The organism is Paracoccus zhejiangensis (genome assembly GCF_002847445.1).
In the GTDB taxonomy this organism is placed as follows: domain Bacteria; phylum Pseudomonadota; class Alphaproteobacteria; order Rhodobacterales; family Rhodobacteraceae; genus Paracoccus; species Paracoccus zhejiangensis.
This window is the reverse complement of record NZ_CP025430.1, coordinates 2,922,600-3,020,000: the sequence shown is the minus strand read 5'-3', so window position 1 is coordinate 3,020,000 and position 97,401 is coordinate 2,922,600. Positions and strand designations below refer to the sequence as shown.

97 protein-coding genes, 1 tRNA gene, 4 pseudogenes and 1 riboswitch (2 of these 103 running past the window's edge) are annotated in these 97,401 nt (G+C 65.4%); of the genes and pseudogenes, 59 read left to right on the top strand and 43 right to left on the bottom strand.

The window, feature by feature from the left end; translation table 11 throughout:
- Positions 1–603: the 5' portion of a protein-methionine-sulfoxide reductase catalytic subunit MsrP gene (msrP, locus tag CX676_RS14560; RefSeq protein WP_101754358.1), read on the bottom strand. The gene continues 306 nt to the left of window position 1, outside the view; 603 of the gene's 909 nt are visible here — the first part of the coding sequence; it begins with the start codon at positions 601–603; the stop codon falls past the left edge of the window.
- 191 nt (positions 604–794) lie between these two features.
- Positions 795–1,982 (bottom strand): NO-inducible flavohemoprotein, encoded by a 1,188-nt coding sequence (gene hmpA / locus CX676_RS14555; protein WP_101753266.1) that lies wholly within the window; start codon positions 1,980–1,982, stop codon positions 795–797.
- 198 nt (positions 1,983–2,180) lie between these two features.
- On the opposite strand from hmpA, the gene CX676_RS14550 reads away from it, so the two are divergent.
- Complete coding sequence (locus CX676_RS14550) at positions 2,181–2,606, top strand: Rrf2 family transcriptional regulator (protein WP_101753265.1); 426 nt, start codon at positions 2,181–2,183, stop codon at positions 2,604–2,606.
- On the opposite strand, the gene recQ is transcribed toward CX676_RS14550, so the two are convergent.
- Positions 2,603–4,642 (bottom strand): DNA helicase RecQ, encoded by a 2,040-nt coding sequence (recQ, locus tag CX676_RS14545; RefSeq protein ID WP_101753264.1) that lies wholly within the window; start codon positions 4,640–4,642, stop codon positions 2,603–2,605. The two genes, CX676_RS14550 and recQ, sit on opposite strands and share 4 nt — an antisense overlap.
- Positions 4,642–4,935, bottom strand: coding sequence for a YggT family protein (locus CX676_RS14540; RefSeq protein ID WP_101753263.1), 294 nt, complete (start codon positions 4,933–4,935; stop codon positions 4,642–4,644). Before CX676_RS14540 ends, recQ begins: the two co-directional genes overlap by 1 nt.
- A gap of 174 nt (positions 4,936–5,109) precedes the next feature.
- Here CX676_RS14540 and CX676_RS14535 point away from each other — a divergent pair, with 174 nt between their 5' ends.
- The 7 genes from CX676_RS14535 to CX676_RS14505 all read left to right on the top strand — a co-directional run bounded on the left by CX676_RS14535 (position 5,110) and on the right by CX676_RS14505 (position 10,664).
- Positions 5,110–5,694: an acyl-CoA thioesterase gene (locus CX676_RS14535; RefSeq protein ID WP_101753262.1), complete on the top strand. Its 585-nt coding sequence runs from the start codon at positions 5,110–5,112 to the stop codon at positions 5,692–5,694.
- Between the two features lie 107 nt (positions 5,695–5,801).
- Positions 5,802–7,160: an MFS transporter gene (locus CX676_RS14530; RefSeq protein WP_101753261.1), complete on the top strand. Its 1,359-nt coding sequence runs from the start codon at positions 5,802–5,804 to the stop codon at positions 7,158–7,160.
- Entirely contained in the window at positions 7,157–8,041 is an 885-nt protein-coding gene (gene mepA / locus CX676_RS14525) for a penicillin-insensitive murein endopeptidase (protein ID WP_101753260.1), read from the top strand. Before CX676_RS14530 ends, mepA begins: the two co-directional genes overlap by 4 nt.
- A gap of 29 nt (positions 8,042–8,070) precedes the next feature.
- The gene (locus CX676_RS14520; RefSeq protein WP_232816466.1) at positions 8,071–8,922 is read left to right on the top strand and encodes an esterase-like activity of phytase family protein; all 852 of its coding nucleotides are present in this window, start codon (positions 8,071–8,073) and stop codon (positions 8,920–8,922) included.
- 108 nt (positions 8,923–9,030) lie between these two features.
- Positions 9,031–9,642: a queuosine precursor transporter gene (locus tag CX676_RS14515; RefSeq protein WP_101753258.1), complete on the top strand. Its 612-nt coding sequence runs from the start codon at positions 9,031–9,033 to the stop codon at positions 9,640–9,642.
- A gap of 464 nt (positions 9,643–10,106) precedes the next feature.
- On the top strand, positions 10,107–10,370 hold the full coding sequence (locus tag CX676_RS14510; RefSeq protein ID WP_101753257.1) for a type II toxin-antitoxin system ParD family antitoxin: 264 nt from the start codon (positions 10,107–10,109) through the stop codon (positions 10,368–10,370).
- Positions 10,371–10,373: 3 nt separating this feature from the next.
- On the top strand, positions 10,374–10,664 hold the full coding sequence (locus CX676_RS14505) for a type II toxin-antitoxin system RelE/ParE family toxin (protein WP_101753256.1): 291 nt from the start codon (positions 10,374–10,376) through the stop codon (positions 10,662–10,664).
- Between the two features lie 50 nt (positions 10,665–10,714).
- Here the strand turns inward: CX676_RS14505 and CX676_RS14500 are convergent, their stop codons facing one another.
- Positions 10,715–11,353, bottom strand: coding sequence for a pyridoxamine 5'-phosphate oxidase family protein (locus tag CX676_RS14500; RefSeq protein ID WP_101754357.1), 639 nt, complete (start codon positions 11,351–11,353; stop codon positions 10,715–10,717).
- Between the two features lie 112 nt (positions 11,354–11,465).
- Between CX676_RS14500 and CX676_RS14495 the strand changes: the two genes are divergently transcribed.
- Positions 11,466–11,831 (top strand): winged helix-turn-helix transcriptional regulator, encoded by a 366-nt coding sequence (locus tag CX676_RS14495; protein WP_101753255.1) that lies wholly within the window; start codon positions 11,466–11,468, stop codon positions 11,829–11,831.
- 72 nt (positions 11,832–11,903) lie between these two features.
- Here CX676_RS14495 and CX676_RS14490 read toward each other — a convergent pair whose 3' ends face one another.
- Entirely contained in the window at positions 11,904–13,079 is a 1,176-nt protein-coding gene (locus CX676_RS14490; RefSeq protein ID WP_101753254.1) for an acetyl-CoA C-acyltransferase family protein, read from the bottom strand.
- Positions 13,080–13,181: 102 nt separating this feature from the next.
- Between CX676_RS14490 and CX676_RS14485 the strand changes: the two genes are divergently transcribed.
- From CX676_RS14485 to modC, 4 genes are read left to right on the top strand one after another with little or no spacing between them, the layout of a single operon-like run.
- The gene (locus tag CX676_RS14485) at positions 13,182–13,553 is read left to right on the top strand and encodes a winged helix-turn-helix domain-containing protein (RefSeq protein WP_101754356.1); all 372 of its coding nucleotides are present in this window, start codon (positions 13,182–13,184) and stop codon (positions 13,551–13,553) included.
- A 57-nt stretch (positions 13,554–13,610) separates the two neighbouring features.
- Positions 13,611–14,348 carry a molybdate ABC transporter substrate-binding protein gene (gene modA / locus CX676_RS14480; RefSeq protein WP_101753253.1) on the top strand — a complete coding sequence of 246 codons (738 nt, stop codon included), beginning with the start codon at positions 13,611–13,613 and terminating at the stop codon, positions 14,346–14,348.
- Positions 14,345–15,034: a molybdate ABC transporter permease subunit gene (gene modB, locus CX676_RS14475; RefSeq protein WP_101753252.1), complete on the top strand. Its 690-nt coding sequence runs from the start codon at positions 14,345–14,347 to the stop codon at positions 15,032–15,034. The genes modA and modB overlap by 4 nt, the downstream gene beginning before the upstream one ends.
- The gene (gene modC / locus CX676_RS14470) at positions 15,031–16,098 is read left to right on the top strand and encodes a molybdenum ABC transporter ATP-binding protein (protein WP_101753251.1); all 1,068 of its coding nucleotides are present in this window, start codon (positions 15,031–15,033) and stop codon (positions 16,096–16,098) included. The genes modB and modC overlap by 4 nt, the downstream gene beginning before the upstream one ends.
- 6 nt (positions 16,099–16,104) lie before the next feature.
- Here modC and CX676_RS14465 read toward each other — a convergent pair whose 3' ends face one another.
- Positions 16,105–16,863, bottom strand: coding sequence for a DeoR/GlpR family DNA-binding transcription regulator (locus CX676_RS14465; protein ID WP_101753250.1), 759 nt, complete (start codon positions 16,861–16,863; stop codon positions 16,105–16,107).
- Positions 16,864–17,001: 138 nt separating this feature from the next.
- Here CX676_RS14465 and glpD point away from each other — a divergent pair, with 138 nt between their 5' ends.
- The 11 genes from glpD (at position 17,002) to CX676_RS14410 (ending at position 27,787) form a co-directional block, all read left to right on the top strand.
- Positions 17,002–18,552: a glycerol-3-phosphate dehydrogenase gene (gene glpD, locus CX676_RS14460; protein ID WP_101753249.1), complete on the top strand. Its 1,551-nt coding sequence runs from the start codon at positions 17,002–17,004 to the stop codon at positions 18,550–18,552.
- Positions 18,549–19,619 (top strand): ABC transporter ATP-binding protein, encoded by a 1,071-nt coding sequence (locus CX676_RS14455; RefSeq protein ID WP_101753248.1) that lies wholly within the window; start codon positions 18,549–18,551, stop codon positions 19,617–19,619. The genes glpD and CX676_RS14455 overlap by 4 nt, the downstream gene beginning before the upstream one ends.
- A gap of 23 nt (positions 19,620–19,642) precedes the next feature.
- Positions 19,643–20,734 (top strand): ABC transporter ATP-binding protein, encoded by a 1,092-nt coding sequence (locus CX676_RS14450; protein ID WP_101753247.1) that lies wholly within the window; start codon positions 19,643–19,645, stop codon positions 20,732–20,734.
- On the top strand, positions 20,734–21,600 hold the full coding sequence (locus CX676_RS14445; RefSeq protein ID WP_101753246.1) for a carbohydrate ABC transporter permease: 867 nt from the start codon (positions 20,734–20,736) through the stop codon (positions 21,598–21,600). Before CX676_RS14450 ends, CX676_RS14445 begins: the two co-directional genes overlap by 1 nt.
- A complete protein-coding gene (locus CX676_RS14440; protein ID WP_101753245.1) occupies positions 21,601–22,422 on the top strand; it encodes a carbohydrate ABC transporter permease in 822 nt (273 codons plus the stop codon).
- Complete coding sequence (locus tag CX676_RS14435) at positions 22,422–22,658, top strand: hypothetical protein (RefSeq protein ID WP_101753244.1); 237 nt, start codon at positions 22,422–22,424, stop codon at positions 22,656–22,658. Before CX676_RS14440 ends, CX676_RS14435 begins: the two co-directional genes overlap by 1 nt.
- 131 nt (positions 22,659–22,789) lie before the next feature.
- A complete protein-coding gene (locus CX676_RS14430; protein WP_101754355.1) occupies positions 22,790–23,104 on the top strand; it encodes a DUF2160 domain-containing protein in 315 nt (104 codons plus the stop codon).
- 43 nt (positions 23,105–23,147) lie between these two features.
- Entirely contained in the window at positions 23,148–24,860 is a 1,713-nt protein-coding gene (locus CX676_RS14425; protein WP_101753243.1) for an ABC transporter substrate-binding protein, read from the top strand.
- A 125-nt stretch (positions 24,861–24,985) separates the two neighbouring features.
- Positions 24,986–26,461 carry a glycerol kinase GlpK gene (gene glpK / locus CX676_RS14420; RefSeq protein WP_101753242.1) on the top strand — a complete coding sequence of 492 codons (1,476 nt, stop codon included), beginning with the start codon at positions 24,986–24,988 and terminating at the stop codon, positions 26,459–26,461.
- Positions 26,462–26,533: 72 nt separating this feature from the next.
- The gene (locus CX676_RS14415; RefSeq protein WP_101753241.1) at positions 26,534–27,112 is read left to right on the top strand and encodes a transglycosylase SLT domain-containing protein; all 579 of its coding nucleotides are present in this window, start codon (positions 26,534–26,536) and stop codon (positions 27,110–27,112) included.
- A gap of 87 nt (positions 27,113–27,199) precedes the next feature.
- Positions 27,200–27,787, top strand: coding sequence for a glutathione S-transferase family protein (locus CX676_RS14410; protein ID WP_101753240.1), 588 nt, complete (start codon positions 27,200–27,202; stop codon positions 27,785–27,787).
- Between the two features lie 3 nt (positions 27,788–27,790).
- Here CX676_RS14410 and CX676_RS14405 read toward each other — a convergent pair whose 3' ends face one another.
- The 7 genes from CX676_RS14405 to CX676_RS14375 all read right to left on the bottom strand — a co-directional run bounded on the left by CX676_RS14405 (position 27,791) and on the right by CX676_RS14375 (position 34,952).
- Complete coding sequence (locus CX676_RS14405; RefSeq protein WP_101753239.1) at positions 27,791–28,192, bottom strand: carboxymuconolactone decarboxylase family protein; 402 nt, start codon at positions 28,190–28,192, stop codon at positions 27,791–27,793.
- On the bottom strand, positions 28,192–29,007 hold the full coding sequence (locus tag CX676_RS14400; RefSeq protein WP_101753238.1) for a cyclase family protein: 816 nt from the start codon (positions 29,005–29,007) through the stop codon (positions 28,192–28,194). Before CX676_RS14400 ends, CX676_RS14405 begins: the two co-directional genes overlap by 1 nt.
- Before the next feature lie 75 nt (positions 29,008–29,082).
- Complete coding sequence (locus CX676_RS14395; RefSeq protein WP_232816659.1) at positions 29,083–30,231, bottom strand: TIGR03862 family flavoprotein; 1,149 nt, start codon at positions 30,229–30,231, stop codon at positions 29,083–29,085.
- A 47-nt stretch (positions 30,232–30,278) separates the two neighbouring features.
- Positions 30,279–31,307 (bottom strand): DNA polymerase III subunit delta, encoded by a 1,029-nt coding sequence (gene holA / locus CX676_RS14390; protein WP_101753236.1) that lies wholly within the window; start codon positions 31,305–31,307, stop codon positions 30,279–30,281.
- A complete protein-coding gene (lptE, locus tag CX676_RS14385) occupies positions 31,304–31,801 on the bottom strand; it encodes an LPS assembly lipoprotein LptE (protein WP_232816464.1) in 498 nt (165 codons plus the stop codon). The genes holA and lptE overlap by 4 nt, the downstream gene beginning before the upstream one ends.
- Positions 31,788–34,328, bottom strand: coding sequence for a leucine--tRNA ligase (gene leuS, locus CX676_RS14380; protein WP_101753234.1), 2,541 nt, complete (start codon positions 34,326–34,328; stop codon positions 31,788–31,790). Before leuS ends, lptE begins: the two co-directional genes overlap by 14 nt.
- A 102-nt stretch (positions 34,329–34,430) precedes the next feature.
- Positions 34,431–34,952 carry a DUF3576 domain-containing protein gene (locus tag CX676_RS14375; RefSeq protein WP_101753233.1) on the bottom strand — a complete coding sequence of 174 codons (522 nt, stop codon included), beginning with the start codon at positions 34,950–34,952 and terminating at the stop codon, positions 34,431–34,433.
- Between the two features lie 261 nt (positions 34,953–35,213).
- Here CX676_RS14375 and CX676_RS14370 point away from each other — a divergent pair, with 261 nt between their 5' ends.
- Positions 35,214–36,221, top strand: a complete 1,008-nt coding sequence (locus CX676_RS14370; protein ID WP_101753232.1) for a porin — start codon at positions 35,214–35,216, stop codon at positions 36,219–36,221.
- Positions 36,222–36,291: 70 nt separating this feature from the next.
- Positions 36,292–36,945: a YggS family pyridoxal phosphate-dependent enzyme gene (locus CX676_RS14365; protein WP_101753231.1), complete on the top strand. Its 654-nt coding sequence runs from the start codon at positions 36,292–36,294 to the stop codon at positions 36,943–36,945.
- A 13-nt stretch (positions 36,946–36,958) separates the two neighbouring features.
- Here CX676_RS14365 and CX676_RS14360 read toward each other — a convergent pair whose 3' ends face one another.
- Together CX676_RS14360 and ribA are read right to left on the bottom strand one after the other, a co-directional pair.
- Positions 36,959–37,462: a L,D-transpeptidase family protein gene (locus CX676_RS14360; RefSeq protein ID WP_101753230.1), complete on the bottom strand. Its 504-nt coding sequence runs from the start codon at positions 37,460–37,462 to the stop codon at positions 36,959–36,961.
- The gene (ribA, locus tag CX676_RS14355; protein WP_101754354.1) at positions 37,459–38,517 is read right to left on the bottom strand and encodes a GTP cyclohydrolase II; all 1,059 of its coding nucleotides are present in this window, start codon (positions 38,515–38,517) and stop codon (positions 37,459–37,461) included. Before ribA ends, CX676_RS14360 begins: the two co-directional genes overlap by 4 nt.
- Positions 38,518–38,651: 134 nt before the next feature.
- Here ribA and CX676_RS14350 point away from each other — a divergent pair, with 134 nt between their 5' ends.
- On the top strand, positions 38,652–39,338 hold the full coding sequence (locus CX676_RS14350; RefSeq protein WP_101753229.1) for a response regulator transcription factor: 687 nt from the start codon (positions 38,652–38,654) through the stop codon (positions 39,336–39,338).
- A gap of 158 nt (positions 39,339–39,496) precedes the next feature.
- Here the strand turns inward: CX676_RS14350 and CX676_RS14345 are convergent, their stop codons facing one another.
- The 3 genes from CX676_RS14345 to CX676_RS14335 form a co-directional block, all read right to left on the bottom strand.
- Positions 39,497–40,003, bottom strand: coding sequence for a cell wall hydrolase (locus CX676_RS14345; RefSeq protein WP_101753228.1), 507 nt, complete (start codon positions 40,001–40,003; stop codon positions 39,497–39,499).
- 100 nt (positions 40,004–40,103) lie between these two features.
- Positions 40,104–41,660 (bottom strand): hypothetical protein, encoded by a 1,557-nt coding sequence (locus tag CX676_RS14340; protein ID WP_101753227.1) that lies wholly within the window; start codon positions 41,658–41,660, stop codon positions 40,104–40,106.
- Between the two features lie 85 nt (positions 41,661–41,745).
- The gene (locus CX676_RS14335; protein ID WP_101753226.1) at positions 41,746–42,672 is read right to left on the bottom strand and encodes a hydrogen peroxide-inducible genes activator; all 927 of its coding nucleotides are present in this window, start codon (positions 42,670–42,672) and stop codon (positions 41,746–41,748) included.
- Between the two features lie 173 nt (positions 42,673–42,845).
- Here CX676_RS14335 and katG point away from each other — a divergent pair, with 173 nt between their 5' ends.
- Positions 42,846–45,023, top strand: coding sequence for a catalase/peroxidase HPI (katG, locus tag CX676_RS14330; protein WP_101753225.1), 2,178 nt, complete (start codon positions 42,846–42,848; stop codon positions 45,021–45,023).
- A 95-nt stretch (positions 45,024–45,118) separates the two neighbouring features.
- Here katG and CX676_RS14325 read toward each other — a convergent pair whose 3' ends face one another.
- Positions 45,119–45,478, bottom strand: coding sequence for an NIPSNAP family protein (locus tag CX676_RS14325; protein ID WP_101753224.1), 360 nt, complete (start codon positions 45,476–45,478; stop codon positions 45,119–45,121).
- A gap of 220 nt (positions 45,479–45,698) precedes the next feature.
- On the opposite strand from CX676_RS14325, the gene CX676_RS14320 reads away from it, so the two are divergent.
- From CX676_RS14320 to CX676_RS14270, 11 genes are all read left to right on the top strand, one after another.
- Positions 45,699–46,631, top strand: a complete 933-nt coding sequence (locus tag CX676_RS14320) for a sugar-binding transcriptional regulator (protein WP_101753223.1) — start codon at positions 45,699–45,701, stop codon at positions 46,629–46,631.
- A gap of 105 nt (positions 46,632–46,736) precedes the next feature.
- Entirely contained in the window at positions 46,737–48,053 is a 1,317-nt protein-coding gene (locus CX676_RS14315; protein ID WP_101753222.1) for an ABC transporter substrate-binding protein, read from the top strand.
- A gap of 98 nt (positions 48,054–48,151) precedes the next feature.
- Positions 48,152–49,021, top strand: coding sequence for a carbohydrate ABC transporter permease (locus CX676_RS14310; RefSeq protein ID WP_101753221.1), 870 nt, complete (start codon positions 48,152–48,154; stop codon positions 49,019–49,021).
- Positions 49,022–49,031: 10 nt separating this feature from the next.
- Complete coding sequence (locus tag CX676_RS14305) at positions 49,032–49,856, top strand: carbohydrate ABC transporter permease (protein WP_101753220.1); 825 nt, start codon at positions 49,032–49,034, stop codon at positions 49,854–49,856.
- A 12-nt stretch (positions 49,857–49,868) separates the two neighbouring features.
- On the top strand, positions 49,869–50,867 hold the full coding sequence (locus CX676_RS14300) for an ABC transporter ATP-binding protein (protein WP_101753219.1): 999 nt from the start codon (positions 49,869–49,871) through the stop codon (positions 50,865–50,867).
- Positions 50,864–51,637, top strand: coding sequence for an L-iditol 2-dehydrogenase (locus CX676_RS14295; protein ID WP_101753218.1), 774 nt, complete (start codon positions 50,864–50,866; stop codon positions 51,635–51,637). The genes CX676_RS14300 and CX676_RS14295 overlap by 4 nt, the downstream gene beginning before the upstream one ends.
- Before the next feature lie 57 nt (positions 51,638–51,694).
- Positions 51,695–53,161: a mannitol dehydrogenase family protein gene (locus CX676_RS14290; protein ID WP_101753217.1), complete on the top strand. Its 1,467-nt coding sequence runs from the start codon at positions 51,695–51,697 to the stop codon at positions 53,159–53,161.
- A 7-nt stretch (positions 53,162–53,168) separates the two neighbouring features.
- Positions 53,169–53,828, top strand: coding sequence for an HAD family hydrolase (locus CX676_RS14285; RefSeq protein WP_101753216.1), 660 nt, complete (start codon positions 53,169–53,171; stop codon positions 53,826–53,828).
- Between the two features lie 10 nt (positions 53,829–53,838).
- Positions 53,839–55,305, top strand: coding sequence for an FGGY-family carbohydrate kinase (locus CX676_RS14280; protein WP_101753215.1), 1,467 nt, complete (start codon positions 53,839–53,841; stop codon positions 55,303–55,305).
- A gap of 61 nt (positions 55,306–55,366) precedes the next feature.
- Complete coding sequence (locus CX676_RS14275; RefSeq protein WP_101754353.1) at positions 55,367–56,110, top strand: SDR family oxidoreductase; 744 nt, start codon at positions 55,367–55,369, stop codon at positions 56,108–56,110.
- 21 nt (positions 56,111–56,131) lie between these two features.
- Positions 56,132–56,986, top strand: coding sequence for an ureidoglycolate lyase (locus CX676_RS14270; RefSeq protein WP_101753214.1), 855 nt, complete (start codon positions 56,132–56,134; stop codon positions 56,984–56,986).
- A gap of 50 nt (positions 56,987–57,036) precedes the next feature.
- Here the strand turns inward: CX676_RS14270 and CX676_RS14265 are convergent, their stop codons facing one another.
- The 4 genes from CX676_RS14265 to gcvT form a co-directional block, all read right to left on the bottom strand.
- Entirely contained in the window at positions 57,037–57,420 is a 384-nt protein-coding gene (locus tag CX676_RS14265; protein WP_101753213.1) for a VOC family protein, read from the bottom strand.
- A gap of 63 nt (positions 57,421–57,483) precedes the next feature.
- The gene (gcvP, locus tag CX676_RS14260) at positions 57,484–60,324 is read right to left on the bottom strand and encodes an aminomethyl-transferring glycine dehydrogenase (protein WP_101754352.1); all 2,841 of its coding nucleotides are present in this window, start codon (positions 60,322–60,324) and stop codon (positions 57,484–57,486) included.
- Between the two features lie 111 nt (positions 60,325–60,435).
- On the bottom strand, positions 60,436–60,792 hold the full coding sequence (gene gcvH, locus CX676_RS14255) for a glycine cleavage system protein GcvH (protein ID WP_101754351.1): 357 nt from the start codon (positions 60,790–60,792) through the stop codon (positions 60,436–60,438).
- Between the two features lie 14 nt (positions 60,793–60,806).
- A complete protein-coding gene (gene gcvT, locus CX676_RS14250; RefSeq protein WP_101753212.1) occupies positions 60,807–61,931 on the bottom strand; it encodes a glycine cleavage system aminomethyltransferase GcvT in 1,125 nt (374 codons plus the stop codon).
- Between the two features lie 147 nt (positions 61,932–62,078).
- A riboswitch (glycine riboswitch) is annotated at positions 62,079–62,168 on the bottom strand.
- A 150-nt stretch (positions 62,169–62,318) separates the two neighbouring features.
- Between gcvT and CX676_RS14245 the strand changes: the two genes are divergently transcribed.
- On the top strand, positions 62,319–64,046 hold the full coding sequence (locus CX676_RS14245; RefSeq protein WP_157935949.1) for a glycosyltransferase family protein: 1,728 nt from the start codon (positions 62,319–62,321) through the stop codon (positions 64,044–64,046).
- 6 nt (positions 64,047–64,052) lie between these two features.
- Here CX676_RS14245 and CX676_RS14240 read toward each other — a convergent pair whose 3' ends face one another.
- The 5 genes from CX676_RS14240 to CX676_RS14215 form a co-directional block, all read right to left on the bottom strand.
- Complete coding sequence (locus CX676_RS14240; RefSeq protein ID WP_101753210.1) at positions 64,053–65,132, bottom strand: ABC transporter ATP-binding protein; 1,080 nt, start codon at positions 65,130–65,132, stop codon at positions 64,053–64,055.
- A gap of 40 nt (positions 65,133–65,172) precedes the next feature.
- Positions 65,173–65,766 carry a histidine phosphatase family protein gene (locus CX676_RS14235; RefSeq protein ID WP_101753209.1) on the bottom strand — a complete coding sequence of 198 codons (594 nt, stop codon included), beginning with the start codon at positions 65,764–65,766 and terminating at the stop codon, positions 65,173–65,175.
- On the bottom strand, positions 65,766–66,545 hold the full coding sequence (locus CX676_RS14230) for an SDR family oxidoreductase (protein ID WP_101753208.1): 780 nt from the start codon (positions 66,543–66,545) through the stop codon (positions 65,766–65,768). The genes CX676_RS14235 and CX676_RS14230 overlap by 1 nt, the downstream gene beginning before the upstream one ends.
- Before the next feature lie 309 nt (positions 66,546–66,854).
- Positions 66,855–67,544 carry a ribulose-phosphate 3-epimerase gene (gene rpe, locus CX676_RS14220; RefSeq protein WP_101753206.1) on the bottom strand — a complete coding sequence of 230 codons (690 nt, stop codon included), beginning with the start codon at positions 67,542–67,544 and terminating at the stop codon, positions 66,855–66,857.
- A gap of 105 nt (positions 67,545–67,649) precedes the next feature.
- The gene (locus CX676_RS14215) at positions 67,650–68,423 is read right to left on the bottom strand and encodes a DUF2268 domain-containing putative Zn-dependent protease (RefSeq protein ID WP_157935948.1); all 774 of its coding nucleotides are present in this window, start codon (positions 68,421–68,423) and stop codon (positions 67,650–67,652) included.
- Between the two features lie 163 nt (positions 68,424–68,586).
- Between CX676_RS14215 and truB the strand changes: the two genes are divergently transcribed.
- Positions 68,587–69,483 carry a tRNA pseudouridine(55) synthase TruB gene (gene truB / locus CX676_RS14210; RefSeq protein ID WP_101753204.1) on the top strand — a complete coding sequence of 299 codons (897 nt, stop codon included), beginning with the start codon at positions 68,587–68,589 and terminating at the stop codon, positions 69,481–69,483.
- A gap of 9 nt (positions 69,484–69,492) precedes the next feature.
- On the opposite strand, the gene CX676_RS14205 is transcribed toward truB, so the two are convergent.
- The 5 genes from CX676_RS14205 to CX676_RS14190 form a co-directional block, all read right to left on the bottom strand.
- Entirely contained in the window at positions 69,493–70,335 is an 843-nt protein-coding gene (locus tag CX676_RS14205; RefSeq protein WP_101753203.1) for a C40 family peptidase, read from the bottom strand.
- Positions 70,332–71,705, bottom strand: a complete 1,374-nt coding sequence (locus CX676_RS14200; protein WP_101754350.1) for a leucyl aminopeptidase family protein — start codon at positions 71,703–71,705, stop codon at positions 70,332–70,334. Before CX676_RS14200 ends, CX676_RS14205 begins: the two co-directional genes overlap by 4 nt.
- Before the next feature lie 80 nt (positions 71,706–71,785).
- Positions 71,786–72,442: a LysE family translocator gene (locus tag CX676_RS14195; RefSeq protein WP_232816463.1), complete on the bottom strand. Its 657-nt coding sequence runs from the start codon at positions 72,440–72,442 to the stop codon at positions 71,786–71,788.
- A 119-nt stretch (positions 72,443–72,561) separates the two neighbouring features.
- Positions 72,562–72,696 (bottom strand): hypothetical protein, encoded by a 135-nt coding sequence (locus CX676_RS23225; protein WP_269801959.1) that lies wholly within the window; start codon positions 72,694–72,696, stop codon positions 72,562–72,564.
- A 4-nt stretch (positions 72,697–72,700) separates the two neighbouring features.
- Positions 72,701–73,123, bottom strand: coding sequence for a hypothetical protein (locus tag CX676_RS14190; RefSeq protein WP_232816462.1), 423 nt, complete (start codon positions 73,121–73,123; stop codon positions 72,701–72,703).
- A gap of 102 nt (positions 73,124–73,225) precedes the next feature.
- On the opposite strand from CX676_RS14190, the gene CX676_RS14185 reads away from it, so the two are divergent.
- From CX676_RS14185 to CX676_RS14170, 4 genes are all read left to right on the top strand, one after another.
- Entirely contained in the window at positions 73,226–73,873 is a 648-nt protein-coding gene (locus CX676_RS14185) for a carbonic anhydrase (RefSeq protein ID WP_101753201.1), read from the top strand.
- 70 nt (positions 73,874–73,943) lie between these two features.
- The gene (locus CX676_RS14180; protein WP_101753200.1) at positions 73,944–75,134 is read left to right on the top strand and encodes an MFS transporter; all 1,191 of its coding nucleotides are present in this window, start codon (positions 73,944–73,946) and stop codon (positions 75,132–75,134) included.
- Positions 75,127–76,170 carry a glycosyltransferase family 4 protein gene (locus CX676_RS14175; protein WP_101753199.1) on the top strand — a complete coding sequence of 348 codons (1,044 nt, stop codon included), beginning with the start codon at positions 75,127–75,129 and terminating at the stop codon, positions 76,168–76,170. Before CX676_RS14180 ends, CX676_RS14175 begins: the two co-directional genes overlap by 8 nt.
- Positions 76,167–76,784: a glycosyltransferase family 29 protein gene (locus CX676_RS14170; RefSeq protein WP_101753198.1), complete on the top strand. Its 618-nt coding sequence runs from the start codon at positions 76,167–76,169 to the stop codon at positions 76,782–76,784. The genes CX676_RS14175 and CX676_RS14170 overlap by 4 nt, the downstream gene beginning before the upstream one ends.
- A gap of 206 nt (positions 76,785–76,990) precedes the next feature.
- Here the strand turns inward: CX676_RS14170 and CX676_RS14165 are convergent, their stop codons facing one another.
- Positions 76,991–77,437 carry a RidA family protein gene (locus tag CX676_RS14165; protein ID WP_101753197.1) on the bottom strand — a complete coding sequence of 149 codons (447 nt, stop codon included), beginning with the start codon at positions 77,435–77,437 and terminating at the stop codon, positions 76,991–76,993.
- Positions 77,438–77,617: 180 nt separating this feature from the next.
- Between CX676_RS14165 and CX676_RS14160 the strand changes: the two genes are divergently transcribed.
- From CX676_RS14160 to CX676_RS14145, 4 genes are all read left to right on the top strand, one after another.
- Entirely contained in the window at positions 77,618–78,640 is a 1,023-nt protein-coding gene (locus CX676_RS14160; RefSeq protein WP_101753196.1) for an aspartate-semialdehyde dehydrogenase, read from the top strand.
- 9 nt (positions 78,641–78,649) lie between these two features.
- Positions 78,650–79,249 carry a DedA family protein gene (locus CX676_RS14155; RefSeq protein ID WP_101754348.1) on the top strand — a complete coding sequence of 200 codons (600 nt, stop codon included), beginning with the start codon at positions 78,650–78,652 and terminating at the stop codon, positions 79,247–79,249.
- Between the two features lie 99 nt (positions 79,250–79,348).
- Positions 79,349–80,983, top strand: coding sequence for a DUF4139 domain-containing protein (locus CX676_RS14150; RefSeq protein WP_157935947.1), 1,635 nt, complete (start codon positions 79,349–79,351; stop codon positions 80,981–80,983).
- 101 nt (positions 80,984–81,084) lie between these two features.
- Positions 81,085–82,020, top strand: a complete 936-nt coding sequence (locus CX676_RS14145) for a calcium-binding protein (RefSeq protein WP_101753194.1) — start codon at positions 81,085–81,087, stop codon at positions 82,018–82,020.
- Between the two features lie 93 nt (positions 82,021–82,113).
- Here the strand turns inward: CX676_RS14145 and CX676_RS14140 are convergent, their stop codons facing one another.
- On the bottom strand, positions 82,114–82,566 hold the full coding sequence (locus tag CX676_RS14140; RefSeq protein WP_232816461.1) for a hypothetical protein: 453 nt from the start codon (positions 82,564–82,566) through the stop codon (positions 82,114–82,116).
- Positions 82,567–82,706: 140 nt separating this feature from the next.
- Here CX676_RS14140 and leuB point away from each other — a divergent pair, with 140 nt between their 5' ends.
- From leuB to CX676_RS14125, 3 genes are all read left to right on the top strand, one after another.
- The gene (gene leuB, locus CX676_RS14135) at positions 82,707–83,834 is read left to right on the top strand and encodes a 3-isopropylmalate dehydrogenase (protein WP_101753193.1); all 1,128 of its coding nucleotides are present in this window, start codon (positions 82,707–82,709) and stop codon (positions 83,832–83,834) included.
- 29 nt (positions 83,835–83,863) lie between these two features.
- A complete protein-coding gene (locus tag CX676_RS14130) occupies positions 83,864–84,853 on the top strand; it encodes a DMT family transporter (protein WP_101753192.1) in 990 nt (329 codons plus the stop codon).
- A gap of 96 nt (positions 84,854–84,949) precedes the next feature.
- Positions 84,950–85,026, top strand: a tRNA-Pro gene (locus CX676_RS14125).
- 361 nt (positions 85,027–85,387) lie between these two features.
- On the opposite strand, the gene CX676_RS14120 is transcribed toward CX676_RS14125, so the two are convergent.
- On the bottom strand, positions 85,388–86,455 hold the full coding sequence (locus CX676_RS14120; RefSeq protein WP_101753191.1) for an IS110 family RNA-guided transposase: 1,068 nt from the start codon (positions 86,453–86,455) through the stop codon (positions 85,388–85,390).
- 226 nt (positions 86,456–86,681) lie between these two features.
- Here CX676_RS14120 and CX676_RS22585 point away from each other — a divergent pair, with 226 nt between their 5' ends.
- The gene (locus tag CX676_RS22585; RefSeq protein WP_157935946.1) at positions 86,682–87,185 is read left to right on the top strand and encodes a hypothetical protein; all 504 of its coding nucleotides are present in this window, start codon (positions 86,682–86,684) and stop codon (positions 87,183–87,185) included.
- A gap of 165 nt (positions 87,186–87,350) precedes the next feature.
- On the top strand, positions 87,351–87,824 hold the full coding sequence (locus CX676_RS14115; protein ID WP_157935945.1) for a hypothetical protein: 474 nt from the start codon (positions 87,351–87,353) through the stop codon (positions 87,822–87,824).
- Between the two features lie 171 nt (positions 87,825–87,995).
- Here the strand turns inward: CX676_RS14115 and CX676_RS14110 are convergent, their stop codons facing one another.
- Entirely contained in the window at positions 87,996–88,571 is a 576-nt protein-coding gene (locus CX676_RS14110) for a hypothetical protein (protein WP_101753189.1), read from the bottom strand.
- Between the two features lie 90 nt (positions 88,572–88,661).
- Between CX676_RS14110 and istA the strand changes: the two genes are divergently transcribed.
- Positions 88,662–90,149 (top strand): IS21 family transposase, encoded by a 1,488-nt coding sequence (istA, locus tag CX676_RS14105; RefSeq protein ID WP_157935855.1) that lies wholly within the window; start codon positions 88,662–88,664, stop codon positions 90,147–90,149.
- Positions 90,146–90,910 (top strand): IS21-like element helper ATPase IstB, encoded by a 765-nt coding sequence (istB, locus tag CX676_RS14100; RefSeq protein ID WP_028095139.1) that lies wholly within the window; start codon positions 90,146–90,148, stop codon positions 90,908–90,910. The genes istA and istB overlap by 4 nt, the downstream gene beginning before the upstream one ends.
- Before the next feature lie 398 nt (positions 90,911–91,308).
- On the opposite strand, the gene CX676_RS14090 is transcribed toward istB, so the two are convergent.
- The 3 genes and pseudogenes from CX676_RS14090 to CX676_RS14075 form a co-directional block, all read right to left on the bottom strand.
- The gene (locus tag CX676_RS14090) at positions 91,309–91,722 is read right to left on the bottom strand and encodes a hypothetical protein (RefSeq protein ID WP_198590199.1); all 414 of its coding nucleotides are present in this window, start codon (positions 91,720–91,722) and stop codon (positions 91,309–91,311) included.
- Positions 91,723–92,177: 455 nt separating this feature from the next.
- Positions 92,178–92,480, bottom strand: a complete 303-nt coding sequence (locus CX676_RS14085) for an EamA family transporter (protein WP_198590198.1) — start codon at positions 92,478–92,480, stop codon at positions 92,178–92,180.
- Between the two features lie 249 nt (positions 92,481–92,729).
- Positions 92,730–93,856 (bottom strand): annotated as a pseudogene (locus CX676_RS14075) (IS3 family transposase).
- Between the two features lie 93 nt (positions 93,857–93,949).
- Between CX676_RS14075 and CX676_RS14070 the strand changes: the two are divergent.
- From CX676_RS14070 to CX676_RS22980, 3 genes and pseudogenes are all read left to right on the top strand, one after another.
- Positions 93,950–94,357 (top strand): LysR substrate-binding domain-containing protein, encoded by a 408-nt coding sequence (locus tag CX676_RS14070; RefSeq protein WP_198590357.1) that lies wholly within the window; start codon positions 93,950–93,952, stop codon positions 94,355–94,357.
- A gap of 188 nt (positions 94,358–94,545) precedes the next feature.
- Positions 94,546–94,743, top strand: a pseudogene (locus CX676_RS22985) (integrase); the annotation flags it as partial.
- Positions 94,741–95,433 (top strand): annotated as a pseudogene (locus tag CX676_RS22980) (IS3 family transposase); the annotation flags it as partial. The pseudogenes CX676_RS22985 and CX676_RS22980, both read left to right, overlap by 3 nt.
- 117 nt (positions 95,434–95,550) lie before the next feature.
- Here the strand turns inward: CX676_RS22980 and CX676_RS22975 are convergent.
- Both CX676_RS22975 and CX676_RS14060 read right to left on the bottom strand, forming a co-directional pair.
- Positions 95,551–96,150, bottom strand: a pseudogene (locus CX676_RS22975) (IS630 transposase-related protein); the annotation flags it as partial.
- A 234-nt stretch (positions 96,151–96,384) separates the two neighbouring features.
- On the bottom strand, positions 96,385–97,401 hold the 3' portion of the coding sequence (locus CX676_RS14060) for a hypothetical protein (protein ID WP_157935944.1). It continues 603 nt past the right edge of the window; only the last 1,017 of its 1,620 coding nucleotides appear in the window; its start codon lies off the right edge, out of view — the gene reads right to left on this strand; it ends in the stop codon at positions 96,385–96,387.

Here is a 97,401-nt window from a genome sequence, read left to right as displayed (position 1 = left end):
ATTGGGCAGCGGATCGGAATAGAGGCCGGTCGCCAGAATCGCCAAAGGATGCATGGCCTCGTCGATCCGCAGACCCTCGCGATAGGGCCAGTCGAGGATCGCCCGCTTCTGCCCCGGCATCTCTTCGGGGCGCACCAGCGTCTCGAAGGCCACGAATTTCGCCCCCGGCTGCACGCCCACCTTCTGCAGCACCGAGGCCAGCGGCACCCCGATCCAGGGAATGACCATCGACCAGGCCTCGACGCAGCGCAGGCGATAGATGCGTTCCTCCAGCGCGTTTTCGGGCGCGAGGTCGGCGACGGAATAGCTGCCCGGCCGGTCAACCAACCCGCCGATCTCGACCGACCAGGGATCGGTGGTCAGCGAACCGGCATTTCGGGCCGGATCTTCCTTGCCGGTGCCGAACTCGTAGAAATTGTTGTAATTGGTGATTTCCTCGAGGCTGTTCGGCTTCTCGTCGGTGGACAGCGCGGAGGCCTTGCCGCTCAGCGCCAGGGAGGGCCCGCCAATCAGCGAAGCGCCTAGGGCAGCGCCCGCCGTCATGAAGCTGCGCCGGTTCAGGAAATCGGCCTTGGGTGTCACATCGGACCAGTTCAGTTTCATCGCTTGGGTCTCCTTCGCAGTCTGCCTGCTGGCTGGGGCGCGCCCCATCATGCCACAGACACGGCAAAGCGCCCAAAAATGCGCATCACATTCCTTTGACCCGGAAGATTTTTTTGCCGGCAGCCTGCAGTGCAGGCCGAAACGCAAAACGGCCCGGATGATCCGGGCCGCGCATCCTTAGTCTCCGCCGTTCAGGTGAGCTGCGTTTCCGCCGGCCCGAAGAACTCGTAATGGATCCGGTCATCTGGCACATTGGCGGCCCTCAGCCCGGCGACCATCTCGGCCATGAAGCCCGTCGGACCACAGATGTAATAGTCGGCCAGATCGGTGCGCGTCTTTTGCGCCAGCCAGGCGGTATCGACCCGGCCCGGGCGGGTGAAGTCACGCCCCTGCACGTCATTGGCCGCCGGGCTCTCGTAGAAGACATAGCTTTCATCCGCGAGGGATTCGTGGCGCGCGCGCATGGCGTGCTGGCTGCCATCGCGGGCAGCATGGACATAGATCATCGGCGCATCGCCCCGTTCGCGCGCCTCCAGCATCGAGATCATCGGCGTCAGCCCGACCCCGCCCGACAGCAGCACCACTTGCCGCTTGCCCCGCGGGTCGAGGAAGAAGTCGCCGGCCGGCGGTGAGACCAGAACCTTGGTCCCGATCGCCGCCTGCTCGTGCAGCCAACCGGACACCTTGCCGCCCGGCTCGCGCTTGACGGTGATGCGATAGTCGCGACCATTCGGCGCCGAGGAGATGGAATAGTTGCGCCGGGCTTCCTCCCCCTCGCCCAGATCAAAACGGAAGCTGAGATACTGGCCCGGGCGATGCGCCATCACCGGGCCGCCATCAGCCGGGCGCAGGGTGAACGAGGCGATCTCGCCGGTCTCGTCCTCTTTCGCCGCGATCTCGAATGCCCGCCAGCCGCGCCAGCCGCCATCCAGTGAGGCCGCGCCGGCATAGATCTGCTCCTCGCGCGCAATCAGCAGATCGGCAAGGAACCAGTAGGCCTTGGTCCAGGCCGAAACGATCTCGGGCGTGACCGAATCGCCCAGCACTTCGGCGACGGCGCCGATCAGCGCCACACCGACATGGGGGTAGTGTTCGGGCAGGATCTGCAAGCCGGCGTGCTTCTGGGCGATCCGCTCGATCCCGCCGCCCAGCACCGCCGGGTTGCGAATATGCGTGGCATAGGCGACCAGCGCCGTCGCCAGCGCCTTGTGCTGGGGCGAGCTGCCGCCCTGGTGGGTCATATTGAACAGGCTCTGGATCTCGGGATCGGCCAGCAGGCGGCGATAGAGTCCGGCAACGATATCATCGATATGGCCGGCGACGGCGGGCGCGGTGGCCTCGATCAGATCCAGCACTTCGGGGGAGAGGGGTTCAGGCATGGGCAATGCTCGCGCTATGATTGATTCGTATAAGATTCCTTTTATGTATTTCTATTGCGCATCGGCGGGAAGCCCTGTCCGGGACTTTTTTGCAGCATGTGCAAGATACCTGCGGACATGACCAAGCGGATAGCTGTCAAACCGGGGCGGTTTCGGTTAGGGCTGAACTGTGATGACTGCCCATGACGGAAGACCAAGATGCGCCTGACAGACAGCTGCGACGTCGCCCTGCGGGTGCTGATCTTTGCCGCGTCGCATGGCGATCGGCTGATCACCATCGACGAGATCGTCACCGTCTACAAGCAGCCGCGCGGCACGGTGATGAAGGTGGTGAACACGCTGACCCGCGGCCAGTTCCTGACCGCGCAACGCGGGCGTTCGGGCGGGCTCAGGCTGGGTCGCCCGGCCGACGAGATCCGCATCTCGGATGTCATCCTGCATGTCGAGCCGGATCTGCAACTGGTCGAGTGCATGCGCAGCGGCAATCAATGCGTCATCACCAAGGATTGTCGGCTGATCAGCCCGCTGCAGAAGGCGCTGCGCGCCTTTCTGGATACGCTGCGCGATTACACCATCGCCGACATGATCCTGCCTGAAGCTTCCTTCAGCCGCGAAAGCGTCTAACCCGCCGCGATCGCGTCCAGAAATGCCGCGCCAAAGCGTTCGGCCTTCTGTTCGCCCATGCCTGAGACCCGGGCCAACTCGTCCAATGTCCGCGGTCGCTGCTCCGCCACCAGCTTCAGCGTCCGGCTGGTGCAGGACAAGGGCTTGCCGGTGCCGTCCTCACCGCGCGACAGCAGCGCCTGCGCCTCGACCAGCCGGTCGAACAGCGCGCCCTCGGGCCGCCCGGCCAGCTTCATCCGCGCGGGATGCATCTCGGGCGCCGCGCCGGCGATGACGCTCAGGAACTCGCGGCCATAGCTGTCCAGTTTCTTCGCCCCCACGCCGCTCACCTGCGCCATCTCGTCCAGCGTTTGCGGTCGCCGCTCGGCCATCTCGATCAGCGTGCGGTCGGGGAAGATGACATAGGCCGGCACCCGCGCCGCCTCGGCCAGCGCCCGCCGCTTGGCCTTCAGCGCCGACAGCAGCGGCTCGTCCTCTTCGGCGACCTGCGTGCGCAGCACCGTCGCCGGCTTGGCGCGCAGGGTCATGTCATGGCGCAAGGTCACCTGCACCTCGCCCTTCAGCACCGGATGGGCGGCCTCGGTCAGGTGCAGCGCGCCGTGACGCTCGGGATCAGGGCGGCAAAGGTCGCGGCCCATCATCTGCCGGAAGATCGCCTGCCATTGCCCCCGGTTGAACTCGCCGCCCACGCCGAAGGTTGGCAGCCGGTCATGGCCGCGCGCCTGCACCTTCTCGGTGGCAGTGCCGGTCAGGATGTCGATCAGATGCCCCGCCCCGAACCACTCGCCGGTGCGCAGCATTGCCGACAGCGCCTTCTGCACCGCCTTGGTCGCGTCGAACAGTTTCGGCGGCGCGGCGCAGATATCGCAATTGCCGCAATCCCCGGCCAGATCCTCGCCGAAATATCCGAGCAATTGCCGCCGCCGGCATCCCGTCGCCTCGGCCAGACCCAGCAGCGCATTCAGCCGCCCGTGATCGGCCTCTTTCCGGGGATTCTCGGCCTGCCCCTCGTCGATCTGCATCCGGCGCAAGCGGATGTCGTCGGGACCGTATAGCGTCAGCGTCTCGGCCGGATCGCCATCCCGCCCCGCCCGGCCGATCTCCTGATAGTAGGACTCGATCGATTTCGACAGGTCGGCATGGGCGACCCAGCGGATATCGGGCTTGTCGATGCCCATACCGAAGGCGATGGTGGCGCAGACGATCAGCCCGTCCTCCTGCTGGAACCGCCCCTCGACGCTGCGGCGCAGATCCGCCTCCATCCCGCCGTGATAGGCGACCGCCGCCATGCCCTCGCGCTCCAGCGCCTCGGCCAGCGTCTCGGTCTTGGCCCGGCTGGCACAGTAGATGATCCCCGACTGCCCGCGCCGCGCCCGCGCGAAATCGAGGATCTGCCGCCGCGGGCTGTCCTTGGGCTGGAAGGCCAGCCGGATATTCGGCCGGTCAAAGCCCCTCAGGAAGGTCTCGGGCGCGCGGCCATCGAACAGCCGCGTGACGATCTCGGCCCGGGTCTCGGCATCGGCGGTGGCGGTAAAGGCCGCCAGCGGCACGCCAAGCTCGCGCTTCAGATCGCCGATGCGCAGGTAATCGGGGCGGAAGTCATGGCCCCACTGGCTGACGCAATGCGCTTCGTCCACGGCAATCGCGGTGACGCCGGCGCGCTTCAGGAGATTAAGCGTCCCGCCGCCCGCCAGCCGCTCCGGCGCCATGTAGAGCAGTTTCAGCTCGCCAGCCCGCAGGGCGGCAAACACCTCCTCGGTCTCGACCTCGGTATTGCCGCTGGTCAGCGCCCCGGCCGGCACCCCGGCTTCGCGCAGCGCCCGCACCTGATCGCGCATCAGGGCGATCAGCGGCGAGATGACCACCGTCACCCCCTCGCGCATCAGCGCCGGAAGCTGGAAGCACAGCGACTTGCCGCCGCCCGTCGGCATGATCGCCAGCACGTCATGGCCGTCGGCCACGGCTTCGACGATTTCCCTCTGTCCGGGGCGGAAATCGTCGAAGCCCCAGACCTGTCTCAGCAGATCAGCGGGCATCAGTAGCCGAGGAACAGGCCCGCATTATTGGCCAGGGCCTGACGCAGGATGATGATGATGATGAAGACCACCAGCGGCGCCAGGTCCAGCGCGCCGGTATTCGGCAGGATGCGGCGAACCGGGCCATAGATCGGCTCGAGCAGGCGGTTCAGCCCGTCCCAAAGCTGCGCGACCAGCGGCTGGCGCAGGTTCAGCACCTGGAAGTTGATCAGCCAGGACATGATGATATGGACGATCATGATGAACCAGATCACATCGAGGATCAGCATCAGCGCCTGATACAGCGTCGTCATCCCGTGTCGTTCCTTCCTGCTCGGTCATTCGCGAATTTGGCCCTGTATGGCCGCGCCGCGCCCGCCGTGCAAGCCGGGCATGGCACAAGGGGGCCGATTGCCGCAGGGTCGCGATTGACCTTCGCGTCAGGCAGCGTCAGGTCAGGGGGCAGAGAGACAGGAAAGGGCCGGTCGATGTATCCCCTCATTCGCTTCGTCAAGGAAATGGTCAAGTTCCGCTCGGCCCCGCCGCTCGACTTCACCGGCACCCATGTCTCAACCCATATGTGCTGGCCCTGGGATCTCGATCCCTGGATCGAGCTGAACAATGGCCGCACCCTGACGCTTTACGATCTGGGCCGCATCCCGCTCGCCTCGCGCACCGGGCTGATTGGCACGTTGAAGACGCGCGGCTGGGGCATCACCGTCGCCGGCAATTCGGTCCGCTACCGCCGCCGCATCAAGGCGTTCCAACGGTTCACCATGCTCAGCCGCGCCATCGGGTGGGACGACCGCTTCATCTATATGGAGCAGTCGATGTGGCGGAAGGGCGAATGCTGCAACCACATCCTGATCCGTTCGGCCATCACCGGCGCCAAGGGCATCGTCCCGCCCGTTGAACTGCTCGCCGCGACCGGAGCCAATCCTGAAAGCCCGCCCCTGCCGGACTGGGTGCAGGCCTGGATCGCAGCCGACGCGTTGCGCCCCTGGCCCCCGGTCCTGCCCCCCGACGTCAGGGATGACGTAAAGGATGTCACGAAAGGCATCTTGCCAGCCTGACCGGCATTTGGCCTTATGGCGACGCCGAAGCGAAGGAGAGGCCGGGGGGCTGACCCCGGACCCCCGAAAGATTTCGGTGAAGAAGAACGGAACCAAGAAGGGCCATCATGAACCGCAAGCGCATCTGGGGTTGGTGGTTCTTTGACTGGGCCAGTCAGCCCTTTTCGACGCTGCTTCTGACCTTCATCTTCTCGATCTACTTCGGCGAGATCGCCAAGACCCATTACATCGCCATGGGCGAAAGCGCGACCATCGCCGGGGCCGAGGCACAGGCGCTCTGGGGCATGGGTCTCTCGATCTCGGGGGTCATCATCGCCGTTCTGGCCCCGATCCTCGGCGCCATTGCCGACACCACCGGGCGGCGGATGCTGTGGATCTGGATCTTCTCCGCCTTCTATATCATCGGCTCGCTTGGCCTATGGTACCTGGCCCCGGTCCAGCCGGACCTGGTGATGGCGCTGATCTGGTTCGGCATCGGCATGATCGGCATGGAATTCGCCACCATCTTCACCAATGCGCTTCTGCCCGCCCTGGCCCCCGAGGACGAGATCGGCCGCATCTCGGGCAGCGGCTATGCGTTTGGCTATGCCGGCGGGCTGGTGGCGCTGGTCATCATGCTGCTGTTCTTCGCCGAGAACCCGCGCACCGGCCACACCCTGATCGGCATCAGACCACTTTTCGGCCTCGATCCAGAGCTGCGCGAGGGCACCCGCTTTGCCGGGCCCTTCACCGCGATCTGGTATGTGGTCTTCATGATCCCCTTCTTCCTCTGGGTGAAAGAGCCGCGACTGCCCCGCCAGTCCTTCAGCATGGGCCAGACGCTCTCGGACCTGTGGCGGCTTCTGGTCAGCCTCGGCCAGCGGCAATCGCTGACCGCATGGCTCATCTCGTCGATGTTCTCGCGCGATGCGCTGAATGCCATTTATGCCTTTGGCGGCATCTATGCCGGAACGGTGCTGGGCTGGCCGGTCTTCCTGTCGGGCGTCTTCGGCGTGGTGTCGGCGCTGGCGGCGGCGGTAATCTCGCATCTGGGCGGCCGGGCCGACAAGGCCTTTGGCCCGAAACCCGTCATCATCGCCTGCACGTTCGCGCTGATGGCGGTCTGCGTGGTGATCGTCGGCATGGACCGGACCACGCTCTTCGGCATTCCGCTGGCCGAGGGCTCGCGTCTGCCCGATGCCATCTTCTTTGCCTGCGGCGTGGTGATCGGCGGCGCCGGTGGGGTTCTGCAATCGGCTAGCCGGACGATGATGGTGCGCCACACCACGCCGGAAAAGGCCACCGAGGCTTTCGGCCTATTTGCCCTTTCCGGCAAGGCGACGGCCTTCCTCGCCCCCTTCCTGGTCGCCGTGGTCACCGAGATCACCGGCAACCAGCGCATCGGCATCTCTCCGCTGATCGTGATGTTCCTTCTGTCACTGGTCCTGCTACATTGGGTCAAAGCAGAGGGAGAGGCACAGCAGTGATCCGCAAAATTCTGACAACGGCCGCCGTTCTGATCGGCATGGCCCTGCCTGCTGCGGCGCAATCGCCGCTGGCAAAGGATGTCTTTGGCCGCGTCGGTGGCCCGACCGGCGGCCAGCCCGTCTCGATCGGCAGCTACAGCAAGGGTTGCTTCAACGGCGGCATGGCCCTGCCCGAAAGCGGGCCGACCTGGCAGGCGATGCGCCTGTCGCGCAACCGCAACTGGGGCCATCCCGAGTTGGTCAATTACCTCGTCGGCCTGTCGCAAGCGGCCACAAAGATGGGCTGGCGCGGCCTCTATATCGGCGACATGAGCCAGCCGCGCGGTGGCCCGATGATCAGCGGCCATGCCAGCCATCAGCTGGGCCTCGATGCCGATATCTGGATGCTGATGCCGCAAAGTCTACGCCTCTCGCCCTCGCAGCGGGAGAGCATTTCCTCGGTCTCGGTCGTCGCACCGAACGGCCTCGGCCTGTCGCGTTACTGGACGCCGGCGCATGGTGCGCTGATCCAGTCGGCGGCGATGGACCCGCGCGTCGACCGTATCTTCCTTGACGCGGCCATCAAGGTGGCGATGTGCAAGGCGAATGGCAATCGTGGCGCCTGGCTGCAGAAGCTGCGCCCGACACCGAACCACGACTATCACTTCCATGTCCGGCTGCACTGCCCGCGCGGCAATTCCGGCTGCAGCAACCCGGCGACGCCGGTGGCGCAGCTGTCGGGCAATGACAATGGCTGCGGCGATGCGATGCAGGAGCTCGCCTATCGCGCCAACCCCTCGACCCGGCCGAAGGGCCAGGCCGACCCGAACTATCGCCATCCCCGCAGCTTCCGACTGAGCGAAATGCCGAGGCAATGCCAGGTTATCGGCACAGCGCGCTAGGTCTTCTCGGCACGTTCCTGACTGTCCTGATGGCCGCGGCATCGCCCGCGGTCGCAGCCAGTCTCGACTATGTCGCGACCTATGTCTGGTCCTCGCCGCAGGAGGATCCGGATTTCGGAGGCTTTTCCGGCCTCGAGATCAGCGATGACGGCTTGGGTTTCCATGCCCTGTCCGACCGTGCGTTCCTTTATTGGGGCAGCATCGACCGCGATGCCTCGGGACGGATTCGCGGGATGAACATCGCCGGGCGCAGCCACCTGGCCGACAGCAAGGGCAATCCCCTGCCGCCCGGTCGCACGGGCGACAGCGAAGGCCTGGCACTGGCGCAGGACGGCACCATCTGGGTCAGCTTCGAGGGGCTGGACCGCCTCGCCCGCTATGACACGCCCGATCAGCCGGCCAAGCGCATCCGCAAGCCCCCGCCCGAGGCGCGTTTGCGGGTGAATTCGGGGATGGAGGCACTCGCCATCCAGCCCGACGGCACGCTGCTGACCATGCCGGAACGCTCGGGCGCCGAGGGGCGGCCCTTTCCGGTGCTGCGCTATCGTGACGGTCAGTGGGACCAGCCGTTCGAGATCTCGCGCGATGGCGACTGGCTGCCGGTGGGTGCCGATATCGGCCCCGACGGGCGGCTTTACCTGCTCGAGCGCAGTTTTCACGGCATCCTCGGCTTTGCCTCGCGCGTCCGCCGCTTTGACCTTGGCCCCGACAGCATCAGCGCGGGCGAGGTGCTGCTGACCACTCGGCCCCTGCAATATGACAATCTCGAGGGGCTCTCGGTTTGGTCCGACGGGCAGGGCATCCGGCTGACCATGATCTCGGACGACAACTTCCTGTTCGTCCAGCGCACCGAACTGGTGGAATACCGCCTGCGCGAGTGACCCGCGGACATTGGCGCAGTTCATTGACAAGGGCCGGGTCCAGGGCGTATGCGCCCCCTGCCCGATGATGGGCCGAGTTCTTCCGCCACCTTGTAAAACGGAAACCCTATGACCCGTTACTTCCCCGGCATCCTTGCCATGGCCGCGATCGTCGTGGCCTCGAATATCCTTGTCCAGCACCAGCTGGGCAACTGGCTGACCTGGGGCGCGATCAGCTACCCCATCGCCTTCCTCGTCACCGATGTCATGAACCGCGTCTATGGCGCCGCTGCCGCCCGCCGGGTGGTGCTGTCGGGCTTCGTCATCGGCGTCGCCTGCTCGCTGGTCGCCGCCGGCGCCGGCGCGACGACGCTAAGGATCGCACTGGCCTCGGGCCTCGCCTTCCTGACCGCGCAGCTTCTGGACGTGACCATCTTCAACCGGCTGCGCGACGGCAGTTGGTGGCGCGCGCCCCTGGCCTCGACGCTGGTCGGATCGGCCACCGACACGCTGATCTTCTTCTCGATCGCCTTTGCCGGCGGGCTCAGCTTCATCAGCCCCAGCGATGATGTCAGCTGGGCCAACGAGTCCCTGCCGCTTCTGGGCATTGGCCCGCAGGCACCGCTCTGGGTGTCGCTGGCGGCGGCCGACTGGCTGGTCAAGCTGGCGCAGGCCATACTTGCCCTTGTGCCCTATCGCGTCATCGTCAACAATTTGTTGAGCAAGACTCAAGAAATCTGATTGACAGATTTCGAAACTGTGGCACCCTTTCAGGTATAACGGCAACCAATTGAAAGGAGGTGGTCCAGTGTCGAGAGTGATATTGGAGAGAGGTGTCGGAACAGTCAGGGGGGCCGTGGCCTGAGGGCAGCCCTAAAGGTCGTAAACCCTGATTGGGACCGGACGGATCTTATCCATCCCTAACCGGACCATCTCCGTGGAACTCGCGGGCCGCTTGCTTCGGGCGGCCCGTTTCATTTTTTGGGGGGGCATTTGGTCCTTCTCGACTTTCGCCCCAGTTTCGAAAGAGCCCGCAGCTCCTGACCTGCCAGATTCCATACCACCGCCGGGCAAGTGATCGGCGCGCGAAAAATGACCCAGGTGGACTCGCAACCTTGCAACGAAACAAAAGCCGATGGCGCCACTCTTGCACATTGCCGCATCATAAGTATGATATTGTATGCTGCCACTGAAGAGGTGCCGCTATGGGTGCTGTCGAAAGACTGACGATCACGATGCCCTCCGAGATGGCCGAGACCCTTCGCCAGACCGTTGCCGGCGGAGAATATGCTTCGGCCAGCGAGATTGTCCGCGAAGCACTGCGCGACTGGACTCGCAACAGGGATACGGAGCGGCGCGAGTTGGAAGCCCTGCGGGCCGCGATCAAGGCAGGGTTGGACAGTGGACCGGGCATCCCGGCGGATCAGGTGTTTGCCGAACTCCGCGCGCGCTATGGGGCGAAGTCCTGATCCGTGCCGCGCCTGGTGATATTGCCCGCCGCGCGCGCTGACATGATCGAGATCGGTGATTTCATTGCCCAGGACAATCCTGGGCGCGCCCTGTCGTTCCTGGCCGAGATCGAGGCCAAGATGCGTCAAGCGGCCGAGCACCCCGCAAGCTTCCCCGCGCGCGACGATGTGCGCAAAGGGCTGCGGTCAGCTCGACACGGCCGCTACCTGATCTTCTTCCTTGATGCCAGGGAGGACGTGCAGATTGTCAGGGTGCTGCACGGATCACGGGATTTGCAGAGGATATTTAGGTGATCGCGCAATCGTAGGCTGCGTGCTCGCACGCACCTTCCCTCAACCACCCCCTACCCCTCCCACAAATCATCCCCGCACACCTCCCGCACCGCTAGCTGCTGCTGCAACACCGCCACCTCGCGCTCCAATTCCGCAATCCGCGCCTCGCGCGCGGCCAGTGCCCGCGCCACATCCTCCGCCTCAAACCGTTGCGGGATATGTTGCGAACAGTTCACGTCCCAGGCCTCGACCGCAATCACCAGCGCCCGATCCGCCCGCCCCCCCTCGGGCAGAAGGCGCGCGACCAGCGCCGGGTCATCCTCGACCATCCGGCCCCGGCCCCAGATCTTCACCCGCTGCCGGCGCATGTAGTCGATCAGGAAAAGTTCGACCCGGTCGTTCTCCGGCAGGTTCCCCAGCGAGATATATTGCCGGTTGCCGCGCAGGTCGGCCATGGCGAGGGTGCGGCTGTCCAGCAGCCTGATGAAACCCGGCGGGCCGCCGCGATGCTGGACATAGGGCCGCCCTTCGGCGCTGGCCGTGGCCAGAAACACGCTGCGCTGCGCGGCGATGAAGCTTTCCAGTTCGGGCGAAATGTCGATCGGCCATTGCGCCGCCTCGAACAGGCGGCGCGATCCCAGCCGCGTTTGCGCCGCCTGCACGGCGGGCGAGAAGGCTAGGCAATCGGGCGAGCGGTCGAAATCGGACATGGGACCTCCGGGCTGCGGCATGTCGCGCAGGGGCGTGTTTCGGTGATGCGATTCATCTGCGCCCTCCGTATCCATTTCGCAAGAACGCAGCTTTCTGGTACATACTATCCCGATGGATACCACACCCACCCGCGCCCGGCGCTTCGAACGCTATGACCAGTCCCGCGGCTGCGCCGTCGAGGGTGCGCTGGAAATCATCGGTGGTAAGTGGAAGGGCGTGATCCTGTTCCACCTCTTGGGTGGCAAGCTGCGCTTTGGCGAGATCCGCCGCGCGGTCGGATCGATCACCCAGCGGACGCTGACCAACCAGCTGCGCGAGCTCGAGGCTGACGGCATCCTGACCCGCACCGTCCATGCCGTCGTGCCGCCGAAGGTCGAATACGAGCTGACCGCCAAGGGGCAGGCGCTGGCCCCGATCCTGCTGGCGCTCAGGGAATGGGGGCAGGAACATGTCCTGTCCGCGCGCGAGGATCCCTGAAACGGAAGCGCCGCGCAGGGTATTCCCCCACGCGGCGCTCGCTTGTTCCGCAAATTGCGCGGTGCCGAACGATCAGACCCGCTCGATCGCCACGGCGATGCCCTGACCACCGCCGATGCACATGGTGATCAGGCCGATCTTGCCGCCGGTCCGCTCCAGCTCATACAGCGCCTTGACCGTCAGGATCGCCCCGGTCGCGCCGACCGGATGGCCCAGCGCGATGGCGCCGCCATTGGGGTTCACCTTGGCCGCGTCAAAGCCCAGCTCCTTGCTGACCGCCAGCGCCTGCGAGGCAAAAGCTTCATTCGATTCAATGACATCGAAATCCTCGACCTTCAGGCCGGTCTTCTCCATCAGCTTCTGCACCGCCGGGATCGGCCCGATGCCCATGATCCGCGCCGGCACCCCGGCCACGGCATAACCCAGCACCTTCGCGCGCGGCTTCAGCCCGGCAGCCTCGGCGGCTTCCGCCCGCGCCAGCACGATGGCGGCAGCGCCGTCATTGATGCCGCTTGCATTGCCCGCGGTCACCGTGCCGTCCTTCTGGAACACGGTCTTCAGCCCGGCCAGTTTCTCGAGGCTGGTTTCCTTGGGATGCTCGTCCGTATCAAACACCTGCGGCCCCTTGCGGCCCTTGATCTCGACCGCAACGATCTGCTCCTTGAAATAGCCCCCGGCAATCGCCGCCGCCGCCCGCTTTTGCGATTCCAGCGCGAATTCGTCCTGCATCTCGCGGGTGATCTGGTTCTCGGCGGCAACGTTTTCCGCCGTCACGCCCATATGGCCGGTGCCCATCGGGCAGGTCAGCGCGCCGGTCATCATGTCCAGCATCTTCTGGTCGCCCATCTTGGCGCCAAAGCGCGCCGACGGCACCGCATAGGGCGCGCGACTCATGCTTTCGGCGCCACCCGCCACGGCGAAATCGGCATCGCCCAGTTCCAGCGACTGCACCGCCGAGACGATGGCTTGCGCGCCCGAACCGCAGAGCCGGTTCACGTTCATCGCCGGGGTGGTGTCGGGAACGCCGGCATCCAGCATGGCCACGCGGCTCAGATACATGTCGCGGGGTTCGGTGTTGATGACATGGCCAAAGACCACGTTGCCGATCTGGTCGGGGGTCAGGCCGGCACGCTCGATCGCGGCCTTGGTGACGGTGGCGGCCAGATCGATCGGCGGCGTGGCGGCAAGGCTGCCCCCGAAGGTGCCAATGGCGGTGCGCGCACCGGACAGGATGACGATATCGCTCATGTGAATTTCCCCCAACAACATATGATGGCGGCAACCTAACCACGACTTTGCCCTGCGGAAACCCCTTGCTTTCGGTTGTGACGCTTGGTGAAGATGCGCCCCATGCCGACCGACAGCCGCTTTCCCCGGATCAGACTGCGCCTCGATTTCGGCGGCGGGCTGGTGCTTGGGCCGGGCAAGGCCGATCTTCTGGAGGGGATCGCCGAGCTGGGTTCGATCTCGGCGGCCGGGCGGCGGATGAAGATGAGCTACAAGCGCGCCTGGTCGCTGGTGGAAGAGATGAACGCCGCCTTCGCCGATCCGCTGGTCGACAGCAGCCGTGGCGGCTCGGGCGGTGGCGGCGCGACGCTGACCCCCGCCGGGCAGGCGGTGCTGGCGCGTTTTCGCGGGCTCGAGGCGATGCTGGCCGAGGATGGCCGGGGCGACATCGCCGGAATCAGCGCGCTGCTGGCCGATATGTCCGATGGAAAATAACCCTTGCTCCGCCGCGCGGCAGCCGGTTATGTCCGTTGAGATATATCGGAGTTTGCCATGCGCCTGACATCCCTCGCCCTTGCTCTCCTTTTCGCCCTTCCGGCACAGGCTGAGCAGATCAATGTCTTCGCCGCCGCCAGCCTCAAGACCGCGCTGGACCAGATCACCGCCGACTGGCAGGCCGAGACCGGCGACGAGGTGCTGGTCTCCTATGGCGGCTCCTCGGCCTTGGCCCGGCAGATTGTCGAGGGCGCACCGTCGGACCTGTTCATCTCGGCCTCGATCCCGTGGATGGACGAGGTCGAAAAGGCCGGGCTCGTGCAGGCGGAGAGCCGCAAGGATCTGTTGGGCAATACCCTGATCCTCATCGCCCATGGCGCGGCCGAGCCGATGACGGAGCTGCCCGCCGATCCGGTTGCCATGCTGGACGGTGGCAAGCTGGCGATGGCGCTGGTCGATTCGGTGCCCGCCGGCCAATATGGCAAGCAGGCGCTGGACTCGCTGGGTCTCTGGACCGCGTTGGAACCGCATGTTGCGCAATCCGACAATGTGCGCGCCGCACTGGCGCTGGTCGCCACCGGCGCGGCGCCCTATGGCGTCACCTATGCCAGCGACGCCATTGCCGAGCCCAAGGTCACGGCGGTCTATACCTTCCCGGCGGACAGCCATGACCCGATCACCTACCCGGCGGCGCTGACCTCGGAAAAGCCGGCGGCCAAGGCCTTCCTCGACGGCCTGTTCTCGCCCGAGGCCACCGCGATCTTCACCGCCAACGGCTTTGACCCGCTGACATGAGTTGGCTTGGCCCGCAAGAATGGCAGGCGGTTGCGCTGTCCTTGCGGGTCGCGACCACGGCGACGTTGGCCTCGCTGCCCATTGCCATCGCCATGGCCTGGCTTCTGGCGCGGCGACGCTTTCCCGGTCACGCGCTCCTCAGCGCAGTGATCCACCTGCCGCTGGTCATGCCGCCTGTCGTCACCGGCTACCTGCTGTTAATGAGTTTCAGCCGCAACTCAGCCCTTGGTGGCTTTCTGGACCGCATCGGCTTGTCTCCGGCCTTTCACTGGACAGGTGCGGCGCTGGCCGCCGGGATCATGGGCTTTCCGCTGATGGTCCGCGCCATCCGGCTGGGGTTCGAGGCCGTCGATCCCAGGCTGGAACAGGCGGCGGGGACGCTTGGCGCGGGCCGCGCCGCCGTATTCCTGACCGTCACCCTGCCGCTGATCCTGCCCGCTGTTCTTGCCGGGCTGGTCCTGGGTTTTGCCAAGGCGATGGGTGAATTCGGCGCCACCATCACCTTTGTCGCCAATATCCCCGGCCAGACCCAGACCGTGCCCTCGGCCATCTATGCCTTCCTGCAGGTGCCCGGAGGCGAGGGCGCGGCGCTGCGGCTGGTGGCGATCTCGATTACCATTGCGGTGTTGGCGGTGGTCCTGTCCGAAGTCATGGCCCGCCGCGCCGGGCAGCGCAGGGCCGCATGAGCCTGCAGGTCGCCTTTCGCCGCCGCTTTGCCGGCCTGTCGCTGGATGTGGATTTCGACGCGCCGGGCGGCGTGACGGCGATCTATGGCCCCTCGGGCTGCGGCAAGACCTCCAGCGTCAATGCCGTGGCTGGCCTGCTGACGCCCGATGCGGGCCGGATCGAGCTGAACGGGCAGACCCTCTTCGACGCTGGGGTGAACCTGCCGCCGAACCGGCGGCGCATCGGCTATGTCTTTCAGGACGCGCGGCTGTTTCCGCATATGAACGTGGCGAAGAACCTCGACTACGGTGCCCGCTTCGCGCCTGATCCCCCCGATCCGGCCACAAGGGCGCGGGTGATCGACATGCTGGGCCTTGGCGAGTTGCTGACCCGCCGCCCTGCCGGACTTTCGGGGGGTGAGCGTCAGCGGGTCGCCATCGGCCGGGCGCTCTTGTCCTCGCCGCAGCTGCTGATCATGGACGAGCCGCTGGCCTCGCTGGACCCGGCGCGCAAGGCCGAGATTCTGCCCTATCTGACCCGACTTCGCGCGGCAGGCGGGCCGCCGATCCTCTATGTCAGCCATGCGATGTCCGAGATCGCGGCGCTGGCAGATCATCTGATCCTCATGGCCGAGGGCCGCGTCACCCATGCCGGGCCGCTTGCCGGGGCCTTGGCCGATCCCGTGGCCGCGCGGCTGATCGGTGGGTCCGAGGGCGGCGCACTACTGCCTGCCACCATCGCCGAACACAGCGCCGATGACCTGACCCGGCTGGACACGCCGGCGGGCGCGCTGTGGCTGCCGCGCGCGCCGCTGGCCTTGGGCGAACAGGTGCGGCTGCGAATCCTTGCGCATGAGGTGATGCTGTCCGGCGACCATCCGCAGGGCCTGTCGGCCCTGAACGTGCTGCCGGCTCAGGTGGTGCAGGTCTCATCAGGGGCCGACAAGGTGCTGGTGCAACTGCAAGTCGGTCAGGCGCGGCTGCTGTCGGCGATCACCGCACGTTCGGCGCAGGCTTTGGCGCTGGCACCCGGAGCGCCGTGCTTTGCGATTCTGAAAACCGTGGCGCTGATCCAGACCGGCTGACGCGCCTCAGGCGATCACCACCCGTGTCTCCCACTCCTTGCAGCGCCGCATCAACTCGGCGGGCAGGGGGCGATCGACGAACACCGCGTCCAGATCGCGAATCGAGATGATCCGAACCGGGGCCGAACGATCGAGCTTCGAGAGGTCGGTCACCAGGAACGCCTTCCGCGCCTGCGCCACGATGGCGCGGCTGACCCGCACCTCGGCCATGTCGAAATCCAGAAGATCGCCATCCGCATCCAGCGCCGAGGTGCCGATGACGGCGAAATCGGGCTTGAACTGGGCCATGAACTCGGTCGTCAGATCGCCCACCAACCCGCCATCCGAACGCCGCAGCGCGCCGCCGGCCACGACCACCTCGCAGGTCTCGTTGGCGACCAGGATATTGGCGACGTTCATGTTGTTGGTGATGACCGTCAGGTTGCGATGGTTCAGCAATTCGCGCGCCACCGCCTCGGTCGTGGTGCCGATATTGATGATCAGCGAGGAATTGTCGGGGATCTCGGCGGCGCAGGCGCGGGCGACGGCGGCCTTGGCCTCCTCGTTCATCCGCCGGCGCTCCTCATAGCCGATATTGCTGACGCCGACCGGCATGACCGCACCGCCATGCACGCGGTCCAGCATCCCCTGATCGGCCAATTCGCTGAGATCGCGCCGAATCGTCTGCGCCGCGACCTCGAATCGGGTCGCCAGATCGTCGACGGAAACCCGGCCACTGGCCTTGGCCAGCTCCAGAATCTCTACCTGCCGGATGTTCAAAGCCATATTCACTCTCCCATGCCGCTAGGTAAGATCGATGTTCGTTTTCTGTCAATACGAACATAAACGAACCAAAACGAATAATTCTGATTGACAGAACGCACGCCACCGTGATCGGATGCAGCGCAATGGGAGAGGGGAACCATGTCGGAAACGACCGATCTGTTCATCATTGGCGGTGGGATCAACGGCTGCGGCATTGCCCGCGATGCCGTGGGCCGCGGGCTGTCGGTGCGTCTGGCCGAGATGGGCGATCTGGCGCAGGCCACCAGCTCGAAGTCGACCAAGCTGTTCCATGGCGGGTTGCGCTACCTGGAATATCTCGAGATCCGGCTGGTGCGCGAGGCGCTGCGCGAACGCGAGGTTCTGCTGCGGGCCATGCCCCATATCAGCTGGCCGCTGCGCTTCGTGCTGCCGCTTGACCCGAAGATGACTTTCGAATCGGACACGCCGGTCTCGCGGATGCTGTCCAAGTTGATGCCCTGGCAGAAAGGCCGCCGCCCTGGTTTCCTGATCCGCGCCGGGTTGGCGATGTATGACAGCCTTGGCGGGCGCAAGATTCTGCCGGCAACGACCTCGGTCGATCTGACCACCGGACCCGAGGGTCGCCCGCTGCAGGACCGGCTGGCGAAAGCCTATGAATACAGCGATTGCTGGGTCGATGACGCGCGCCTTGTCGCGCTGAATGCCCGCGACGCGGCCGAGCGCGGGGCGGATATCCTTGTCGGCGCCGAGGTCAGCGATGCCCGGCGCGAGGGCAAGCTGTGGAAGATCACCCTGTCGGACGGGCGCATCTTCCATGCCCGCGCACTGGTCAATGCCGGCGGGCCCTGGGTCGGACACGTGATCCATGACGTGATCCACCTGCCCAGCACGGAATCGGTGCGGCTGGTGCGCGGCAGCCATATCGTCGTGCCCAAGCTCTATGACCACGGCAAAGCCTATTTCTTCCAGGGTTCGGATGGGCGGATCATCTTCGCCATCCCCTACGAGCGCGACTTCACCTTGATCGGCACTACCGATCAGGACCATCAGGGCAGCCCGCTGGATGCCGAATGCACGCCGGCGGAACAGCAATACCTGTGCGATTTCGCCTCACAGTATTTCAAGCAGCCGGTGACCCGCGACCAGATCGTCTGGACCTATTCCGGGGTGCGGCCGCTGTATGACGATGGCGCGAAATCGGCCACGGCGGCGACGCGCGAATATGTTCTGTCGCTGGATGCCAATGGCGCGGCCTGCCTGAACGTCTTCGGCGGCAAGATCACCACCTATCGCAAGCTGGCCGAGCACGCGCTGCAGAAACTGGCGCCGCATTTCCCGCAGGCCAGCGGCGACTGGACGGCCGGCGTGCCCCTGCCCGGCGGGAATTTCCCGGTGGACGGCGTCGACAGCCTGATCGCCACGCTGCAGCGCGATTATCCCTTCCTGTCGCCCGATTGGGCGCATCGCCTGATCCGCGCCTATGGCATCGATGCCCGCACCCTGCTGGGCGATGCGCGCACGGCGGCCGATCTCGGCCGCGACTTCGGCGGCACGTTGACCGAGGCCGAGGTCCACTGGCTGATGGACCATGAATTCGCCCGCCATGCCGATGATGTCGTCTGGCGGCGCAGCAAGCTGGGCCTGCGGATGCAGCCCGATCAGATTGCCGCGCTTGAGGCGTGGATGACCGAGAAAAGGGCGGCCGCATGAGCCTTGAGCTGAAAGACATCTCGAAATCGGTGGGCGGGCGGATGCAGATCTACCCGACCGACCTGACGCTGCAGCCGGGCAGCATGAACGTGCTTCTCGGCCCGACGCTTGCGGGCAAGACCACGCTGATGCGGCTGATGGCGGGCCTCGACAAGCCCTCGACCGGGCGCGTCATCTGGAACGGTCAGGACGTGACCGACCAGCGCGTGCAGGACCGCAAGGTCGCCATGGTCTACCAGCAGTTCATCAACTACCCGTCGATGAGCGTCTATGACAACGTCGCCTCGCCGCTGCGCCTGATGGGCGTCAGCCGGGACGAGATCGACCGCCGGGTGAAGGCCACGGCCGAGATGATGCGCCTGACCCCGATGCTGGGCCGCAAGCCGCTGGAACTGTCAGGCGGCCAGCAGCAGCGCTGCGCATTGGCCCGCGCGCTGGTCAAGGGTGCCGGCCTGGTGTTGCTCGACGAGCCGCTGGCCAACCTCGACTACAAGCTGCGCGAGGAATTGCGCGCCGAGATCCCGCGCATCTTCGAGGAATCGGGCGCGATCTTCGTCTATGCCACCACCGAGCCCGAAGAGGCGCTGCTGCTGGGTGGCAATACCGCGACGCTGTGGGAAGGCCGGGTCACGCAATTCGGCCCGACGCCCAGCGTCTACCGCGCCCCCCGCGACGCCACCACCGCGCGGGTGTTCAGCGATCCGCCGATGAATTTCACCACCGTCACCGTCTCGAACGGCCGCGCCGGCATCCGCGATGCGGTCTGGTCGGCGGGTGATCTGCCGAATGGCAGCTATCTGGCCGGCTTCCGCCCCTCGCACCTGTCGCTGCACCAGACGCCCAACGCGCTGCCGCTTTCGGCGGTGCTCGACACGACCGAGATCACCGGCGCGCAGACCTTCCTGCATCTGCATCACGAGGGCGACCGCTGGGTCGGCCTGGTGAACGGCGTCCATGACCGCGATCACGGCCAGCAGCTGACCGTCTGGCTCGATCCCGCGCATATCTATCTGTTCAGACCCGACGGCGCACTTGCCCGGTCCGCGCCCTATGCGGCGGCGGCCTGACAGCGCGACGAGGGAGGAGAAACATGACCAAGATCACACTGGAAAACCTGGCCCACAGCTATCTGCCCAATCCGACCAAGGATTCGGACTATGCGCTGAAGCCGATGACCATGACCTGGCAGGATGGCGGCGCCTATGCGCTGTTGGGTTCGTCCGGTTGCGGAAAATCGACGCTGCTCAACATCATCTCGGGCCTGCTGGTGCCGTCGCAGGGCCGTATCCTGTTCGGAGACCGTGACGTGACCAGCCTGCCGACGGCGGACCGCAACATCGCCCAGGTGTTCCAGTTCCCCGTCGTCTACGATACCATGTCAGTGCGCGACAACCTGGCCTTCCCGCTGCGCAATCGCGGCATGACCGAAACCGAGGTGGCGCAGCGCGTGGCGCAGGTGGCCGAGATGATCGGCATGGCCGATACGCTGGACCGCCGCGCCCGTGGCCTGACCGCCGACGCCAAGCAGAAGATCAGCCTCGGCCGCGGCATGGTCCGTCAGGACGTGAACGCGATCCTCTTCGACGAGCCGCTGACGGTCATCGATCCGCATATGAAATGGGAGCTGCGCACCCAGCTGAAGGATCTGCACCGTCAGTTCGGCCATACGATGATTTATGTCACCCATGACCAGACCGAGGCGCTGACCTTCGCCGACCAGGTCGTGGTCATGTATGACGGCCGCGTGGTCCAGGCCGGCACGCCGCAGGCACTGTTCGATGCGCCCGAACATACCTTCGTAGGCTATTTCATCGGCTCGCCCGGCATGAACGTGATCGATGCCCGGATCGAGGGCGCCACCGCCCATGTCGTGGGCGGGCAGGTGCGGCTGGCCCATGGCTATGACGCCCATCCGGGCAAGGTGCAGCTGGGCATCCGCCCCGAGTTCCTGCGCATCGCCGCCGGCGACGAGGGCCTGCCCTTCACCATCCGCCGCATCGAGGATGTCGGCCATCACCGCATCCTGCGCGGCAGGGTCGGCGACACCGAGGTGAACGTGATCGTTCCCGAGGGCCAGCCGATCCCCGAGGGCGCCAACCGGGTGATCCCCGATCCCGCCCATACCCATGTCTATGTCGATGACTGGCGCGTCGCGCCCCGCGCCTCGGAAAGGGCTGCCTGATGGATAAACCCGTCAACAACCGCGCCTGGTTCCTGGTCCTGCCGGTGCTGCTGCTGGTCGCCTTCTCGGCCGTGCTGCCGCTGATGACCGTGGTGAACTATGCCGTTCAGGACACCTTCGGGAACAACCAGTTCTTCTGGGCCGGGCTCGAATGGTTTCAGGATGTGATCGATTCCGACCGCATCCGCGCCGCCCTTGGCCGGCAGATCCTGTTCTCGGCCATCATCCTTGCGATCGAGATCCCGCTTGGCATCTTCATCGCGCTGAACATGCCAAAGAAAGGGGCCTGGGCGTCCTTCTGCCTCGTCCTCATGGCCCTGCCGCTGCTGATCCCGTGGAACGTCGTCGGCACCATCTGGCAGGTCTTCGGTCGCGTCGATATCGGCCTTCTGGGTCACACGCTGGCCAAGCTCGGCATCGACTACAACTACGTCAATGACGCGCTGGATGCTTGGGTCACGATCATCGTCATGGATGTCTGGCACTGGACCAGCCTCGTCGCGCTGCTCTGCTATGCCGGGCTGCAGTCGATCCCCGATGCCTATTATCAGGCCGCCAAGATCGATCAGGCCAGCCGCTGGAAGGTCTTCCGCTATATCGAGCTGCCGAAGATGCAGGGCGTGCTGCTGATTGCCGTGCTGCTGCGCTTCATGGACAGCTTCATGATCTATACCGAGCCTTTCGTCGTCACCGGCGGCGGTCCGGGCAACGCCACCACCTTCCTGTCGATCGACCTGGTGAAGATGGCGGTGGGTCAGTTCGACCTTGGCCCGGCAGCTGCCTTCAGCCTGATCTACTTCCTCGTGATCCTGCTGATCTCTTTCGTCTTCTACACCGTCATGACCAAAGAACAGGAGACCCTGTAAATGGCTGCTGTCGCCGAATCCAAGGGCCGGGGCGCCGCCATCGTCATGGCGCTCTACCTGCTGTTCCTGCTCCTGCCGATCTACTGGCTCCTGAACATGAGCCTGAAGACCAACCAGGAGATCTTGGGCACCTTCAGCCTCTGGCCGCAAAGCCCGACGCTGGCCAATTACCGCACGATCCTGACCGATCCGTCCTGGTACATGGGCTATGTGAACAGCCTGACCTATGTGGTGATGAACACGGTCATCTCGATCACCGTGGCGCTGCCGGCCGCCTATGCCTTCTCGCGCTATCGGTTTCTGGGCGACAAGCACCTGTTCTTCTGGCTTCTGACCAACCGCATGGCGCCGGCCGCTGTTTTCGCCCTGCCCTTCTTCCAGCTCTATTCCTCGATCGGCCTTTTCGACACCCATATCGCCGTCGCTCTGGCCCACTGCCTCTTCAACGTGCCCCTCGCGGTCTGGATCCTCGAAGGTTTCATGTCCGGTGTCCCGCGCGAGATCGACGAGACCGCCTATATCGACGGCTATTCCTTTCCGCGCTTCTTCGTGAAGATCTTCATGCCGATGATCGCGAGCGGCATTGGTGTCGCCGCCTTCTTCTGCTTCATGTTCTCTTGGGTTGAACTGCTGCTCTCGCGCACGCTGACCTCGGTCAACGCCAAGCCCATCGCGGCCACCATGACCCGCACGGTCTCGGCCTCCGGTATGGACTGGGGTGTGCTGGCAGCGGCAGGGATCCTGACCATCATTCCGGGTGCCTTGGTCATCTGGTTCGTCCGCAACTACATCGCCAAGGGCTTTGCCCTGGGGAGGGTCTGATGCCGCTTCTCGATCCCAATCAGGAGAACGCCGTTTTCGCCATCTTCGTCTATGGTGAGGGACGCAAGCTGATCAGCGCCACCGGCGCGACCGAATATGCCGATGCGGAGGCCGAGATCGACCGCATCGCGCCGCAGGGGGATTACGCGCTGATCGAGCTCTACAAGCGCAATCCCCATGCCCCGGAAGATCAGTGGGGCGAGTTGATCGAAACCTATGAACCCGGGGATTTCTGAGATGACGCCCTGCACCTTCTTCGCCCTGATCATGTCCCGAGGTCGTCATGCGTAAATCCGTCTCCACCGGCTTCGCCCTCGCGGGCCTCGTCTGGCTCGGCTTCCTCTTCTGGCTGACCACGCTCGTCCCGATGGAGGACGATGTGAAAGACTGGTTCGGCAGCCTCGACCCCGGCGGCTGGATGGCATGGACCTTTCCGACCGCCCTCTTCTTCACCATCATCGCGGGCCTGTTGATCCTCTTCACCTGGCTCGCCATCCGCTTCCCCGAAACGCCGCGCAAGGGCGTCCTCGGGATCATGACTACGCGCGGCGACCGGCTGTTCATCAGCCTGCTCGGTTCGGCCTTCATCTGCCTCATCTGGCTTGGGGTGATGGGGGTTCCGGTCTGGGGCGGGCTGGCCGTCGCGCTGATTTACGCCGCAGCGGTATTCCGCTGGGTGTGACAACCGCCGGCAAGGGCCGGCACAACGGGAGGGATTAACCCAAATGAAACTGCACCTGACGACCGCCATGGCGCTTGCGCTGATGGCAACGGCCGCCCAGGCCGGCATGGACGAGGCGAAAGCCTTCCTCGATGCCGAAATCGGCGAGCTGTCGACGCTGGACCGCGCCGCCCAAGAGGCCGAAATGCAATGGTTCATCGACGCCGCCGCGCCGATGGCCGGCATGGAGATCAACGTGGTGTCGGAAACCATCACCACGCATGAATACGAATCCAAGGTGCTGGCCCCGGCCTTCACCGCCATCACCGGCATCAAGATCACCCATGACCTGATCGGCGAAGGCGATGTGGTCGAGAAGCTGCAGACGCAGATGCAGTCGGGCGAGAACGTCTATGACGCCTATGTCAACGACTCGGACCTGATCGGCACCCATTGGCGCTACCAGCAGGCGCGCAACCTGACCGACTGGATGGCCAATGCCGGCAAGGATGTGACCAACCCGAACCTCGACATTGCCGACTTCATTGGCGCGTCCTTCACCACCGCGCCGGACGGCAACCTCTACCAGCTGCCCGACCAGCAATTCGCGAACCTCTACTGGTTCCGCTATGACTGGTTCAACGACGAAGCGATCAAGGCCGAGTTCAAGGAGAAATACGGCTACGACCTGGGCGTGCCGGTCAACTGGTCGGCCTATGAGGACATCGCCGAGTTCTTCACCGGCCGCGAGATCGACGGCAAGAAGGTCTTCGGCCATATGGACTATGGCAAGAAGGACCCCTCGCTCGGCTGGCGCTTCACCGATGCCTGGCTGTCGATGGCCGGAAACGGCGACAAGGGCATTCCGAACGGCAAGCCGGTCGATGAGTGGGGCATCCGCGTCGACGAGAACAGCCGCCCGGTGGGCAGCTGCGTGGCCCGTGGTGGCGACACCAACGGCCCGGCCTCGGTCTATGCGATCCAGAAATACCTCGACTGGCTGGGCAAGTTCGCCCCTCCGGCGGCGCAGGGCATGACCTTCTCGGAATCGGGTCCGGTCCCGGCGCAGGGTGAAGTGGCCCAGCAGATGTTCTGGTACACCGCCTTCACCGCCGACATGGTCAAGGAAGGCACCCCCGTGGTGAACGAGGATGGCACGCCGAAATGGCGCATGGCCCCCTCGCCCCACGGTGCCTATTGGCAGGACGGCATGAAGCTTGGCTATCAGGACGCCGGCTCGTGGACGCTGTTGAAATCGACCCCGGATGACCGCGCCAAGGCCGCCTGGCTCTACGCGCAATTCGTGACCTCGAAGACCGTCGACGTGAAGAAATCGCATATCGGCCTGACCTTCATCCGCGAATCCACCATCCAGGACGACAGCTTCACCGAGCGCGCGCCCAAGCTGGGCGGTCTGGTCGAGTTCTATCGCTCGCCCGCCCGCCTGAACTGGTCGCCCACCGGCACCAACGTTCCTGACTATCCGAAGCTGGCGCAGCTGTGGTGGCAGGCCATCGGCGATGCCTCCTCGGGTGCGAAATCCGCGCAGGAAGCCATGGACAGCCTCTGCGCCGAGCAGGAGCAGGTGATGGAGCGTCTGGAGCGCGCTGGCGTTCAGGGCGATATCGGTCCGAAAATGGCCGAGGAGCATGACCTTGAGTGGTGGAACAACTTCGCCAAGGAAAACGGCGGCATCGCGCCCCAGCTGAAGCTGGAGAACGAGAAGCCGCAGCCGGAAACCGTCAGCTATGACGAGCTGGTGAAAAGCTGGCAGTAAGCCGCTGGCAAGGATCGGGGGCGGGCGCAGCCTGCCCCCTTTCTTCTTCCTCCGAATATCCGCTCCGGATGCCTCCGGCGGGGATATTTCGATGAAGAAGAAGCAGGCGCCTTGGGAGGGAAACCATGACCATTCTGGCAATCGACCAGGGGACGACCTCGTCCCGGGCACTGATCTTCAGCGATGATCTGCAGGTCAAGGGCAAGGGCCAGCAGGAGTTCAAGCAGCATTTCCCGCAATCGGGCTGGGTCGAACATGACCCGGGTGATATCTGGTCCACCACCGCCGCCTCGGCCCGCGCCGCCATCGAGACCGCCGGCAATCCGCGCATCGACGCCATCGGCATCACCAACCAGCGCGAGACGACGGTGATCTGGGACCGCAAGACCGGCGAGCCGATCCACCGCGCCATCGTCTGGCAGGACCGCCGCACCGCCGATCTCTGCGCCCGGCTGAAGGAGGACGGACAGGAGGCCGCAGTCACTGCCGCCACCGGCCTGCTGCTCGATCCCTATTTCAGCGCCACCAAGATCGCCTGGATCCTCGATCAGGTCGAGGGCGCGCGGGGGCGGGCCGAAAAGGGCGAACTGGCCTTCGGCACGGTGGACAGTTTCCTGATCTGGAAGCTGACCGATGGCCACAGTCATGTGACCGATGCCACCAATGCCGCGCGCACCATGCTTTACGACATCCGCAAGGGCGCATGGTCCGAGGACATGTGCCGACTGTTCAACGTGCCGATGGCGATCCTGCCCGAGGTGCGCGACAGCGCCGCCGAGTTCGGCACCACCCGCGCCGACCTGTTCGGGCGCGAGGTGCCGATCCTTGGCGTGGCCGGCGACCAGCAGGCGGCGACCGTGGGTCAGGCCTGTTTCCAGCCCGGGATGATGAAATCGACCTATGGCACCGGCTGCTTTGCGCTGTTGAACACCGGCGCCGATGCCGTCACCTCGGAAAACCGGCTTCTGACCACCATCGCCTATCAGCTGAACGGCAAGCCCACCTATGCGCTGGAGGGCTCGATCTTCATCGCTGGCGCCGTGGTGCAATGGCTGCGCGACGGGCTGCAGATCATCCGCGACGCGGCCGAGACCGCGCCGCTGTCGGCCAAGGCAGATGACAGCCAGCAGATCATCATGGTCCCGGCCTTCACCGGCCTTGGCGCACCGCATTGGAATCCCAACGCGCGCGGCGCCGTCTTTGGCCTGACGCGGAACACTGGCCCGGCCGAGTTCGCCCGCGCGGCGCTGGAAAGTGTGGGCTTTCAGACCCGCGACCTGTGGCAGGCCATGCGCGCCGACTGGCCCGAGGCCGGCGATGCCGTGCTGCGCGTCGATGGCGGCATGACCGCCAGCGAGCCGGCGATGCAGTTCCTGGCCGATATCCTCGGCGCGCCGGTCGACCGTCCGGTGAATACCGAGACCACGGCCCAGGGCGCCGCATGGCTGGCCGGCTACCGCGCCGGGCTTTGCCCCGAGCCCGAGGAATATGCCAAGGCCTGGCGGCTTGACCGCCGTTTCGAGCCGCAGATGGATGATGCCACCCGCGATGCGCGCTATTCCGCTTGGAACCGCGCCGTTCAGGCCGTCATCGCCGTCTGAGCCATTCGTGATTTCACCCCGGCGTGATTTCCCTTATGATCGCCAGAAAACAAAGAAACCGGGGCGAGTGACATGAACAGGCTTCTGAAACTGGCGATCGTCGGGCTGGTCGCGTCATGCGGCGGCGGCAATTACAAGGCGCCGCGCAATCTCGACAATGCCTGCGCCATCGTGGCCGAGCGGCCGGCCTATTACCGGGCGATGAAATCGACCGAGCGGAAATGGGGCGTGCCGGTGGCCGTGCAGATGGCCGCGATCCATCAGGAATCGAAATTCATCGGCGATGCACGGACGCCGCATCAATATGCGCTTGGGGTCATCCCGATCGGGCGGCAAAGCAGCGCCTATGGCTATTCGCAGGCGCTGGACGGCACCTGGGAGGAATATCTGCGCGAGACCGGCAAGCGCCGGGCGCAGCGCGACGATATCCGCGATGCCACCGATTTCATGGGCTGGTACATGCACAACTCGACCCGGATCCTCGGCATCTCGAAACAGGACGCTACCTCGCAATACCTCGCCTATCACGAGGGCCGGTCGGGCTTCGCCCGCCAATCCTACCTGAACAAAAGCTGGCTGGTGCGCGTCGCCGGGCAGGTCGGCCAGCGCGCCAACATGTACCGTGCGCAACTGGCCTCCTGCCGCAAGTAAGGGTCCGCGCGCGCAGCACCTTTTCGCCGGTTGACGATCCGTGCCGGCTGCGGCCTGATGGGCCTCAGCCCCAGCACGAGGATCAGCATGTATACCGTCATCGGCACCGTCGGCAGCCGCACCCTGCGGGTGTTGTGGATGCTGGAAGAACTTGGCCTGCCCTATCAGCATGTCCCGGCCAATCCGCGCAGCGATGACGTGGTCGAGTTCAACCCGGCGGGCAAGGTGCCGATCCTGGTGGCCGACGGCACGCCGATCACCGATTCGACCGCGATCCTGACCTTTCTGGCCGACCATCACGGCGCCCTGACCTATGATGCCGGCTCGATCGAGCGGGCGCGGCAGGACAGCCTGACCCAGTTCATTCTCGATGAATTCGACGCGGCGCTGTGGACTGCAGCCCGGCACAGCTTCATCCTGCCCGAGGAACTGCGCATGTCGGGGATCAAGAACACCCTGCGTTGGGAATTCGAGCGCAGCCAGAAGACCCTGAATCACCGCATGGCCGAGGGCGAGTTCCTGCTGGGCGAGCGGATGACCGTGCCCGACATCATCCTGAGCCATTGCCTCACCTGGGCGCTGGCGGCCAAGTTCCCCATCGTCGAGGCGCGGCTGTCGGACTATCTCGACCGGATGCGCGCCCGCCCGGCCTTCCAACGGGCGGCGGCGAGATAGGGTCTACGGCCCCTCCTGAAACCGCTCATCCACCGGCACGCCAAGCGCGGTGGCCAGCGCATTGGTCTGGCTGGCCATGGCGATGACCGCCAGCAATTCGCCATGCTGCTCGGGCGTCATCCCCTTGGCGCGGGCGGCGGCGGTATGGGAGTGGACGCAATAGGCACAGCCATTGGCAGTCGAAACCGCCAGGTAGACCAGTTCCTTCACCAGCGGGTCCAGCGCGCCGGGCGCCATGACCTCTGACGCCCGCTCCCATGTCACCCTGAGCAGCGCCGGATCATGGGCCAGCGCGCGCCAGAAGTTGTTGACATAGTCGGTCTGCCGCGCCGTGCGGATCGCCTCGAAGACCGCCCGGCTTTCCGCCGGTGCGGCCTCGTCCGACAGCAGCGCAACCGTCGCCATCAGATCACCGCCAGAATGCGGGCCGGGCCGCCGGTGCCGCGCGCGTGCTTGGGCGCGCCCACGAACAGCGTCGCCCCGGTGGCCGGCATCTGGTCCAGGTTGGCGAGGTTCTCGATGCCATAGCGCCCGCCCGGCAGCCACGAGTTATGCACCGCGAAATCGGCCGAATTGCCGGGATCGAGCGACAGGGAATCGACCCCGATTGCCGCGACATTCATCCCGGCCAGCAGATCGGTCGCGGATTTCCCGAATCCCGGAAAGGCAAAGCTGCCGTCGGGCGTGTTGCGGAACTCCGGCGTGCCGACCTTGGCCGCCCAGCCCGAATGCATCGCCACGCAGGCCCCCTCCGGGATCTCGCCATGGGCGGCGATCCAGGCCTCGACATCCGCCGCCTCGACCATGGCATTGGCGTCCTCGGCGGCCTTGGCGCTGATGTCGATGACGCAAAGCGGGCAGATCAGCGTCTCTGGTGCCAGTTCGGCGACCGAGGTGCCATCCTTCGAGAAATGCAGCGGCGCGTCGATATGGGTGCCGGAATGCTCGAAGATGGTCAGTTTCCACAGCTGATAGCCGGAGCTGTCGAAATTCACCGCCTCCTCATAGGCGATGCCCGGCACCCCGTCGAAGGTGGGGAAATTCTCATCGAGCACATGGGTCAGATCGACCACCTTGCCGCTCGCTTGCGCCAATGCGGGCCGGGCAGCAAGGGCACCGGCAGCGATGGCCGCCGCCCCGGTTGCCGCCGCGCCGCTGAACAGCTGGCGGCGGCTCATCATGGATTGCTTCACATTTTCGATCACGCAGGCATTGCACATGGGGACCTCCTCTGGCTGGGTCGAGGTAAAGCCTGACATGACCTCCTCGCGCCGCCAAAGGGATTCTTGCGCCGCTCAACGATCCAGCAACCGCGCCGCCGCCTGACCGGCCCGGCGCCCGGTGGCAAGGCAGGTGGTCAGCAGGTAGCCCCCTGTCGGCGCCTCCCAGTCCAGCATCTCGCCCGCCGCGAAGACGCCGGGCAGCGCCTTGAGCTGCAGCTCCCCGTCCAGCGCATCGCCCCGAATGCCGCCCGCCGAGGAGATCGCCCGCTCAAGCCCCATCGGGCCGGCATGGCGCAGCGGCAGGGCTTTCGCGAGCCGCGCCAGCGCCAGTGGATCATCCGGCAAGGGTCGCCCCCATTCCATCAGCAGAGCGACCTTGACCGGATCACCCAGGGCGCGCCGCAGCCAGTTCCCCAGCGACAGCTTGCCGCGCGGTTTCGCGAGCCGCCCCGCCAAGGCATCTTCCGACAGGTCCGGCGCCAGATCGACCTCGCCCGGTGCGCCGTCACGCAGCGCCGCCGCGATCTCGTAGACCCCGCCGCCCTCGATCCCCTGCCGCCCGATCACCCATTCGCCGCGACTGACCGCATCGCCGGCCCGGATCGCCACGCCCTTCACCGCCGCGCCCAGATGGCGCTGCATCGGTGCGGACCAGTCGACCCGAAAGCCCATATTCGCTGGCTGGAACTCCGAAACCTCGACGCCCGCAGCCCGCAGCCACGGCACCCATGCCGCATCCGACCCAAGCCTCGGCCAGCTGGCCCCGCCAAGCGCCAGCACTGTGACCTTGGGCCGGATCACTCGCGGCCCGTCAGGCGTCGCGAACCGGAAACCATCCTCGAAGCCGGTCCAGCGCCAGCGCGTCCTGACCTCGACTCCGCCAGCCACCAGCCGCGCCAGCCAGGCGCGCAGCAGCGGCGAGGCCTTCATACCCTTGGGAAAGACGCGCCCGGTCGAACCGGTGAACAGCTCGATTCCCAAACCACGCGCCCATTTAATCACCTCTTCAGGCCCGAACTGGCTTTCATCTTGGCTCAAATATCCCCGGGGGTCCGGGGGCAGGCAGCCCCCGGTGATCCGTGCCGCAAAATCCGCGACAGGCTCGTCCTTGGTCAGGTTCAGCCCCGACTTTCCCGCCATCAGGAATTTGCGCGCCGCAGTCGGCATCGCCTCGGCAACCACGACCCGCCGTCCCGGCGCGGCCAGTTCTTCCGCCGCCATCAGCCCTGCCGGTCCCGCGCCGATCACCAGCGCGTCGACCGCCTCGCTCACCGCCGGCCCCGCGGCATCATGGCGAGCCGGATCAGCGCCCGCTCGATCAGCGGCATCTGCGGCGCCCTGCTTGACGAGCGCAGCGTCAGGTCGGTCTCCAGCAGGTGATGCACCGCCTCTTCCAGCGGCCGCATCCCCCAGGTCTGCGCCTGCCGCGCCATGCGGTCGCGGCGCGGGCCGAAGACCGGCGGCCGCTGGCGCATCAACCCGGCAACCGGCCCGCCGGGATCGGCGGCGGCGGCGTGCAGGGCACGGAAATGGCGCAGGGCGGAAATGCACAGCGTCACCGGCGAGGTGCCCTGCCCCTCGATCCGCCGCATCAGCGCACCGAACTCGGCGGGTTTGCCCTCGGCCACGGCATGGATCAGATCATCCAGATCGGCCTCGATGCTGGCCGGCGCCATCAGCGCGATCTCGGCGGGCGTCAGCGGCGCGGGGTCGCCATGCTTGTAGAGCCCGATCTTCTCGATGGTCTGGCGCAGATCGCCCGGATCGAGCGCGCGGGCCAGCACCAGCAGGTCGGCCATCGCATCGCGCGGCACCTCGCGCAGCCCGGCATCGGCCAGCCAGCGGGCGATTTCCTCCTCGCCCGGCGGGTCGTCATAGATCGGCGCAGTCACGGCGGCCTTGTGGCCCTCGAACAGTTTTCGCAAAGCCGAGGATTTCGCCAGCGCCCCGGCCGTCACCACGATGGCGGCATCGCCCGCCTGCCAGTCGCCAATGGCCGTGCCGATGGCCGGCGCCGCGCTGTCGGGCGTGTCCTCGACCAGCACCACGCGCTGACCGGGGAAGAAGCCGACCTCCTTGATCGCATCCAGAAGCTGCGCCGGATCCTTGCGCAGATCGCCGCCGGCCATCCGGGTCAGGCGCATGTCCGTCTCGGCATCCGGTCCAGCCAGCGCGGCCACCGCCTCGACCCGCTTCATCGAGACCCGCATCGGATCCTGACCATAGATCAGCAGCGCCGGGCGCGACGGATCGGGCCGCGCCAGATAGCGGGCGATCTCGCCGCCCTTCAGGATCATGGGGCCGCAGCCAACAGCCGCGTGACGACCTGATCGGCCAGCATCCGCGCCAGCCGCTGGCGCGCGTCATATTCGGCGGTCAGGGTCGCGACGGTGGTGCCGGTGGTCGAGTAGGAGGTGAAGGTGCTCACCTGCCCCTCGGTCACGACCGCACCGCTCGCGCTGTCGGTCAGCCGGAAATCGGCGCTGCCGTTCAGCGAATAGCGCGTGGTGATCTCGTCGGGCGTGATCCCCTGTGCCACGACGCCGATGCGCAGCGTATAGTCCAGCGCATAGGCCCCGCCCGCCGGACCCAGCCGCTCGGCGATACGGCGGTTGAACAGGAACTCGTCGGGCGTGTCGGGATCAGCCGGCGAGACCTGACCGAACAATTTCGTCGCCGCACCGCCAGGCCCATAGACCGGCTGCAATCCGCAGGCCGACAGCGCCAGCAAACCCGCCAGCAGCGCCCGGCGCGGCATGGTCGACACAGAAAGAACGCTAGGCAACCACATTGACGATCCGACCCGGCACCACGATCAGCTTCTTCGGCGCCGCCCCTTCGAGGAAACGTTGCACGGTTTCATCGGCCATGACCAGCGCTTCGATCTCGTCCTTCGCCATATCCTTCGGCACCGAGATCTCGGCCCGGCGCTTGCCGTTGATCTGGATCGGCAGCGTAACGGTGTCATCGACCAGCATCGCCGGATCGGCAACGGGCCAGGGCGCATCGACCGCCATGCCCTGACCGCCGGCCATCGCCCAGACATCCTCGGCCAGATGCGGCACCATCGGAGCCATCAGCTGCGCCATGGTGCGCAGGACGGCACGGCGGCTGTCCCCCCCGGCCTTCGACTTGCCAATGGCATTGGCCAGCTCATAAAGCTTCGCCACCGCCTTGTTGAAGGCAAAGCCCTCGATCGCCCTGGTGACATCGGCAATGGCGCGATGCGCGGCGCGGGTCAGATCGGGATCGTCGCCACCCTCCACCGGCGCCTCGTCGGCCAGACGCCAGACCCGGGCGAGGAACTTGTTCGCGGCCTCGGCCCCGGCGGCGGTCCATTCCACGTCCCGCTCGGGCGGGCTGTCCGACAGCATGAACCAGCGCGCCGTGTCGGCGCCAAAGCTGGCGACGATGTTCACCGGATCGACCACGTTCTTCTTGGACTTCGACATCTTGGCCGAGGGGATGATCTCGACCGGCGTGCCGTCGGCCAGCTTGCCGTCCACCACATCCTCGGGCAGGTGATAGACCGGCCGGCCCCGCTCGTCGCGGGTCATGTAGATCTCATGCGTCACCATGCCCTGCGTGAACAGCGCATCGAAGGGCTCGCTGGCGGTTTCCGGTAGATGCCCGGTCTTCACCATCGCGCGGGCGAAGAAGCGGGAATAGAGGAGATGCAGGATCGCGTGCTCGATGCCGCCGATATACTGGTCGACATTCATCCAGTAATCGGCATCGGCGCGCACTGTCGGCGTGTCGGCATGGGGCGCGGTGAAGCGGGCGTAATACCAGGACGAATCGACAAAGGTGTCCATCGTATCGGTTTCGCGCAGGGCCGCGCCACCGCAGACCGGGCAGTTGGTCTGGCGCCAGCTTGGATGGCGGTCCAGCGGGTTGCCCGGCACGTCGAAGCTGACATCCTGCGGCAGCAGCACCGGCAGGTTCTTCTTGGCCTCGGGCACGGTGCCGCATTGACTGCAATGCACGACAGGGATCGGACAACCCCAATAACGCTGGCGCGAGATGCCCCAGTCGCGCAGGCGGAACTTGGTCACGCCCTCGCCATAGCCCTGCGCCTCGGCATGGGCGATGGCCGCATCCACCGCCGCCTCGCCGGTCTGGTCGCTCTCGCCGGCAAAGCCGCGGACAAAGGTGACGGTCTCAGATTTCAGCGGCACATAGGCCACCTTGGCCACCAGCGCATCGGCCTCAGCCAGATCCATGCCGCGCTCGCCAAAGGTGGCGCGGATCGGCAGGCCGTATTTCGTGGCGAATTCATGGTCGCGCTCGTCATGTGCCGGCGAGCCGAAGATGGCGCCGGTGCCGTAATCCATCAGCACGAAATTGGCGACCCAGATCGGCAGATGCCAGTTCGGGTCCAGCGGGTGCCGCACGGTCAGCCCGGTGTCAAAGCCCAACTTCGGCGCGGTCTCGATCGCCTCTTCGGTGGTGCCGATGCGGCGGCATTCCTCGACGAAGGCCGCAACTTCGGGCCGGGTCTCGGCCAGCAGTTTCACCAGCGGATGATCCGGCGACAGCGCGAGGAACGAGGCCCCCATCAGCGTGTCTGGACGGGTGGTATAGACCTCGATCCGCTCGAAGCCCGAGGGCGCATCGACGGTGGCAAAGCCGAATTGCAGCCCGCGCGACTTGCCGATCCAGTTGGCCTGCATCAGCCGCACCTTGTCGGGCCAGCCGGTCAAGCCATCCAGCGCCGACAACAGTTCGTCGGAATAATCCGAGATGCGGAAGAACCACTGGGTCAGTTCCTTGCGCTCGACCGCGGCGCCCGAGCGCCAGCCCTTGCCGTCGATCACCTGCTCGTTCGCCAGGACGGTCATGTCGACCGGGTCCCAGTTCACCTGCGCCGATTTGCGGGTGATCAACCCGGCCTCGAGGAAATCCAGGAACAATGCCTGCTGCTGGGCGACGTAATCGTCGTCGCAGGTGGCAAATTCGCGGCTCCAGTCGATCGACAGGCCAAGCGGGCGCAATTGGTCGCGCATGGTGGCGATATTGGCATAGGTCCAGTCGCGCGGATGGCCGCCCTGCTCCATCGCCGCATTCTCGGCCGGCATGCCGAAGGCATCCCAGCCCATCGGGTGCAGCACGCTGAATCCTTGCGCGCGTTTGAACCGCGCCACCACGTCGCCCATCGTGTAATTGCGCACATGCCCCATATGGATGCGCCCCGACGGATAGGGGAACATCTCGAGCACGTAGTATTTCGGCCGCTCGTCGCGGGTGGCGGTGAAGGTGCCGGCCTCGGCCCAGGCTTGCTGCCAGCGCGCTTCGCTTTGGGCGGGATCATAGGGCATGGGACACCTCGGGCCGTTCAGGATTGCCCGCCGGGTTTATACGCCGCCGCAGATCAGGTCCAGTGGCCCGGCCGTTCACCGGGCCGTGACTTCTCGTGTGGATTACAACTTGCCGTCCTGGATGCGCAGTTGCCGCGCACGGGTCAGGATCGCGTCCTCGACCGCCCGGACCGTGCCCGGCTCGACCGCGGACCCACCGGCACCCTGCAGCGCCACCTTCAGCGAGCGTGCATCCAGCGCCGGATCGCTGATCTTGATCGCCGCGCGGTAGGAGCGGCCACCGCCGGGCGGGGTGCCATAGCCGGTGACGATCACCCCGGTATAGGGATCGACCGACTGGATCGGCAGGAAGTTGAGCACATCGAGGCTGGCATTCCACAGGTACTTGTTCACCGCGACGGTGTTGTTCGGGTTCTCGTTATTGCTGAACAGGTCCCAGATGGTCGATTCCGTCCGCCCGCCCGGCTGCCGGTCATCCCCCTCCAGCGCGATCTGGTCATCGGTGCCGCGCCCCGTGGCTCCACCGCCACCGCCGCCCCCGAAACTGAACGAATCTCCTCCGCAGGCGGCGAGGGCCGCGCAAAGCGTCGTGGCGAATGTCAGGCGCGCGGCGCGTGCGATCATAATCCGGTCCCCCGTCAACTGGGCATTCTTGGTTGTCGCAGCTTTAGCGCGGAACTGCCGGTGGCGACAAGCGTCTTGGGCAAAGGCCGCGCCGCGGCGGTCCCTCAACCCGACTGTGGCGCATGTGCATCACAGAAAAGAGCAAAGAATTGAGCGGGTGGGCGATTCCGTTGCATCGCGGGACCGAAAGAAGGATGACAGATGCATCCCCAAGGCGGGCGATCCGGTTTGGGCATGAGAGAGACAAGAGGGATCACAACCATGAAAAAGGTTCTTTTCGCAACCACCGCGCTGGTCATGACCGCCGGTGTTGCATCGGCCGAGATCGCGCTGAGCGGCGACGCTCGCATGGGTCTGGTTTATGATGGCAACGACGCCCAGTTCGCAAGCCGTGCCCGCGTCCGCTTCACCGCGACCGGCGAAACCGACAGCGGCCTGTCGTATGGCGCTTCGTTCCGCGTCGACCACGAGCGTGCCGCACAGCGCGCCGGCAACGGTACCCGTGGTGCCGTCTACGTTTCGGGCACCTACGGCAAACTGTCGATGGGTGACGTTGCTTCGGCTTCGGAAATGGCCGTTGGCGACCTGTATGGCGTCGGCTACACCGGTGGCGACTTCTACGGCAACCTGAACGAGCCGTCCTACCTGACCGCCGATGGCAACAACCTCGACCAGGGTCCGAACATCCTGTACGAATACAGCATCTCGGGCGTGAACGTGTTCGCGTCGGCCACCGACGGCAGCGACGACCCCTGGGGTCCGGCCTACGGCGAAGGTGACAACTCGACCGACTCCGACCTGGCTTGGTCGCTGGGTGCCAGCTACGAAGGCACCTTCTCGAACGGCACCTACAATGTCGGCCTCGGCTACGGCAAGCACGGCGATCAGAAAGAGATCGTTGTCGGCGGTGAAGTCACCTCGGGTGCGTTCATGGCCAAAGCCTTCTACGCTGACTACAAGAACCGTCCGGACATCAACTTCGCCATCAGCGACGATGAGTCGATCACCATCGACAACACCGGCATCGAGTACGACCGCGCCTATGGCCTGTCGCTCGGCTACGAGTACAACAACATGCTGTTCAAAGGCTTCTGGCGCCGCGACGAAGGCGAAGCCGTTGTCGCCGGTCTGTCGGACGTGGAATACGACAGCTGGGGTATCGGCGTTGACTACGATCTGGGCGGCGGCGCGACCGTTGCGGCCGGTATCGCAGACAGCGACTGGTTCTCGGACACCGTTGCCGACGTGGGTATCCGCTTCGCGTTCTGATCTGATCGGAAACACACTTCGGAAAGAGCGGGCCTTGCGCCCGCTCTTTTCTTTTTGGATGGTCGCTTCCATGGGACTGAACGATATCAAGACGCGCATCGCCGCCGCCGCCGAAAAGGCCGGGCGCAATGCAGACAGCATCACCCTGATCGCTGTCAGCAAGGTGCAGCCCGAGGACCGGGTGCTTCACGTGCTGGACGCCGGCCAGCGGATCTTTGGCGAGAATTACGTGCAGGAGGCGCAGGGCAAATGGCCTGGCTGGCGCGACCGCTTTCCGGGGGTCGAGCTGCACATGATCGGGCCGGTGCAGTCGAACAAGGCCAAGGCCGCCGTCGGGCTGTTCGACGCGATCCATACGCTGGACCGCATGTCGCTGGCGAAGAAGCTGGCCCAGCAGATCGCCGACCAAGGCCGCGCGCCGCAGCTGTTCATCCAGGTGAATACCGGCGACGAGCCGCAGAAGGCGGGCATCCTTGCCGATGAGCTGCCGGGCTTCCTCGCCGCCTGCCGTGACCTAGGCCTCGCGCCGCAGGGCCTGATGTGCATCCCGCCCGAGGATCAGGACCCGGTGTCGCATTTCCGCCTGCTGCGGAAGCTGGCTGGCGAGAACGACCTGCCCTTCCTGTCGATGGGCATGAGCGCCGATTTCGAAGCGGCGATCGCCGAGGGCGCGACGCATGTACGCGTCGGTTCCGCCATTTTCGGCGCGCGGGATTACGGCTGAGGCCGCAAGTCGATCAGCCGAGCAGCGGCACGATCAGGCGCGTGCCGGGCGCGGCGCGGCTGACAATCCAGATCAGGTCAGGTCGCGCGAAGGCGATGCAGCCCTCGCTGCCGAAATGCGGTCGCCGCCACTGGTGCAGGAAGATCGCGCTGCCACGGCCGGGAACGGCCTCCGGCCAGTTCCAGTCTGTCGTCAGGACCAGATCATACAGCGGATCGGCGCGGCGCAGACGCTCGTGACTGGCCTTCAGCGGTGCGCGGGCGTGGTGATTGTAATCCCGATGATCCGGCGCATCGCACCAGAGATCGCCGGGCAGGATCGGCCGCGCCCATGGGGCAGGGCATGCCAGCCGGTCGGGACGATACCAGAGACCGGTGATGCGGTGATGCCCGGCCGGTGTGGCGCCGTCGCCCTCGCGCTTGGCGTCAGTAACGCCGCGCTTGCCGATGCTGCAGGGGAACAGCCGGCCCTGGAAGCGGATGCCAAGCGGGGTCAGGACCAGATCGAAGGGGCTCACAGCAGATGCCCCGATTTCTCGGCCTTCACGTCCAGGTAATCGGTGTTGTGGCGGTTCCGCGCCACGATCAGCGGCACCCGCTCTTTCACCTCGATGCCATGCCCCTGCAACATCGCCACCTTGCGCGGGTTGTTGGTCAAGAGCCGCACCCGGTCAAAGCCGAGGCGGCGCAGCAATTCCGCACCAATGCGGAAATCGCGCTCGTCATCCTCGAACCCCAGCCGGTGATTGGCCTCGACCGTATCGAAGCCCTGGTTCTGCAGGGCATAGGCGCGCATCTTGTTCGCCAGCCCGATCCCCCGGCCCTCCTGATTGAGATAGAGCAGCACCCCCTGCCCCTGACTGCCCATCAGATTCAGCGCCGAATGCAGCTGCGGGCCGCAATCGCATTTCAGGCTGCCCAGCACATCGCCGGTGAAGCAGGCCGAATGCAGCCGCGCCAGCACCGGCTGGTCGCGGGGCGGATCGCCGATCTCGACGGCGTAATGCTCCTCGCCGCCATCATCGGGGCGGAAGATATGCAGCCGCGACCGCTCGGCGGCGCCAAGCGGCAGGCGCGCACAAGCAACGGGGTTCAGGGCGGCTTCGCTGGCCAGCTGCGCCATCAGCGGGCCGGGCTCCACGCTGGTCAGGCCGGGTTGCAGCGGGGCCGGCACCACCAGCACCGCCGGCAGAAGCTGCGCCGCCTTGGCCAGCGCCAGCGCCGCCAGATGCGGCGCGGTCTCGCCGCCGCGATCGGTGAACAGCGGCCCCTTCATCGGGGTCATCAGATCCCCCGAGGGATCGGCAATGGCGCGCAGCCAGCGCAGGTCGGCATCACCCGGCACCTTGACCCGCGCCAACCCCGCATCATAGGCCCGCGCCTTCAGCGTCTCGGCCCGCCGCTCGGTGATCGCCAGAACCGGCCGCCCCAGCGCCTGCATCGCCGCCATCCGGGCGGGCGACAGCGTCTCGACCGCCGCCGCCAGATGGCCACCGATCATCACCGGCAGGCCCATCCGAAGGTCGGTGCGGGCGCGCGAGACGGTCTCGGCGAGGGTGGGGATCAGGCTCATCGGCTCCGCGGATTCTGAAACAATCTGAAACATAACGCCCCGTGCCGACAACTCCATGTGAGATTTCCGACATGAAGCTGGACGCAAGGCGCGCGCGACCCCATCCATCCCTCAATGAGGCAAAGGAGGCAAGCATGCCTGGACTTAAAAAGATCCTGCTGGTCGATGACGAAGAGGACCTGCGCGAAGCCCTGGCCGAGCAGCTGGTGGCCACCGATGATTTCGACGTGCTCGAGGCCGGCAGCGGCGCCGAGGCGATGGAGGCCAGCAAGGGCAACATCTTCGATCTGGTGATCCTCGATGTCGGCCTGCCCGATACCGACGGGCGCGAGCTGTGCAAGAAGCTGCGCAAGCACAATGTCAAATGCCCGATCGTGATGCTGACCGGCCATGACACCGATGCCGATACCATCCTCGGCCTCGACAGCGGCGCCAATGATTACATCACCAAGCCGTTCAAGTTCCCGGTGCTGCTGGCGCGCCTGCGGGCGCAGCTGCGCACGCATGAACAATCGGAAGACGCGATCTTCCAGCTTGGGCCGTACACGTTCAAGCCGGCGATGAAGATGCTGATCGACCAGAAGGACCGCAAGATCCGTCTGACCGAGAAGGAAACCAATATCCTCAAGTTCCTCTACCGCGCACAGGATGGCGTGGTGCCGCGGGATATCCTGCTGCACGAGGTCTGGGGCTATAACGCGGGCGTCACCACGCACACGCTGGAAACCCATATCTATCGCCTGCGCCAGAAGATCGAACCCGACCCCTCGAACGCGCGGCTTCTGGTCACGGAATCGGGCGGCTATCGGCTGGTCGCCTGAGCCGATCACGGCTTGAATAAACGTTTGTGAACTGCCGGAACCCGTCCCTCCGGCAGGCGTTCACCCCCCGAAGCCCAGTGGTCGGTGGATGCGGCCACACCAAAGTTCGAAGACCCCGGCGCGATCCCCGCCGGGGTCTTTCGGTTTTTTGGGCAGCCCTACCGCCCGGTGATCCCTTCCAGCGGGCGCAGCGGCACCGGGTTGGTCACCAGGTGGCTCTTGCGCTTCTCGTAAAAGGCATTGCCGCCGGCGGTCACGACGTAATGCATGTTGTCATAGGAGAACCGGTGCGTCGCGGCGTGGAAGAACTGGGCATTGCCGACCAGCGGGTGACGCTCGCCGCGCAGCACGGCGCGGGCGGCGGCGCGCACGTCGGGCATGGCCTTCGAGTTCATCTTGCGAGTCATGACACCGGGGGCGAACTGGTTCTTTTGGCCGACAACGCCGCAAACGGTATTGGGGAATTGCGGCGAGGCGACGCGGTTCATCACCACGCTGCCGACCGCGATCATGCCGTCGCGGCTCGAGCGGTTGGATTCGAAGAACATCGCCCGTTCCATGCATTCGAGGTCCGAATGCCGACGCCCCATGCCGCAGCCGCTGAGGATCAGCAGTGCGGCCAGCAGCGACAGGGTGATCTGCCAGGTCGAGAAGGGGGAGGTCATTCACTGTCCTTTCCGGCCTGTTCCCGGCCGTGCCTGTTTTGATGCGATCCATAGCAAAGGCAGGCGCAGGACGACAACTGCCGCGTTGGGGCCGCCCCGCCTACTCGCCGGAAAAGCGCGCGGCCAGCCCCATGCCGCGCCAGTCGGCCAGCGCCTGATCGGCGGCGGCGGCGCGCAATTCCTCCCAAGCCGGGTCGCCGGCAAAGCGCCCCTCGAGCCGCGCCAGCAGCGACTGCGACGGGCCGTCGCCGGCAGCGGCGGCGGAACCGGCCAAGCGCAGCGCCAGGGCATAGCTGCGGGGTGTGCCATCGCCCTGCTCCTGCGCCAACGCCGCATCGCGCAGCGAGACCACCGAGCCGAAAGCCGCGTCGGGCAGGGCCGTGGTAACACCGGGCTGGGCGGCGATCAGTTGATCGGTCTTCAGCCGCGCCTCGATCCGGTCCAGTTCGGCCATGGCACCTTCCACACCCTGCCCGGCGGCAGTCATGGCATGGGCATAGGCGGCGCGCGGGTCGCTGGCCGCCTTCAGCCCGGCCAGCGCCAACGCAACCTCGCCCTCTTTCTGCAAGGGGGTCAGCAGCTCGATGGCACGGCGCGGGTTCCGGGGTAGGCCCTTGCCCTCGGCCAGCGCCAGCCCGAGCGCGCGGGGATCGCTGGCATCGTCAGGATTGGCGACCAGCGCCAGCGGGGGCGTCGGCAAGGCATTGGTGAAGACCGGAGCGAAGAGGGTCAGCGCCTCTTCGGGGCCGGTCCAGTCGCTGGACTCGAAGGCGACCGGGGTGGCGGGCCTGATCTCTGCAGTCAGGCGACCGGGCTCGGCCACGAAGGCTTTCAATGCGTCGGCGACAGCCTGCTGGAAGGCCTGCTGCGGCGTGCCGGGTTCGGCCGTCACCAAGGCCTGCAAGCCTTCGGGGCTGGTCGCTTCGGGCGGCAGGATCGGGCGCAGCTTTTCCCAACCGCCGAGATCCTCAAGCGACAGATGCGCCGCGCGCAGCGTGCCCCGGACCCCCATCTCGGGCGGGCCGTCCGCCATCTCGGGCGCGGTTTCGTCGCTGAAATCTGCGGGGTCGGAATTGCCCTCAGTGATCCGCTCGAAGAATTCGGGGATGAACATCGTGACATAGTCGAAATCGGCGCTGCCCTCGATCCGGGCGAGGCCCGGCGCGATCGCCTCGACATCCATGGCCAGCGCACCGCTGCCGGCACTTTGGCGCGCGTCGAGGGCAACCGTATCCAGCCGGATCATGTCATCATCGATGACCGCCGCGATCATCGCGCCGTTCATGCCGAAGCATTGCGTGGCAATGTCGAGGCCCGAGAGGTCAAGCCGGGTCGCGGCCTCCTCCTGCGCCCAGAGGCTCAGCCCCGAAACCTGCAGACGGTCCAGCAAAACGCGGCAGGTCTCGTATTTGCCGATGCCCGCGATCTCGAGGTCGCGCATGACCAGCGTGCCGCGCGGCCCATCCACCGCCAGCGCGCCATAGCGCAGATCGGCGACCATCCGACCGTAAGAGACCATCAGCCGAGTGATGCCGCCGATCAATCCCTCGGCGGAGAAGGCACTGGCGCGCTGGGGGGCGGTCTGCGCCGTCGCCGGTGCGGCGAGGGCGAAGCTCAGGGCGACGGTGGTGGCAAGGTGGGCGGGGCGCAACTTCATCAAAGCAATCCTCGTGACGGCGAATACCGCCTGACCTGACCGCGCGCCGACGGGATTTGCAAGCTGCTCTGTGCGTTTGGGCAGGTCAGCCGGAAACGGGCGCAGGCACTCGCGCCGCCTCCTGCCCCTGCGCCGCGTCGCGCACCAGATGGGCGATCTGCTGCATCTGGCCGAATAGCGGCGAGGTCTTGCGCCAGACCATCCCGATCCGCCTTGAGGGGCGCGGCTCGGGCAGGTCGGCCACGCAGACCGGCGCCGTGCGGGTTTCCAGCGCTATCGCCATTTCCGGGATCAGGGTGACGCCGATTCCCGCGCCGACCATCTGCACCAGCGTGGACAGCGAACTGCCCTCCATCAGGTCGCGCGGCTGCGAGGGCGAGGGGCTGCAATAGGACAGCGCCTGATCGCGGAAGCAATGCCCCTCTTCCAGCAGCAAAAGCCGCATCTCGCGCAGGTTCTCGGGCCGGGGCACGGGTTTTTGCGCATCCTCCAGCGGCCGCACCAGCAGGAAATCCTCGTGGAACAGCGGCTCCTCGTGCAGCGCGTTCTCCGAGATCGGCAGGGCAACGATGGCCGTGTCGAGCCGCCCCTCGAGCAGATCATCGATCAGCTTCTGCGTCACCGCCTCGCGCGGGCGCACGTCCAGCGCCGGATGGCGCAGGGTCAGAAGCTTGATGGTCGCAGGCAGCAGGTAGGGCGCTATAGTCGGGATCACTCCCAGCCGCAGGGTGCCGGTCAGCGGACCGTCGGTGGCGCGGGCCAGCTCGCCCAGTTCCTCGACCGATTGCAGGATCTTGCGCGCGCGCAGGGCAAAATCCTCGCCCAGGCTGGTCAGCGTCACCTGCCGTGCGCCCCGTTCCAGCAGTGGCGCGCCCAGGATCTCCTCCAGCTCCTTCATCTGCACGGACAAGGCCGGCTGCGACAAGGCAAGGCTTTCGGCGGCGCGTCCGAAATGGTTCCAGCGGGCCAGCGCCTCGAAATAGCGCAGATGTTTCAGGGTCAAGCGTTTCATAAGATAAATTTATCACGAGGATAAGAAGATACAAATTCAAATAATCAAACTTCTGGGGCAGAGTGTTCGGCAACAGGTTGTGGTCCGGTGTGGCCCGAAGGCGTTTGCGCCCTCGGGTCCGCGCCGGATTGTTGCCCTGATACGCATTCACATGTTGGAAACGGAGAGGTCAGATGGACGGAAATGATGTGAAAACTGCCGGCAAGTGCCCGGTCATGCATGGTAGCGTGACCTCGGCGGGTCAGTCGAATGTCGATTGGTGGCCGAACGCGCTGAACCTGGACATTCTCAGCCAGCATGACAGCAAGACCAACCCGCTGGGTCCCGATTTCGACTATCGCGAAGAGTTGAAGACGCTGGATGTCGAGGCGCTGAAGGCCGATCTGCGCGCGCTGATGACCGACAGCCAGGACTGGTGGCCCGCCGACTGGGGCAGCTATGTCGGCATGTTCGCCCGCGTGGCATGGCACACGGCGGGGTCCTATCGTCTGGCCGATGGCCGTGGCGGCGGTGGCACCGGCAACCAGCGTTTTGCGCCGCTGAACAGCTGGCCGGACAACGCCAATACCGACAAGGGCCGCCGTCTTCTGTGGCCGATCAAGAAGAAATACGGCAACAAGATCAGCTGGGCCGACCTGATCCAGCTGGCCGGGACCATGGCCTATGAAACCGCCGGGCTGAAGACCTTTGGCTTCGGCTTCGGGCGCGAGGATATCTGGCATCCCGAGAAGGACACCTATTGGGGCGCCGAGAAGGAATGGCTGGCCCCCTCGGACACGCGCTACGACAATGTCGATGCGCCCGAAACCATGGAAAACCCGCTGGCCGCGGTGCAGATGGGCCTGATCTACGTCAACCCGGAAGGCGTGAACGGCAAGCCCGACCCGCTGAAGACTGCCGCGCAGATGCGCGAGACCTTTGCCCGCATGGCGATGGATGACGAGGAAACCGTGGCACTGACCGCTGGTGGTCACACCATCGGCAAGGCCCACGGCAATGGCAGCGCCGCCAATCTGAGCCCGAACCCCGAAGCCTCGGGTGTCGAGGATCAGGGCCTTGGCTGGATGAACAAGACCGGCCGTGGCATCGGTCGCGATCAGGTCGTCAGCGGCATCGAGGGCGCCTGGACCACCCATCCGACGAAATGGGACAACGGCTTCTTCAAGATGCTGATGGAGCATGACTGGGAATTGCGCAAAAGCCCCGCCGGCGCGAACCAGTGGGAGCCGGTGTCGATCGCCGAGGAAGACCGGCCGGTCGATGTCGAGGACCCCTCGATCCGCTACAACCCGATCATGACCGATGCCGATATGGCGCTGAAGGTCGACCCGGCCTATCGCGCGATCTCCGAGCGGTTCCACCGTGATCCCGAGGCCTTCAACGAGGCTTTCGCCCGCGCCTGGTTCAAGCTGACCCACCGCGACATGGGCCCGATCGAACGCTATTTCGGCCCGGATGTGCCCTCGGAAGAGTTGATCTGGCAGGACCCGATCCCCGCCGGCCCGACCAACTATGATGTCGCGGCGGTCAAGGCCAAGATCGCGGCCTCGGGCCTGTCGCTGTCGGACATGGTGACGACGGCCTGGGACAGCGCCCGGACCTATCGCGGCTCGGACATGCGCGGCGGCGCCAATGGCGCGCGCATCCGCCTGGCGCCGCAAAAGGACTGGATCGGCAACGAGCCCGAGCGTCTGGCCCGCGTGCTGTCGGTGCTGGAGCCGATCGCGGCCTCGTCGGGCGCCTCGGTCGCCGATGTGATCGTGCTGGCCGGCAATGTCGGCATCGAACAGGCGGCGAAAGCCGCCGGGGTCGAGGTTTCGGTGCCCTTCGCGCCGGGCCGGGGCGATGCCAGCGACGCGCAGACCGATGCCGCCTCGTTCGACGTGATGGAGCCGCTGGCCGATGGCTATCGGAACTGGGTCAAGAAGGACTACGTGGTCAGCACCGAGGAAATGCTCTTGGACCGCACCCAGCTGATGGGCCTGACCGCCCCCGAGATGACCGTTCTGGTCGGCGGGATGCGGGTGATCGGTGCCAATTACGGCGGCTCGAAGGCTGGCGTCTTCACCGATCGCGAGGGCGCGCTGACCACTGACTTCTTCGTCAACCTGACCGACATGAACTACCAGTGGGTTCCGGTGGGCAAGGATCTCTACGAGATCCGCGACCGCAAGACCGGCGCGGTGAAATGGACGGCGACCCGGGTCGACCTGGTCTTCGGCTCGAACTCGATCCTGCGCGCCTATGCCGAGGTCTATGCCCAGAATGACGCGAATGCCAAGTTCGTGCGCGATTTCGTCGCCGCATGGACCAAGGTGATGGACGCCGACCGCTTCGACCTGCGCGCCTGATCCGTAACCTGATCCCGACCCCGCGCCGTCCTGACCGGATGGCGCGGGGTTTTTCATGGCTATGTCGCTAACCCGTGTTGTGCCGCCTAGGGTCCTTACCTTTCGGTCGGGAAGGCGTGGTATCCTTGTTCCCGCAACCCCTTCACCGCATCAGCGTTCATGGGAATGATGATTTTCGTTGCCGTCTCGATCCGGGCAATGATGGCCTCGCGCGGTCCGGACCTCCATGCTGTGCTGGCGTAAAATGCAGACTGCACAGCATCCAGTGTCGTCATGTCTGCAAAGCCACGGATCAAACCATAGGCATCGGGATCATGCAGGGATTGTCCGTGCCAGATCACATCGATTCCGTTCTGCACATGCAGCGGGACGCTGATATTCTGCATGATATCAAAGAACACTCCCCCGGTTCCCGGCTTGAGCCGATAGAGCAATATTTCGATGAGACGGGTCATGAAGTTCTCTTTTTGTTCCGATCAGATACTCGCAAGGCTTCCCGCTGTTCAACGCGTGGTTTTGACGCGCATTGCGGACCAGCACGGTTTCAAGACATGGGCTTTTCCTTTGGCGGATGATCAGCGGCCCCGGCCCTTTCGACGCACCCGGACAAAGCGCATAGGCGCGCAGACCAATCTCTGTTAATCCCGCATCAGACGTCACGAGGGGCCGCAGGGAATGAGTGTCGAGGACCGCAAGCAGGAACAGATGGCCCGCGCCGCCTGGCTGTCCTTTGTCGCCGGCCAGACCCAGGACGAGATCGCCGCGCAGATGGGCATTTCGCGCCAGAGCGTGCAGCGCATGGTGGCGCAGGCGCAGGCGGCCGGGCTGGTCAAGGTGCGCATCGACCACCCCTTTGCCGATTGCCTCGATCTGGCCGCGCGGTTGCGGCGGCAGGCGGGGCTGCAATTCTGCGAGGTGGTGCCGGCGGATGCGCGCGGCGCCGGCATGGCCATTGCCGTGGCCGATTGCATCGAGACCTGGCTGCGCCGGTCCGATCCGCTGATCGCCGCCTTCGGCACCGGTCGCACCCTGCGATCGGGGGTCGAGCAGATGTCGCGGGTCGATTGCGCCCAGCACCGGATCGTCTCGCTGACCGGCAATATCGCCACCGACGGCTCGACCGCCTATTACAACGTGCTTTTCTCGCTGTCCGAGCGGGTGACGGCGCGCAGCTATCCACTGGTGGTTCCGGTCATCGCCAGCAGCGCCGCCGAGCGCGAGGCGCTAAACGGGCAGGCAGGCATCGCCCGGGTGATCGAGATGACCCAGGCCGCGTCCGTGGCCTTTGTCGGCATCGGCACCATCGGTCCCGATGCCCCGCTGGTGCTGGACGGCTTCCTGACCAGTGCGGAAATCGAGACCCTGCGCAGCGCCGGTGCGGTGGGCGAGATCGTGGGCTGGGCTTATGATGCTGAGGGCCGGCTGATCGACAGCGAGCTGATGCAGCGCGTCGCCTCGCCGCCGATCCCGTCTCGGGAATCAACCCTGGTCATCGCCGCTGCAATGGGGGCTGCGAAGCATCAGGCGATCCGTGGTGCGCTGCGCGGCGGGCTGGTGAACGGCCTGATCACCGATACCGAGACCGCAGAATTTCTTTTGAAATCATAATCCCGCCTCGCTGATTGACGTTCGGTCAAGAATTTCAGTTGACAAAAACATGCCGATCGATGAGCATTTGCCCATGGGAATGGCAAATGCCAAGGGAGGAAGACTATGAGCTATCTGAAGCGCGCCCTTCTGGGGGCCAGCGCATTGACGGTTATGGGGATTGCGGCACAGGCCGAGACCCTGACCATCGCCACGGTGAACAATGGCGACATGATCCGCATGCAGAAGATGACCGCGCCCTTTACCGAGGCGAACCCGGACATCACGCTGGAATGGGTCACGCTGGAAGAGAACATCCTGCGCGAGCGCGTCACCACCGACATCGCCACCAAGGGCGGGCAGTATGACGTGCTGACCATCGGCACCTACGAGGTTCCGATCTGGGCCAAGCAGGACTGGCTGGTGCCGCTGAACGACCTGCCGGCCGAATATGACGCCGCCGACATCCTGCCCTCGATCAGCGCCGCGCTGTCGGTCGATGACACGCTGTACGCGGTGCCCTTCTATGGCGAATCTGCCATGGTGATGTATCGCACCGACCTGGCCGAGGCCGCCGGCGTGACCATTCCGGACAGCCCGACCTGGGCCGACATCAAGACCGCCGCCGAGAAGATGACCAACAAGGATGGCGAAGTCTATGGCATCTGCCTGCGCGGCAAGCCGGGCTGGGGCGAGAACATGGCCTTCCTGACGGCCATGGCCAACAGCTATGGCGGGCGCTGGTTCGACATGGACTGGAAACCCCAGTTCGAAAGCGCGGAATGGAGCGAGGCGCTGAACGACTACCTGGCGCTGATGACCAATTACGGCCCTCCGGGCGCCTCGTCGAACGGCTTCAACGAGAACCTGTCGCTGTTCCAGCAGGGCAAGTGCGGCATCTGGATCGACGCCACCGTCGCCGCCAGCTTCGTCACCGACCCGGCCAATTCGACCGTCGCCGACAAGGTGGGTTTCGCGCAGTTCCCGAACAAGGAAGGCGTCGACAACCACGGCAACTGGCTCTGGGCCTGGAGCCTGGCGATCCCGGCCTCCTCGGACGCGCCTGACGCGGCCAAGAAGTTCGTCGCCTGGGCAACCAGCAAGGACTACACCGCCCAGGTCGCCGCGACCGATGGCTGGCGCTCGGCCCCTCCGGGCACGCGCACCTCGCTTTACGAGAATGCCGAGTATCAGGCGGCTGCCCCCTTCGCGGCCATGACCCTGACCTCGATGAACGCCGCCAACACCACCAAATCCTCGGTGCAGGACATTCCCTATAGCGGCGGCCAGTTCGTCGCCATCCCGGAATTCCAGGGCATCGGCACGGCGGTGGGCCAGCAATTCTCGGCCGCCTTGGCCGGGCAGATGTCGGCCGCCGACGCGCTGGCCGGGGCGCAAGCCAATACCACGCGCGAAATGACCCGCGCCGGTTACATCAAGTAAACACCCAAGCATAAGGCGCCGTCCGGTTTCTCCGGTCGGCGCCAAGCCCGTGAGACTGCGCAAGGCCCCCGCCTCGCGCTTGCCGGAGGAGTCACGCCATGGCCACGCGCCAGACCCAGAGCCTCGCCCGCCTCATGCGCGCACCTGCGATTGTCCTGCTTCTGATCTGGATGATCGTGCCGCTGGCGATGACGCTTTACTATTCATTCCTGAACTACAACCTGCTGAACCCCGCGAATACCAGCTGGGCCGGCTTCTTCAATTACCAGTATTTCTACACCGATCCGGCCTTCTGGGAGTCGATCTGGAACACGCTGGTGCTGGTGGTGGGCGTTCTGGCCATCACCGTGGTCGGCGGCATCCTGATCGCCATGCTGATCGACAAGCCGATCTTCGGACAGGGGATCGTGCGGATCCTGGTGATCTCGCCCTTCTTCGTCATGCCGCCGGTGGCGGCGCTGATCTGGAAGAACATGATCATGCACCCAAGTTACGGGGTGTTTGCCGATATCGCCAAGTTCTTCGGCGCCCAGCCCGTCGACTGGTTCGCGCAATATCCGCTGTTCTCGATCATCCTGATCGTGGCCTGGCAATGGCTGCCCTTCGCCACGCTGATCCTGCTTACTTCGCTGCAATCGCTGGATGGCGAGCAGATGGAGGCCGCGGAAATGGACGGCGCCCCGGCGCTGCAGCGCTTCATCTATCTGACCCTGCCGCACATGGCCCGTGCGATCACCGTGGTGATCCTGATCCAGACGATCTTCCTTCTGGGCGTCTATGCCGAGATCCTGGTGACCACCAATGGCGGGCCGGGCAATGCCTCGACCAACCTGACCTACCTGATCTATCGCGCCGCACGTCTGAACTTCGACATCGGCGGGGCTGCGGCCGGGGGCATCATCGCGGTCGTGCTGGCCAATGTCTGCGCCATCTTCCTGATGCGCGCCGTCGGCAAGAACCTGGACTGAGGAGAGAGACATGGCACGCGCAGTTTCCCGCAACACCCGGATCGGCTGGACCATCGCCGCATGGTTCGTGGCCCTGCTGATCTTCTTCCCGATCCTCTATGCCATCATCACCAGCTTCAAGTCCGAGCAGGAGGCGATTGCCGGCTTCGACCTGATCCCCAGCTTCACGCTGGAGAGCTATCGCGAGGTGCAGTCGCAGTATAACTACTTCCGGCCGTTCATGAACTCGGTGATCATCGCCGTGGGCTCGACCGTGCTGGCGCTGCTGGTCGCCATCCCGGCGGCCTGGGCCATGGCCTTCTCGCCCACCAAGCGGACGAAAGACATCCTGATGTGGATGCTGTCGACCAAGATGATGCCCGCCGTGGCCGTGCTGGTGCCGATCTACCTGATCTTCCTTCGGACCGGCCTGCTCGACACCCGCACCGGGCTGGTCATCGTGCTGATGCTGATGAACCTGCCGATCGTGGTCTGGATGCTCTACACCTATTTCCGCGAGATCCCGGGCGAGATCCTCGAGGCCGCGCGGATGGATGGGGCGACGCTGGGGCAGGAGATCATGCATGTGCTGGCGCCGATGGCGGTGCCGGGCATTGCCTCGACGCTGCTTCTGAACATCATCCTGGCCTGGAACGAGGCTTTCTGGACCATCCAGCTGACCACGACGAATGCCGCGCCGCTCTCGGCCTTCATCGCCTCCTTCTCCAGCCCGCAGGGCCTGTTCTGGGCCAAGCTCTCGGCGGCCTCGACGCTGGCCATCGCGCCGATCCTGATCATGGGCTGGTTCAGCCAGAAACAACTTGTCCGCGGCCTGACCTTCGGCGCGGTGAAATAAGGAGACCTTACGATGGGCAGCATTACGCTCAAGAACGTCCGCAAGGCCTTTGGCGATGTCGAAGTCATTCCCGGTGTGGATCTGGAAATCAACAATGGCGAATTCGTCGTCTTCGTCGGCCCCTCGGGCTGCGGCAAGTCGACCCTCTTGCGGCTGATCGCCGGGCTGGAAGATGTGACTTCGGGCCAGATCCAGATCGACGGCCAGGATGTCACCGATGCCGGTCCCGCCAAGCGCGGTCTGGCCATGGTGTTCCAGTCCTATGCGCTTTACCCGCATATGTCGGTCCGCAAGAACATCGCCTTCCCGCTGAAGATGGCCAAGATGCCCGAGGCCGAGCAGGAAAAGCGCGTCAGCCATGCGGCGAAGATCCTGAACCTCGACAGCTATCTGGACCGCAAGCCGGGGCAGCTCTCGGGCGGCCAGCGCCAGCGCGTCGCCATTGGCCGCGCCATCGTCCGCGAGCCATCGGCCTTCCTCTTCGACGAACCGCTGTCGAACCTCGATGCGGCGCTGCGCGTCAACATGCGGGTCGAGATCAGCGAGCTGCATAACAGCCTCAAGACCACGATGATCTACGTGACCCATGACCAGGTCGAGGCGATGACCATGGCCGACAAGATCGTCGTGCTTCGCGCCGGCAATGTCGAGCAGGTGGGAAGCCCGATGGAGCTTTATGCCCGCCCGGCCAACCGCTTCGTCGGGGGCTTCATCGGTTCGCCCAACATGAACTTCCTCGAAGGCGCGGCGGCGGCGGCCCATGGCGCCCATGCCATCGGCATCCGCCCCGAGCACTGGAAGCTGTCGACCAGCGAAGGCGACTATCCCGGCACCGTCGGCGTGGCCGAGCATCTGGGGTCCGACACCTTCCTGCATATCGATCTGGACAGCGGCGAGCATGTGATCGCCCGTGCCGAGGGTGAATTCCCGGTCCATCACGGCGACCGCATCTTCCTCAGCGCACAGGAAGGCCGGGTCTACAAGTTCGGCAAGGACGGGCTGGCACTGTGAAACGCTTGGATGGAAAATCCGCGCTGATCACCGGCGCGGCCCGCGGCATCGGCCTTGGCTTTGCCGCAGCCTACCTGCGTGAGGGGGCGCAGGTCGCCATCGCCGATATCAACCTCGAAGCCGCGGAAGCGGCGGCGGCTGAGATCGGCGATGGTGCCTATGCCGTCCGGCTGGACGTGAGCCAGCAGGACAGCATCGACGCGGCCATTGCGGCAGTGGTCGAGAAGACCGGCAAGCTCGATATCCTCATCAACAATGCCGCGCTGTTCGATGCGGCCGAGACGGTGGACATCACCCGGGCGAGCTATGACAAGCTCTATGCCGTCAACGTCGCGGGAACCTTGTTCACCATGCAGGCGGCGGCACGGCAGATGATCGCGCAGGGCCATGGCGGCAAGATCATCAACATGGCGAGCCAGGCCGGGCGGCGGGGTGAGCCGCTGGTGCTGGTCTATTGCTCGACCAAGGCGGCGGTCATCAGCATGACCCAGTCGGCGGGGCTGAACCTCATCAAGCATGGCATCAACGTCAATGCCATCGCCCCGGGCGTCGTCGATGGCGATCACTGGGTCCATGTGGACTCGATGTTCGCCAAGCTGGAAGGGAAGAAGCCCGGCCAGAAGAAGGCCGAAGTTGCCGCCGGCGTACCCGCAGGCCGCTTTGCCACCCCCGACGATTTGACCGGCATGGCCGTTTTCCTCGCCTCGGACGAGGCCAATTACATCGTCTCGCAATGCTACAACGTCGATGGCGGGCAGTGGATGAGCTGAGGCCCTGACGGGCATCGGCATCCTGCTTCCCCTCCATCCCAGACCACAGGTGACCTGATGGCGCAAAACCTTTCTGACGCGACCCTTTCCCAACTCGACTGCGCGGTTCCGGCCTATGACCGCCAGAGCCTGAGCGGCGGGATGCTGCATTTCGGCGTCGGCAATTTCCACCGCGCCCATCAGGCCGTCTATCTGGACCGGCTGATGAATGCCGGGCTGGGTCTTGATTTCGCCATCATCGGCGCCGGCGTCATGCCCGGCGACCAGCGGATGCGCGACACGCTGGCCGGGCAGGACAACCTCTATACCGTGGTCGAGCAATCGGCCGAGACCTCGCAGCCGCGCGTCATCGGCCCGATGATCGACTATATCGCGCCGGGCAATTCGGCGCAGGTGATCGCGCAGCTGGCCGATCCGGCCATCCGCATCGCCAGCCTGACCATCACCGAAGGCGGCTATTTCATCGACGCCAATACCGGCCATTTCGACCCGACCCACCCGGCCATTGCCGCCGATGGCGCCAATCCCGATGCACCGAAAACCGTGTTCGGCCTGCTGGTTGCCGGGCTGAAGGCCCGCCGCGCCGCCGGTCATCAGCCTTTCACCGTCATGTGCTGCGACAACATCCCGCATAACGGCTCGGTTACCCGCGAGGCGGTGGTCGAGACCGCGCGGCTCTCGGACCCTGAACTGGCGCTTTGGATCAAGGGCGATGTCGCCTTCCCCAATGGCATGGTTGATCGCATCACCCCGGCCACCAGCGACCGCGAGCGAGCGATGGTGCGCGACGAGTTCGGCATCGCCGACGACGCCCCGGTCTTCTGCGAGGACTTCATGCAATGGGTGCTGGAAGACAATTTCCCCGCCGGCCGCCCGCCGCTGGAAGAGGCCGGGGTCGAGTTCGTCGCCGATGTGACCCCTTGGGAATTGATGAAGATCCGCATCCTGAACGGAGGTCATGCGGTCATCGCCTATCCCGCCGGCCTGATGGATGTTCATTTCGTCCACGAGGCGATGCAAAACGATTTGGTGGCAGCCTTCCTCGAGAAGGTCGAAACCGACGAGATCATCCCCGCCGTGCCGCCGGTGCCGGGCACCGACCTCAATGCCTATTTCGCCAAGGTCAAGGAGCGCTGCGCCAACCCGAAGATCGGCGATACCGTGCGGCGGCTCTGCCTCGATGGCTCGAACCGGCAGCCGAAGTTCATCATCCCGACCATTGCCGACCGGCTGGCTCGCGATCTGCCGGTCGAGGGGCTGGCGCTGGAATCGGCCTTGTGGTGCCGCTACTGCGCCGGGACGACCGACAGCGGCGCGGTGATCGAGCCCAATGATCCCAGCTGGGACCGGCTGACCGAGACCGCGAAGGCGGCGAAGGATGACCCGTCCGTCTGGCTCGGCATGGCCGACATCTATGGCGCTACGGGCCGCGATCCGCGCTTTGCCGAGGCTTTCGGCAACTGGTTGAACGCATTGTGGCGCGACGGCACCGCGGCGACGCTGCGCCGCTATCTCGGCGGGTAAGCGGCGGATGGGCCGGGCGCTGATCTTCGATTGCGACGGCGTGCTGGTGGACAGCGAGGTGCTGTCGATGGGCGAGCTGATGCGGCTGATCCGCAACCGCGACCTGCCCATCTCGGAACGCGAGGCCTATGACCTGTTCCTCGGCACCTCGACCAGCCACGAGATCAGCTATCTGCGCGAGCGTTTCGGCATCGACATCACCGAGGACCTGTCGGCGCTGCGCGACCGGCTGGCCGACCGCTTCCGGGTGGACCTGCTGGCCATCCCCGGCATCGAACAGGCGCTCAGCCGGCTTGGCGGGCCGCGTGCCGTCGCCTCATCCAGCAACCCGGACCGGCTGCGCCTGTCGCTGGGGCTGACCGGGCTCTGGGATCATTTTGCCCCGCATGTCTATTCCGCGACCATGGTCAAGCACGGCAAGCCGGCGCCCGACCTGTTCCTGATGGCCGCCGAGCGGCTTGGCGCCGCGCCCGAGGATTGCGTGGTGATCGAGGACAGTCCGGCCGGCATCCGCGCCGCCCGTGCCGCCGGAATGCGCGTCGTGGGCTTTCTGGGCGGCGCCCATGCCCGTCCGGCGCGGCTGGCCGAGAAGCTGGCGGCGCTGGAGCCCAACGCGCTGGTTGAACATGCAGCCGATCTGCCCGAAACTCTCAGCCGGATGGGCTAGGGGGACGGAATTGCTGTTCAGCGCCGTTGACGTAGGCAGCGCCCGCGCGCGGGCGGCGATCTTTGGGCCGGATGGCCGGCTGCTGGCCCGGGCAAGCCACGGATTTTCCACCAGAACCGACCCGGACGGGCGCGCCGGATACGAGTTTGCCGAGATTTGGCAGGCCGTCGCGGATGCGCTGCGCGAGGCGCAGAACATGGCCGGGGTGTCGGCAGAGGACATCTCGGCGCTGGCCTTCGACGCGACCTGTTCGCTCTATGTCGATGCGCCGGGCTTTGCCCCCGACGTGATCGCCTGGCATGACCACCGCGCCACCGTCGAGGCCGAGGAGTTGAGCGCCACCGGCCATCCGCTGGCCGCTCGGGCCGGGGGGCAGGTCTCGCCCGAGATGCAGACGCCCAAGCTGATGTGGCTGGCGCGCCACCGCCCCGAGGCCTGGGCCGGGCTGACCGCCGTGCGCGATCTTGGGGACCAGCTGGCCTATGCCGCGACCGGGCAGGACAACAGGTCGCTCTGCACCATGGTGGCGAAATGGCCCTATATCGCCGAGGCCGGTGGCTGGCAGCAGGGGCTGATGGCGGGGCTGGGGCTGGTGGACCTGCCACGGGGCGGGGCGGTTCTGGCGCCGGGCGCGCCGATCGGGGCGCTGCAGGCCGATGCGGCGGACCGGCTGGGGCTGACCACCGGATGCCGGGTCGCCGCCGGGCTGATCGATGCCTTCGCCGGGGCGCTGGGGGCAGCCTCGGATATGCCGGTGCTGATCGCCGGCACCTCGAATTGCGTGATGGCGGCGGATGTGCCGCAGAAACCGGCGATCTGGGGTCCCTATCCCGATGCGATCCTGCCCGGCGAGGCGGTCAGCGAGGGCGGGCAATCCGCCACCGGCGCGCTTCTGGACCGCGTCCGCCAGTGTTACCCCGAACCGCAAAGCCACGGCCAGATTCTCGCCCGCCTGCATCCCGAGCGGCAGGAGCCGGGCGCGGGCCTGCATGTCCTGCCCGATATCAAGGGCAGCCGCACGCCCTTTGCCGATCCGCTGGTGCGGGGCGTGATCCACGGCGCCACGCTGGATCGCAGCGAGGCGGCGCTGGACGCGCTTTACTGGCGGGCGGCGGTGGGGATCGCGCTGGGGACGCGGCAGGTGATCGAGCATATGGGGCTGGGGCAGCCCTCCCGTCTGGCCATGGCCGGCGGTCAGGCCCGCTCGCCGCTGATGCGCCAGCTTTATGCCGATGTGACCGGGGCCGAGATCCACTGGCAGCCCGAGGATGCGGTGCTGCGGGGCGCCGCCATCGCCGCCGCCGCCCCGCATCTGGGCGGCATCCGCGCCGCGCGCGAGGTGTTCGCCCTGCCCGCGCAGATCACCCGCCCCGATCCGGCGGCACAGGCCCGGCGCGAACGGGACTGGCAGATTTTCCGGCGACTGCAGCAGCACCGCGCCGAAATCGACGCGATCGAGGCCGGATCTCCGCAATAGGCGCTGGCCTCACCTGTAAATTTGGTATACCAGAATTGCAGACTGGCTGGGAGGGCGGATGATGCGGCTGCAGGGCAAGACGATTCTGATCACGGCGGCGGGGCAGGGCATGGGGCGCGCCTCGGCCATCGCCTGCGCGGCCGAGGGGGCGACGGTCTGGGCGACCGACCGCGATCCGGGGCTGCTTGAGGGGCTCGAGGAGCACGGCATCCGCATCGCCGCTCTGGACGTGACCGACCGCAGCGCCATTGCCGCGCTGGCCGCGGAACTGCCGCCGCTGGACGGGATCTTCAACTGCGCCGGCATCGTGGTGAACGGCACCATCGAGACAACCACGGTCGAGGACTGGGATCTCAGCTTCATCCTGAACGTCGACGGCATGTTCCACCTGACGCGCGCCGTGCTGCCGGGGATGCTGCAGCGCGCCGGGGAAACCGGCAGCGTGTCGATCGTGAACATGGCCTCGATGTGTTCCTCGATCAAAGGCTTCGTGAACCGCTGCGCCTATGGCACCTCGAAGGCGGCGGTGATCGGGCTGACCAAGTCCATCGCCGCCGATTACGTCACCCGAGGCGTCCGCGCCAATGCGATCTGCCCCGGCACGGTCGACACGCCCAGCCTGCGCGGCCGCATCGCATCGGCGGCTGACCCGGTGCAGGCGGAGAAAGACTTTATCGCCCGCCAGCCCATGGGGCGCCTTGCCACGGTCGAGGATATGACGCCCATTGTCGTCTATCTGCTGTCCGATGAAAGCCGGTTCGTGACCGGTCAGGCCATTCTGGTCGATGGCGGCGTGACGATCTGAGCGAGATTCGAGGAGGAAGCGATGAAACTGCTGCGCTATGGCCCCGCCGGGGCGGAAAAGCCGGGACTGCTGGACGATCAGGGACAGGTGCGCGACCTGTCGGGCCATGTGGCTGATCTGGCGAGCGAGGTGCTGACCCCCGCCGGGCTGGCGAAACTGGCCGCCATCGATCCGGCCTCGCTGCCGGTGGTGCCGGGCAAGCCGCAACAGGACCTGCGCCTTGGTGCCTGCGTCGGCGGGGTGGGGAAATTCATCGCCATCGGGCTGAACTATGCCGACCATGCCGCCGAAAGCGGCCTCGCCGTGCCTGACGAGCCGGTGGTCTTCAACAAGTGGATCACCTGCATCTGCGGCCCGGATGATGATGTCGTCATCCCCAAAGGCTCGACCAAGACCGACTGGGAGGTCGAGCTGGGCGTGGTCATCGGTCAGGGCGGCACCGATATTGCCGAGGCCGATGCGCTGAACCATGTCGCCGGCTATTGCGTCATCAACGACGTGAGCGAGCGCGAATGGCAGATCGAGCGCGGCGCCACCTGGGACAAGGGTAAGGGCTTCGACACCTTCGGCCCGATCGGCCCCTGGCTCGTCACCCGCGACGAGATCGCCGATCCGCAGAAACTGGGCCTCTGGCTCGAGGTCGATGGACACCGCTATCAGAACGGCAATACCGCGACGATGGTGTTCGGCGTGGCCGCGCTGGTCGCCTATTGCTCGCGCTTCATGCGGCTGATGCCGGGCGATGTCATCACCACCGGCACCCCGCCGGGCGTCGGGCTGGGGCAGAAACCGCCGGTCTACCTGCGTCCCGGCCAAACCATCCGTCTTGGGATTGATGGTCTGGGCGAACAGACCCAGCGCACCACCGGCGGCTGAGCCGGCGCGACATGCTGCGCTCCGGCCGCACTCGACCTGCGGCCGGAGCGTTACCCCTCCAGCAGTTCCAGAAGCTCGATCCGGTTGCCAAAGGGATCATCGACATAGATCCGGCTGATGCCCGGAAGGTCGATTTCGCTGCGAAACTCCAGCCCCTGCGCCCGCAAGGCAGTTTTTGCCTCTTCCAGCGAGCTAACCCGCAAGGCCGGATGCGCCTTCCGGGCCGGGGCAAAGGGGTGTTCCACGCCAAGATGCAGGCGCACGGCTCCGGTCTCGAACCAGACCCCACCGCGTCCCTGCAGGGCCTCGGGCTTTGGAACCTCGGTCAGGCCCAGCACGCCGCCATAGAAACCGCGTGCCAGATCCTCGCCACCTGCGGGCATTGCCAGCTGGACGTGGTGCAGGTCGCGGATGAAACTAATATTGTATGCCATCGCATGCGAATATGCCCGGCCGTTGCCAGCCGGGCAAATGATTTCGGCGATTGTCGCGGCTGACTACTCCGCCGCCTCGGCATAGCTCTCCAGCGGCGGGCAGGTGCAGATCAGGTTCCGGTCGCCATAGGCATTGTCGACGCGGCCGACCGGCGGCCAGTATTTGTCGACGCGGAAGGCGCCTGCGGGGAAGCAGCCCTGCTCGCGGCTATAGGCGCGGTCCCAGTCGGCGACCAGATCCTCGACCGTGTGCGGGGCGTGGCGCAGCGGGCTGTCTTCCGCCTTCATCCGGCCCTCGGCGACCTCGGTGATCTCGTCCCGGATCGCCATCAGCGCGGTGATGAAGCGGTCGATCTCGGCCTTGGTCTCGGACTCGGTCGGTTCCACCATCAGCGTGCCGGCGACCGGCCAACTCATCGTGGGCGCGTGGAAGCCGTTATCGATCAGCCGCTTGGCTATGTCATCCACGGTCACCCCATGCTCGGCAAAGGGGCGGGTGTCGAGGATGCATTCATGCGCCACCCGTCCGCGATTGCCCATGAACAGGATCGGATAGGCCCCGGCCAGCCGGCTGGCGATGTAATTGGCGTTCAGGATCGCCACCCGCGTCGCCTGCGTCAGCCCCTCGCCGCCCATCATCAGGATATACGCCCAGGAAATGAGCAGGATCGAGGCCGAGCCATAGGGGGCGGCCGAGACCGCGCCGGACTCTTCCTTGCGCGGGTCGCCGGGCAGGTAGGGGGCCAGATGGCCCTTGACCCCGATGGGGCCCATGCCCGGGCCGCCGCCGCCATGGGGGATGGCAAAGGTCTTGTGCAGGTTCAGGTGGCTGACATCGCCGCCGATCTCGCCCGGCTTCACCAGCCCGACCAGCGCGTTCATGTTGGCGCCGTCGATATAGACCTGCCCGCCATGATCATGGGTGATCTCGCAGACCTGCCGCACGGTATCCTCGAAGACGCCATGGGTGCTGGGATAGGTGATCATCACCGCCGCCAGCTTGTCGCCGGCCTGTTTCGCCTTGTCGGCGAAATCTTCCAGATCGATATCGCCATTGGGGGCGGATTTCACCACCACGACCTTCATCCCGCACATCTGCGCCGAGGCCGGGTTGGTGCCATGGGCCGAAACCGGGATCAGGCAGATATCGCGCTGGTCATCGCCGTTGGCGCGGTGGAAGGCCTGAATGGTCAGAAGGCCGGCATATTCGCCCTGCGCGCCGCTGTTCGGCTGCATCGAGAAGGCGTCATAGCCGGTGATCTCGCAGAGCTTTTCCTCGAGGTCGGCGATCGCCTCGACATAGCCAAGCGTCTGATGGCGCGGCGCAAAGGGGTGCAGCGCGCCAAATTCGGGCCAGGTGATCGGCATCATCTCGGCGGCTGCGTTCAGCTTCATGGTGCAGGAGCCAAGCGGGATCATCGCCCGGTCCAGCGCCAGATCGCGGTCCGAGAGCCGGCGCATATAGCGCATCATCTCGGATTCGGCCCGGTTCATGTGGAAGACCGGGTGGGTCAGGTAATCGGTCTCGCGCAAGAGCGCATCGGGCAGGATCGGGGTTGTGGCCGGCTCGGCTGCCTCGTCGATGCCGAAGGCGTCCAGCAGACGCGCGATGACGCCGGCATCGGTGGTCTCGTCAACCGAAATGCCAACGCGGTCGCGGCCGACCTGGCGCAGGTTGATGCCGCGCTGTTCGGCGGCGGCTAGGATGCCGGCCTGACCGACGCCGACCTTGACGGTGATGGTGTCAAAAAACACCTCGGGCGCCACATCGGCCCCGGCGGCGCGCAGCGCATTGGCGATGGTCACGGCGGTCAGGTGCACCCGCTGCGCAATGGCGCGCAGGCCCACCGGGCCGTGGAAGACGGCATAGAAGCTGGCCATGACCGCCAGCAGCGCCTGCGCGGTGCAGACATTGCTGGTCGCCTTCTCGCGGCGGATATGCTGTTCGCGGGTCTGCAGAGACAGGCGATAGGCCTTGTTGCCCGAGGCGTCGATGCTGACGCCCACGATCCGGCCCGGCATGGTACGCTTCAGCGCGTCGCGGCAGGACATGAAGGCGGCATGCGGGCCGCCATAGCCCATCGGCACGCCGAACCGCTGCGCCGAGCCGACGGCGATATCCGCCCCCATCTCGCCCGGCGATTTCAGCAGGCACAGCGCCAGGAGGTCGGTGGCGAGGATCGCCAGCGCGCCTGCGGCATGCAGCGCCTCGATCTCGGGGGTCACGTCGCGGACATGGCCGTAGGTGCCGGGATACTGGAAGATCGCGCCGAAGACCTCGGCGGGCTTCAGATCGTCGATCGAGCCCTTGACGATGCGGATGCCCAGGGGCGCGGCGCGGGTCTCGATCACCGAGATGGTCTGCGGATGCAGGTCATGGGCGACGAAGAAGGCATCGGTTTTCGCCTTGGACTGGCGCTGCGCCATGGCCATAGCCTCCGCCGCCGCCGTCGCTTCGTCCAGAAGGCTGGCATTCGCCACCGGCAGCCCGGTCAGGTCGGCGACCATGGTCTGGTAGTTCAGCAGCGCCTCGAGCCGGCCCTGCGCGATCTCGGGCTGATAGGGCGTGTAGGCCGTGTACCAGGCCGGGTTCTCGAAGATGTTGCGCTGGATCGCGGGCGGCGTGACGGTGCCGTAATAGCCCTGACCGATCAGGCTGTTCATCACCTTGTTCTTCTTGGCGACCTCTTCCATCCGCGCCAGCAGCGCAGCTTCAGAGAGCGCCGGCCAGGTCAGCGGCGTGGCCTGCCGGATCGCCTGTGGCACAGTCTGGTCGATCAGCGCGTTCAGACTGTCGGCGCCGACGGCCTTCAGCATCTCGGCCATCTCGGCGGGCGAGGGGCCGATATGGCGGCGGTTGGCGAAATCATCGGGGTTGTAGTCGGTGGGATTCCAGCGGGTCATCGGCAGCATCCAATCCATCAGCAAGGCCGCGAAACGGGCCCCATCATCCGTGCAAAAATTATCCGTGGTGGTCCGGGGGCAGACAGCCCCCGGGGCCTTTGGCTAAGCCGATCAGCCGATCAGCGCCTGGTAGGCGGCTTCGTCCATGAACCCGTCCATGGCGCCGGCATCCGTCGGCGCGATCTTGAAGAACCAGGCGCCCATCGGATCGCCGTTCACATCGCCTGGCGCGTCGGCAAGGGCGCTGTTCACGGCGGTGATCTTGCCCGCGACCGGGGCGGTGATGTCCGAGGCGGCCTTGACCGATTCGATCACCACGACCTCTTCGCCCGCCGCCACCTCGCGGCCTTCCTCGGGCAGTTCGATGAACACCACGTCGCCCAGTTGCTCGCTGGCATGGGCGGTGATGCCCACGACGATCTCGCCGCCCTCGGCGCGCAGCCATTCGTGGTCTTCGGTAAATTTCAGCATGGGAAGCGTCCTCAGCGTTTGTAGGAAGGAGTGATGAAGGGCAGGGCGGTCACGCGCACCGGCATCCGCTTGCCCCGGACCTCGGCCCAGACAAGGCTGCCAGTGGAGAGCGCGGCAGGCAGGTAGGCCATGGCGACCGGACCGCCGACCGAGGGGCCGAAGCCGCCCGAGCAGACCTCGCCGATCTCGACGCCACCGATCTCGGCGTCGAAGATGGTCACGCCCTCGCGGATCGGCGCCCGGCCTTCGGGCGTCAAGCCCACGCGGCGGCTGGCCGCGCCGTCCTGCACCTGGCCCAGCACCTTGTCCGCGCCCGGAAAGCCGCCGGCGCGCGCACCGCCCGAACGGCGGGCCTTGCCGATGGACCAGGCCAGCCCGGCCTCGACCGGCGTCGTCTCTTCGGTCAGGTCATGGCCGTAAAGCGGCATCCCGGCCTCGAGCCGCAGGCTGTCGCGGGCGGCAAGGCCGATGGGCAGCACTTCGGGATAATCCATCAGCGTCTCGACGAAAGCGGTCAGGCTGGCCTCGGGGATCGAGATCTCGAACCCGTCCTCACCGGTATAGCCCGAACGCGAGACCCAGAGCTCGGCCCCCTGCCAGTCGAAACTCGCCACGTCCATGAAGGCCATGGCCGAGACGCCGGGCAATTGCCGTTCCAGCACCTCGACCGCCTTCGGTCCCTGCAGGGCGATGAGGCCGCGATCGGTGATCGGCTGCACCTCGACGCCCGCCAGCGTCTGCAGATGCGGAATGTCGTGATCGGCGCGGGCGGCGTTCACCACCAGAATATAGTGATCGCCGCGATTGGCGAACATCAGGTCATCCAGGATACCGCCTTCCGCGTTGGTGAAGAGGCCGTAACGCTGCCGCCCCTCGGGTAGGCCCAGCACATCGGCCGGGATCAACGTTTCCAGCGCCAGCGCCGCAGAGGCCAGATCGCCATCCTTCGGCAGGATCTTCACCTGGCCCATATGCGACACGTCGAAGAGGCCGGCATGGGCGCGCGTATGCAGATGCTCGGTCAGCACCCCGGTCGGGAATTGCACGGGCATTTCCCAACCGGCAAAGGGCACCATCTTGGCACCTTCGGCGACATGCAGGTCATAAAGACCGGTTCGATTCAGTTCCTCGGCCATCGGCCCTCCCTTACATGGCGCCGGTGGTCCGGCATCTGTCAACCGGCACGCTGCCAGCCCTAGATGCCCCCTCTGTCCTTGCCCGCGATGCAGGCGCCTGAGATCGTTATCCCTTCGGCGGGCCTTGCGGCCACTCTCCAGAGTTCAGTCAGGAAGACGGTCCTTTTGCCTGAGAGTTCGCCGGGGCGGCTGCTCCTTCGGCACCGGCACGAGGCCGGATTCTCCCGAGTTCCTGCTGCTGAGAGGTAGCCGCTGCCTTGCCGCAAGGCAAGACCTTTGTCGCAGACGGCACGGGATGCGACGCTTTTGACCACCTTGCCGAAACCCCGGAAGATTGACAGCTGCCACCCCGCCGCGCGACATAGGCGGCAACGCGACGAGGCCGGCTTGACCCGAAAATTCTTCCAGATCGGCTTCAACAAATGCGGCACCACCTTCATCGAGCGGTTGTTCCGCTTGAACGGCATCCCGGTCCGCCATTGGGAAAAGGGCGCGCTGGCCGAGGATATCGCCTATTCGAAACTGACCGGGCGCGCGCCGCTGCGGCGATGGGCCGACACGGTTGCCTTCACCGACATGGAATCGGTGCGCTTCGTCCACGCTCCGGTGATCGAGGCGTTCCGCGATTTCGCCTATCTTGACCGCTGCTTTCCGGGCGCGGTCTTCCTGTTGAACACCCGGCGGGTCGAGGACTGGATCGCCAGCCGCTATCGCCATCAGGGCGGCAGCTATGCCCGCGCCCATGCGATGAACCGGGGGGTCGCACTGGCGGATCTGGGCGATCTGTGGCGGGCGGACTGGGACGCGCATCTGGCCGCCTGTCGCGCCCATTTCGGGGACCGGCCCGAATTCATCGAGATCGACATCGACGCCGCCGAACCCGAGGATTACCGCCGCGCGCTGTCGCGCTGGTTCGACCTGCCAAAGATTCCCGACCTGCCCGGCGTGGGCCGGGTGGAAAGCCGCAAGGCCTATGCCGCCGAGGTCACGGCCATGCTGGCCGCGCGGCAGCCGGGTTCGGGGATCGACGAAGAGGCGCGCGAGCGCATGGCCACCTCGCTGGCCCGCTTTGCCGTCCCCGCCCGGATCGAAACCGGACCGCGCGATCTGCCCGGCATCACCCGCTTTGACGCCGCCCTTGGCGAGCTGCGCAATGCGGCCGGCGATCTGCTGCCGATCCGGCGCATGGAGACGGGGCGCTACCTCGCCGACCCGCTGCAACCCGGCCATCTGCTGATCGCGGCGGCGGCGAATGACATCGCGGAACTGGTGGATCGAGGGGTCTATCACCTCGACATGCGCGATGACTGCCTGATCGGCACCTCGCCCCGCACCGCCAGCGGCGGCCCGGTCCTCACCCCCAGCCGGCGCGAAGGGGCGGCGAATGTGTTTCTCTGGCCGATGCCACGCTTTCACCGGCTGGGGAACAACGCCTTCCTTGGCCCGGACCCCAATGCGGTGACGCAGCTGGACCAGCGGCTTGACCGGGCGATCTGGCAGGGCGGACTATCGGGCTATGCGCCTGGTGCGAACGGTCCGGGGCTGATGCGCCCGGCCCACCGCGCCGTTGACCTGATCCTGAGAAGCGAGGAGGGCAGTCCGCGCCATCAGGCGGCGCTGGCCGATCTGCAGGAAAACAGCCGCATCGCCTTCGTGCGGCGCTGGCAGGGGTCGGGGGATGTCGATGTGCGACTTATCCCCGAGGCGCGCGCGGCGCAGGCGCTGCGCAAGGCCGGGCTGGGGTCGCTGATCTTTACCGACGCGGCGGGGGATGCATTGCACAGCCACCGCTTCACCATCTGCCTCGGCGGCGCGCCGCTGGCCGAGGAATTCCTGCCCGCGCTGAACGCGGGGGGAGTGGTGCTGAAGGAAGAGGATGGCTGGCAGCTTTACCATTCCGGGGTGATCCGTCCGTGGGAGCATTACATTCCGCTGGACTACGGCGCCGGCGATCTGGCCGACAAGCTGGACTGGGCGCGCGAGAACCCGCGCGCCTGCGCCCGCATGGTCGCCGCTGCGCACCGGGTCTGCGCGGCGCTGGCCGATCCTGCGGGACGTCGGCGGCATCTGGCGCTGGTTCTTGAAGGTTACCGCGCGGCCACCGGGCAGGACTGAGCCGGATCAGAGCTTGGGAAAGACAAACACCCGGTCGCGGCGCAGCATCAGCCACATCGGCGTGCCGGGCGGCGGCAGGAAGACGCCGGGCACGGTGGCGGTCAGCGCGATGGCATCCTCGTCGGTGACGAACTCGACCAGCGATTCCCGGCCAAGGTAACGGGCGCGGGTGACGCGGGCATGGGCGGCGGTGCCGTTTTCCGGCGTCGGCGCCGGCCCCTGCCCGTTGCGGTCGAAATCGATCTTCAGATGCTGCGGCCGGATGACGATTTCGACCTCGGAGCCGTCGGGCACGCCCGGCGTCAGGAATTCACCGAAGGGCGTGTGGGTCAGCGCACCCTTGACCCGGCCCGAGAGGACGTTGAGGTCGCTGAAAAACCCCGCCACCTTGCGATCCGCCGGCGCGTTATAGAGGTTATAGGGCGCGCCCTGCTGGACGATGCGGCCATCGCGCATCAAGAGGATCTGGTCGGCCATGCGCATCGCCTCATGCGGCTCATGCGTGACCAGAAGGACGGCGGTGCCTTCGTCTTTGAGCAGCGCCAGCGTCTCGTCGCGGATGCCGTCGCGCAACCGCTCGTCGAGGCCCGAGAAGGGTTCGTCCATCATGAGCACGCGCGGACGCGGCGCCAAGGCCCTGACCAGCGCCACCCGCTGGCTTTCGCCGCCCGACAGCTCGTGCGGGTAGCTGTCGATATGGCTGCCCATCTGCACCCGGTCCAAGAGTTCCGCCACACGCCGCCGGTTCGCCCCCGCCCCGCCCTTCAGGCCAAAGGCGACATTCTCGGCCACCGAGAGATGCGGGAAAAGCGCGAAATCCTGAAACATCAGACCGATGGCGCGTTGCTCGGGCGGGATGCGCAAGCCGTCATCGCTGACGGTGCGGCCATCGACGGTGATGCGGCCCTCATCCTGCGTATCGACGCCGGCGACGATCCTGAGCGTGGTCGACTTGCCGCAGCCCGAGGGACCCAGCAGGCAGGCGACCTGCCCGGCCGGCACCGCGAAGCTGACGTCATCCACCACCGCGCGGCCAGCAAAGCGGCGGGTCAGGTTCTGAACTTCAAGGCGCGGAGGGGTCGACACGGGACTGCCAGATTCTTTCGGTCGGGTTCAGGGGGGCGTATCAGTGGCCTGCGACCCTCGCAACCTGTTCCATCGGCAACCAGCCGTGGAGGGGCGTCAGGTCGGGCAGGCGCACGGCCCAGACCGCACCGCCACCGGGCGGCTGATCGGGGCGCGAGCGCGCATCGATCCCCGCCAGTGCGCACCAGCAGAGCGTGCCGATGCCGCCATGGCCGACGATCATCATGTCGCCCTCGCCCTGACGCGAGGCCAGGTCACGGATCGCCTCCATCCCGCGCCGTTCGACATCCACGGCGCGTTCCCAGCCCGCGATGCTCACCTCGGGGTCGGCGAAGAAGGCATCAGCCAGCGCCTCGTGCCGGTCATGGGGAACATAGCCGGTGCTGGACCGGTCGATCTCGTTCAGCATCGGATCGGTCAGCAGGTTCAGGCCCAGCATCCCGGCGATCAGGGTGGCGGTCTCGTGGGCCTTCACTTCCGAACTGCAGAAGATCCGGGTGGTAGCAGGCAGCCAGCCGGTTTCGGCCAGCGCCAGAACCCGCGCCCGACCCTCCTCGGAGAGCCGCCAGTCGGGCACCGGCACCGCCGGGTCGATGACCACCTGCGGATGGCTGAGATAGCGCAGGACGCGCATCAAATCGTGACGTTCAGCGCGCCCCCGTCCAGAAGGATGTTCTGGCCGATGATGAAGCGCGCCTGCTGGCTGCAGAGGAACGCGCAGGTCGCGCCGAAATCCTCGGCCGTGCCGTAGGTGCCGGCGGGGATGCTGGCCTCGCGCCGCTTGCGGGCCTCCTCGACGCTGATGCCGGCGGCCTTGGCGGCGCCGCCATCGAGGCCAGTTGCGCGGTCGGTGGCGTGGATGCCGGGTAGGAGGTTGTTCACCACCACGCCGCTGCCCGCCACCTGCCGCGACATGCCGGCGACAAAGCCGGTCAGCCCGGCGCGGGCGGTGTTCGACAGGCCCAGCACGGCAATGGGCGAGCGCACCGATTGCGAGGTGATGTTGACCACCCGGCCCCAGCCGCGATCCATCATCCCCGGAACGAGGGCCTGCATCAGCGCGATGGCGCTGAGCATGTTGCCGTCGATGGCCTTGATGAAATCGTCGCGGTTCCAGTCGGTCCAGTTGCCCGGCGGCGGGCCGCCCGCATTGTTCACAAGGATATCCGCCTGCCCGACCGCCTCGAGCACCTTGGCCCGGCCTTCATCGGTGGTGATGTCGGCGGCGACCGGCGTGACCGAAACGCCGTACTTCTCGGCGATCTCGCCCGCGGTCCGGGTGATGTCGGCCTCGGTGCGGCTGTTGATGACAAGATCCACCCCGGCCTCCGCCAGCGCCTCGGCGCAGCCCCGGCCCAAACCCTTCGATGCGGCGCAGACGAGACCGCGCTTGCCCTTGATCCCCAGATCCATGAATTCCCTCCGTCGGTTCTGCCGGCAGGGAACCCCGAGCGGGCGGGGATGTCAAATGGCCGCGTCAGTCGCCGCCGCCCCCTCCGCCTCCGCTATCACCGCCGCCGCTGCTGCTGCCGCCGGAATCGGTGGACGAGTCGCCGTCCGACCTGTCGGCTCCCCAAGTGAGCAGGCGATTACCTGCGGCATCGTCGGTATCTCCGGCGGGTCCCGCGCCGTCGCCAGAGGACCCGCCCGGCGATCGGCGGACGGACCACAGATAGATCAACGCTATCCCGCCCCCCAGAAGGGCAAAGTTCAGGAAGACCATCACCGCGCCGCTTCGGCGGCCTCGCGGATGGCGCGGATGTTGGTGCCGTAGACCTGCGGCTCGTGGACCGAACCGCCCTTGAACACCGCGTTCCCGGCGACCAGCACATCGGCGCCGGCCTTGGCGACCAGTGCGGCGGTCTTGGTATCCACCCCGCCATCGACCTGGATATGGATCGGCCGGTCGCCAATCATGCCGCGCAGGCGGGCGATCTTGTCGACCTGGCTGTGAATGAATTTCTGCCCGCCAAAGCCGGGGTTCACCGACATGACCAGCACCATGTCGGCGAGGTCGAGGATATATTCCACCGCCTCGACCGGGGTGCCGGGGTTCAGCGCCACGCCGGCCTTCTTGCCGGTCGCGCGGATCGCCTGCAGGGTGCGGTGGATATGCGGACCCGCCTCGACATGTGCGGTGATCATGTCGGCGCCGGCCTCGGCATAGGCCTCGATATAGGGATCGACCGGCGCAATCATCAGATGCACGTCCATGAAGGTCTTCACATGCGGACGGAAGGCCTTCACCGCGGGCGGGCCGAAGGTCAGGTTGGGGACGAAATGGCCGTCCATCACGTCGACATGGACCCAATCGGCGCCCTGATCCTCGATGGCGCGGATCTCGGCACCGAAATTGGCGAAATCGGCAGAGAGGATCGAGGGGGCGATCTTGATCTTGCGGTCGAACGTCATGGCTCACCTTCCGGGCTGGATGCGCATCTGCCTTAAGCGCGCCGGGGTCCTGCCGTCAACTGCGGCAGGCCGGCGCGCAGCCCGATTCAGCGTCGGGACGGAAGGTCAGGCCGGGGCGGGAAGGTCGCGCCCGGCATTGTCCTCGGCAGCGGGTTCGCCGCTTTCGGCCTGCGCCGCAGCGTCAGCCGTTTCCTCGGAGGCTGCGACGATCGGCGCCTCGACGATCTCCTCGATCTCGGCGCCATCGGCCTTGGCCAGCCGCCGCATCGCCTCGCGGAAACTGTCGGCACGGGTCATGGCCAGCGAAACGGCGTCCTGATCCGGGTTCTGTGCCAGATGCTCGGCCAGCAGCCGGTGACCGAGGCCATAGCCGGTCCACTTGCGGATCTTGCCCTTGCCGAAGAACCACTCGGCGTGATCGTACTGCAGCCGCGACCATTCGGTCAGCGCCCGCTTGGCCAGACCGGCAGAGGGCGTGGTCGCGTCCCAGGGATCGGGTCGCCCGCCCAGAACCTGCAGCACGAAATGCCCCGCCAGCCCCTCGCTGACCAGCGCCTCGCCCAGGGATTTGCCATAGCCCGGCCCATCCCAACGGACCAGGTGGTGCAATTCGTGAACCAGCGTGCGCATCAGCAGCGCCGGATCGAAGCGGGCGGGATTCAGCGTCACCTCGATGAGACCGGGGGCCGGGGCATGGCCGCCGACGCCCCAGTCGGGGATGCCGCCGCCCGCCTGCCCGCGAATGACCAGGTCAAAGCGCGGCAGGTCGGCATGGGCCTCGGTCAGCGCGATGGCCTCGCGGGCCGCCGCCCGGATCTCCGGCATGATCGGGGTCAGCGCGTGGCGCGTGTTCAGGAAATGGATGGTCCAGATCGTCATGGGGCGCATCTTCGCAGGTTCGGGGACGGGCTGCCAGAGGCTTGGCCGATGGTTCGGCGGGAGGGCGCTTGCGGCTGTCACGGGCCGTCCCCGCTGGCGCCGCCGATTGACGCGCCGCCTGCGCAGGGCTATGCCCCCGGCCTTCAACGCGAGAGAGGCAAGCATGGCACGCAAGAAGGGCCGCGAGATTTCCGGCTGGCTGGTGGTGGACAAGCCGGCGGGCGTGACCTCGACCGCCGTGGTGGGCAAGGTCCGTTGGGCGCTGGACGCGAAGAAGGCCGGTCATGCCGGAACGCTTGACCCCGATGCGACCGGCGTTCTGGCCGTGGCCCTGGGCGAGGCGACGAAGACCGTGCCCTATATCACCGACGCGCTGAAAGCCTATGACTTCACCGTCAACTGGGGTGCCGAGACCACGACCGACGATGCCTCGGGCGAGGTGGTCCGCAGCAGCGATGCCCGCCCGGATGCCGAGGCGATCCGCGCCGCCCTGCCCGCCTTCACCGGCGATATCCTGCAGGTTCCCCCGGCCTTCTCGGCAGTGAAGGTCGAGGGCGAGCGTGCGTATGACCTCGCGCGCGAGGGCGAGGCGGTGGAGCTGGCGGCGCGACCACTTTGGGTCGAGGAATTGAGTCTGACCGAAACGACCGCCGACAGCGCCCGGCTGGTGATGGTCTGCGGCAAGGGTGGCTATGTCCGCTCGATCGCCCGCGATCTGGGCCGCGCCTTGGGTTGCCTCGGCCATGTCGCGCATCTGCGCCGCATCTGGTCGGGGCCGTTCGATGCCGAGCAGGGCGTTACGCTGGACCACATTGACCGCGAGGCGCAGGACTGGCTGGAAAGCCAGCTTCTGCCGCTGGAAGTGGCGCTGGAGGATATGCCGGCGCTGCGCGCCACGCCCGAAGGTGCCGTGCGCATCCGCAATGGCAATCCGGGACAGGTGACCGGCACGGCGGAATTCGGCGAAACCGTCTGGGTCAGCGATCCGGCGACCGGGCCGATCTGCATCGGCCGCTACATGGGCGGGCTGGTCCACCCGGACCGCGTGTTCAACCTCTGAGTCGGGCGTTCAGCCTGCCGTGAAACGGCGGGCCCCCAGGTAGGGGCCTTCCTTCGCCGCCTCGATCCGGGCCTGCGCCGTCGCGATCTCCTCGATCGAGACTGCCATGGCATGGGCATTGGCATGGACCATGCGCCCGCCGCCAATCACCATGGCCACATGGCGCGGCCAGAACATCAGATCGCCCGGTTGCGGCTCGCCCTCGACCGCCACGCCTGCCGCCTGCTGGAGGTCGGTATCGCCCGGACAGTCGATGCCGCAGGACCAGAGCGCGGCCTGCACCAGACCCGAGCAATCGATGCCCCAGTCGCTGTTCCCGCCCCAGAGGTAGGGCGTCCCGACCAGCCGCAGCGCCACGGCGACCGGGTCCGCCTCGTCATGGTCGATGATGTGCTGGACCGGCACATAACCCCCGGTGGCGAGGCGAGCGAATTTACCCTCGATGCCCTCGACCGAGAGCCTTGCACCGATCGACAGCACGAAGATCTGGTGCGTTTTCATGTCGGGTGCAGGGTAAAGATGCGTGGCCGGGGCGCTGACCCGATGGGTAAGGGGCGGGCGGCGATCGGTCAGCGCCGCCTCGGTGGTCCAGCCGCAATAGCCGTCCTGCAGCCGCTGGACGAAGACCCAGCCATGCTCGCCCCCCTCGTCGATCACCAGCACGTCGCTGCCGAAATTCAGCTGCCGGTCGCGCGCCCCGCCGGGCGTGCGGCAAAGTTCGGCCAAGGGCACGGCCACGCGCATCACCGTGCCGTCGGTGTATTCGGGACGATCCAGCACCCCCCGAAGGCTCGACAGCGCCACCCGCTCGGTCGCGGGCGTGGTCCGGGGATCCAGCCGGGGCGAGGTCATGACAACACCTGAGGCAGCGCCGCCAGCAGCGCCCGTGCTCCCTGCCCGGTGCCGCCCTTGGTGCGACCGGGCTGGGCCTTGGGCGACCAGCCATAGATATCCAGATGCAGATAGCGCCCGGCGCCTTCGGCAAAGCGGCGCAGGAACAGGGCGGCGGTGATCGAACCGGCCATGCCGCCCCCCGGCGCATTGTCGAGATCGGCGATCTCGGGCTCGATCAGCGGCTCGTAGGGATTCCAGAAGGGCATCCGCCACAAGGGATCGGCGACCGTCATGGCGGCGGATTGCAGCGCCGATGCGGTGGCGTCGTCGTCGCAGTAGAAGGGCGGAATATCCGGCCCCAGCGCCACCCGAGCGGCGCCGGTCAGCGTGGCAAAGCTGACCAGCAGGTCGGGCTGCGACTCGGCGGCCAGCGCCAGCGCATCGGCCAGGACCAGCCGGCCCTCGGCATCGGTATTGTTGTTCTCGACCGTCAGCCCCTTGCGGCTTTGCAGCACGTCGCCCGGACGGAAGGCATTGCCGGCGACCGAGTTTTCCACCGCCGGGATCAGCACGCGCAGACGCAGGTTCTTGGTCGCGCCGGTCAGGGCCAGCATCTTGGTCAGCCCCAGCACCGTCGCCGCGCCGCCCATGTCCTTCTTCATCAGCGCCATCGAGGCACCGGGCTTGAGGTTCAGCCCCCCGGTGTCGAAACAGACGCCCTTGCCGACCAGAACCAGTGTCGGGCCGGTGTCGCCAAGGGTCAAGTCGATCAGCCGGGGCGCGTCCGCCGCCGCACGACCGACGGTGTGGATCAGCGGGAAATTCTGCGCCAGCAGCGCCTCGCCGGTGGTGACGGTGATCGCGGCCCCGATCTCGCCGGCCAGATCCCGCGCTGCCTGTTCCAGCGCCGCCGGGCCCATGTCATTGGCCGGGGTGTTGATCAGGTCGCGGGTCAGGAACTCGCCCGCCGCGATGGCCTGCAACCGCGCCGCATCGACGCCCGCGGGCGCGACCAAACGGGCCTTGGCCCCGCTTCCGGCCTTGTAGCGGTCGAAGCGATAGGCGGCCAGAAGCCAGCCCAAGGCGGCCTCGTCGGCATTGATCCAATCGGGCAGGTCGCTCGCCAGATGCCAGTCGCCTGCCGGCAATCCGCCGGCCGCGCGCGCCAGCACAAAGCGGTCCCGCCGCGACCCGGCCTCGGTGCCCAGCCCGAACAGCGCGCCGCTGAGATTGCCCTCGCCATCGGGCAAAAGGCAGATCTCGCCCGCCTTGCCGGTAAAGCCGCTGGCCTTGGCCCAGTTGCCTGCCTCCTCGGGCAAGGGCTGGTCCTTGGCGATCAGCCACAGCGGCAGGCTCGTGTCGGTGGGCGGGGCGAATTCTGGCGACATGGTTTTTCCGGTCTCGGGCTTTGCCCGCCACACTACACCCCTTACCGCGCCTCGCAAGGCGAAGCGGCGGGGGATCGCTGTCAGGCCGCAGGACGCCGTGCCACCGCCAGAAGCGCGCCGAAAGCGATCATGGTGCTGCCGCTGATGCGGTTGATCCAGCGAAGGCCGCGGGCATTGCGCATCATCACTGACAGCCGGGTTCCCGCAAAGGCATAGAGCGCGATGGCCACCAGTTCGAGCGTCAGGAAGATCGCCCCGAGGATCAGGAAGCTGCCCCAGTAATGCTCGGGCACGACAAATTGCGGGAAGAAGGCGGTGAAGATCAGGATCGCCTTCGGATTGCCGATGGCGACCAGAAACTCCTGCCGGATGAAGCCGCGCAGGCCCTGCCCGCCGGGCTCGGGGGCGTCCAGCGGCAAGTCCACCTTGGCGCGCAGGATCCTGACGCCAAGCCAGACCAGATAGGCGGCGCCCAGCACCTTCACCACTGTGAAGGCGACTTCCGAGGCAATCAGAAGCGCCCCCATGCCGAAGGCGGCTATTGCGATCATCATCGCAAAGGCGACGAGACGGCCAGCCGCTGCAAGCAGAGCGGACCGCAGGCCATGCCGCGCACCGATGGTCATCGAGAGAAGGTTGTTCGGACCAAAGGCCAGGTTCAGCGCGAAACAGGCTGGCACGAAGAGGAGCAGGGTTTCCAGAGGCATCACATCACCATGATTGGTCGCGGGGACCATGCGCCGATCTGCGTTGCGCCGTCCATCGCCAAGGTGTCGCGCCTCGCGCGCCCGGACCCCTGCAGGCTGCGCTCGACTTCATTCCCTGCGACAGCGGCAGCCCTCACCCGCATACCCCCTCACCGCCCCCAGCCGCTGATCAGGAACAGCGTCGCGAACCAGTTGGGGCCGAGAAGCTGCAGTCCCACGCCCTCGAGGGTGAGGCCGATGCAGGCGAGTGCCAGGCAGAGGCGTGACCGGAAACCCGGCACCATCACCCTAGCCTCGGCTGCAATCCCAGATCTCGGTCAGCGAGCGGTTGCCGACCCGCGTCAACCGCGCCCGGACCGAGGCCAGCGACGCCATGTCGCGCCGTTCCGCGCAGGTGGCCACATCGATCGCCACCCCGGCCAGCGAGGGCAGGCCGATCTGCCAGGCCAGCCGCGACAGCCGTTCCGACATGGCGATGGCCTCGGCCAGATCGCCCACCGCCAGCGCCGCCTCGACCTGCATCAGCAGCACCGCCAGCTGCTCCAGCGCCATGACGATGACATTATGGGCCGCGCTTTCGCCCAACTCGTTGACGATATCGCCGACGCGCCTTGCATCGACCCGAATGGCCTCGTCCACGGCCAATGCAGTAACCTGCGCCATCACCACCTCCAACTCGATACGCCCCCGCGACTTGGGCCAGATTGCCAAGTTCCGTTGAAGAATGGGTTAGCGCGGCGCGAAGAAACCACTCGAATTTTCAGCGAATGCCGCCTATCTCTGCGCAGCACACAAAGTCAGACCGAGGCGCCCATGACAATCGCACGCCCCCTGCCGCAATATCTGGTCCAGCGGTATCACGGCTGGAAGGCCACATCCTATACCGAGAACAAGGCCTGGTATCGCCGTCTGGCCGAGGACGGCCAGCGTCCGCGCGCCATGGTCATCTCGTGCTGCGATTCGCGGGTGCATGTGACCAGCATCTTCGGCGCCGATTCGGGCGAGTTCTTCATCCACCGCAACATCGCCAACCTTGTTCCGGCCTATGCGCCTGACGGCGAGCAGCACGGCACCTCGGCGGCGGTTGAATACGCGGTGCAGGCGCTGAAGGTCGCGCATCTGATCGTCATGGGCCACACCAAATGTGGTGGCGTCGCTGGCTGCCATGCCATGTGCTCGGGCCATGCGCCGGAGCTGGAAGAGAAATCCAGCTTCGTCGGCCGCTGGATGGACATCCTGCGCCCCGGCTATGAGCGGGTGAAGGATCTGCCCGAGGATCAGCAGATCGGCGCGCTGGAACGCGAGGCGGTGCTGACTTCGCTCGACAACCTGATGACCTTCCCCTTCGTGCAGGCCGCCGTCGACAGTGGCGAGATGACGCTGCACGGTCTGGTCCACAACATCTCAGACGGATCCCTGGTCCAGGCCGAGGGTCCGCGCGGGCAATTCATCGAGATCTGACCCCGAGTAGCGCCGGCCTTGCACATCCGCAGGGCTTGGCGCAGCCTGCCCGGCAGCAAAGCGAGGGCCTATGCCGGTCATTTCGGCCTCCATCATCTCTCTGGTCCTGGGCTACATGCTCAGCCAGTTCTACCGCGCCTTCCTGGCGGTGCTGAGCCCGGTTCTCGGGCAGGAGCTGGGCGCAAGCCCCGGCGACCTGGCGCTGTCCTCGGGCCTGTGGTTCATCGGCTTTGCCGTCATGCAGATCCCGGTGGGCTGGGCGCTGGACCGCTTTGGCCCGCGCCGCACGGTGGCGCTTCTGCTGGGGCTTGGCGGGGCCGGGGGGGCGGCAGTCTTTGCGCTGGCCACCGCGCCCTGGCACCTGCATGTGGCAATGACGCTGCTGGGTATCGGCTGTTCGCCGGCGCTGATGGGGCCTTACTACATCTTCGCCCGCGAATATCCGCCCGCTGCCTTCGCCTCGGTCTCGGGGATGATGGTCGGCGCGGGGTCGCTGGGGAATATCCTCGGCGCCGCGCCGCTGGTTTCGCTGATCGCGGCCATCGGCTGGCGCCCGGCGCTGTGGTGGCTGGCGGCGGTGACGCTGCTGGTGGCCGCCGCCGTCTGGATATTCGTGCGCGACCCGGCAAGGCTGGGCGAGGATCAGCCGCGCGGCTCGCTGGCGGAACTTTTTCGGCTGCGCGCGCTCTGGCTGATGCTGCCGCTTCTTGCGATCAGCTATGCGGTTTCGGCCTGCATCCGGGGCCTCTGGGCCGCGCCCTACCTGGCCGAGGTCTATGGCGCCGATGCGCAGCTGATCGGCCGGGCGACGCTGGCGATGGGGCTGGCCATGGTCATCGGCAATTTCCTTCTCGGCCCGGCCATGCGGCTGATCGGCGGCGCGCGGCGGATGCTGCTCATCGCCACCGGTGGCACCATCGCCGTACTGGCGGTGCTGGCGATCCGGCCCGATGCCGGGCTGGGGCTTGCCACCCTGTTGCTGGCACTGATCGGTCTGGCCGGCACCAGCTATGCGGTGCAGATGGCCCATGCCCGGCCCTTCCTGCCCACCCATCTGATCGGGCGGGGCGTGACCTTCCTCAACATGGTCTCGATTGCCGGCGTCGGCGCGATGCAATTCGCCTCGCGCCCGGTCTATGAATGGGCGGCAGCCGGCGGCTCGCCCCAGCGGACCTTCTCGACCGTGTTCCTGTTCTTCCTGATCCCGCTGACCGTGGGGTTCCTGTTCTATTTCCTGACCCCCGAGGCCCCGGATGAATGAATCCCCCGTCGTCGTCGCCCCGAACCTCAAGCGCCGCCTGTCCGGCGTGACCGCGACGGTGGTGCGGCTGATCCCGGTTCAGGCGCGGATGATCGCCATTCGCGCCACCGGCCCCGGCCTGCCGCCCGAGGTGCCGCATCTCCCGCTGATCCGCGCCGCCACCCTGCCGCGTGACCGCTGGCGTGTCTGGCATGCGCGCCGGAATACCGAGATGGCGCTTGGCCTGATCCTGCGCCGGCTTCTCTTCCGCAAATACCGACTGATGTTCACCTCGGCGGCGCAGCGCCACCATACCGGATTCACCAAATGGCTGATCCGCCAGCAGGAGGCACTGGTGGCGACCTCGCCGCAGGCCGCCAGCTACCTGGACCGCCCGGCCACCGTGGTCATGCACGGCGTCGATACCGAGGTGTTTCACCCCGCGCCCGACCGTGCCGCCCTGCGCCGCGAGCTGGGGCTGGACCCGGATGCCGTCCTCATCGGCTGCTTTGGCCGGGTGCGCGAGCAGAAGGGGGTGGACCTCCTGGTCCGCGCCGGATTGCGGCTTCTGCCCGAGCGGCCGCGCGCGCAGATCATCTTCACCGGCCGGGTGACGGCGGAACATCGCGGCTTTGCCGATGGGCTGAAGGCCGAGATCGCTGCCGCCGGGTTGCAGGACCGCATCCGTTTCCTGGGGGAGCTGCCCTGGGATCAGGTGGTGCGCCATTACCAGGCGCTGGACCTCTTCGCCGCCCCGGCGCGGTGGGAGGGCTTTGGCCTGACCCCGCTCGAGGCCATGGCCTGCGGCGTACCGGCCATCGGCTCACATGCCGGCGCTTACGAGGCGCTGATCCGCGATGGCGAGACCGGCAGCCTGGTGACGACCGGCGATCAGGACGCGCTGACCGACGCGCTTCGGCACTGGCTCGATGATGACGCGGCGCGCGAGGCCGCCGGTAAGGCCGCCCGCCGCCATGTCGAGACGAATTTCAGCATCGAGACCGAGGCCCGCGCGCTGGTGGCGATCTATCGCGAGCTGCTGGACCGCGCGCCGTGACCCCGCTGCGGTTCCTGATCGCCCGCATCCTGCGGAACGAACCGATGCTGGCATCGCTCTCGTTGCCGCAGGACGAGCTGCTGGCGGCGCTCAGCGGCAAGCATGTCGCGCTGATCGGCAACGCGCGTGCGCTGGCCGAGACGGAACATGGCGCGGCGATCGATGCTGCCGATCTGGTCATCCGCATCAATCTTGCGCCCATGCCCTCGGCTAAAAGCCATGGGAGCCGCACGGATTGGCTGGCTCTGGCGACTCGTCTGGGGCAGGCGGATCGCAGCCGCATTGCCCCGCGCCGCATCCTCTGGATGTCGCACAAGCGCAAGCGGCTGGACTGGCAGAGTGCCAGCAGCCCCGGCTTTTACCTGCATCCGCTGACGGATTACCTGTCACTGAAAGACCGGCTTGGTGCGCCGCCGACCACCGGGGCGATGATGATCGAGCTATTGCTGCGATCGGAACTTGCCAGCCTGACGCTGTACGGCTTCGACTTCTTCGCCAGCCAGAGCCTGTCGGGCCGCCGCACCGCCGATCAGGTGCCGCATGACTTTACGTCCGAGGCGGATTGGGTGGCGGCACTGGCCGAGGCTGACCCAAGGCTGAAGCTGGTGCGGTAACTGGTGCGACCGCCAGCAGGACAGGCGCCTGTCCGTGGGCTGGCGCTGCTGCGGTTGACCGGGTCACTTTATGGTGCAAAGCCCCTCCTGACCCCGACCGTCGCGCCAGCCTCACCAAAGCGCCTGCCCGTCGGGACGGACAGGCGCTTGCCCTGCGGGTCTGCGACCCGCGCACCGGGCCGGGTCCTTGGTTCAGCCGTCGACGATCAGCTTGCCGGGGCCTCGGCGATGCACTCCACCTCGACCTTGCCACCCAAGGCCAGCCCTGCCGCGCCGAAGGCCGAGCGGGCGGGGAATTTCCCCTCTTCGAAATAGCTCTTGTAGACCTCGTTGAAGGCACCCCATTCGGCCATGTCGGCCAGCATGACGGTGCATTTCACCAGGTCGGTCATCGCCAGACCATGCGCTTCCAGCGTGCGCTTGATATTCTCCATCACCTGCGTCGATTCCGCCTCGATGCCGCCTTCGACCACCGCCGAGGCACCCGGCGCGATGCCCAGCTGACCCGAGAGATAGACGGTATTGCCCGAGCGTACCGCCTCCGAGAAGGGCATCCCGGCCGGATCGCCCGAGTTCAGGAATTCGGGTGCGGCCAGCGCTGCGGCGGGCAGGACAAGCGCGGCGAGCGCGCCGGAGAAGAGAAGGTTTCGCATGATCTGGTCTCCGTGTTCGATGGGCGCGGGACGGAATGACCCGTGCTCAACCAAAGATTGAGACGCGCGCCGACGGGGGTCAACCGCCATTCGCCCTCTCGGCCGGAAGCCGCTGCAGCCCTTCCATCCGGGCCCCGTTTGCGCTAAGGGCGCTGCACCGCAGTATAAGGAATCCCAAGGATGGGCTACAAAGTCGTCGTCGCGGGCGCCACGGGCAATGTGGGTCGCGAAATGCTGAACATCCTCGCCGAGCGCGAGTTCCCGGTGGACGAGATCGCCGCGCTGGCCAGCCGGCGCTCGATTGGCACCGAGGTCAGCTTTGGCGACAAGACCCTGAAATGTCAGGATATCGAGGGCTTCGACTTTACTGGCTGGGATATTGCTCTGTTCGCCATCGGCTCGGACGCGACCAAGAAATATGCCCCCATCGCCGCCTCGCAGGGCTGCGTGGTGATCGATAACAGCTCGCTCTATCGCTATGACCCGCAGATTCCGCTGGTCGTGCCGGAAGTGAACCCGGACGCGGTGCTGGACTACAAGAACAAGAACATCATCGCCAACCCCAACTGCTCGACCGCGCAGATGGTCGTGGCGCTGAAGCCGCTGCATGACCGCGCCCGGATCAAGCGCGTGGTTGTCTCGACCTATCAATCGGTTAGCGGCGCCGGCAAGGATGGCATGGACGAGCTGTGGAACCAGACCAAGGGCATGTATGTCCCCGGTCAGGAGGTCGCGCCCAGCAAGTTCAGCAAGCAGATCGCCTTCAACGTCATTCCCCATATCGACGTCTTCATGGAAGACGGCACGACCAAGGAAGAATGGAAGATGGTCGCCGAAACCAAGAAGATCGTCGATCCCAAGATCAAGGTCACCGCGACCTGCGTGCGCGTGCCGGTCTTTGTCGGCCATTCGGAAGCGATCAACATCGAGTTCGAGGATTTCCTCGACGAGGACGAGGCCCGCGACATCCTGCGCGAATCGCCCGGTATCCTTGTCGTCGACAAGCGCGAACCCGGCGGCTACATCACCCCGATTGAATCGGTGGGTGAATATGCCACCTATATCAGCCGTATCCGCCAGGACTCGACGGTCGAGAACGGGCTGAACCTGTGGTGTGTCAGCGACAACCTGCGCAAGGGCGCGGCCCTGAACGCGGTGCAGATTGCCGAGCTTCTGGGCAATCGCGTGCTGAAAAAAGGCTGATTGGTCGAGGTGTTCGCCTGGATCACCAGCATGATCGAGGGCGGCGGGCCATGGGCCATCGCCGCCCTCATGTTTCTGGAAAACGTGTTTCCGCCGATCCCGTCGGAACTGATCATGCCGCTGGCGGGCTTCAATGCCGCGCGGGGCGTGTCGTCGCTGTGGCTGACCATCCTGGCCGGTACGGCGGGCAGCCTGGCGGGGGCATGGTTCTGGTTCCTGATCGGGCGCTGGATCGGCCCGGCAAAGCTGCGCCTTTTCGTCCGCAAGCATGGCCGCTGGCTGACGCTCAGCCCGCAGGACCTGCGCCGGGCGCAGGGCTGGTTCGACCAGCACGGACGCCGGGCGGTGTTCTTTGGCCGTTTCATCCCCACGGTGCGCACGCTGATCTCGGTCCCCGCCGGGCTGTCGCGGATGCCGAGCCTGCCCTTCCTGATCTATTCCGGCATCGGCAGCCTGATCTGGACCGCCGCGCTGACGCTGGCCGGCTATCTGCTGGAAGGCGGATATGAGCAGGTCGAGCATCTGCTGAATCCGGTCTCCACCGCCATCGTGATCGGTCTCGTCGCCGTCTATGTCTGGCGGGTCGTCACCTTCGATCCCTCACGCTAGGACACGTTCGCGCGACGGACCATGCGCCGCATCGCGCGCCGCTTGCCTGATCAGGGCCGCTCGACGACACTCGGGCGCGTAACCGGTATCGGAGCCCCCATGCGACCCCTGTCCCTTGTTCTGACCCTGTCCTGCCTGCTGCCTGCCTCGATGGCCTGGGCCGAGCGGATCGACCTGCCCACCCCGGTCAGCCGGGTGGTGCTGTATCCACAGGGCGCCAGCGTCAGCCGCAGCGCCAGCTTTACCGCGGCACCGGGCCAGCATCAGCTGGTCATCCCCGACATGCCCCCCGGCACCGATCCCGCGAGCCTCAGGATCGAAGCCAAGGGCGTCACACTCGGCTCGGTCGAGCTGCAATCATCGCGAGCCTTGCCCGATCATGCGCCGGACGCGCCCGCGATCACCGAGGCCAAGACCGCCCTGCGCCGGGCCGAGGATGCGCTTCGCGCCTTCGACCGCAGCCAGACGGCGCTGGCGACCCGGGCCGAGGCGCTGCGCCAGCGCGCCCAGATCACCCGTGACCTGCTGCAGGGCGACAGCCGCCTGCCCACCGGCGAGATCGCCGGCACGGTCGAGCAGATGGGTGCGCTGATCGAGAACCTGCTGACCCAGGCCGACGAGCAGGAGTACCAGATCGCCATGAACGAACCCGACCGCCCGCCGCTGACCGAGGCCATCGACCGCGCCCGGGCGGAGTTGGACGCGCTGCGCGAGGAAGGCGCGGGGGCCGAGGCGCTGGTGCTGACGGTACAGACGGCCAGCGAAAGCCAGGCCGAGATCACCATCACCGGCTTTACCGACCAGGCCGGATGGCAGCCCGATTACGATCTGCGGCTGGACCGCGCCGCCGACACGCTGACCATGCAGCGCGGCGTCAGCGTCTGGCAATCCAGCGGTCAGGACTGGCGCGATGTAACCCTGACCCTCTCGACCGCTCGCCCGCAATCCCAATCCGCCCCGACCGAGGTGCAGCCGTGGATGCCGCGCGTCGGCCGGCCGGAAGAGGAATTGGCAAGGGCACGCGGCGCGCAGGCCGACATGGCGATGGAGAGCGCCTATGCCCCCGCCCCGGTGGTCGAGGCCATGCCGGTCTCGGCCGGGGAAATGTCGCGGCTGGGGGTCACGGTCATCTATGACTATGCCGCTCCGGTCACCATCCGCGACGGCGCCGATTCCCTGCGGCTGACGCTGGACGAAAAGCCGCTGACGCCCGAGATCTTCGCCGAGGCCGCCCCGCGTTTCGACACCAGCGCCTTCCTGATGGCCGAGACGGTGAACTCGACCGGCGAGCCGATCCTGCCCGGCCCGGTCACGCTTTACGCCGATGGCGCGCTGGTCGGTCGCTCGGGCATCGAGCTGGTGGCCGATGGCGACAAGCTGCGCTTTGGCTTCGGCCCGATCGACGGGCTGAGGGCCGAGATCCGCCTGCCCGAGGAGACCGAGGGCGACAGCGGCATCATTCGCCGCTCGTCCACCCTGACCGAAAGCGCCACGCTGATCGTCGAGAACCTGACCGGCGAGGACTGGCCGCTGCGTGTCGTCGACCGGGTGCCGGTCTCGCGGCAGGAGGAGTTGCAGATCGACTGGTCCGCTGATCCCGAACCCTCCGAGACCGATCCCGATGGCCGGCGCGGCGTGGTCTACTGGGAAAACCCGATCACGGCGGGCGAGCTGCGCGAGATCACCCTGACCACGGAACTCAGCTGGCCGGAAGGTAACGACCTGCTCCGATAGTTGTGATGAAACAGGCGCGCGAGCCGCGCGTTCTGCTGCAACCGTCCTGAGTGGCGGGACAAAATTCAACGGCAGACAGCCTTTAGGGTAAGAGTGCAGGCATGGCAGAATATCGTTTGGATCCGGGCTATTCGATCGTGCGAGCGATCGACTATGCCAGCGACCGGGACTCGTTCTCGACGGCGCTGATCAACGGGCTGACCTATTCGATGCGGGTCAGCGGTGCGTATTCCGGGGGCGGCAGCCTGGCCGACCCGAACCTGACGCTGACCGATTACACCGGCCGGGTGCTGGGCTTCAACGACGACATCTCGAATGGCGTGAACCGGGATTCCCTGATCACCTTCACCGCCAGGCAGACCGCGACCTATAACCTGATCGTGGGCGAGCAGGGCAACAACGCCACCGGCAGCTACAAGCTGATCCTGACGCCGGGCTTCGCGACCAATGCCAATGACAATGTCGGCGGCACCGGTTACGCGGACGCGGTCAACGGCATGGCCGGCAATGACGTGCTGCGCGGCAACGGCGGCAATGACATGCTGTTCGGCGGCACCGGCAACGACACGCTCATGGGTGGCATCGGCAACGACCGCTTGATCGGCGATGCCGGCAACGACCTGCTGCGCGGCGAATCCGGCAATGACCGGCTGATCGGCGGCGATGGCGGCGACCGGCTGATCGGTGCGGCGGGGGCCGATGTGTTCGACTTCGACCTCGCCACCGACTCGGATGCCGGCGGCGTGGACGTGATCGCCGCGGGCGACGGCGCCACCGCCTTCCAAGGGGTCGGCGTTGCCGGGGGTGACCTGCTGGATATCAGCGGCATCGACGCCAACGAATACCTGTCCGGCAACCAGGCCTTCACCTGGTCGCTGAGCAAGACGGCGGGCACCGCCTACCTGGTGAACAGCAACGGGAACACCGTGCTTTACGCCCATACCGACAATGACGGCAGCGCCGATTTCGCGGTGATCATCGCCGATGGCACCGGGATCGACGCCCGGGACTACATTTCGAGCGACTTCCTTCTCTGAGGCAGAGGCAGGCAGGAACGGAACGGGCCGCGGCATCAACCGCGGCCCGTTTCACATTCCGGCCAGAGAAGTCCGGCCCCGCGCGCGTCTCGGTCAGTTCCCCGCCGGTTCAGCCGCCGCCGCCGCCGCGGTATCGGCCGTAGCAGGCTCGGTCGCCCCGCCCATGCTGACCAGCCGGTCGATCAGCGATTCCGCCTTGGGGCCGATGCGGCCGCAAGAGGACGGGTCATCCAGAAGCGCGAAGGCCGGCCCGTAATAGGCACGGTCGTAGTCGCCCGGGTCCATGCCCAGCTTCGCGGCCAGAAGGTCGCTGGTCCCGGTCATCAGCGTCCAGGCGCCGTCGCTGACCTCGTAATCCGGGCAGTTCGAGGTGATGACATTCACCTCGGCCAGTTCGCGCGTCAGCGCCTCGGCCTCGGATTCGCTCAGCGCCGAAATATCGGGCAGCGGCACCGAAAGCCGGTCCTCGGCCCTTACCGCCTGCGCCCCGACCACTGACAAACCGGCCAGCACGACCAGCGCCATGATCGCGTCCGAATGTTTCATATCCGCCTCGATTTCCTCGTCTGTTCGCCGGGCATCCCGCCCGATCGGGCGGCAAACTGCAATGAAATTCGGCGTGAACTTGACCGCGAGGCAAGCCGGGCATAGGGGATCGACGACAGCGAAAATGCGAGGAGGCCGCGATGTCCGACAGCTATTCCCTTCTGATCCTGCCCGGCGACGGCATCGGCCCCGAGGTGATGGAGCAGGTGACACGGGTCATCGACTGGTTTCAGGCCAATCGCGGCATGAGCTTTGACATCAGCACCGATCTGGTCGGCGGCGCCGCCTATGACGCCCATGGCACGCCGCTGACGGATGCGACCATGGCAAAGGCACAAGAGGTCGATGCCGTGCTGCTGGGCGCGGTCGGCGGCCCGAAATACGACGTCCTGGATTTCAGCGTGAAGCCCGAGCGCGGCCTTCTGCGCCTGCGCAAGGAAATGGACCTTTTCGCCAACCTGCGCCCGGCGCAATGCTTTGATGCGCTGGCCGATTTCTCGTCCCTGAAGCGCGAGGTCGTGGCCGGGCTCGACATCCTGATCGTGCGCGAACTGACTTCGGGCGTCTATTTCGGCGAGCCGCGCGGCATCCATGCCGATGACAACAATCCCGAGAACGAGGGTGGCCGCGTCGGCATCAACACCCAACGCTATACCAGCGGCGAGATCCGGCGCGCGGCGCGCTCGGCCTTCGAACTGGCACGCAAGCGGAGCAACAAGGTCTGCTCGATGGAGAAGGCCAACGTGATGGAATCGGGCATCCTCTGGCGCGAGGAGGTTCAGTGGGTCCATGACAACGAATATCCCGATGTCGAGCTGACCCATATGTATGCCGACAATGGCGCGATGCAGCTGGTACGCAACCCCAAGCAATTCGACGTGATCGTGACCGACAACCTGTTCGGCGACCTGCTGTCGGACGCTGCCGCCATGCTGACCGGCAGCCTCGGCATGCTGCCCTCGGCCTCGCTTGGCGCGCCGATGGAGAATGGCCGGCCCAAGGCCATGTACGAGCCGGTCCACGGTTCGGCCCCCGACATTGCCGGGCAGGGCAAGGCCAATCCGATCGCCTGCATCCTCAGCTTCGCCATGGCGCTGCGCTATTCCTTCGACGAGGGCGAGGCGGCGGCCGAGCTGGAGCGGGCGGTGGAACAGGTGCTGGCCGATGGCGTGCGCACGGCCGACCTGATGGGCCCCGAGGGCGGCGTGCCGGTCTCGACCTCGGGCATGGGCGACGCGGTTCTGGCGGCACTGTCCGCCGGGCGCTGATCCCCACCACGGACAAAGCGGAGGCCGGGATGGCGGGGGGCAGCAACAATGCGCAGGCCGCACTGATCGCGCTTGGCGCGATGGCGGTCTATGCCACGCATGACGCGATCATCAAGGCACTGGGCGGGCAATACCCCTCGCACCAGATCCTGTTCTTCTCGCAATTGCTGGCCTTCCCGCTGGTCGCGGTCATCCTGCTCAGCGACCGCAGCGAAAAGCCGCTGCGGCCCGTCCAGCCCGGATGGGTCGCCGTGCGCTCGGTCTGCGTGGTCATCGCCGGCCTCTGCGGCTTCTTCGCCTTCTCGCAGCTGCCGATGGCGCAGGTCTATGCCATCCTCTTCGCCACGCCGCTGATGGTGACGGTGCTGTCGATCCCGATCCTCGGCGAAAAGGTCGGCATCCACCGATGGGCGGCGGTGATCGTCGGCCTGACCGGGGTGATGATCGTGCTGCGCCCCGGGCAGGCCGATCTTGCCGCCGGGCACCTGGCGGCACTGGCCGGCGCCTCGGCCAGCGCGCTGGCAGCGGTGATCGTGCGCAAGCTCGGCTCATCCGAGCGCGCGGTGGTGCTGATCCTCTGGCCGATGCTGGGGAACTTCGTGCTGACCGGGGCGATGCTGGCGCTGGCCTACGAGCCGATGCCATTGGGAGACCTGACGCTCGCCGGGATGATCTCGGTCCTCGGCCTGATCGGCGGCTTCCTGGTCATCGTCTCCTATCGCCGGGGCGAGGCCGCCGTGGTCGCGCCGATGCAATATTCCCAGATCATCTGGGCGACGATCTTCGGCTGGTTCATCTTCGACGAGGGGCTGGATGCCAGCACGCTGATCGGCACGGTCATCATCATCGCCTCGGGCGTCTATATCGTCCGGCGCGAGGGCAGCAGCGGCACCTCGAGCAACCAGCCGGTGATCGCCGCCCGGATGCGGCCCGAGACGGTCACCCAGCCGAAATCGATCCTGCTGCAACGCCTCTGGCCCGGCCGCGCCGCCGCGGGCGAGTCCGCGGACGAGAAGTAAGGCCCGCACCCCGCCTACCCCCGCGCCGCCAACGGCAAATTCTGCCAGTTTGCCCTTGCATTCCCGCCTGCCCCGCGCTACCTGCCCCTCCACGGTCGGAGCGTAGCGCAGCCTGGTAGCGCACCTGCTTCGGGAGCAGGGGGTCGGAGGTTCGAATCCTCTCGCTCCGACCAGATTCCCGATTGTGAATTGCCATGTAATTTGGCCTTTTGGGACGATATTTGTCCTTTGGGGCAACGGAGCTGACCTGTTTGGTGGCTTTGTATCGGGGTGCGGGCCATGGTCACTGTCGGCCCTTTTGTATGTGCCGGCTGCTGTTCGCAATTGAGAAATCGGCGCGTCTTCGGAAATCGCTCATATGTATCCGGCCTGTTTGTCGGCTCGCGGGCCGTGGCCTCGATGGGGTTACGCACGCACCTTGGTCTCATTAGCGGCAAGGTCGATAATGACCTAAAGGGCCGTCAGACTCTGGGGGCGTAGTTTCTCCGTTCCATGCTGTCCTCTTTCGCGAACTCCGTGGTGACCGGGAGGCTGTCAGATTGCTTCCATGGTCGGATCTCTGGGGGTGTCGAACCGCGTGCCGTGACGCAGGATGCTCCACGCCGTGCGGGCCAGCTTGTTGGCCAGGGCAACCGCAGCCTTGTTCCTGGGCATTCGGGATGCGGCGCGTTCGAGCCAGGCTCCGAAGCTGAACGCCTGCCAACGGTGGGGGCGCATCATGATCACCTTGGCGGCCTGCACGAAGAGCATGCGCAGGTATCGGCTTCCCCGCTTGGTGATCCGTCCGAGGATCGTACGCCCGCCCGTGCTGAACTGTCGGGGCACCAGCCCAACCCAGGCGGCAAAGTCGCGGCCCCGGTCGAAGACCTCGCCCCGACCGACCGCCGCGACCATGGCCGTCGAAATCATCGGTCCGATACCCGGGATCGACATGATGTTCGCGCAGTTCTCTTCCGTACGGCTGATCTCCTCGATCTCGGTTGATACGGCGGCAATCCGGTCATCGAGCCAGAGCCAGTCGCCGTAAAGCCCGATCAGGATATTCCGCATCCGGGCAGAGATCTCGTCGCGCCGCTGTTCGAGGATCGTCTCGAAGGAATTCCGCAAGGCGCGGAGCCCGCTGCGGACCGCGATCCCCTGTTCGATCAGGAAAGCCCGGATCTGGTTGATCGTTGCCGTACGTCGCGAGACGAGCCGAGACCGAACCCGGTGCAGGGCCTGAAGGTCGAGCTGGTCCTGGCTCTTCTCCGTCACCGTCCGAAGGTTCGGCCGCAGGGAGGCTTCGGCGATCGCCTCCGCATCGTTGTAGTCGTTCTTTTGGCCTTTGTTGAACGGCTTCACGTAGATCGCCGGAATGATCCGCGGATCGAACCCCAAGTCGCGCAGCCTTCGGCTGACGAAATGGGCGCTGAGGCAGGCCTCCATCCCGACCACGCATCGTGGCAACGTCTCGAACGTTGCGTCCAGTGCGAGCCGCTTGATCTGCTTGCGCAAAACCACCTGACCCGAGCGGTCGAAACCGACCAGGTGGAAGGTATCCTTGCCGATGTCGATGCCGACAACTGCCAGGTCTTCAATGCTTCCTGTCTTCTTCGCACACATGGCTGCTTCTCCTTTGGCGCGGATGATCCCGGTTCAGGATAACCCAACGGTGGGGGAAGCAGCCGGCACATCCCATTAGCGGCCATTGCCATTCTCGCCAACTACCGCAATGCAGCATCAAAAAGCCGCCGTTCTATCTTTTCTGGCGTGGTCGCAGTGATTATTACGAACAAGAGGATCAAAGCCACCTTGTAGTCGAGGGCTTGGCTGTAGAAGTAGGGAAAGTATGATCCATTCGGTAGCGCCTCTAGGCGGCAAAGTTATTGGAAAGGCATCCAGCCAAGAAGATGCTTGGTGGTTGTGCCGTCGCTACGGTCTCGTACCGCTACCGCTTGAGGATGCCGGAGTTGTCGATTTTGTGACTGCGGCGGATGGCACGAAGCTGTGGACAGTTCAGTGCGAGCACTCAGCGTTTCCGTATGATCGAGGTGCATTTGAAAATCGGAAAAGAGACAGTCTGGCCGAGTTGGACAATGGCCTACCTGCCTGGCCGGTCGCGGAAGAAAACGGGATAGCTTTTAGCACATTCAAAGCACGCCTCAAGCGCGGCTGGTCAGGGGAGCGGGCTGCGACTGAAGGCACGCGAAACATCTCCCCCAATCCGGATGACGAATGGGAGAAAATCGCGCTTGAGAATGGCATTTCGGTGCGCGCATTTCGAGGGCGCGTACAAGCTGGATGCCCCGAATCCGTTGCAGCGACTATGGGGCTGCGCTGGCGCAACTGGTAGAGGCACAAGTGTGGACGGCAGTGGCCGGCCCATACCTGCCTTCGATTCCTCTGAAGTTTGCTGCGCCCGCAAAATACGATAGCAGACATTGCCCGCCGTCAAGAAAAACCGCAATCTCACAAGGGTGAGTTTGTACACTCCCACATCAAATCCTAGAGGCAGTGGATGACGCTTGAAGAATACTATCGGCCTAGACTGTCTGAAGCAGGATATAATCTCCTGGCCGTATTTAGCCGTTTCGAGTATGCAATGAAGAAAGGCGGATTTCGGAGGGAGGATTACCCGGATGCCGCTTGGCACACTTTCGCTCAGCGCCTACCGCAAGAGTTCTTTCCCAAAATGGTAGGGTCCGATCAGGCCTCGATATACTTCAAGGCACCTCCAGATCACCTCGTCACAACCAACGATGGTGGCGTGGATTGGTCAGGAAACCCTATTGTACCAAACGACACAGAAAGCCTCTTCCAAAGTATCAAAACCGCTCGAAATAACTTGTTTCATGGTGACAAAAAGCACGACAACCACCGTGATACCCAGTTGATGGAAGCTGCGCTCTTCGTGCTGAATGAAGCCTACAAGGACGCGGAGCGTACTGAGGGGTTCGAAGCATTCCTCGGCGCGATGGAGTTTGGACTGTAGCCATCGGCCCTGAGCTGACCTCTGCCGAGATCTGCGTTGCTGCGCCGCAGCTTCCCCGAAACGGACGCCTGAATGCGCACCGGACTTATGTGCCATTCCCATTGCCGAATTTGCTTGGTTTTTTTGATGTTGCAAAAGCTATAGCTTACGCACCACATCGTCGATAGATTGTCATTTGACGCTAATGCTCGGCGCCGCATCAAGCAGCCATTTGGGCAGCTTTTTTATCTCACCTAAGGTGATGCATTCAGGCACATCGTTCCAGAATTGGACGATGGCATCAGATCCAGCCTCAAACTGTTCTGCGAAAATGTGAAGGTTGGAATGATCTTTCCAAGACAATGCAGCCCCACTATTTTCCGTTATCTCGCCTTCGGACGCGATCAGTTCAGGATACTGTCTCTTCAAGTCGTCCAGAGACTTGCCGTCGCCGTGCTTGTGGACATTGACCACAAGACGACACCCATCCAGCGCCTTGAAATATGGCTTTGATCGAACGTCCAGGCCGATGTCTTTCAACAAATTTAGAATCTCAACAAAGCTGGAAGACCAGACTCGGCGAAATGCTGTTTCGTCCCGAATCCAGTGGCGCATCTCTCGGACTAACCAGTCACGAAGCTCTTTTTCCCAACGATGAAAGATCGACACCAGCATTGCGAACAGAACCTGCTCTCGCATGTCGCAAAGGCTCAAGTACAGGCCTGCGCCAGCTTCGTGGGTGAGAACGGCGGTGAGAAAGTCGACCACGGTAGCGGCGGGATGAGCCCGCTGCGGGCGGCGTAAAAGTCGTCCACCTTTACCCTTTCTGGCGACAGGGAGGGCGGGAGGATTTTCACCGTGGATTTGTATCGGAAGGTTCGCCTGGCTTGTTCAGAAGGCATGAGCCAGCGCGAGGCTGCGCGTCAGTTTGGTGTTTCCCGCGACAGCGTTCGGAAGATGTTGGCGTTCTCGGTTCCGCCTGGATACCGGCGGACGGCGCCGGTGAAGCGGCCGAAGCTGGATGGGTTCACCGAGATCATCGATGGCTGGCTGGAGGGGGATCGCGAGGTCCATCGAAAGCAACGGCACACGGCGAAGCGGGTATTCGAGCGGCTTCGCGATGAGCATGGCTTCACCGGCGGCTATACGATCATCAAGGACTATATGCGGGAGCGCGAGCGGCGCGGCCGAGAGATTTTCGTGCCGCTAGCCCATCCGCCAGGACATGCCCAGGCCGACTTCGGCGAGGCTGTGGTCGTCATCGGCGGCGTCGAGCAGAAGGCGCACTTCTTCGTTATGGACTTGCCGCACAGTGATGCCTGCTTCGTGCGCGCCTATCCCGCGGCGACAGCGGAAGCCTGGGTAGACGGCCACGTCCACGCCTTCGCCTTCTTCGGCAGGGTGCCGGTATCGGTCCTCTACGACAACGATCGCTGTCTTGTTGCGAAGATCCTGGCGGACGGCACACGTCAGCGGGCCACGCTCTTCAGCGGGTTCCTGTCCCACTACCTGTTCCGAGACCGCTATGGCCGCCCCGGCAAGGGGAACGACAAGGGCAACGCGGAAGGATTGGTCGGCTATTCCCGCCGCAACTTCATGGTCCCGGTCCCGCGGTTTGTGAGTTGGGCTTCGTTCAACGCCTATCTGGAGGAGCAGTGTCGCAAACGTCAGGCGGATGTTCTGCGCGGCCAGTCCGAGACCATCGGGGAACGCCTCGTGCGAGATCTGGTCGTGATGTCTGATCTGCCACCCGCGCCGTTCGATGCCTGCGACCAAGCCACCGGGCGAGTCAGTTCCCAAGCGCTGGTGCGCTACAAGACCAACGATTACTCGGTGCCGGTCGCCTACGGCCACCGCGATGTCTGGATCAGGGGCTATGTCGACGAGGTTGTGATCGGCTGCGGTGGCGAGCTCATCGCACGCCACCCCCGCTGCTATGACCGCGAGGACATGGTGTTCGATCCGGTGCATTACCTCCCGCTCATCGAGAGGAAGATCAATGCTTTGGATCAGGCCGCGCCTCTTGCCGAATGGAACCTGCCGCCGGAGTTCGCAACCCTGCGCCGCCTGATGGAGGCGCGGATGATCAAGGCGGGACGCCGGGAATATGTGCAGGTTTTGCGCCTGCTGGAAACCTTCGACATCGATGATCTCCACGCGGCCGTGAAGAAGGCCCTGCAATTGGGCGCTGTCGGCTTCGATGCCGTGAAGCACCTCGCTCTCTGCCATGTTGAGAAACGGCCGCCGAAGCTGGACCTCGATGTCTATCCCTACCTGCCGCGGGCCAACGTGGGGACCACCTCGGCGGCAAGCTACATGTCTCTGCTGTCGGGAGACGCGGCATGACCGGTGCGCCGCAGATCCTGCTTGCTCATCACCTGAAGACGCTGAAGCTCCCGACCTTCTTGCGGGAGCACGAGAAGCTGGCGCGCCAATGTGCAGCCGAGGGCCTGGACCACGTCCAGTTCCTCGCCCGACTGGTCGAACTGGAACTGATCGACCGCGAGGGACGGATGATCGAACGCCGGATCAAGGTTGCAAAGTTCCCCGCCAAGAAGAGCCTGGACAGCTTCGACTTCAAGGCGATCCCGAAGCTCAACAAGATGCAGGTGCTGGACCTTGCCCGTTGCGAATGGATCGAGCGGCGCGAAAACGTCATTGCGCTCGGACCGAGTGGCACGGGCAAGACGCATGTTGCTCTGGGGCTGGGACTGGCCGCTTGTCAGAAAGGAATGTCGGTCAGCTTCACTACGGCCGCGGCACTGGTCAACGAGTTGATGGAAGCCCGCGACGAGCGCCGCCTCCTGCGGCTCCAGAAGCAGCTGGCTTCGGTCAAACTGCTCATCATCGATGAACTGGGCTTCGTGCCTCTGTCAAAGACCGGCGCCGAGCTACTCTTCGAGATGATCTCGCAACGCTACGAGCGCGGCGCCACGCTCATCACCAGCAACCTGCCGTTCGACGAATGGACCGAGACCTTCGGAACAGAGCGGCTGACCGGCGCTCTGCTCGACCGCCTGACCCACCACGTCAACATCCTCGAGATGAATGGCGAGAGCTACAGGCTCGCGCAAAGTCGGGCCCGAAACGCCGGCCAGACCCCATAGAAAACCGCAACGCGCGCTTGAGCCCGCCGCTCGGGCTACGCCCTCCCGGCGGGCTCAAGCGCGCAAGAAAGTGGCCTGCTTTTGCGCCGCCCCGTGGCCGGTTTTTGCTCCGCCGTTGACAATATTGCCGCGTTTGTTGACCAATTGAGCGGACGAGCAGACGGAGAACAAGCTACCGTCGACCAACGATCTCGCGACCTCATGCCCGGAGACGTTTGTTGTGCGAACGCAAGACATGCGATGACGGCACAAAGGACACTGAATCACACCATCTGATCATCCCGACAACCATGAACTGGACGACTGGCCGCTCTATGGGCCAAAGGACCCAGAGATTTATTGGCTCGTTGGTCAACTGGCACAAAAGCATGGTATGCGGCTTCACGAAATCGAAGCCATCATGCTGGCCGCATTGAGGAGAAAGATGGCCGAGCTTGACGACAGCTACCCGCCCGGATGAGCCCCGGATGGAAGTAGCTGCCGTCCGCAGCCTGAGGCAGGAAGATCACCTCATCAACGAAGTCCGGGCTTGGCGCGGTAGGGGCTACTTCGTCGGGCATCTGCCAGATGGAGACAAAATATTTCTTACGCCCCTTCAGCCAGGCGGCGGCGCTACGCGCAGTGATACTCTGGCCGATCTTCTCGAGCTCGCTGTCGGAGCTGGAAAGGATGTTGCGAATCCGACCTTCGCCAACACCACCGAAGCTGGCCAGAGAGGCAATGTCGACCTCACCCTCACCGCAGTCGATTGCCCGGCGGGAAAGGGCGAGGTTGATGATACGGAAGATCACCCGCTGCGGATCAGGCCGCACGAGTGCGCGGATCCTAGCATCCCATTTGGCAGACTATTGGTGCGTAACGACGATCAAACAGAAACATCGACCTCGTCGAACGTTCGAAAAGGACAGATTCGCTGGCAGTAGAGGTCATTTTCGCAAATAGGAAAGGCGCTAAGCTATTAAAATTATGCTGTGCGAATGGACAAATATCATTGCAATCCACACCGATTGTGAATTGCCACACAAGTCTTCCTCGATTGTCATTATGAGCCCTTTGCGGCAGCGAAGCTGACTTATTTTGCCGGAAGATTATCGCTTGCGCCTGAACTGTCGGTGACGAGCGCCTGACAGGTTATCATGACGGCGGAGTTTTGTTCGGTCCGGGCAATGTCGGCCCAAACCTGCCATCCATATAAGGACGCGGTGCTGCATTGCAGTTTCCCCAAAACAGTCATCCGGTCTAAGTTGCTTTCCAACTTCAAGTTCGATCAGAGCCCGTATGATCCAGTACAGAACCCTTGTTGGTGCGACCGCCACAAAAGAAGGGGGGCGACCTTGTGCGCGGCGCGTAGGGGAATGCGGTGACGCCCGATCGCAAAGAGAAGCAGGAAGGGCACGGCAACACCAAACCGCAGGGCGGTCAACACCATCGGCGGCATGGTTTCAAGGCCGAGATTCGTGATCGGGATGGATAGCCCCCAGATCACCGCCAAAAGCAGCATCCCGGCCACGCTGAGCAAAGTGATGCGGCTCACATTGAGTGGTGCTGGCGTGATCGCGGCGTCGGACATGGCTGCCCGAGCTATTGGTTGCGTTTCGATCACCTATGGCGCGACACATGCCCAACTGACAAACGATCATTTTTCCTGCTATGATTGCGTTTCGATCAATCATGAGGTTCGCCATGCCTGCGCTGCCCCCGCCGCTCCAGACGCTTCGGGCCTTCGAAGCAAGCGGACGGTTGCTCAGCATGGCGTTGGCGGCAGCAGAGTTAAACGTCACCCCCTGATCGGCCCCACTCGAGTGGTCCAGTTTGGTTGTTAGTGCATGACCGGCGCACGGTCCATCGCGACGATGGTTTCCGGGGCTGGTGGGCGATAGCCCAATGCGCCGTGCGGACGCTTCGTGTTATAGTGCTTCCTCCATTCCTCGATCAGGATCTGCGCCTCACGGAGGCTGTAGAAAACTTCGCCGTTCAGAAGTTCATCGCGGAACCGGGCGTTGAAGCTCTCGCAGTAGCCGTTCTCCCAAGGTGACCCCGGCTCGATATAGGCCGTCTTTGCCCCGACGGCGGCGATCCAGTCGCGGACGGCCTGGGCTACGAATTCGGGGCCGTTGTCAGACCTGATGAAAGCTGGAATCCCACGCATGATAAACAGATCTATCAGCGCATCGATGACGTCGGCCGAGTTCAGTTTGCGCTTCACCCTGATGGTCAGGCATTCACGGCTGGACTCGTCCAGGATGTTCAGCGCCCGGAACGCCTTGCCGTCATCGGTCCGGGAATGCACGAAGTCTTAGCTCCAAACATGGTTTGTGTATTCCGGACGCAGCCGGACACAGGATCCGTCGTTCAGCCAGAGCCGCCCCTTCTTCGGTTGCTTCATTGGCACTTTCAGCCCCTCGCGCCGCCACAAGCGTTCCACACGCTTGTCGTTCACCAGCCAGCCGGCATCACGCAGAAGCGCGGCAATCCGGCGATAACCATAACGGCCATATTGCCGCGCCAGTTCGATCATGTCGGCCACCAGCCGGTCCTCATCCGCCCGGCCTCTCGGCAGCTTGCGCTGCGTTGAGCGGTGCTGCTGCAGCACCCGGCAGGCACGGCGCTCGGACACGTCCAATTCACCTCGAACATGATCAATGCAGGCCCCGCGGCGCGAGGGGCTCAGAAGTTTCCCTTTGCAGCCTCGGTCAAAATCAGCTTGTCCAGCATTAGATCCGACACCGCGCGTCGGAGGCGATCATTCTCAAGCTGCAGACGCTTCAGTTCCTTCAACTGATCCACGCCCATTCCACCATACTGCTTGCGCCAGCGGTAATAGGTCTGTTCGACAATCCCGATCCGCCGGATCGCGTCCAGACGGGATAAACCTTGTCCCATCAGAACCTCAACTTGCCGTAATTTCGACACAATCTCTTCCGGCTTCGGTCGCTTGTTTGCCATCTCTGATCCTCCGTTTCCTCATAATAACGGCGGACCACTTCACAGGGGGAGGATCACGGCAACGGGCCTTACCCCGGCGCAGCTAGCGAACGCCTGCTGGACGAGACAATCGGGCCTGTCTGCGCGCCAGACTATCGGGCGCGCGTGGGAGGCATCGCCACCCCCGCCGACTTGCTGGCCTGCAACCTGATTTGGGAGGAGCGGGTGCTTCACGATGGCCGCCGCCTGCCAAACTGGGAGCGATGGTTCGCCACCGCAGACGTTGAAGGGCACCATCGCAAGGGGCCGACGCTCAGCCACGGCAGTCTTGTCATCGAAGCCGCTTTGCGTGGCGAAGGCGTAGCGCTGGGGCGCAGCGCCCTTTTGACAGATGAAATTTTTGCAGGGAGACTGGCGGCGCTTTTTCCCGAAATCACGCTGCCCGCCGGGCGCGGTTACGACCTGGTATCTGGTATATCGAGCTGGCGACGCAGACGACCCACGCATCAGTGCGTTGCGTGACTGGCTTCGAAACGAAATATTGAGCATCAGTTCCGACACCATTTCCGGCTGACCAATGCCGCTCCAAGCATGATGCGAATGTCTTGGATGGACTCTAAGCGGCCGAATTCCGCGCCCGTACAATGTTATGCTGGCTTGTCGGCACCTTGCCGAGGACGAGGTGGGCTTGGCGGATCGGAGGATTCGCCATGGCCATTGAAAACCTGCCTGCAATACGCGCCTGCCGCCCAACCTGGAACAAAGGCCGAATCGTCGGACAGAAACGGCCCCTGCTGCCAAAGCATGTCTGGGCGATCCGTGTTCGCCTCGAGATCGAAAACAATGTCCGCGACCTCGCGCTTTTCAATCTGGCCATCGACAGCAAGTTGGGGGGATGCGAGTTGATGGGCGTCGCACGGTCCAGCTTCTATGCCGATCCCGGTCCCAAGCCCGGCGACACAGCAATCATCGCGGAAATTCGGACGATCACCGACGAGTTCGACGGCTACGGCTACCGCCGTGTCGGCGCAGAGCTCCACCACCGGGGCATCGTCGTCAACTCAAAGAAGGTGCGGCGGCTGATGAAGGAGAACGAACTGAACCCGCGGCGGCGGCGGCGTTTCGTCCGCACGACCGACAGCGATCATGGCGGTCCGATCTTTCCGTTCACTGCCAAGAAGCTCGAGGTTCATGGCCCAGATCATCTCTGGGAGGCCGATCTGAACTACATCGCCATCCAAGGAGGCTTCGCCTATGCCGCGCTGATCCTCGACGCCTGGTCGCGGCGCGTCGTCGGCCATGCCGTCGGCCGCGGAATCGATGCCCGCCTGGCAGCGAAGGCGCTCGAAAACGCTATCGCGGAGCGGCGCCCCTTGCCCGGCTGCGTCTTCCACACGGACCGCGGATCGCAATATGCGTCGGAGCTGCATCGCGCCATTCTCGATGCGCATGGGTTCTTCGGGTCGATGAGCAGGCACGGAAATCCGTACGACAACGCGAAGGCCGAGAGCTTCATGAAGACGCTCAAGGTGGAAGATGCCTACCTGATGGAATATGAAACCTATGAGGAGGTCGCAGTCGGTGTCCCCCGGTTCATCGAAGCCTACAAGAGCCGCCGCTTGTATTCAGCCCTGGGGGTAACTCAGCCCCGCCCAGTTCGAAGAATGCTACGCCCGCGCCATGGTCAAAAACGCCCCATGATCCTCTCCACCCGCAGGGGCGCACTCCACATCCAACCGCAACCCGGCAATGAAGGTCCGGGTGCACCTGTGCCCGAAAGAGGGGTCTGCGTCAAGCCTGGTGCCGCGGGCGGAGCGTCCGCGCAGGCGCGTCATCTTGGTGGTGACAGCCGTCTCATCGATGAAGACCAGCCTGTGCGGCTCACGGCGCATCGCCGGCATCCGCCGGTGCCGTCAGTCGTATCGCGCGGCGCGGACCCGCTTGCGCGATCTTTTCGTCGCGATCGAACTTCTTTTAAAAGTGAAGCCAAGACGGTGGATCATGTGGCACGAGAGTATGGTGGGTGTCGCCCGCACCCGGCGTCCTCTCCAACTCCTCCGCCAGCTCTGGCATCGTAATGTCTGGCGCAGTTTCGACCCGCGCGCTGAGCCAGTACGAAACCCGATCCAGTTTGCTCTACCGAGGCCGGCCCTGACGCAGGACGGCAACGGTCTAGTTCGCTTCCTGCGCTGCATGATCCGCACCTCGCTCGCCACCGAGATCCGAAAACGACGCGCCACCTCATGACAGGAGGCGCCGTCCTCAACCAGCGCCACAACCCGCTCGCGAATATCCAAAGACAGCGATTTGCCCATCATCCACCTCCAACAAAGGTGAACCACAGATCATGACACATGGGAATCCTGTCGATTTGGATTTGAGGGACGACCCTCTCGCAGCCCTTAGTTCTTAAGAAATATGTCCTTTCCCTTTTCCGGATGGACAACAGCGCATGAATCGCTGGGATAAGGGTCCGCCTAGGCTGACAGATCCATTGACCGAACCGACGGGGGGAGAGTTGGGGTAGCAAGACGCTCTTCGGATTGATCTCAGCGGTCTGCTGCTCGTCCAATCGCAGCCGCGTCACCTTTTTCTTCACAGAAATACAATGCAGAGGCCCAGCTCTCCAACGGATGCACGCAGGCACCAATTGCCTTTTCTGCTACCGCCAGGAAGGCAGATCGATCCGGAATGAGCCCGTCATTGCTGAACAAAAGCCACAACGCCTTTTCGCCACTGGCAAGATTTGCGATCGTCTGGGGATAATCAGGGTTCACCTGCCAGGGGATTTCTGATGTCGCGATACTACGAACCTCGCCGCCACGAACCTGCCAGGCGATTTTCGCGCTAGTCGGGTCAAACATGCCAAGCACCCGTGCAGGGGGCGGCGACAGGACACGAAGGGCCGGTTGCGCACCGCCAAACACCCAAACTGGCGCATCCGCGCGCGTGTCGCGAATATGAACAAGAAGCTTGGTGATCTCCTGTGTTTCCCGGTTCAGGCCGTGGTTCACTCCCAGAACCAGACTGCTCACAAGCAGAATACCAGACAAGATTTCCGATGGCCTGCCGGGCAGGAGTCGGTCGAGGAGATAGGTAAGGCTAAATGTGAAAATCAGCGCGGCGAGCGGGCTCAGGAAAATCGTGTGACGCGCAGAGGCAATCTGAAGCGCGCCGCCAAGCCCCAGCACGGCGACGACCAGCATGATCGAGATGCCGACCGCACCGACATCGGGTGCTTCGATCATCGCCATCCACAATGCACCCGCGACGATGACGACGGCCAGAAGGCGAACCAAATGATAAGACAGACTCAACGGCATACCAAGGTCCACAAGCGCCTGCCGGATGGCCTCGGGCATGGCCGATCCGAACATGAACGTGGCAACGTCAAGCAGGCCGATAGTCCTCGCGATCAGAATTCCCACCAAGTCGCTTGGGGCGCCCCGACCATAGACATGGGCATAAGCGCTGAGCTGATAAATGACGAGTTCCTTGTTGAGGAACACGTAAAGGATGAAAAGATAGGCAAGGGCCGTGGCACCGGTCAGGATGAAGGGCAGAGA

Bases quoted from the DNA above. Each gene is read 5' to 3' on its own strand.
- glpK (WP_101753242.1), top strand. From the start codon at position 24,986: ATGACCATTCTGGCAATCGACCAGGGGACGACCTCGTCCCGGGCACTG.
- CX676_RS14140 (WP_232816461.1), bottom strand. From the start codon at position 82,566: ATGAAACATTCGGACGCGATCATGGCGCTGGTCGTGCTGGCCGGTTTG.
- CX676_RS14160 (WP_101753196.1), top strand. From the start codon at position 77,618: ATGGGCTACAAAGTCGTCGTCGCGGGCGCCACGGGCAATGTGGGTCGC.
- CX676_RS14495 (WP_101753255.1), top strand. From the start codon at position 11,466: ATGGATACCACACCCACCCGCGCCCGGCGCTTCGAACGCTATGACCAG.
- lptE (WP_232816464.1), bottom strand. From the start codon at position 31,801: ATGTGGTTGCCTAGCGTTCTTTCTGTGTCGACCATGCCGCGCCGGGCG.
- CX676_RS14185 (WP_101753201.1), top strand. From the start codon at position 73,226: ATGACAATCGCACGCCCCCTGCCGCAATATCTGGTCCAGCGGTATCAC.
- CX676_RS14500 (WP_101754357.1), bottom strand. From the start codon at position 11,353: ATGTCCGATTTCGACCGCTCGCCCGATTGCCTAGCCTTCTCGCCCGCC.
- CX676_RS14120 (WP_101753191.1), bottom strand. From the start codon at position 86,455: ATGTGTGCGAAGAAGACAGGAAGCATTGAAGACCTGGCAGTTGTCGGC.
- CX676_RS14430 (WP_101754355.1), top strand. From the start codon at position 22,790: ATGGAGGACGATGTGAAAGACTGGTTCGGCAGCCTCGACCCCGGCGGC.
- CX676_RS14310 (WP_101753221.1), top strand. From the start codon at position 48,152: ATGGCCACGCGCCAGACCCAGAGCCTCGCCCGCCTCATGCGCGCACCT.
- rpe (WP_101753206.1), bottom strand. From the start codon at position 67,544: ATGACGTTCGACCGCAAGATCAAGATCGCCCCCTCGATCCTCTCTGCC.
- CX676_RS14345 (WP_101753228.1), bottom strand. From the start codon at position 40,003: ATGACCTCCCCCTTCTCGACCTGGCAGATCACCCTGTCGCTGCTGGCC.
- CX676_RS14300 (WP_101753219.1), top strand. From the start codon at position 49,869: ATGGGCAGCATTACGCTCAAGAACGTCCGCAAGGCCTTTGGCGATGTC.
- CX676_RS14335 (WP_101753226.1), bottom strand. From the start codon at position 42,672: ATGAAACGCTTGACCCTGAAACATCTGCGCTATTTCGAGGCGCTGGCC.
- CX676_RS14195 (WP_232816463.1), bottom strand. From the start codon at position 72,442: ATGGTCCCCGCGACCAATCATGGTGATGTGATGCCTCTGGAAACCCTG.
- CX676_RS14465 (WP_101753250.1), bottom strand. From the start codon at position 16,863: ATGGCTTTGAACATCCGGCAGGTAGAGATTCTGGAGCTGGCCAAGGCC.
- recQ (WP_101753264.1), bottom strand. From the start codon at position 4,642: ATGCCCGCTGATCTGCTGAGACAGGTCTGGGGCTTCGACGATTTCCGC.
- hmpA (WP_101753266.1), bottom strand. From the start codon at position 1,982: ATGCCTGAACCCCTCTCCCCCGAAGTGCTGGATCTGATCGAGGCCACC.
- CX676_RS14165 (WP_101753197.1), bottom strand. From the start codon at position 77,437: ATGCGAAACCTTCTCTTCTCCGGCGCGCTCGCCGCGCTTGTCCTGCCC.
- CX676_RS14175 (WP_101753199.1), top strand. From the start codon at position 75,127: ATGAATGAATCCCCCGTCGTCGTCGCCCCGAACCTCAAGCGCCGCCTG.
- CX676_RS14200 (WP_101754350.1), bottom strand. From the start codon at position 71,705: ATGTCGCCAGAATTCGCCCCGCCCACCGACACGAGCCTGCCGCTGTGG.
- CX676_RS14455 (WP_101753248.1), top strand. From the start codon at position 18,549: ATGAGCCTTGAGCTGAAAGACATCTCGAAATCGGTGGGCGGGCGGATG.
- CX676_RS14285 (WP_101753216.1), top strand. From the start codon at position 53,169: ATGGGCCGGGCGCTGATCTTCGATTGCGACGGCGTGCTGGTGGACAGC.
- CX676_RS14410 (WP_101753240.1), top strand. From the start codon at position 27,200: ATGTATACCGTCATCGGCACCGTCGGCAGCCGCACCCTGCGGGTGTTG.
- CX676_RS14150 (WP_157935947.1), top strand. From the start codon at position 79,349: ATGCGACCCCTGTCCCTTGTTCTGACCCTGTCCTGCCTGCTGCCTGCC.
- leuB (WP_101753193.1), top strand. From the start codon at position 82,707: ATGTCCGACAGCTATTCCCTTCTGATCCTGCCCGGCGACGGCATCGGC.
- CX676_RS14370 (WP_101753232.1), top strand. From the start codon at position 35,214: ATGAAAAAGGTTCTTTTCGCAACCACCGCGCTGGTCATGACCGCCGGT.
- CX676_RS14145 (WP_101753194.1), top strand. From the start codon at position 81,085: ATGGCAGAATATCGTTTGGATCCGGGCTATTCGATCGTGCGAGCGATC.
- CX676_RS14395 (WP_232816659.1), bottom strand. From the start codon at position 30,231: ATGGCGGCGGAAGAACTGGCCGCGCCGGGACGGCGGGTCGTGGTTGCC.
- CX676_RS14445 (WP_101753246.1), top strand. From the start codon at position 20,734: ATGGATAAACCCGTCAACAACCGCGCCTGGTTCCTGGTCCTGCCGGTG.
- CX676_RS14450 (WP_101753247.1), top strand. From the start codon at position 19,643: ATGACCAAGATCACACTGGAAAACCTGGCCCACAGCTATCTGCCCAAT.
- CX676_RS14540 (WP_101753263.1), bottom strand. From the start codon at position 4,935: ATGACGACGCTGTATCAGGCGCTGATGCTGATCCTCGATGTGATCTGG.
- truB (WP_101753204.1), top strand. From the start codon at position 68,587: ATGGCACGCAAGAAGGGCCGCGAGATTTCCGGCTGGCTGGTGGTGGAC.
- CX676_RS14485 (WP_101754356.1), top strand. From the start codon at position 13,182: ATGCCGACCGACAGCCGCTTTCCCCGGATCAGACTGCGCCTCGATTTC.
- modB (WP_101753252.1), top strand. From the start codon at position 14,345: ATGAGTTGGCTTGGCCCGCAAGAATGGCAGGCGGTTGCGCTGTCCTTG.
- CX676_RS14425 (WP_101753243.1), top strand. From the start codon at position 23,148: ATGAAACTGCACCTGACGACCGCCATGGCGCTTGCGCTGATGGCAACG.
- holA (WP_101753236.1), bottom strand. From the start codon at position 31,307: ATGATCCTGAAGGGCGGCGAGATCGCCCGCTATCTGGCGCGGCCCGAT.
- CX676_RS14290 (WP_101753217.1), top strand. From the start codon at position 51,695: ATGGCGCAAAACCTTTCTGACGCGACCCTTTCCCAACTCGACTGCGCG.
- CX676_RS14440 (WP_101753245.1), top strand. From the start codon at position 21,601: ATGGCTGCTGTCGCCGAATCCAAGGGCCGGGGCGCCGCCATCGTCATG.
- CX676_RS14320 (WP_101753223.1), top strand. From the start codon at position 45,699: ATGAGTGTCGAGGACCGCAAGCAGGAACAGATGGCCCGCGCCGCCTGG.
- leuS (WP_101753234.1), bottom strand. From the start codon at position 34,328: ATGCCCTATGATCCCGCCCAAAGCGAAGCGCGCTGGCAGCAAGCCTGG.
- CX676_RS14535 (WP_101753262.1), top strand. From the start codon at position 5,110: ATGTATCCCCTCATTCGCTTCGTCAAGGAAATGGTCAAGTTCCGCTCG.
- CX676_RS14350 (WP_101753229.1), top strand. From the start codon at position 38,652: ATGCCTGGACTTAAAAAGATCCTGCTGGTCGATGACGAAGAGGACCTG.
- CX676_RS14215 (WP_157935948.1), bottom strand. From the start codon at position 68,423: ATGACGATCTGGACCATCCATTTCCTGAACACGCGCCACGCGCTGACC.
- CX676_RS14115 (WP_157935945.1), top strand. From the start codon at position 87,351: ATGACGCTTGAAGAATACTATCGGCCTAGACTGTCTGAAGCAGGATAT.
- istB (WP_028095139.1), top strand. From the start codon at position 90,146: ATGACCGGTGCGCCGCAGATCCTGCTTGCTCATCACCTGAAGACGCTG.
- CX676_RS14415 (WP_101753241.1), top strand. From the start codon at position 26,534: ATGAACAGGCTTCTGAAACTGGCGATCGTCGGGCTGGTCGCGTCATGC.
- CX676_RS14490 (WP_101753254.1), bottom strand. From the start codon at position 13,079: ATGAGCGATATCGTCATCCTGTCCGGTGCGCGCACCGCCATTGGCACC.
- CX676_RS14365 (WP_101753231.1), top strand. From the start codon at position 36,292: ATGGGACTGAACGATATCAAGACGCGCATCGCCGCCGCCGCCGAAAAG.
- ribA (WP_101754354.1), bottom strand. From the start codon at position 38,517: ATGAGCCTGATCCCCACCCTCGCCGAGACCGTCTCGCGCGCCCGCACC.
- CX676_RS14130 (WP_101753192.1), top strand. From the start codon at position 83,864: ATGGCGGGGGGCAGCAACAATGCGCAGGCCGCACTGATCGCGCTTGGC.
- CX676_RS23225 (WP_269801959.1), bottom strand. From the start codon at position 72,696: ATGGTGCCGGGTTTCCGGTCACGCCTCTGCCTGGCACTCGCCTGCATC.
- CX676_RS14400 (WP_101753238.1), bottom strand. From the start codon at position 29,007: ATGTGCAATGCCTGCGTGATCGAAAATGTGAAGCAATCCATGATGAGC.
- CX676_RS14435 (WP_101753244.1), top strand. From the start codon at position 22,422: ATGCCGCTTCTCGATCCCAATCAGGAGAACGCCGTTTTCGCCATCTTC.
- CX676_RS14230 (WP_101753208.1), bottom strand. From the start codon at position 66,545: ATGGATCTGGGGATCAAGGGCAAGCGCGGTCTCGTCTGCGCCGCATCG.
- CX676_RS14235 (WP_101753209.1), bottom strand. From the start codon at position 65,766: ATGCGCGTCCTGCGCTATCTCAGCCATCCGCAGGTGGTCATCGACCCG.
- modA (WP_101753253.1), top strand. From the start codon at position 13,611: ATGCGCCTGACATCCCTCGCCCTTGCTCTCCTTTTCGCCCTTCCGGCA.
- CX676_RS14550 (WP_101753265.1), top strand. From the start codon at position 2,181: ATGCGCCTGACAGACAGCTGCGACGTCGCCCTGCGGGTGCTGATCTTT.
- CX676_RS14275 (WP_101754353.1), top strand. From the start codon at position 55,367: ATGCGGCTGCAGGGCAAGACGATTCTGATCACGGCGGCGGGGCAGGGC.
- katG (WP_101753225.1), top strand. From the start codon at position 42,846: ATGGACGGAAATGATGTGAAAACTGCCGGCAAGTGCCCGGTCATGCAT.
- CX676_RS14270 (WP_101753214.1), top strand. From the start codon at position 56,132: ATGAAACTGCTGCGCTATGGCCCCGCCGGGGCGGAAAAGCCGGGACTG.
- glpD (WP_101753249.1), top strand. From the start codon at position 17,002: ATGTCGGAAACGACCGATCTGTTCATCATTGGCGGTGGGATCAACGGC.
- CX676_RS14530 (WP_101753261.1), top strand. From the start codon at position 5,802: ATGAACCGCAAGCGCATCTGGGGTTGGTGGTTCTTTGACTGGGCCAGT.
- CX676_RS14510 (WP_101753257.1), top strand. From the start codon at position 10,107: ATGGGTGCTGTCGAAAGACTGACGATCACGATGCCCTCCGAGATGGCC.
- CX676_RS22585 (WP_157935946.1), top strand. From the start codon at position 86,682: ATGATCCATTCGGTAGCGCCTCTAGGCGGCAAAGTTATTGGAAAGGCA.
- CX676_RS14085 (WP_198590198.1), bottom strand. From the start codon at position 92,480: ATGTCCGACGCCGCGATCACGCCAGCACCACTCAATGTGAGCCGCATC.
- CX676_RS14315 (WP_101753222.1), top strand. From the start codon at position 46,737: ATGAGCTATCTGAAGCGCGCCCTTCTGGGGGCCAGCGCATTGACGGTT.
- CX676_RS14325 (WP_101753224.1), bottom strand. From the start codon at position 45,478: ATGACCCGTCTCATCGAAATATTGCTCTATCGGCTCAAGCCGGGAACC.
- CX676_RS14340 (WP_101753227.1), bottom strand. From the start codon at position 41,660: ATGAAGTTGCGCCCCGCCCACCTTGCCACCACCGTCGCCCTGAGCTTC.
- gcvT (WP_101753212.1), bottom strand. From the start codon at position 61,931: ATGGCCGAGGAACTGAATCGAACCGGTCTTTATGACCTGCATGTCGCC.
- CX676_RS14305 (WP_101753220.1), top strand. From the start codon at position 49,032: ATGGCACGCGCAGTTTCCCGCAACACCCGGATCGGCTGGACCATCGCC.
- CX676_RS14265 (WP_101753213.1), bottom strand. From the start codon at position 57,420: ATGGCATACAATATTAGTTTCATCCGCGACCTGCACCACGTCCAGCTG.
- gcvP (WP_101754352.1), bottom strand. From the start codon at position 60,324: ATGACCCGCTGGAATCCCACCGACTACAACCCCGATGATTTCGCCAAC.
- CX676_RS14520 (WP_232816466.1), top strand. From the start codon at position 8,071: ATGGCCGCGGCATCGCCCGCGGTCGCAGCCAGTCTCGACTATGTCGCG.
- CX676_RS14180 (WP_101753200.1), top strand. From the start codon at position 73,944: ATGCCGGTCATTTCGGCCTCCATCATCTCTCTGGTCCTGGGCTACATG.
- modC (WP_101753251.1), top strand. From the start codon at position 15,031: ATGAGCCTGCAGGTCGCCTTTCGCCGCCGCTTTGCCGGCCTGTCGCTG.
- CX676_RS14405 (WP_101753239.1), bottom strand. From the start codon at position 28,192: ATGGCGACGGTTGCGCTGCTGTCGGACGAGGCCGCACCGGCGGAAAGC.
- CX676_RS14205 (WP_101753203.1), bottom strand. From the start codon at position 70,335: ATGACCTCGCCCCGGCTGGATCCCCGGACCACGCCCGCGACCGAGCGG.
- CX676_RS14375 (WP_101753233.1), bottom strand. From the start codon at position 34,952: ATGATCGCACGCGCCGCGCGCCTGACATTCGCCACGACGCTTTGCGCG.
- CX676_RS14515 (WP_101753258.1), top strand. From the start codon at position 9,031: ATGACCCGTTACTTCCCCGGCATCCTTGCCATGGCCGCGATCGTCGTG.